105 protein-coding genes, 5 pseudogenes and 1 riboswitch (2 of these 111 running past the window's edge) are annotated in these 111,435 nt (G+C 72.9%); of the genes and pseudogenes, 57 read left to right on the top strand and 53 right to left on the bottom strand.

Annotated elements, in window-relative coordinates:
* Positions 1-57 carry the end of a glutathionylspermidine synthase family protein gene (locus P3H78_RS06545; RefSeq protein WP_276107820.1) on the top strand. Its footprint begins 1,128 nt before the window's first position, so 57 of the gene's 1,185 nt are visible here — the last part of the coding sequence; the start codon falls outside the window, past its left edge; the stop codon is at positions 55-57.
* A gap of 33 nt (positions 58-90) precedes the next feature.
* On the opposite strand, the gene rocD is transcribed toward P3H78_RS06545, so the two are convergent.
* Positions 91-1,296, bottom strand: a complete 1,206-nt coding sequence (gene rocD / locus P3H78_RS06540) for an ornithine--oxo-acid transaminase (protein WP_276107819.1) — start codon at positions 1,294-1,296, stop codon at positions 91-93.
* Between the two features lie 93 nt (positions 1,297-1,389).
* Positions 1,390-1,478, top strand: a riboswitch (ZMP/ZTP riboswitch).
* A gap of 31 nt (positions 1,479-1,509) precedes the next feature.
* On the opposite strand from rocD, the gene P3H78_RS06535 reads away from it, so the two are divergent.
* The 3 genes from P3H78_RS06535 to P3H78_RS06525 all read left to right on the top strand — a co-directional run bounded on the left by P3H78_RS06535 (position 1,510) and on the right by P3H78_RS06525 (position 4,901).
* Positions 1,510-2,964 (top strand): glycine hydroxymethyltransferase, encoded by a 1,455-nt coding sequence (locus tag P3H78_RS06535; RefSeq protein ID WP_276107818.1) that lies wholly within the window; start codon positions 1,510-1,512, stop codon positions 2,962-2,964.
* Between the two features lie 126 nt (positions 2,965-3,090).
* Positions 3,091-4,167 (top strand): tryptophan--tRNA ligase, encoded by a 1,077-nt coding sequence (gene trpS, locus P3H78_RS06530; protein ID WP_438827910.1) that lies wholly within the window; start codon positions 3,091-3,093, stop codon positions 4,165-4,167.
* Between the two features lie 152 nt (positions 4,168-4,319).
* Positions 4,320-4,901 carry a 2'-5' RNA ligase family protein gene (locus P3H78_RS06525; protein WP_276107816.1) on the top strand — a complete coding sequence of 194 codons (582 nt, stop codon included), beginning with the start codon at positions 4,320-4,322 and terminating at the stop codon, positions 4,899-4,901.
* A 14-nt stretch (positions 4,902-4,915) separates the two neighbouring features.
* Here P3H78_RS06525 and dprE2 read toward each other — a convergent pair whose 3' ends face one another.
* On the bottom strand, positions 4,916-5,665 hold the full coding sequence (dprE2, locus tag P3H78_RS06520) for a decaprenylphospho-beta-D-erythro-pentofuranosid-2-ulose 2-reductase (protein WP_438827916.1): 750 nt from the start codon (positions 5,663-5,665) through the stop codon (positions 4,916-4,918).
* A gap of 88 nt (positions 5,666-5,753) precedes the next feature.
* Here dprE2 and P3H78_RS06515 point away from each other — a divergent pair, with 88 nt between their 5' ends.
* Positions 5,754-6,671 carry a YihY/virulence factor BrkB family protein gene (locus tag P3H78_RS06515; protein WP_276107814.1) on the top strand — a complete coding sequence of 306 codons (918 nt, stop codon included), beginning with the start codon at positions 5,754-5,756 and terminating at the stop codon, positions 6,669-6,671.
* On the opposite strand, the gene P3H78_RS06510 is transcribed toward P3H78_RS06515, so the two are convergent.
* Complete coding sequence (locus tag P3H78_RS06510; RefSeq protein WP_369015696.1) at positions 6,619-7,881, bottom strand: D-alanyl-D-alanine carboxypeptidase family protein; 1,263 nt, start codon at positions 7,879-7,881, stop codon at positions 6,619-6,621. The two genes, P3H78_RS06515 and P3H78_RS06510, sit on opposite strands and share 53 nt — an antisense overlap.
* Before the next feature lie 91 nt (positions 7,882-7,972).
* Between P3H78_RS06510 and P3H78_RS06505 the strand changes: the two genes are divergently transcribed.
* The 3 genes from P3H78_RS06505 (at position 7,973) to P3H78_RS06495 (ending at position 11,446) form a co-directional block, all read left to right on the top strand.
* Positions 7,973-8,212 (top strand): SCO4848 family membrane protein, encoded by a 240-nt coding sequence (locus P3H78_RS06505; protein WP_276107812.1) that lies wholly within the window; start codon positions 7,973-7,975, stop codon positions 8,210-8,212.
* A 45-nt stretch (positions 8,213-8,257) separates the two neighbouring features.
* Complete coding sequence (locus P3H78_RS06500) at positions 8,258-9,685, top strand: metallophosphoesterase (RefSeq protein ID WP_276107811.1); 1,428 nt, start codon at positions 8,258-8,260, stop codon at positions 9,683-9,685.
* A gap of 204 nt (positions 9,686-9,889) precedes the next feature.
* Positions 9,890-11,446, top strand: a complete 1,557-nt coding sequence (locus P3H78_RS06495) for an ABC transporter substrate-binding protein (RefSeq protein WP_276107810.1) — start codon at positions 9,890-9,892, stop codon at positions 11,444-11,446.
* Between the two features lie 225 nt (positions 11,447-11,671).
* On the opposite strand, the gene P3H78_RS06490 is transcribed toward P3H78_RS06495, so the two are convergent.
* From P3H78_RS06490 to P3H78_RS06450, 9 genes are all read right to left on the bottom strand, one after another.
* Positions 11,672-12,415, bottom strand: coding sequence for a TetR/AcrR family transcriptional regulator (locus P3H78_RS06490; protein ID WP_276107809.1), 744 nt, complete (start codon positions 12,413-12,415; stop codon positions 11,672-11,674).
* Positions 12,416-12,424: 9 nt separating this feature from the next.
* Entirely contained in the window at positions 12,425-12,940 is a 516-nt protein-coding gene (locus P3H78_RS06485) for a thiol-disulfide oxidoreductase DCC family protein (RefSeq protein WP_276107808.1), read from the bottom strand.
* A 5-nt stretch (positions 12,941-12,945) separates the two neighbouring features.
* Positions 12,946-13,353 (bottom strand): hypothetical protein, encoded by a 408-nt coding sequence (locus tag P3H78_RS06480; RefSeq protein ID WP_276107807.1) that lies wholly within the window; start codon positions 13,351-13,353, stop codon positions 12,946-12,948.
* Between the two features lie 114 nt (positions 13,354-13,467).
* Positions 13,468-13,878, bottom strand: coding sequence for a VOC family protein (locus P3H78_RS06475; protein ID WP_276107806.1), 411 nt, complete (start codon positions 13,876-13,878; stop codon positions 13,468-13,470).
* A gap of 208 nt (positions 13,879-14,086) precedes the next feature.
* Complete coding sequence (locus P3H78_RS06470; protein WP_276107805.1) at positions 14,087-14,851, bottom strand: succinate dehydrogenase iron-sulfur subunit; 765 nt, start codon at positions 14,849-14,851, stop codon at positions 14,087-14,089.
* The gene (sdhA, locus tag P3H78_RS06465; RefSeq protein ID WP_276107804.1) at positions 14,851-16,605 is read right to left on the bottom strand and encodes a succinate dehydrogenase flavoprotein subunit; all 1,755 of its coding nucleotides are present in this window, start codon (positions 16,603-16,605) and stop codon (positions 14,851-14,853) included. Before sdhA ends, P3H78_RS06470 begins: the two co-directional genes overlap by 1 nt.
* 24 nt (positions 16,606-16,629) lie before the next feature.
* On the bottom strand, positions 16,630-17,112 hold the full coding sequence (locus tag P3H78_RS06460; protein WP_276107803.1) for a succinate dehydrogenase hydrophobic membrane anchor subunit: 483 nt from the start codon (positions 17,110-17,112) through the stop codon (positions 16,630-16,632).
* Between the two features lie 5 nt (positions 17,113-17,117).
* Entirely contained in the window at positions 17,118-17,498 is a 381-nt protein-coding gene (gene sdhC, locus P3H78_RS06455) for a succinate dehydrogenase, cytochrome b556 subunit (RefSeq protein ID WP_276107802.1), read from the bottom strand.
* A gap of 167 nt (positions 17,499-17,665) precedes the next feature.
* The gene (locus P3H78_RS06450; RefSeq protein WP_438827909.1) at positions 17,666-18,316 is read right to left on the bottom strand and encodes a 2-oxo-4-hydroxy-4-carboxy-5-ureidoimidazoline decarboxylase; all 651 of its coding nucleotides are present in this window, start codon (positions 18,314-18,316) and stop codon (positions 17,666-17,668) included.
* A 149-nt stretch (positions 18,317-18,465) separates the two neighbouring features.
* Between P3H78_RS06450 and P3H78_RS06445 the strand changes: the two genes are divergently transcribed.
* From P3H78_RS06445 to leuE, 8 genes are all read left to right on the top strand, one after another.
* Positions 18,466-20,034, top strand: a complete 1,569-nt coding sequence (locus tag P3H78_RS06445) for a beta-N-acetylhexosaminidase (RefSeq protein ID WP_438827915.1) — start codon at positions 18,466-18,468, stop codon at positions 20,032-20,034.
* Positions 20,035-20,189: 155 nt separating this feature from the next.
* The gene (locus P3H78_RS06440; RefSeq protein ID WP_276107801.1) at positions 20,190-20,750 is read left to right on the top strand and encodes a hypothetical protein; all 561 of its coding nucleotides are present in this window, start codon (positions 20,190-20,192) and stop codon (positions 20,748-20,750) included.
* Positions 20,751-20,871: 121 nt separating this feature from the next.
* Entirely contained in the window at positions 20,872-21,282 is a 411-nt protein-coding gene (locus P3H78_RS06435; protein WP_276107800.1) for a DUF6278 family protein, read from the top strand.
* Between the two features lie 159 nt (positions 21,283-21,441).
* A complete protein-coding gene (locus P3H78_RS06430) occupies positions 21,442-22,059 on the top strand; it encodes an RNA polymerase sigma factor (protein WP_276107799.1) in 618 nt (205 codons plus the stop codon).
* 1,027 nt (positions 22,060-23,086) lie between these two features.
* Positions 23,087-23,749: an RNA polymerase sigma factor gene (locus tag P3H78_RS06425; protein WP_276107798.1), complete on the top strand. Its 663-nt coding sequence runs from the start codon at positions 23,087-23,089 to the stop codon at positions 23,747-23,749.
* On the top strand, positions 23,749-24,798 hold the full coding sequence (locus P3H78_RS06420; RefSeq protein WP_276107797.1) for an extensin: 1,050 nt from the start codon (positions 23,749-23,751) through the stop codon (positions 24,796-24,798). The genes P3H78_RS06425 and P3H78_RS06420 overlap by 1 nt, the downstream gene beginning before the upstream one ends.
* Before the next feature lie 783 nt (positions 24,799-25,581).
* Complete coding sequence (locus P3H78_RS06415) at positions 25,582-27,162, top strand: acyl-CoA mutase large subunit family protein (protein ID WP_276107796.1); 1,581 nt, start codon at positions 25,582-25,584, stop codon at positions 27,160-27,162.
* 93 nt (positions 27,163-27,255) lie between these two features.
* On the top strand, positions 27,256-27,915 hold the full coding sequence (gene leuE / locus P3H78_RS06410; protein ID WP_276107795.1) for a leucine efflux protein LeuE: 660 nt from the start codon (positions 27,256-27,258) through the stop codon (positions 27,913-27,915).
* A gap of 81 nt (positions 27,916-27,996) precedes the next feature.
* Here leuE and P3H78_RS06405 read toward each other — a convergent pair whose 3' ends face one another.
* From P3H78_RS06405 to P3H78_RS06395, 3 genes are all read right to left on the bottom strand, one after another.
* On the bottom strand, positions 27,997-29,163 hold the full coding sequence (locus tag P3H78_RS06405) for an acyltransferase family protein (protein ID WP_438827914.1): 1,167 nt from the start codon (positions 29,161-29,163) through the stop codon (positions 27,997-27,999).
* Between the two features lie 186 nt (positions 29,164-29,349).
* Positions 29,350-30,687 (bottom strand): alpha-2,8-polysialyltransferase family protein, encoded by a 1,338-nt coding sequence (locus P3H78_RS06400; protein ID WP_276107793.1) that lies wholly within the window; start codon positions 30,685-30,687, stop codon positions 29,350-29,352.
* Positions 30,684-31,661 (bottom strand): glycosyltransferase family 2 protein, encoded by a 978-nt coding sequence (locus P3H78_RS06395; RefSeq protein WP_276107792.1) that lies wholly within the window; start codon positions 31,659-31,661, stop codon positions 30,684-30,686. The genes P3H78_RS06400 and P3H78_RS06395 overlap by 4 nt, the downstream gene beginning before the upstream one ends.
* A 199-nt stretch (positions 31,662-31,860) precedes the next feature.
* On the opposite strand from P3H78_RS06395, the gene P3H78_RS06390 reads away from it, so the two are divergent.
* From P3H78_RS06390 to P3H78_RS06375, 4 genes are read left to right on the top strand one after another with little or no spacing between them, the layout of a single operon-like run.
* The gene (locus tag P3H78_RS06390) at positions 31,861-33,225 is read left to right on the top strand and encodes a DUF6716 putative glycosyltransferase (protein WP_276107791.1); all 1,365 of its coding nucleotides are present in this window, start codon (positions 31,861-31,863) and stop codon (positions 33,223-33,225) included.
* A 32-nt stretch (positions 33,226-33,257) separates the two neighbouring features.
* Positions 33,258-34,595, top strand: coding sequence for an acylneuraminate cytidylyltransferase (locus P3H78_RS06385; protein ID WP_276107790.1), 1,338 nt, complete (start codon positions 33,258-33,260; stop codon positions 34,593-34,595).
* A gap of 13 nt (positions 34,596-34,608) precedes the next feature.
* Positions 34,609-35,547, top strand: a complete 939-nt coding sequence (locus tag P3H78_RS06380) for an N-acetylneuraminate synthase family protein (RefSeq protein ID WP_276107789.1) — start codon at positions 34,609-34,611, stop codon at positions 35,545-35,547.
* 44 nt (positions 35,548-35,591) lie between these two features.
* Positions 35,592-36,773: a hypothetical protein gene (locus tag P3H78_RS06375; RefSeq protein ID WP_276107788.1), complete on the top strand. Its 1,182-nt coding sequence runs from the start codon at positions 35,592-35,594 to the stop codon at positions 36,771-36,773.
* Between the two features lie 100 nt (positions 36,774-36,873).
* Here the strand turns inward: P3H78_RS06375 and P3H78_RS33285 are convergent.
* Positions 36,874-37,542: pseudogene (locus P3H78_RS33285) on the bottom strand (Scr1 family TA system antitoxin-like transcriptional regulator); the annotation flags it as partial.
* On the opposite strand from P3H78_RS33285, the gene P3H78_RS06365 reads away from it, so the two are divergent.
* From P3H78_RS06365 to P3H78_RS06325, 9 genes are all read left to right on the top strand, one after another.
* Complete coding sequence (locus tag P3H78_RS06365; RefSeq protein WP_276107787.1) at positions 37,436-37,681, top strand: hypothetical protein; 246 nt, start codon at positions 37,436-37,438, stop codon at positions 37,679-37,681. The pseudogene P3H78_RS33285 and the gene P3H78_RS06365 sit on opposite strands and share 107 nt — an antisense overlap.
* A gap of 330 nt (positions 37,682-38,011) precedes the next feature.
* Positions 38,012-39,244, top strand: a complete 1,233-nt coding sequence (locus P3H78_RS06360) for an amidohydrolase (protein WP_276107860.1) — start codon at positions 38,012-38,014, stop codon at positions 39,242-39,244.
* Between the two features lie 354 nt (positions 39,245-39,598).
* The gene (locus P3H78_RS06355; RefSeq protein ID WP_276107786.1) at positions 39,599-40,627 is read left to right on the top strand and encodes a BMP family lipoprotein; all 1,029 of its coding nucleotides are present in this window, start codon (positions 39,599-39,601) and stop codon (positions 40,625-40,627) included.
* Positions 40,628-40,861: 234 nt separating this feature from the next.
* Positions 40,862-41,911 carry a BMP family lipoprotein gene (locus P3H78_RS06350; protein WP_276107785.1) on the top strand — a complete coding sequence of 350 codons (1,050 nt, stop codon included), beginning with the start codon at positions 40,862-40,864 and terminating at the stop codon, positions 41,909-41,911.
* Between the two features lie 294 nt (positions 41,912-42,205).
* Positions 42,206-43,819, top strand: coding sequence for an ABC transporter ATP-binding protein (locus P3H78_RS06345; RefSeq protein ID WP_276107784.1), 1,614 nt, complete (start codon positions 42,206-42,208; stop codon positions 43,817-43,819).
* Positions 43,816-44,949, top strand: coding sequence for an ABC transporter permease (locus P3H78_RS06340; RefSeq protein WP_276107783.1), 1,134 nt, complete (start codon positions 43,816-43,818; stop codon positions 44,947-44,949). Before P3H78_RS06345 ends, P3H78_RS06340 begins: the two co-directional genes overlap by 4 nt.
* Entirely contained in the window at positions 44,946-46,208 is a 1,263-nt protein-coding gene (locus tag P3H78_RS06335) for an ABC transporter permease (protein ID WP_276107782.1), read from the top strand. The genes P3H78_RS06340 and P3H78_RS06335 overlap by 4 nt, the downstream gene beginning before the upstream one ends.
* Positions 46,205-46,606, top strand: a complete 402-nt coding sequence (locus P3H78_RS06330) for a cytidine deaminase (RefSeq protein WP_276107781.1) — start codon at positions 46,205-46,207, stop codon at positions 46,604-46,606. The genes P3H78_RS06335 and P3H78_RS06330 overlap by 4 nt, the downstream gene beginning before the upstream one ends.
* A gap of 68 nt (positions 46,607-46,674) precedes the next feature.
* Positions 46,675-47,958: a thymidine phosphorylase gene (locus P3H78_RS06325; protein ID WP_276107780.1), complete on the top strand. Its 1,284-nt coding sequence runs from the start codon at positions 46,675-46,677 to the stop codon at positions 47,956-47,958.
* Positions 47,959-48,195: 237 nt separating this feature from the next.
* On the opposite strand, the pseudogene P3H78_RS06320 reads toward P3H78_RS06325, so the two are convergent.
* Positions 48,196-48,576 (bottom strand): annotated as a pseudogene (locus tag P3H78_RS06320) (transposase family protein); the annotation flags it as partial.
* A 42-nt stretch (positions 48,577-48,618) separates the two neighbouring features.
* Positions 48,619-49,257 carry an HAD family hydrolase gene (locus tag P3H78_RS06315; protein WP_438827913.1) on the bottom strand — a complete coding sequence of 213 codons (639 nt, stop codon included), beginning with the start codon at positions 49,255-49,257 and terminating at the stop codon, positions 48,619-48,621.
* A 13-nt stretch (positions 49,258-49,270) separates the two neighbouring features.
* Here P3H78_RS06315 and P3H78_RS06310 point away from each other — a divergent pair, with 13 nt between their 5' ends.
* Positions 49,271-49,525, top strand: a complete 255-nt coding sequence (locus P3H78_RS06310) for a hypothetical protein (protein ID WP_313884386.1) — start codon at positions 49,271-49,273, stop codon at positions 49,523-49,525.
* A gap of 6 nt (positions 49,526-49,531) precedes the next feature.
* On the opposite strand, the gene P3H78_RS06305 is transcribed toward P3H78_RS06310, so the two are convergent.
* Complete coding sequence (locus P3H78_RS06305) at positions 49,532-50,452, bottom strand: AEC family transporter (RefSeq protein ID WP_276107778.1); 921 nt, start codon at positions 50,450-50,452, stop codon at positions 49,532-49,534.
* A gap of 197 nt (positions 50,453-50,649) precedes the next feature.
* Here P3H78_RS06305 and P3H78_RS06300 point away from each other — a divergent pair, with 197 nt between their 5' ends.
* Positions 50,650-51,036, top strand: coding sequence for an STAS domain-containing protein (locus tag P3H78_RS06300; RefSeq protein ID WP_276107777.1), 387 nt, complete (start codon positions 50,650-50,652; stop codon positions 51,034-51,036).
* Here the strand turns inward: P3H78_RS06300 and P3H78_RS06295 are convergent.
* The 3 genes from P3H78_RS06295 to P3H78_RS06285 all read right to left on the bottom strand — a co-directional run bounded on the left by P3H78_RS06295 (position 50,920) and on the right by P3H78_RS06285 (position 53,719).
* Entirely contained in the window at positions 50,920-51,936 is a 1,017-nt protein-coding gene (locus tag P3H78_RS06295) for a sigma-70 family RNA polymerase sigma factor (protein WP_276107776.1), read from the bottom strand. The two genes, P3H78_RS06300 and P3H78_RS06295, sit on opposite strands and share 117 nt — an antisense overlap.
* Before the next feature lie 174 nt (positions 51,937-52,110).
* Entirely contained in the window at positions 52,111-52,278 is a 168-nt protein-coding gene (locus P3H78_RS06290; protein ID WP_276107775.1) for a hypothetical protein, read from the bottom strand.
* A 166-nt stretch (positions 52,279-52,444) separates the two neighbouring features.
* Positions 52,445-53,719, bottom strand: coding sequence for an MFS transporter (locus P3H78_RS06285; protein WP_276107774.1), 1,275 nt, complete (start codon positions 53,717-53,719; stop codon positions 52,445-52,447).
* Positions 53,720-53,781: 62 nt separating this feature from the next.
* Between P3H78_RS06285 and P3H78_RS06280 the strand changes: the two genes are divergently transcribed.
* Positions 53,782-54,753: a LysR family transcriptional regulator gene (locus tag P3H78_RS06280; RefSeq protein WP_276107773.1), complete on the top strand. Its 972-nt coding sequence runs from the start codon at positions 53,782-53,784 to the stop codon at positions 54,751-54,753.
* Between the two features lie 134 nt (positions 54,754-54,887).
* Here P3H78_RS06280 and P3H78_RS06275 read toward each other — a convergent pair whose 3' ends face one another.
* On the bottom strand, positions 54,888-55,649 hold the full coding sequence (locus P3H78_RS06275; RefSeq protein WP_276107772.1) for an alpha/beta hydrolase: 762 nt from the start codon (positions 55,647-55,649) through the stop codon (positions 54,888-54,890).
* 113 nt (positions 55,650-55,762) lie between these two features.
* On the opposite strand from P3H78_RS06275, the gene P3H78_RS06270 reads away from it, so the two are divergent.
* Positions 55,763-56,926, top strand: coding sequence for an adenosine deaminase (locus tag P3H78_RS06270; RefSeq protein WP_276107771.1), 1,164 nt, complete (start codon positions 55,763-55,765; stop codon positions 56,924-56,926).
* A 127-nt stretch (positions 56,927-57,053) separates the two neighbouring features.
* Positions 57,054-57,404: an ATP-binding protein gene (locus P3H78_RS06265; protein ID WP_276107770.1), complete on the top strand. Its 351-nt coding sequence runs from the start codon at positions 57,054-57,056 to the stop codon at positions 57,402-57,404.
* 78 nt (positions 57,405-57,482) lie between these two features.
* On the opposite strand, the gene P3H78_RS06260 is transcribed toward P3H78_RS06265, so the two are convergent.
* The 5 genes from P3H78_RS06260 to afsQ1 all read right to left on the bottom strand — a co-directional run bounded on the left by P3H78_RS06260 (position 57,483) and on the right by afsQ1 (position 61,413).
* Complete coding sequence (locus tag P3H78_RS06260) at positions 57,483-57,683, bottom strand: PspC domain-containing protein (protein WP_276107769.1); 201 nt, start codon at positions 57,681-57,683, stop codon at positions 57,483-57,485.
* Positions 57,684-57,747: 64 nt separating this feature from the next.
* Positions 57,748-58,329, bottom strand: a complete 582-nt coding sequence (locus P3H78_RS06255) for a VanZ family protein (RefSeq protein ID WP_276107768.1) — start codon at positions 58,327-58,329, stop codon at positions 57,748-57,750.
* Between the two features lie 143 nt (positions 58,330-58,472).
* On the bottom strand, positions 58,473-59,102 hold the full coding sequence (locus tag P3H78_RS06250; RefSeq protein ID WP_276107767.1) for a hypothetical protein: 630 nt from the start codon (positions 59,100-59,102) through the stop codon (positions 58,473-58,475).
* Complete coding sequence (locus P3H78_RS06245; RefSeq protein WP_276107766.1) at positions 59,099-60,739, bottom strand: sensor histidine kinase; 1,641 nt, start codon at positions 60,737-60,739, stop codon at positions 59,099-59,101. Before P3H78_RS06245 ends, P3H78_RS06250 begins: the two co-directional genes overlap by 4 nt.
* Positions 60,736-61,413, bottom strand: a complete 678-nt coding sequence (gene afsQ1, locus P3H78_RS06240; RefSeq protein ID WP_276107765.1) for a two-component system response regulator AfsQ1 — start codon at positions 61,411-61,413, stop codon at positions 60,736-60,738. Before afsQ1 ends, P3H78_RS06245 begins: the two co-directional genes overlap by 4 nt.
* 260 nt (positions 61,414-61,673) lie before the next feature.
* Between afsQ1 and P3H78_RS06235 the strand changes: the two genes are divergently transcribed.
* Positions 61,674-62,447 carry a SigE family RNA polymerase sigma factor gene (locus P3H78_RS06235; RefSeq protein WP_276107764.1) on the top strand — a complete coding sequence of 258 codons (774 nt, stop codon included), beginning with the start codon at positions 61,674-61,676 and terminating at the stop codon, positions 62,445-62,447.
* A 193-nt stretch (positions 62,448-62,640) separates the two neighbouring features.
* On the opposite strand, the gene P3H78_RS06230 is transcribed toward P3H78_RS06235, so the two are convergent.
* On the bottom strand, positions 62,641-63,285 hold the full coding sequence (locus P3H78_RS06230; protein WP_276107763.1) for a uridine kinase family protein: 645 nt from the start codon (positions 63,283-63,285) through the stop codon (positions 62,641-62,643).
* Between the two features lie 126 nt (positions 63,286-63,411).
* Between P3H78_RS06230 and P3H78_RS06225 the strand changes: the two genes are divergently transcribed.
* Complete coding sequence (locus P3H78_RS06225; protein WP_276107762.1) at positions 63,412-63,807, top strand: hypothetical protein; 396 nt, start codon at positions 63,412-63,414, stop codon at positions 63,805-63,807.
* Positions 63,808-63,930: 123 nt separating this feature from the next.
* Here P3H78_RS06225 and P3H78_RS06220 read toward each other — a convergent pair whose 3' ends face one another.
* Genes P3H78_RS06220 through deoC form a run of 3 tightly spaced genes read right to left on the bottom strand, consistent with a single transcriptional unit; the run spans position 63,931 to position 67,269 of the window.
* Positions 63,931-64,836 (bottom strand): aldehyde dehydrogenase family protein, encoded by a 906-nt coding sequence (locus tag P3H78_RS06220; protein WP_276107761.1) that lies wholly within the window; start codon positions 64,834-64,836, stop codon positions 63,931-63,933.
* Positions 64,829-66,265, bottom strand: a complete 1,437-nt coding sequence (locus P3H78_RS06215) for an aldehyde dehydrogenase family protein (RefSeq protein WP_276107760.1) — start codon at positions 66,263-66,265, stop codon at positions 64,829-64,831. Before P3H78_RS06215 ends, P3H78_RS06220 begins: the two co-directional genes overlap by 8 nt.
* A 5-nt stretch (positions 66,266-66,270) precedes the next feature.
* Positions 66,271-67,269 carry a deoxyribose-phosphate aldolase gene (gene deoC, locus P3H78_RS06210; RefSeq protein ID WP_276107859.1) on the bottom strand — a complete coding sequence of 333 codons (999 nt, stop codon included), beginning with the start codon at positions 67,267-67,269 and terminating at the stop codon, positions 66,271-66,273.
* Positions 67,270-67,498: 229 nt separating this feature from the next.
* Here deoC and P3H78_RS06205 point away from each other — a divergent pair, with 229 nt between their 5' ends.
* A complete protein-coding gene (locus P3H78_RS06205; RefSeq protein WP_276107759.1) occupies positions 67,499-68,149 on the top strand; it encodes a PH domain-containing protein in 651 nt (216 codons plus the stop codon).
* 698 nt (positions 68,150-68,847) lie between these two features.
* Here P3H78_RS06205 and P3H78_RS06200 read toward each other — a convergent pair.
* The 3 genes from P3H78_RS06200 to P3H78_RS06190 all read right to left on the bottom strand — a co-directional run bounded on the left by P3H78_RS06200 (position 68,848) and on the right by P3H78_RS06190 (position 72,283).
* Positions 68,848-70,479: a phospho-sugar mutase gene (locus P3H78_RS06200; RefSeq protein WP_276107758.1), complete on the bottom strand. Its 1,632-nt coding sequence runs from the start codon at positions 70,477-70,479 to the stop codon at positions 68,848-68,850.
* Between the two features lie 328 nt (positions 70,480-70,807).
* The gene (locus tag P3H78_RS06195) at positions 70,808-71,632 is read right to left on the bottom strand and encodes a purine-nucleoside phosphorylase (protein ID WP_276107757.1); all 825 of its coding nucleotides are present in this window, start codon (positions 71,630-71,632) and stop codon (positions 70,808-70,810) included.
* Between the two features lie 213 nt (positions 71,633-71,845).
* Entirely contained in the window at positions 71,846-72,283 is a 438-nt protein-coding gene (locus P3H78_RS06190; RefSeq protein WP_276107756.1) for a gamma-glutamylcyclotransferase family protein, read from the bottom strand.
* Positions 72,284-72,388: 105 nt separating this feature from the next.
* Here P3H78_RS06190 and P3H78_RS06185 point away from each other — a divergent pair, with 105 nt between their 5' ends.
* Both P3H78_RS06185 and P3H78_RS06180 read left to right on the top strand, forming a co-directional pair.
* On the top strand, positions 72,389-73,837 hold the full coding sequence (locus P3H78_RS06185) for an NAD(P)H-quinone dehydrogenase (protein ID WP_276107755.1): 1,449 nt from the start codon (positions 72,389-72,391) through the stop codon (positions 73,835-73,837).
* A 167-nt stretch (positions 73,838-74,004) separates the two neighbouring features.
* Positions 74,005-74,955: a DeoR/GlpR family DNA-binding transcription regulator gene (locus tag P3H78_RS06180; RefSeq protein ID WP_276107754.1), complete on the top strand. Its 951-nt coding sequence runs from the start codon at positions 74,005-74,007 to the stop codon at positions 74,953-74,955.
* A gap of 210 nt (positions 74,956-75,165) precedes the next feature.
* On the opposite strand, the gene P3H78_RS06175 is transcribed toward P3H78_RS06180, so the two are convergent.
* Positions 75,166-76,938: an acetyl/propionyl/methylcrotonyl-CoA carboxylase subunit alpha gene (locus P3H78_RS06175; protein ID WP_276107753.1), complete on the bottom strand. Its 1,773-nt coding sequence runs from the start codon at positions 76,936-76,938 to the stop codon at positions 75,166-75,168.
* A 407-nt stretch (positions 76,939-77,345) separates the two neighbouring features.
* Here P3H78_RS06175 and P3H78_RS06170 point away from each other — a divergent pair, with 407 nt between their 5' ends.
* The gene (locus tag P3H78_RS06170) at positions 77,346-77,840 is read left to right on the top strand and encodes a hypothetical protein (protein ID WP_276107752.1); all 495 of its coding nucleotides are present in this window, start codon (positions 77,346-77,348) and stop codon (positions 77,838-77,840) included.
* Between the two features lie 50 nt (positions 77,841-77,890).
* Here P3H78_RS06170 and P3H78_RS06165 read toward each other — a convergent pair whose 3' ends face one another.
* Both P3H78_RS06165 and mmpB read right to left on the bottom strand, forming a co-directional pair.
* The gene (locus P3H78_RS06165; RefSeq protein ID WP_276107751.1) at positions 77,891-78,511 is read right to left on the bottom strand and encodes a Maf family protein; all 621 of its coding nucleotides are present in this window, start codon (positions 78,509-78,511) and stop codon (positions 77,891-77,893) included.
* A 74-nt stretch (positions 78,512-78,585) separates the two neighbouring features.
* Entirely contained in the window at positions 78,586-78,714 is a 129-nt protein-coding gene (gene mmpB / locus P3H78_RS06160) for a morphogenic membrane protein MmpB (RefSeq protein ID WP_276107750.1), read from the bottom strand.
* A 122-nt stretch (positions 78,715-78,836) separates the two neighbouring features.
* Between mmpB and P3H78_RS06155 the strand changes: the two genes are divergently transcribed.
* Positions 78,837-80,036, top strand: coding sequence for an SGNH/GDSL hydrolase family protein (locus tag P3H78_RS06155; protein ID WP_276107749.1), 1,200 nt, complete (start codon positions 78,837-78,839; stop codon positions 80,034-80,036).
* Position 80,037: 1 nt separating this feature from the next.
* Here the strand turns inward: P3H78_RS06155 and P3H78_RS06150 are convergent, their stop codons facing one another.
* Positions 80,038-80,247: an acyl-CoA carboxylase epsilon subunit gene (locus P3H78_RS06150; protein WP_276107748.1), complete on the bottom strand. Its 210-nt coding sequence runs from the start codon at positions 80,245-80,247 to the stop codon at positions 80,038-80,040.
* A gap of 17 nt (positions 80,248-80,264) precedes the next feature.
* Positions 80,265-81,848, bottom strand: coding sequence for an acyl-CoA carboxylase subunit beta (locus P3H78_RS06145; RefSeq protein ID WP_276107747.1), 1,584 nt, complete (start codon positions 81,846-81,848; stop codon positions 80,265-80,267).
* A gap of 111 nt (positions 81,849-81,959) precedes the next feature.
* On the opposite strand from P3H78_RS06145, the gene P3H78_RS06140 reads away from it, so the two are divergent.
* The 5 genes from P3H78_RS06140 to hutH all read left to right on the top strand — a co-directional run bounded on the left by P3H78_RS06140 (position 81,960) and on the right by hutH (position 89,899).
* Entirely contained in the window at positions 81,960-82,826 is an 867-nt protein-coding gene (locus P3H78_RS06140; protein WP_276107746.1) for a biotin--[acetyl-CoA-carboxylase] ligase, read from the top strand.
* A 308-nt stretch (positions 82,827-83,134) separates the two neighbouring features.
* The gene (locus P3H78_RS06135; protein ID WP_276107745.1) at positions 83,135-84,307 is read left to right on the top strand and encodes an adenylate/guanylate cyclase domain-containing protein; all 1,173 of its coding nucleotides are present in this window, start codon (positions 83,135-83,137) and stop codon (positions 84,305-84,307) included.
* A 1,819-nt stretch (positions 84,308-86,126) separates the two neighbouring features.
* Entirely contained in the window at positions 86,127-86,921 is a 795-nt protein-coding gene (locus P3H78_RS06130) for an enoyl-CoA hydratase/isomerase family protein (RefSeq protein ID WP_276107744.1), read from the top strand.
* A gap of 103 nt (positions 86,922-87,024) precedes the next feature.
* Positions 87,025-88,170, top strand: coding sequence for a GGDEF domain-containing protein (locus tag P3H78_RS06125; protein ID WP_276107743.1), 1,146 nt, complete (start codon positions 87,025-87,027; stop codon positions 88,168-88,170).
* Positions 88,171-88,360: 190 nt separating this feature from the next.
* Positions 88,361-89,899 (top strand): histidine ammonia-lyase, encoded by a 1,539-nt coding sequence (gene hutH, locus P3H78_RS06120; RefSeq protein WP_276107858.1) that lies wholly within the window; start codon positions 88,361-88,363, stop codon positions 89,897-89,899.
* A gap of 187 nt (positions 89,900-90,086) precedes the next feature.
* Here the strand turns inward: hutH and P3H78_RS06115 are convergent, their stop codons facing one another.
* Positions 90,087-90,446 (bottom strand): hypothetical protein, encoded by a 360-nt coding sequence (locus P3H78_RS06115; protein ID WP_276107742.1) that lies wholly within the window; start codon positions 90,444-90,446, stop codon positions 90,087-90,089.
* Positions 90,447-90,555: 109 nt separating this feature from the next.
* Between P3H78_RS06115 and P3H78_RS06110 the strand changes: the two genes are divergently transcribed.
* The 4 genes from P3H78_RS06110 (at position 90,556) to P3H78_RS06095 (ending at position 94,841) form a co-directional block, all read left to right on the top strand.
* Positions 90,556-90,939, top strand: coding sequence for a hypothetical protein (locus tag P3H78_RS06110; RefSeq protein ID WP_276107741.1), 384 nt, complete (start codon positions 90,556-90,558; stop codon positions 90,937-90,939).
* Positions 90,940-91,223: 284 nt separating this feature from the next.
* Positions 91,224-92,471 carry a L,D-transpeptidase gene (locus P3H78_RS06105; RefSeq protein WP_276107740.1) on the top strand — a complete coding sequence of 416 codons (1,248 nt, stop codon included), beginning with the start codon at positions 91,224-91,226 and terminating at the stop codon, positions 92,469-92,471.
* A gap of 169 nt (positions 92,472-92,640) precedes the next feature.
* Positions 92,641-94,110, top strand: a complete 1,470-nt coding sequence (locus tag P3H78_RS06100; RefSeq protein ID WP_276107739.1) for an ABC transporter permease — start codon at positions 92,641-92,643, stop codon at positions 94,108-94,110.
* A 47-nt stretch (positions 94,111-94,157) separates the two neighbouring features.
* On the top strand, positions 94,158-94,841 hold the full coding sequence (locus P3H78_RS06095; RefSeq protein ID WP_276107738.1) for an ABC transporter ATP-binding protein: 684 nt from the start codon (positions 94,158-94,160) through the stop codon (positions 94,839-94,841).
* Between the two features lie 168 nt (positions 94,842-95,009).
* Here P3H78_RS06095 and P3H78_RS06090 read toward each other — a convergent pair whose 3' ends face one another.
* Complete coding sequence (locus P3H78_RS06090) at positions 95,010-95,975, bottom strand: helix-turn-helix domain-containing protein (protein WP_276107737.1); 966 nt, start codon at positions 95,973-95,975, stop codon at positions 95,010-95,012.
* 171 nt (positions 95,976-96,146) lie between these two features.
* On the opposite strand from P3H78_RS06090, the gene P3H78_RS06085 reads away from it, so the two are divergent.
* Complete coding sequence (locus P3H78_RS06085; RefSeq protein WP_276107736.1) at positions 96,147-97,187, top strand: NAD(P)-dependent alcohol dehydrogenase; 1,041 nt, start codon at positions 96,147-96,149, stop codon at positions 97,185-97,187.
* A gap of 389 nt (positions 97,188-97,576) precedes the next feature.
* Here the strand turns inward: P3H78_RS06085 and P3H78_RS06080 are convergent, their stop codons facing one another.
* Positions 97,577-98,206, bottom strand: a complete 630-nt coding sequence (locus tag P3H78_RS06080; RefSeq protein ID WP_276107735.1) for a class I SAM-dependent methyltransferase — start codon at positions 98,204-98,206, stop codon at positions 97,577-97,579.
* A 64-nt stretch (positions 98,207-98,270) separates the two neighbouring features.
* Between P3H78_RS06080 and P3H78_RS06075 the strand changes: the two genes are divergently transcribed.
* Positions 98,271-98,933 (top strand): TetR/AcrR family transcriptional regulator, encoded by a 663-nt coding sequence (locus P3H78_RS06075; RefSeq protein WP_276107734.1) that lies wholly within the window; start codon positions 98,271-98,273, stop codon positions 98,931-98,933.
* A gap of 215 nt (positions 98,934-99,148) precedes the next feature.
* Positions 99,149-99,583: pseudogene (locus P3H78_RS06070) on the top strand (peptidase S8); the annotation flags it as partial.
* Positions 99,584-99,991: 408 nt separating this feature from the next.
* On the opposite strand, the gene P3H78_RS33660 reads toward P3H78_RS06070, so the two are convergent.
* Positions 99,992-100,285, bottom strand: a complete 294-nt coding sequence (locus P3H78_RS33660) for a DUF8730 family Cys-rich protein (protein ID WP_498073043.1) — start codon at positions 100,283-100,285, stop codon at positions 99,992-99,994.
* A 1,019-nt stretch (positions 100,286-101,304) separates the two neighbouring features.
* Between P3H78_RS33660 and P3H78_RS06065 the strand changes: the two genes are divergently transcribed.
* The 3 genes from P3H78_RS06065 to P3H78_RS06055 all read left to right on the top strand — a co-directional run bounded on the left by P3H78_RS06065 (position 101,305) and on the right by P3H78_RS06055 (position 104,758).
* Positions 101,305-101,961 (top strand): YeeE/YedE family protein, encoded by a 657-nt coding sequence (locus P3H78_RS06065; RefSeq protein ID WP_276107733.1) that lies wholly within the window; start codon positions 101,305-101,307, stop codon positions 101,959-101,961.
* Entirely contained in the window at positions 101,961-102,377 is a 417-nt protein-coding gene (locus P3H78_RS06060; protein WP_276107732.1) for a YeeE/YedE thiosulfate transporter family protein, read from the top strand. Before P3H78_RS06065 ends, P3H78_RS06060 begins: the two co-directional genes overlap by 1 nt.
* A gap of 761 nt (positions 102,378-103,138) precedes the next feature.
* The gene (locus tag P3H78_RS06055) at positions 103,139-104,758 is read left to right on the top strand and encodes a phosphodiester glycosidase family protein (protein WP_276107731.1); all 1,620 of its coding nucleotides are present in this window, start codon (positions 103,139-103,141) and stop codon (positions 104,756-104,758) included.
* Positions 104,759-105,057: 299 nt separating this feature from the next.
* Here the strand turns inward: P3H78_RS06055 and P3H78_RS06050 are convergent.
* The 7 genes and pseudogenes from P3H78_RS06050 to P3H78_RS06020 form a co-directional block, all read right to left on the bottom strand.
* Positions 105,058-105,281: pseudogene (locus tag P3H78_RS06050) on the bottom strand (SAM-dependent methyltransferase); the annotation flags it as partial.
* Positions 105,282-105,658: 377 nt separating this feature from the next.
* Positions 105,659-106,333: a contact-dependent growth inhibition system immunity protein gene (locus tag P3H78_RS06045; protein WP_276107730.1), complete on the bottom strand. Its 675-nt coding sequence runs from the start codon at positions 106,331-106,333 to the stop codon at positions 105,659-105,661.
* Between the two features lie 25 nt (positions 106,334-106,358).
* A complete protein-coding gene (locus P3H78_RS06040) occupies positions 106,359-106,745 on the bottom strand; it encodes an RNase A-like domain-containing protein (protein ID WP_276107729.1) in 387 nt (128 codons plus the stop codon).
* Positions 106,711-107,199 carry a hypothetical protein gene (locus P3H78_RS06035; protein WP_276107728.1) on the bottom strand — a complete coding sequence of 163 codons (489 nt, stop codon included), beginning with the start codon at positions 107,197-107,199 and terminating at the stop codon, positions 106,711-106,713. Before P3H78_RS06035 ends, P3H78_RS06040 begins: the two co-directional genes overlap by 35 nt.
* Positions 107,200-107,218: 19 nt before the next feature.
* Positions 107,219-108,913 carry an RNase A-like domain-containing protein gene (locus tag P3H78_RS06030; protein ID WP_276107727.1) on the bottom strand — a complete coding sequence of 565 codons (1,695 nt, stop codon included), beginning with the start codon at positions 108,911-108,913 and terminating at the stop codon, positions 107,219-107,221.
* Complete coding sequence (locus tag P3H78_RS06025) at positions 108,913-109,230, bottom strand: WXG100 family type VII secretion target (protein ID WP_276107726.1); 318 nt, start codon at positions 109,228-109,230, stop codon at positions 108,913-108,915. The genes P3H78_RS06030 and P3H78_RS06025 overlap by 1 nt, the downstream gene beginning before the upstream one ends.
* Positions 109,231-109,290: 60 nt before the next feature.
* A complete protein-coding gene (locus tag P3H78_RS06020; RefSeq protein ID WP_276107725.1) occupies positions 109,291-109,671 on the bottom strand; it encodes a WXG100 family type VII secretion target in 381 nt (126 codons plus the stop codon).
* 581 nt (positions 109,672-110,252) lie between these two features.
* Between P3H78_RS06020 and msrA the strand changes: the two genes are divergently transcribed.
* Positions 110,253-110,765 carry a peptide-methionine (S)-S-oxide reductase MsrA gene (gene msrA, locus P3H78_RS06015; RefSeq protein ID WP_276107724.1) on the top strand — a complete coding sequence of 171 codons (513 nt, stop codon included), beginning with the start codon at positions 110,253-110,255 and terminating at the stop codon, positions 110,763-110,765.
* A gap of 153 nt (positions 110,766-110,918) precedes the next feature.
* On the opposite strand, the pseudogene P3H78_RS06010 reads toward msrA, so the two are convergent.
* Positions 110,919-111,184 (bottom strand): annotated as a pseudogene (locus P3H78_RS06010) (peptide-methionine (S)-S-oxide reductase MsrA); the annotation flags it as partial.
* A 103-nt stretch (positions 111,185-111,287) separates the two neighbouring features.
* A protein-coding gene (locus tag P3H78_RS06005) for a hypothetical protein (RefSeq protein WP_276107723.1) crosses the window boundary here: on the bottom strand, positions 111,288-111,435 show its final stretch. It continues 971 nt past the right edge of the window; only the last 148 of its 1,119 coding nucleotides appear in the window; its start codon lies off the right edge, out of view; it ends in the stop codon at positions 111,288-111,290.

The raw sequence follows: 111,435 nt of genomic DNA, 5'->3' as shown, positions 1-111,435 counted from the left end.
TCCTCGGGCCTGATCACCGACGAGTACGCACGCTTCGTGCCCCACGTCGTCCTCTGAGCGCCACCGGCGACCGGGCCCGGGCGCCGCGCGTCAGGCGTCCAGCACCGCCCGCAGCTGCTCCAGGCCCCAGTCCAGGTCCTCCTCGCTGATCACCAGCGGCGGGGCGATCCGGAGCGTCGGCCCGTGGGTGTCCTTCACCAGGACGCCCCGGTCCATCAGCCGCTCGGAGACCTCCCGCCCGGTGCCGCAGGCGGGGTCGACGTCGATCCCGGCCCACAGGCCCCGCCCGCGCACCGCCCGCACCCGCCCGGTCCGCGCCAGCCCCTCCAGCCCGCGGTGCAGCCGCGCCCCCAGCCGCGCCGCCCGCGCCTGGTACTCACCGGACCGCAGCATCGCGATCACCTCCAGCGCCACCGCGCAGGCCAGCGGATTGCCGCCGAACGTCGACCCGTGCTCGCCCGGCCGGAACACCCCCAGCACGTCCCAGGACGACACCACCGCCGACACCGGCACGATCCCGCCGCCCAGCGCCTTGCCGAGCACGTACACGTCCGGGACGACCCCCTCGTGCTCGCACGCGAAGGTCCGGCCCGTGCGCCCCAGACCCGACTGGATCTCGTCGGCCACGAACAGCACGTTCCGCTCCCGCGTCAGCTCCCGCACCCCCGCCAGGTAGCCGGCCGGCGGCACCCGCACCCCCGCCTCGCCCTGGATCGGCTCCAGCAGCACCGCCACCGCGTTGTCCGTGACCGCCGACCGCATCGCCGTCAGGTCCCCGAACGGCACGATCGCGAAGCCGGGCGTGTACGGACCGTAGTCCGCCCGCGCCGCGAGGTCGGTGGAGAAGCTGACGAGCGTCGTCGTCCGGCCGTGGAAATTGTGGCCCGCCACCACGATCTTCGCCGTCTCCGCGGGCACGCCCTTGACCCGGTACCCCCACTTCCGGGCCGTCTTCACCGCGGTCTCCACCGCCTCGGCGCCCGTGTTCATCGGCACCACCGCCTCCATGCCGCACAGCGCGGCCAGCTCCGCGCAGAAGGCGGCGAACCGGTCGTGGTGGAAGGCCCGGGACGTCAGCGTCACCCGCTCCAGCTGCGCCCGCGCCGCCGCCACGAGCCGGCGGTTGCCGTGCCCGAAGTTCAGGGCCGAGTAGCCGGCCAGCAGGTCCAGGTACCGGCGCCCCGCGACGTCCGTCATCCAGGCGCCGTCCGCGGTGGCGATCACCACGGGCAGCGGGTCGTAGGTGTGCGCGCAGTGGGCGTCGGCTCGCGCGATGAACTCTTCGGCAGCGGTCACGGCAGCTCCCGGCAGGTCGGTCCCGGCCCCCTTCCATCGTCGCTCGCATGATGGACGCGGGCGCCTCGCCGGGGCCGCCGCCCGGTAGGCTGGCCGGCGGGCCGTGACTGGCGCGCTGGGATGGGACCGACCATCGGGGAGCGGCCCGAGCGGGAGAAGTGCCGTGCGCCTGGGCCGTACCGTGAACGCCGAACGCCACGTCCGGAGGTCCTGATGCCCGAGAACTCTGCGTCCCTCTCCACCGAGTCCACCGCCTTCCGCGCCGCCCTCGACGTCATCCGCGGCGTCGAACCGCGCGTGGCCGACGCCATCGGCCAGGAGGTCGCCGACCAGCGTGAGATGCTCAAGCTGATCGCCTCGGAGAACTACGCCTCCCCGGCCACCCTGCTGGCCATGGGCAACTGGTTCAGCGACAAGTACGCCGAGGGCACCGTCGGCCGCCGCTTCTACGCCGGCTGCCGCAACGTCGACACGATCGAGGCCCTCGCCGCGGAGCACGCCCGCGAGCTCTTCGGCGCCCGCCACGCCTACGTCCAGCCGCACTCCGGCATCGACGCCAACCTCGTCGCCTTCTGGGCCGTCCTCGCCGACCGCGTCGAGGTCCCCTTCCTGGAGAGGGCGGGCGCCCGCCAGGTCAACGACCTGTCCGAGGCCGACTGGGCCGAGCTGCGCCAGGCCTTCGGCAACCAGCGCATGCTCGGCATGTCCCTCGACGCGGGCGGCCACCTCACCCACGGCTTCCGCCCGAACATCTCCGGCAAGATGTTCGACCAGCGTTCCTACGGCACCGACCCGGCCACCGGTCTGATCGACTACGAGGCGCTGCGCGCCCAGGCCCGCGCGTTCAAGCCGCTGATCATCGTCGCGGGCTACTCGGCGTACCCCCGGCTGGTGAACTTCCGGATCATGCGCGAGATCGCCGACGAGGTCGGCGCGACCCTCATGGTCGACATGGCCCACTTCGCCGGCCTGGTCGCAGGCAAGGTCCTCACCGGCGACTTCGACCCGGTCCCGCACGCCCAGATCGTCACCACCACCACGCACAAGTCGCTCCGCGGCCCGCGCGGCGGCATGGTCCTGTGCGACGACTCCCTCAAGGACCAGGTCGACCGCGGCTGCCCGATGGTCCTCGGCGGCCCGCTCCCGCACGTCATGGCCGCCAAGGCCGTCGCCCTGGCCGAGGCCCGCCAGGACTCCTTCCGCGACTACGCGCAGCGGATCGTCGACAACTCCCGGGCGCTCGCCGAGGGCCTCGTCCGCCGCGGCGCCACCCTGGTCACCGGCGGCACGGACAACCACCTGAACCTGATCGACGTGACCTCCTCCTACGGCCTCACCGGCCGCCAGGCCGAGGCGGCCCTGCTGGAGTCGGGCATCGTCACCAACCGCAACGCCATCCCGGCCGACCCCAACGGCGCCTGGTACACCTCCGGCATCCGCATCGGCACGCCCGCGCTCACCACCCGCGGCCTGGGCGCCGCCGAGATGGACGAGGTGGCCGGCCTCATCGACCGCGTCCTCACCGCCACCGAGCCCGGCACCACCGCCAAGGGCGCCCCCTCCAAGGCCCAGCACGTCCTCGACGCGAAGGTCGCCGACGAGATCTCGCACCGGGCCACCGACCTCGTGGCGGGCTTCCCGCTCTACCCGGAGATCGACCTGGGCTGATCCCGGCCCGCCCGAGCGCGGCGGTCCGGCCCCGGCCGGGGCGCCGCGCTCCGTCACACCTCTGCAGCAGCCCCGGGGCGCACCCGTTGCGCACCAGTTCCGGACCGGGCCCGCGGACCTGAGAGAATGATGAACATGGCCTCAGACCGTCCGTCCGTCTCCCCGCAGCGTCCCGGGGGCACCGGCTCCGCCCCGCAGTCCCGTGCGCGCGTCCTCTCCGGCATCCAGCCCACCGCAGGCTCCTTCCACCTCGGCAACTACCTCGGTGCCGTCCGCCAGTGGGTGGCCCTGCAGGAGACGCACGACGCGTTCTACATGGTGGTCGACCTGCACGCGATCACGGTCCCGCAGGACCCGAAGGAGCTGCGCGCGAACACGCGGCTGGCCGCCGCGCAGCTGCTGGCCGCCGGTCTCGACCCGGAGCGCTGCACGCTCTTCGTCCAGAGCCACGTGCCCGAGCACGCCCAGCTGGCCTGGGTCATGAACTGCCTGACCGGCTTCGGCGAGGCGTCCCGCATGACCCAGTTCAAGGACAAGTCCGCGAAGCAGGGCGCCGACCGGGCGTCCGTCGGCCTGTTCACGTACCCGATCCTCCAGGTCGCCGACATCCTGCTGTACCAGGCCCACGAGGTCCCGGTCGGCGAGGACCAGCGCCAGCACATCGAGCTGACCCGCGACCTCGCCGAGCGCTTCAACGGCCGTTTCGGCGCGACCTTCACGGTCCCGAAGCCGTACATCCTCAAGGAGACGGCGAAGATCTACGACCTGCAGGACCCGGCGATCAAGATGAGCAAGTCGGCGTCCACGCCGAAGGGCCTCATCAACCTGCTGGACGAGCCCAAGGCCACGGCGAAGAAGGTCCGCAGCGCGGTCACCGACACCGACACCGTCATCCGCTTCGACCCGGAGACCAAGCCCGGCGTCAGCAACCTCCTCACCGTCTACTCGACGCTGACCGGCGAGGGCGTCGCCGAGCTGGAGGAGAAGTACGCCGGCCAGGGCTACGGCGCGCTCAAGACGGATCTCGCGGAGGTCATGGTCGAGTTCGTGACGCCGTTCCGGGAGCGCACCCAGCAGTACCTGGACGACCCCGAGACCCTCGACTCGATCCTGGCCAAGGGCGCGGAGAAGGCACGCTCGGTCGCCGCGGAGACCCTCGCCCGGGCGTACGACCGGGTCGGCTTCCTGCCCGCCAAGCACTGAGGCGCACCACCGCACACATGTCCCCGTGGGCGGAGCGCTGCACATCACTGCGGCTGCGCCTGCCCACGGGCCCGCCGTGGCCTTACAGTCGATAGCCGGACGGCAGCGACGAATCGCCCGAGAACCAAACGGACACGACGACAGGAGACGACGTGGGGACCGTAACGATCGGCGTGTCGATCGCGGTCCCGGAGCCCCACGGCAGCCTGCTCCAGGAGCGGCGCGCGGGCTTCGGCGACGCCGCGGCTCACGGCATCCCCACGCACGTCACGCTGCTGCCCCCGACCGAGGTGGAGGCCGGGCGGCTGCCCGCCGTCGAGGCCCATCTGACGGAGGTGGCCGCGGCCGGGCGCCCCTTCACGATGCGGCTGTCCGGCACCGGCACCTTCCGGCCGGTGTCGCCGGTGGTGTTCGTGCGCGTCGCCGAGGGCGCCGAGGTGTGCACGTGGCTGCAGCAGCGGGTGCGGGAGGCGTCCGGCCCGGTGGCGCGGGACCTGCTGTTCCCCTACCACCCGCACGTCACGGTGGCGCACGGCATCGACGAGGCCGCGATGGACCGCGCCTTCGCCGAGCTCGCCGACTACGAGGCCTCCTGGCCGTGCTCCGGCTTCGCCCTCTACGAGCAGGGGCCCGACGGCGTGTGGCGGCGGCTGCGGGACTTCCCCTTCGGCGGCTGCACGGTGGTCCCCCCGCAGGCCGCCCCCGTCGACCACGGCACCCTGCCCGCCTTCTAGGGCGTCCCCTCCGGCTACAGCGGCAGCCGGCGGAACAGCGGCCGGGGCAGATGGCGCAGGGCCGACATCACCAGCCGCAGCGTCCCCGGCACCCACACCGTCTCCGAGCGCCGCCGCAGACCCAGTTCGACCGCCGTGGCCACCTCCTCCGGGGTGGTCGCGAAGGGAGCGTCCAGACCGGCCGTCCGCCGCGTCCGCACGAACCCGGGCCGCACGACCATGACATGGGCGCCGGTGCCGTGCAGCGCGTCGCCCAGCCCCTGCGCGAAGGCGTCCAGCCCGGCCTTGCTGGAGCCGTAGAGGAAGTCGGAGCGGCGGGCCCGCTCGCCGGCCACCGACGAGAGCACCACCAGCGAGCCGTGGCCCTGCCCCTGGAGCGCCGCGGCGCACACCAGGCCCGCGGACACCGCCCCGGCGTAGTTGGTCCGGACGACGCGCACCGCGCTCGACGGGTCCCGCTCGTCGTACGCCTGGTGGCCGGTGATCCCGAACGCCAGCAGCACCATGTCGACGGTGCCCTCGGCGAAGACCTTGCCGAGCGCCGCCTCGTGGGACTCAGGGTCCAGTGCGTCGAAGGCGACGGTGTGCACCTCGGCGCCGAGCCGGCGCAGATGCGCGGCGGCCTCCTCCAGGGCGGACGAGGGGCGCCCGGCGAGCCACACCGTGCGGGTGCGGCGCGCGATCAGGCGGCGTGCGGTGGCCAGCGCGATCTCGGACGTGCCGCCGAGCACCAGCAGGGACCGGGGGAGACGGGAGGAATCCATCACAACCGGTGACTGTATCGCCCGGTTATGGGGGTTTTGATTGAGAAACGCGGTGTTCACGCGAACGCTGAGCGGGCACAGTCCGACCATGGACTGGCTGAAGAACCTCCCCGTCATCGGGCCCCTGGTGGCGCGCCTGACGCTCACGCACGCCTGGCGGTCGTTCGAGCGCCTGGACCACGTGAAGTGGACCCGGCTGGCGGCCGCGATGACGTTCATCAGCTTCGTCGCACTCTTCCCGCTGCTGACCCTGCTGGCCGCGATCGGCGCCGCCACCCTCAGCACCGGTCAGCAGCACGAGCTCCAGGCCAAGATCGCCGAGCAGATCCCCGGCATCGCCGACCAGCTCGACATCGGCGCCCTGGTCCAGAACGCCGGCACGGTCGGCCTCATCGCCGGCGCCTTCCTGCTGCTCACCGGCATCGGCTGGGTCGGCCAGACCCGGGACTGCCTGCGCGCGGTGTGGGAGCTGCCGGACCGCGAGGAGAACCCGCTGCTCACGAAGGTGAAGGACGCCGGCGTGCTGGTCGGCCTCGGCGGCGCCGTGCTGCTCACCCTCGCCGTCTCCACCATCGCCTCCGCGGCCGTCGGCTGGTCCTCCCGGGAGCTCGGCCTGGACGAGCAGGGCTGGGGCAGCCTGCTGCTGCGGATCGCCGCCTTCGCGGTCGCCGTCCTCGCTGACTTCCTGATGCTGCTCTACGTGCTCACCCTGCTGCCCGGCGTGGAGCCGCCCCGCCGCCGCCTGGTCGTCGCGGCGCTGCTCGGGGCGGTCGGCTTCGAACTGCTCAAGCTGCTGCTGAGCGGCTACATCCAGGGCGTGGCGGCGAAGAGCATGTACGGCGCCTTCGGCGTGCCCGTGGCGCTGCTGCTGTGGATCAACTTCACCGCCAAGCTGGTGCTCTACTGCGCCGCCTGGACGGCGACGGACAGCGGGCACGAGGAGGGCGCCGGGCTCACGGACGGGTCCGGCGCCGCATCAGGTCCGGCAGCGGCCAGCGGCGGTTGACCAGGAAGGCCGCCGCGGCGAGCAGTGCCGCCGCGCCGCCGGCGATCGCCAGAGCGGTGCCGGCACCGCCGGAGCCGGACGCCGCGGCTGCCCCCGCCGCGGGCCGGTCCGAGCCGCCGTCCGCCCTGCCGCCCGGCTGCGTGCCGGTGCGCGCGGCGTTCTGCGGCGGCACCAGCGCGCCCACCGGCTGCACCTTGCCGGCGGCCTGGAAGCCCCAGTCGAAGAGCTTCGCGCTCTCCTTGTAGACCTCGTTGTGCTCCTTCTTCTCCGGGTTCATCACCGTCACGAGCAGCACCCGGCCGCCGCGTTCGGCGACACCGGTGAAGGTGGCGCCCGCGTTGGTGGTGTTGCCGTTCTTCACCCCCGCGATGCCCTGGTAGACCGGGATGTCGAAGTCGCCGGACAGCAGGCGGTTGGTGTTCTGGATCTCGAAGGTCCCGCGGGCCGGCTTGCCCTTCTGGCCCTTCCTGGGGGCCTCGGTCGCGCCCGGGAAGGCGGCCCGCACGGTCGAGCAGTACTCCCGGAAGTCCTTCTTCTGCAGCCCGGAGCGGGCGAACAGCGTCAGGTCGTAGGCCGAGGACACCTGGCGGTCCGCGTCGTAGCCGTCCGGGGTGACCACGTGCGTGTCGAGCGCCTGGAGCTGCTGGGCGTGGGCGTTCATGTCGCGCACGGTCTGCCCGACGCCGCCGTTCATCGAGGACAGCACGTGCACGGCGTCGTTGCCGGAGCGCAGGAAGACGCCGAGCCACAGGTCGTGGACGGTGTAGGTCTCGTTCTCCTTTATCCCGACCAGGCTGGAGCCGGCCCCCATGCCGGCCAGGTCGCCGGCGTCCACCTTGTGCGTCTGCGTGCTCGGGAACTTCGGCAGCACGGTGTCGGCGAACAGCATCTTCAGAGTGCTGGCCGGGGGCAGCTGCCAGTGCGCGTCGTGCGCGGCGAGCACGTCGCCGGACTCGGCGTCGGCCACGATCCAGGAGCGGGCGGTGAGGTCCTTGGGCAGCACGGGCGCACCGCCGGCGAGCGTGACCTGGGTGCCCGCCCGGGCCAGCCGGGCGCCGCCGACGGCCGACATCCGCGCCGGGGGAGTGGCCGACGGGCTCGCCGTCGGGCCCGGTGCCGCCAGGGCGGCGGGCATGGCCGACGAAAGGGACAACACCGTGGCGGAAGCGATCAGCAGAGAACGGCGGGTGATCTTCAAAGGAGCGGACACGGTCGAGAACGTACCGGTCCGGAGCACCGAAGTCCCGCCACCCGCCCCACCCCGGCCGCCGGGCCGGACACCCGGCCGCGATACTGAACCCATGAAGCTCAGCCGCCCGGTCTCCTGGTTCCTGCTCGCCTTCGGGGTGTGGAGCTGGGTCATCTGGATCACTTTCGTCAAGAATCTCGTCAAGGACAGCAGCGGGCTCGCGTTCGACCACGGTCACCCGACGGCCTACTTCTGGGTGCATCTGGCCCTCGCCGTCGTCTCCTTCGTATGGGGGACGGTCATCGGGGTCATCGGGTTGCGCGGACTGCGGGCACTGCGCCGGACGTCATAGCGTTCCGGACAGACCGGCCGGGACCGACGGAGGGAACGCGGCGTCATGGTGATCGTCTTCGTACTCGTGGCGCTGCTCGTCCTGGGTGTCCTGGCAGCGGCCAACCGGTACCTGTGGCAGCGCCTGTTCCGCGACACCACCCGCGGTCCGGGCCCGGTCCGGCGTGCGGGCGCCGCGGTCGTCGCCGGGGGCTGGGTGCTCGCGGTCGCGGCCCTCGTCGCCGAGCGCGCCGGGGCGCCCTTCGCGCTGCAGCGCGCGCTGGCCTGGCCGGGTTTCCTCTGGCTCGCCCTGTCGATCTACCTGCTGCTCGCCGTCCTCGCCGGTGAGGCCGTCCGGCCGCTGCTGCACCGCCTCGCCGGGCGACGCGCCCACCGCAGTCGACCGGATCCCACCCCCCGTCCGACGGCCCGGCCGCACCCGGCCGCGGTACCGGGCCACCCGTCCGGCACCGCCGGCCCGGCACACGCGCCGGACCGTCCGGCGCTGACGGCGCCCGCCGGGCCGCCCGGGAGGCGGGACCTCCCGGAGGCCGCAGCCGCGACGGCCGGGAGCACCGGGGCAGCCGGGGCCGCCGAGGCCTCGGGGGACGCTCGGGCGGCCGGGGCGGGCCCGGAGGCCGGGCCGGTGGCGGTACCGGCGGCCGCCGCACCCTCCCGGCGTCTGTTCGTCTCCCGGGCCGTCGCCGGCACCGCCGCGGCCGTCGCCGTCGGCACGGTCGGCTACGGCACCTACGGCGTGCTCCGCGGCCCCCGGGTGAAGCGGATCACCGTGCCGCTCGCCAGACTCCCGCGCGCCGCGCACGGCTTCCGCATCACCGTCGTCAGCGACATCCACCTCGGCCCGATCCTGGGCCGCGACTTCGCCCAGCGGGTCGTCGACACCGTCAACGCGACCTCGCCCGACCTCATCGCCGTGGTCGGCGACCTCGTGGACGGCAGCGTCAAGGACCTCGGCCCGGCCGCCGCCCCGCTGGCGCAGCTGCGGGCCCGGCACGGCGCCTACTTCGTCACCGGCAACCACGAGTACTTCTCCGGCGCCGAGCAGTGGGTCGAGCAGGTGCGGCGGCTCGGCCTCCACCCGCTGCAGAACGCGCGCACCGAGATGCCGTTCTTCGACCTGGCGGGGGTCAACGACCTCCAGGGTGCGAGCGAGGGGCAGGGACCCGACTTCGCCCGCGCCCTCGACGGCCGCGACACGGCCCGCGCCTGCGTGCTCCTCGCCCACCAGCCCGTGCAGATCCACGAGTCGGTCCGGCACGGCGTGGACCTCCAGCTCTCCGGCCACACCCACGGCGGGCAGCTGTGGCCCGGAAACCTCCTCGCCGCGGCCGCCAACCCGACCGTCGCGGGCCTGGAGCGCTACGGCGACACCCAGCTCTACGTCACGCGCGGTGCCGGAGCCTGGGGACCGCCGACGCGGGTGGGCGCGCCGTCCGACGTGACCGTGGTCCAACTCGCCTCGCTGCAGGCCTGATTGACGGATCCCACGGCCGCCGCGGGCCCGCCCGCGGCGGCCGGAAACCCGACACGACACGAATTAGAAACGTTTCTCCTCAACTTCTTCTCCTTCTCTCCCGAAGTCTCTTCCCCCGCAGGAAAGTCCTGTGGTTAGGTGTGCGCGCCACTAGGGGAGTGGCGTGTGCGCAGGGGGCCCGTGACGGGTCCGGGGAGGGCACCGATGCGATCGGTTCGCTTGCGCATTCTCATGACGCTGCTCGTGGTGGCGGTCGTGGGAGTGGGCGGCTGGCAGATTCTGCCGGCGCAGGGGAACGGCAACAGAACCATCACCGTGGGGACGACGGACGCCGTCACGTCGCTCGACCCGGCCGGGGCGTACGACGCAGGATCCTGGGCCCTGTTCAGCAACGTGTTCCAGTCGCTGCTGACCTTCGAGCCGGGCGGCCCGTCGCCGGTGCCGGACGCGGCGCGCGCCTGCGCCTACGTGGGATCCGGGCTGCGCACCTACCGCTGCGAACTGCGCCCGGGTCTCACCTTCCCGAGCGGCCGTGCGATGACCGCGGAGGACGTGAAGTACTCCTTCGACCGGGTCAAGCGGATCGACTCCTCCGTCGGCCCGGCGTCCCTGCTCTCCACCCTCGGCTCGGTGGACGCCGGCGGTTCGGCCGTCACGTTCCACCTCTCCTCCCCGGACGCCACGTTCCCGTTCAAGCTGGCGACCGGGGCCGGTTCCATCGTGGACCGCACCCGCTACCCGGAGGACGCCCTGCGCACCGGCGCGCAGGCCGACGGCACCGGGCCGTACCGGCTGAAGGCGTACACGAAGGACCGCGGCGCGACCCTCGCGCCGAACGGCTCCTACCGGGGCGCCGTCGGCGCTACCGGCCGGCCCGTCCAGCTGCGCTACTACCCGGACGCCGACGCCCTGCAGAGGGCCTGGCGGGACAAGCAGGTCGAGGTCGCCACCCGGACCCTGCCGCCGAAGGTCCTCTCCGGCCTCAACCCGAGCGACCCCGGCCGGCGGGTGTCGGAGTCCGACAGCGCCGAGACGCGCAGTCTGTTCCTCAACACGCGCGGGTCCTCGCCGCTGCACGACGTCCGCGTCCGCCGGGCGCTGGCCTGGCTGGTCAACCGCGAACAGCTGGCCGCCACCGTCTACGACGGGACCGTCGACCCGCTGTACTCGCTGATCCCGGCCGGCATCACCGGCCACACCACCTCGTTCTTCGACGCCTACCCGACGCAGGACGCCGCGCGGGCCCGGGCGCTGCTGGTCCGGGCGGGCGTGTCCCTCCCGGTCCACTTCACCTACGGCTACGGCAAGGGACGCGGCGCGGGCGCGGAGGAGGCCGCGGAGCTGAAGCACCAGATGGAGGCGGGCGGACTCTTCTCGGTGGACGTCAAGGGCTACGAGTGGACCGACTTCCAGAAGCGGTGGGCGGGCGGCCGGCTCGACGCGTACGCCGTCGGCTGGGTCGCCGACTACCCCGACCCGGACACCTTCGGCGCCCCCCTGGTCGGCACCGGCAGCACCATGAGCACCGGCTACAGCAGCCGCGCCGCCGACCGCCTCATCCGCGACAGCCGGCAGTACGCCGACCGCAGCCGTGTCTCCCCGGCCTTCCGCGACCTCCAGGCCGACGTGGCGAGCGACGTGCCGCTCATCCCGCTCTGGCAGCGCAAGGAGTACGTCGTCAGCACCGAGGACGTCGGCGGCGGCCAGTACCTGTCGGACGGCACGGGCGTCTTCCGCCTGTGGAAACTGGGCTGGATCTGAGGACGGCGGCCACGGTGACGCACCGCCCGTCCGCTGCCGATCCGGTCAGCCTCCCCTCACCTGACCCCCCTTGGGGACACCGTTCACGTCGAGGGCGATGCCGGCACCGACCGCAGAATCGCGTAGTCCTCGGCCCCGGTGGGGAGCCAGGGCCCGACACCTTCGGGTACCTCGGTCCACCCCCCAGGCCCGGTGTCCCGGTACGGGCGGTTCACCCGGAAGTGATCACACGCTGCGCCGCTTGACCGCGGCCGGGTCCGGGAGGGCGCGGGTCATTCCCGGGAGGAAGTCCGTGAACAGCTCGTGCACCTCGAGCACCAGCGGGCGCAGCACCCGGAAGCGGGCCAGGGCGACCCCGCGTGCGGTCAGCCGGGCGCCGCGCTCGGCCAGCCGGTAGCTGCGCTCGCGGCCCTCGGTCCGGTCGAAGATCCAGTACAGGACGAGCCCCATCTGTGCGAGCCACATCAGCTCGGGCAGCACCTCCCGCAGTTCCGCGGGCACCTTCGTGCGTGCCCCGTGCAGCACCTGCCGGTGGACGCCGACGGCCTCGTTGCGCGCGTGCTCGGACTCGGGGGAGAAGGGGCTGAGCGGGCTGTCCGGGTCGGCGGCGTTCTTGAAGAACTGCACGGCGAACTCGTGGTACGGGGTGGCGACGTCCAGCCACGCCCTCAGCACACCCGCGAGCCGCGCCTGGAGTTCGGTCTCCCGGGCCAGGACCTCCCGGACCGCTTCCCGGTGCTCGGCGGCGATCCGGTCGTAGAAGCCCTGGATCAGGTGTTCCTTGCCGTCGAAGTAGTAGTACGCGTTGCCGACGGAGACCCCGGCCTCCTTGGCGATCGCCCGCATCGTGGTCTTGTCGTAGCCGCGCTCCTGGAACAGCCGCATGGCCGTCTCCAGGATCAGCGCACGGGTCTGCTCGGACTTGCTCGGGGTCTCGCCCCCGCCGGGGCCTTCGTCTGTTGCGGGCACGGACAGAGCCTAGTCAGTGGCGCAGGCACCGCTGCCGCACCCCGGGGGCGTGAAGACCCACCCCTGGTCGGGGCGGTACGTCCAGCTGTCGGCCCCCGGGTAGGCGGCACCGCCCCACGCCCGGCCGCCGCGCGTGCCCCGCGGCCCGCCGCGCCACCTGGCGGCCGCGAGCACCGCGCCCCGGGCCAGCAGGGCGCCCGCCGGGGTGCTCAGCCGGTGGGCGAGCGGGCGGTGCTCGCGCAGCGCCCACAGGACGACGACCCAGGCGGCGGCGCCCCGGTAGACCTGCCCGGCGTCGCCGACGACCGTGACCTCGTCGAGGGTGGCGCGGTGGTTCAGGCCCGGCAGGCGCCGCCTGGCCTGCGCGGAGCCGGCGGGCACCAGCTCCAGCGGCACCAGCTGGGGCCGGCCCACCAGCCAGTCGCGCACGAAGGCGCACAGCGAGCACTCGGCGTCGTACAGGACGGTCAGCCCGCGGACCGGGACGCGCCGGGCGTCCCGGTCCGCGGCGGTCGCGGCGGTCATCGCGCTCACGCCCCGGCCGACGGGGCGATCCAGTCCTGCGCCGGGACCGGGGGCACCTGCTCGCGCTCCATGACCCCGCGCCGGCGGATGCGGTTGAGCACGTACACGTTGCCCAGGTGCATCACCCCGAGCACCAGCAGCACCACGCCGAGCTTGGTCGACAGGGCCTCGAAGACGCCGCGGGCGTCCTCGATGGTCTCGTCGCCGCTCAGGTAGAGCGCCACGAAGCCGAGATTGACGAGGTAGAAGCCCACCACCAGAAGGTGGTTGACGGCGTCGGCGAGCTGCTCGTTGCCGTGCAGCACGTCGGCCAGGAAGACCCGTCCGTTCCGGCTGAGCGTGCGGGCCACCCAGACGGTGAGCCCGATGCTGACGACCAGATAGATGACGTAGGCGATGACCGTACGGTCCATGTCCCCACCCCTCCAGGGTTCTTGAACGCGTTCAAAACGCTGTCGTGGATGACTGTAGACCTGTTTTTGAACACGTTCAAGACGAGAGGGGGCGAGGCTCCGGCGGCCCTCGTCTCAGGGGCGGCGCCCCAGCTCCGGACGCTTCCCGTAGTCGGTGAACCCGACGACGTTGCCCCACGGGTCCGCGAACTCGAGCGTCCAGCCGGTCGCCCCCGCCGACGGTCCCTCCAGCGGCCCGATCCCGGCCGTCTCCAACGCGCGGGCCGCCACCCGGGCGTCGGCCACCTCCAGCCACACCCGCACCGCGGGCCACGGCGGCGGACGGTGCCCGAACGCCTCCTCCGCGCACAGCAGGATCCCCGGCGTCTCGCCGCCGACCTTCAGCTGCGCGATCCCCGCCTCGTCCATCCGGAAGCCGACCGCGAACCCGGCCCGCCCGTAGAACGCCACGGCCTCGCCGAGATCGCCGACGGGCAGCAGGACGTGGTCGAACCCGAGCAGTTCGTACGACTCGTCATCTGACATGCGGTCAGATTAGGTACGGCCCGCCGCGCCCCGCCCCGGACCGGCGCGGGCCCTGCCGTACGGGTCACCCGCCCGGCCGAGGCCCGCGGCGCCCCGGCCGCACCACGGCGGGAGCGGTCCGCCGCCGGACGCCGGCGCACGCCGAAGGGCCCCGGCCCGCGGAGAGGTCCGCGGGCCGGGGCCCTGGAAGGCCGTGGGGCGGCCGGGGTCAGAAGCGGCGCGTGATCAGTGCGCGCTTGACCTCGGCGATCGCCTTCGTGACCTCGATGCCGCGCGGACAGGCGTCGGTGCAGTTGAAGGTGGTGCGGCAGCGCCAGACGCCGTCCTTGTCGTTCAGGATCTCCAGGCGCTGCTCACCGGCCTCGTCGCGCGAGTCGAAGATGAACCGGTGCGCGTTGACGATGGCCGCCGGGCCGAAGTACTGGCCGTCGTTCCAGAACACCGGGCACGACGAGGTGCAGGCCGCGCACAGGATGCACTTCGTCGTGTCGTCGAAGCGCTCCCGGTCCTCGGCCGACTGCAGACGCTCACGCGTCGGCTCGTTGGTCTCCTTGGTGATCAGGAACGGCATGACGTCCCGGTACGCCTGGAAGAACGGCTCCATGTCCACGACCAGGTCCTTCAGGACCGTGAGGCCCTTGATGGGCTCCACCGTGATCGGCTTCTCGGGGTTGATGTCCTTGATCAGCGTCTTGCAGGCCAGACGGTTCTTGCCGTTGATCCGCATGGCGTCCGAGCCGCAGATGCCGTGCGCGCACGACCGGCGGAACGTCAGGGTGCCGTCCAGCTCCCACTTGATCTTGTGGAGGCCGTCGAGGACGCGCTCCTTGGGGTCGATCTCCAGCTGGAAGTCTTCCCAGACCGCCTCCCCGGAGACCTCCGGGTTGAAGCGGCGCACGCGGAACGTGACGGTGATGTAGGGGGACGCGGCCTGGGCCTCCGCCTCGGCCTTGTCCAGAACGGGGGTTGCCATCAGTACTTACGCTCCATCGGCTGGTAGCGGGTCTGGACGACCGGCTTGTAGTCGAGACGGACGGTGTCGGACCCGTCGGCGCCGACCTCGCGGTACGCCATGGTGTGCCGCATGAAGTTGACGTCGTCGCGGTTCGGGAAGTCCTCGCGGTAGTGACCGCCGCGGGACTCCTTGCGGGCCAGGGCGGAGACCGCCATGACCTCGGCCAGGTCCAGCAGGTTGCCCAGCTCGATGGCCTCCAGCAGGTCCGTGTTGAACCGCTTGCCCTTGTCCTGGATCGCCACGTTCTTGTAGCGCTCCCGCAGCTCGGCGACCTTCTCGACGGCCGTCTTGATCGTCTGCTCGGTGCGGAACACCATGACGTTGGCGTCCATGGTGTCCTGCAGCTCCTTGCGGAGCGTCGCCACCCGCTCGGTGCCGGTGGAGGTCCGCAGTCGCTCGATCTGCTCGACCACGAGGGCCTCGGGGTTCTCCGGCAGCTCCACGAAGTCGGCCTTCGCGGAGTACTCGGCGGCCGCGATGCCGGCCCGCTTGCCGAACACGTTGATGTCCAGCAGGGAGTTCGTGCCCAGGCGGTTGGCGCCGTGCACGGAGACGCACGCGACCTCGCCGGCCGCGTACAGGCCCGGGACGACGGTGGTGTTGTCCGCCAGGACCTCACCCTCGACGTTGGTCGGGATGCCGCCCATGGCGTAGTGCGCGGTCGGCTGGATCGGGATCGGGTCCGTGTACGGCTCGATGCCGAGGTAGGTCCGGGCGAACTCGGTGATGTCGGGCAGCTTGGCGTCCAGCTGCTCCGGCGGCAGGTGGGTCAGGTCCAGGTAGACGTGGTCGCCCTCGGGACCGCAGCCGCGACCCTCGCGGATCTCCGTGTAGATGGAGCGGGAGACGACGTCACGGGACGCGAGGTCCTTCATGACCGGCGCGTACTTCTCCATGAAGCGCTCGCCGTCCTTGTTGCGGAGGATGCCGCCCTCGCCGCGCGCGCCCTCGGTCAGGAGGATGCCCATGCGCCAGATGCCGGTCGGGTGGAACTGGAAGAACTCCATGTCCTCCAGCGGCAGACCCCGGCGGTAGACGGCGGCCTGGCCGTCACCGGTCAGCGTGTGCGCGTTCGAGGTGACGCGGAAGAACTTGCCGCAGCCGCCGGACGCGTAGATCACGGACTTCGCCTGGAAGATGTGGATCTCGCCGGTCGCCAGCTCGTAGGCCACCACGCCGGCCGACTTCCTGACGCCGTCGACCTCGGTCATCAGCTGGTCCAGGACGTAGAACTCGTTGAAGAACTCCACGCCCTCCTTGACGCAGTTCTGGTACAGCGTCTGGAGGATCATGTGACCGGTGCGGTCGGCCGCGTAGCAGGAGCGGCGGACCGGGGCCTCGCCGTGGTTGCGGCTGTGACCGCCGAAGCGGCGCTGGTCGATGGTGCCGTTCGGGGTGCGGTTGAACGGCAGGCCCATCTTCTCCAGGTCGAGGACGGAGTCGATGGCCTCCTTCGCCAGGATCTCGGCGGCGTCCTGGTCGACCAGGTAGTCACCGCCCTTGACCGTGTCGAAGGTGTGCCACTCCCAGTTGTCCTCCTCCACGTTGGCCAGCGCGGCGGCCATGCCGCCCTGCGCGGCGCCCGTGTGGGAGCGGGTGGGGTAGAGCTTGGTCAGGACCGCGGTGCGGCTGCGCTTCGTCGACTCGATCGCGGCGCGCATACCGGCGCCGCCGGCGCCGACGATGACGGTGTCGTACTTGTGGATCTTCATCAGTGGTTACCTCGGTCCCCGGGCCTAGCGGATGTTCGGGTCGAAGGTGAAGATCACCAGCGTGCCCAGCAGGATGGTGAACACCGTGGCGGTGTAGAGCAGGGCCTTCAGCCACAGGCGGGTGTTGGCGCGCTCCGCGTAGTCGTTGACGACCGTGCGCAGGCCGTTGCAGCCGTGCAGCATGGCCAGCCAGAGCATGGCGAGGTCCCAGAGCTGCCAGAACGGCGAGGCCCAGCGGCCGGCCACGAAGGCGAAGCCGATCTTGGAGACGCCGCCGTCCAGCACGAGCTGGATGAGCAGGTGGCCGAGGACGAGGACGACGAGCACCACGCCGGACAGGCGCATGAACAGCCAGCCGTACAGCTCGAAATTGCCCCGGGTCGACTTCGGGGTCTTCCTGGTCCTCTTCCGCGGCGCCTCGATGACGGGCGCCGGGTTGTCGACGTTGTACACCGCGGCGCCCTCGACGGGGCCGATGCCGGCGGCGGTGGTTTCGGTGGTGGACATGCGCGTCAGCTCCCGAAGACTTCACGAGCGGCGTGGCCGAGGACGGGGTAGATCGCCCCGAGCATCAGCACGATCCAGACGCCGACGACGGTCCAGAGCATCTGCTTCTGGTAGCGCGGGCCCTTGGCCCAGAAGTCGACGGCGATGACGCGCAGGCCGTTGAGGGCGTGGAAGAGGATGGCGGCGACGAGGCCGTACTCCAGGCACGCGACGATCGGCGTCTTGTACGTGGCTACGACCTTGTCGTAGTCCTCGGGGGAGACACGCACGAGAGCGGTGTCCAGCACGTGAACGAACAGGAAGAAGAAGATGAGGACACCGGTGACTCGATGAGCCACCCAGGACCACATGCCTTCCCGGCCGCGGTACAGCGTTCCAGCCGGCACGGAAGAACCCTCCGGGAGCGGGGACTAGGGCCGCGCCGGCTTCTCTGTCGGTCGGGCCCGGCCGGGTACGGTCCACCGGCCCCCAGCATCGTAGCGACCGCCACCTGCGGTGCTTACAGGGGGCCTACTCATGTGATCAGAATGGCACGCAAAGGGGCACGGACGGGTTAGTGCCGGGCGGCTTCCGGGGCGGGGGGCGGCGCCGGCTGCCGGGCCGCCGCATGCCGCTGCCGGTCGCGCGGTCCGGCCTGTCCGGCGACGGCGCGGACCAGCCGCCCGCGCGCCAGGCGCCGCAGCTCCTCCGCCGCGACGACCCGCTCCTCCTCGGGGTCGTGCGCCAGGCGGGACCGGATGGCGCCGAGGAGCCGGTCGAGGGCCTCGTCCGCGGGCACCTCGTCGAGGCAGATGACGAACACGTGTCCGAATCTGCTCTCGTATGCCGCGTGCGCCGCCCCGAGCGCCGTGTGGGCGGCCGAGTACGCGGGCTCCGGAAGGGCCGGCAGGGACTCGCCCGCCAGGGCCTCCGTCAGGTCGCCCGGCCTCAGGTCGTACGCCGCCTCGTCCGCCGCCGCCAGCAGGGAGTCCAGATCCGGATAGGGCCGGTGGTCGGCCACCCGGCCGGCCCAGCGCGGACTGCGCAGACAGGCCAGGAGGGTGTCGTGGGCCTCGCCGGCGGACGCGGCGTTGAAGAGAGCCAGGTTCTGCGCGGGCAGCGTGGGTCCTCGGCGGTGGGAGCGGCGGCGCCCGCTGTGGACGCCGCGTGCGTGGCGGCAGGGATGGTGTGAGGGATGTGTCGTCACGTTATCGGGTGTGCTCATGACGTGTCCGGTGCATGCCCGGATTTCACTCGGATGGGAGAGTTTCGGAACGGCTCGTGGACGCGTGCCGCGCCCTTTGCGGCTAGGTTGGCCCCGTGAGTCAGCACAGGCGCCGCGCGCCGGTGAAGGGAGCGCGGCAGAAGCGGAATCTGGCCCTCGGCGCCGTCGCCGTCACGGCCGGAGCGGGCCTCGGGCTCGGACTGTGGATCTCCGGCGGCGACGGGAACGCCGCGGACTCCTTCCCGGACGACGCGGCCGCCCCCTCGGCCACCCCGAGCCCCAGTCGCTCCTATCCGATGTCCCGGGCGCCCCGCACCATCCCGGCCGTGCGCTCCTTCGCCGCGGCCCGCGGCCCCGGCTGGCGGCCCGCGCACGGCGAGCGCGTCGTGGTGGGCGACGCGAGCCTGGCCGACGAGGGCCGGCTGGTCGCCGGGGAGCTGGGCCTGACCTACGCGGGGCAACAGAAGGACGCCCGTGCCGGGGACGTACGGCTGGAGCGGGGCGGCGGCAGCGGCGGCAACCCGGAGTCGTACACGATGACCGTGCGCGACGGGCGGGTGACCATCGCCGGACCCTCCGACACCGGCGTCTTCTACGGCACCCGCACGCTGAAGCAGGAGGTGCACGGCGCCGGCGCGGCCCCGGAGGGCGTCGTGCAGGACGCGCCGGCCAAGCCGCGCCGCGGCTTCATGCTCGACATGGCCCGCAAGTTCTACAGCGCGGACTGGATCGAGGACCGCATCCGCGAGCTCGGCGACCTCAAGTACAACGAACTCGGCCTGCACTTCTCCGACGACCAGGGCTTCCGCATCCAGTCGGACACGCACCCGGAGGTCGTCTCCCAGGAGCACCTGACGAAGGCCCAGGTCAAGCAGATCGTGAGCCTCGCGGCCGGCCGGCACATCACCGTCGTCCCCGAGATCGACTCGCCCGGGCACCTCGGCGCCGTCATCGCCGCCCACCCCGACCTCCAGCTGCGCAACGCGCAGGGCGCGCCCACCGAGGGCGCCGTCGACATCTCCAAGCCCCAGTCCGCCGCGATCGTGGACGACCTGCTCAAGGAGTACGCCGGCCTCTTCCCCGGCGGCTTCTGGCACCTCGGCGGCGACGAGTACCAGGCCCTGACCGTGCGCGACCCCGAGGCGTCCTACCCGCAGCTGGCCGCCGCCGCCCGCAGGGCCTACGGCTCCGGCGGCACCGTCGCCGACCTCACCACGGGCTGGCTCAACGGCCGCGCCGACACCGTCCGGGCCCACGGCCGCACCCCCCGCGCCTGGAACGACGGCTTCTTCCGGGGCACGTCGGTGCAGCCCGCCAAGGACATCGAGGTCGCCTACTGGACCGGCAAGGAGCTGGGCGCCCGGCCGCCCTCCGACTACCTGGCCGAAGGCCGCAAGGTCATCAACTACAACGACGAGTACCTCTACTACGTCCTCGGCGAGCCGCAGACCTTCGTCTACCCGACCGGGAAGCGGATCTACGAGCAGTGGACGCCCCGGGTGATCCGCGGCACCGACGCGGTGCCCGCCCGCTACGACGGCCGGATCCTCGGCGGCTCCTTCGCGGTGTGGAGCGACCGGGCCGGAGCCCAGACCCAGGACCAGGTGGCCGCCGGCATCCGCATGCCGCTGCGGGCCACCGTCCAGAAACTGTGGGACCCGGGCCAACCGCAGCTCTCCTGGCCCGAGTTCAAGGCACTGGCGCAGAAGCTGGGCTGACCCTCCGCCGCGCCCCCGGCGGGTGGCCGAAAGTTTTTCTTCCGCCGGCTCCCTCGACTGCACCCGACGTCCGTGTGACACTACGGCCCGGTCGCACGCAGTAAGGGGCAATGCGGGCTCCGTAAAGGTTCGGCGCCCCGGCGAGGGAGACGTGGATGAGCCTGGTGGAACTGATCGCTCAGGCCGACGAGCGCGTACTGGCCGCGAGCGGGCTGGCTTGTTTGGACCGCTGTCTCCCCCTGCTCGGCGGGGACGACGAGGTGCTGCGGCCGCTGTGGGCGACCTTCGTCGAGGGCGCCGCCGACGGCTGGTCCGAGCGCCTCGGGCAGGCCCGCGACGCGCTCGGCGGACCCGGGCCGGACGAGGGCACCGAGGACGATGCCGCGCGCCTGGCACGCGGCATGCTCGCCGCCGCGCCCGCCGTCCGCTCCGACGGCGGGGTGCGCGCGTGGGCGGACTCCTGCTCCGTCGCCTCGCTGCGGATCCACCAGCTCCTCGACCCCGCCGAGGACGCCTCCCCGGTCGACTCCTGCCGGGCGGGCGGCACGGACGGCGTGTCCCCGCTCGTCGCCGCGGAACTGCGCCGCCAGGTCACGGTGATCGAACTCGTCGGCGGCCACGGACCGGCCGGCCTGCTCCAGGCCCTGGAGGTGTCGGCCGAGGGGCGCCGCGTGCTGCAGGCGGTGGTGTCCCGCCGGGCCCGCGGACGGGCCTGAAACCCCGCTGCTGGAAGGGTCCTGTGACAGTCGTGCGGGCGCCGTGCGGCGGTCCTGCGCCGGTTGCGGGCAGGCGTCCGATCGCCGTGACGCCGACGCCGCCGACCTCGCTCTTCTCAGTGTGACAGCCCAGTACGCAGAGACTCAGCAGCAGACCAGGCCGCAGGCCGCCACCAAGCCGGTGCGGTGGGCGGCGGACGCCGTGGCGACGATGCGCGAGGGCGCCGGACTCCGCCTCGACTACTCGGCGCAGAGCCTGTGGCGCGTGGACCGCGTCATCGACGAGATACGCCGCGAGAAGACCCCGTACGCGGCCGTGGAGAGCGCCCTGCGCGGCTTCGGCGCCTACGCGGGCGAGGTCATCGTCCGCCACCGGGCCGGAGCCGAGTGGTGGACGGTCGGGGGCGACCACTGGATCCGCACGCCCGACGGCCGGCTGTGGGACCCGATGGACGAGGCCCGCCGCTGCTTCTCCGGGGACGGCTCGCTGCGGCTGCTGTGCCGGGACGCGGCGACCCGGTCCGACCGCTGACGCCGCCGGCCCCCGCCGCGATGCCGCCCGGGGCCCCCGGCCGCCCGCCGCCCCCGGGCGGCCTGACCGGCTGTGACACTTCGGTGGGCCCCGACGCTGATGACCGTGGAGGCGTGGGCACGGCGCACGCCTGGCACTCGCTACGGACGAGGACGGTTCTTGGGCCAGGGAGGGGAACCCCGCCGCGCGCAGGCACAGGACGGGGAGCTGGGGGCGGCCGTCGCACGGGCCCAGGAGGGTGACGAGGACGCCTTCGGCGTCGCGTACCGGATCGTGCACCCCGGCCTGCTCGGCTATCTGCGCGGCCTGGTCGGCGACGACGCCGAGGACGTCGCGGGCGACGCCTGGCTGGAGATCGCGCGGGACATCGGGCGGTTCCGGGGTGACGGGGCGGGCTTCCGCGGCTGGACCTCGACGATCGCCCGGCACCGGGCCCTGGACCATCTGCGCCGGCAGCGATCGCGCCCCCGCGGCACGGCCCTGGAACAGGACGTCCTGGACCTGCCCGGCCCCCAGCGCACCGACGAGCAGGCCCTGGAGGCCCTCACCACCCGGGAGGCGCTGGCCCTGGTCCGCGGGCTGCCCCCGGACCAGGCGGATGCCGTGCTGCTGCGCGTGGTCGTCGGGCTCGACGCCGCCGCCGCGGCCCGGGTCCTCGGCAAGCGGCCCGGCGCGGTGCGCACCGCCGCCTACCGGGGCCTCAAGCGGCTGGCCCGGCAGCTCGGCGCGACGGGTGGGGCGGATGAGCGCCCGCAGACGCTGGGGGAGTCGACATGACGGGCGGCGACGGAGCCCCACGGGACGGGCACGGAAACGGAAGCGGACATGGGTGAAGGGCGCGGGGCCCTGGAGGAGCTGCTCGCGGGGGCCCTGCGTCCCGGCGGCCTCGACGGTGCGGCCGAACGGCGGGCGGTGGCCCCCTTCCGGGCCGCCCGCGAGGTGGGCCCGGGGCGGACCCCGTCCCGGTTCCGCTGCCGCCGGTCCCGCGACGACCGGCGGCCCCGCGACCGGCGGCGCCCGGGACGGGCGTCCTGCGGGCCACGGCGGCCCTGCTGCTGTCCGGCCTGACGCTGAGCGGTGTCGCGGTCGCCGGGGCCGCGGTGGTCCGCTCCGGACCCGCCCGCCTCCCCCGCGGACCACGGCCGCCCGGTCACGGAAGCGCCCCGGCGGCCCGGGACCGTGTCCCCGGGGGGCGCCGCTGCGGCGCCCGGGTCCGGCGAGGCGGGCATAGCGGGCGGATCGGCCGGCGGCCGGCCCGGGGCCGGTAAGAAGAGCGTCAGAAACCGTCCCGGTACGGTGCGCGCGCCACACGGCGTCGCCCGGCGGGCGCACGGCGAAGGGCGCACGGCGGACCGGGGCGGACGGCAGGCCGGGGCGGGAGGAGACGCCGAGGGCGTCGCAGCCGGCGAGGAAGGCCCGGAAGGATCCGGGCACCGCCCGCCATGACGGGGCGTAGGGCCTGCTCGCGGCGCCGAACGCCGCCGGGGGTCCGCGGTGCGGACGGGCGGTGCCGACCCGGACGTCGGGAGGCCCAGGCAACGGCCGGGGCCGCCACCCCCCACAGGAGAGGCCCCGGCCGTCGCGCGGCACGGGCCGCGCGGCGGCCCGTATCTTCTACAGCGCCGAGTGTGCGTTTTCTGTCACACCTCACCCCCACATCAGTTAGTTGCCCGTTGTACCGTCATGGACGACGAGCTTTTTCAGGCCGTAACGTGCCTTTCGCGCCGGGCGGGACACGTTGCATGATCACCGCAACCACCGACGGCCTCGGGGCCGACCGCAACGATCGACTGAGGAACCACGGGTGCTGGGGGACGACGCGGAACTGACCGCCGCGGTGCTTGCGGCACAGGACGGGGACGAGACCGCCTTCCGGACTGTGTACCGCGCCGTGCACCCGCGGCTGCTCGGATACGTACGCACACTGGTCGGCGACCCGGACGCGGAGGACGTGGCGTCCGAGGCGTGGCTGCAGATCGCCCGGGACCTGGAGCGGTTCAGCGGCGACGCGGACCGCTTCCGCGGCTGGGCCGCCCGAATAGCCCGCAACCGGGCGCTCGACCACATCCGCATGCGCGGCCGCCGCCCCGCCATCGGCGGCGACGAGACCGAACTGACCGGTCGGGCAGCCGAGTCCGACACCGCGGGCGAGGCCATGGAGGCCCTGGCCACCGGCAGCACCCTCTCCCTGATCGCCCAGCTCCCGCAGGACCAGGCCGAGGCCGTCGTGCTGCGGGTCGTCGTGGGCCTCGACGCCAAGACCGCCGCCGAGACGCTCGGCAAGCGCCCCGGAGCGGTGCGCACCGCCGCGCACCGCGGCCTGAAGCGGCTCGCCGAACTGCTCGGCGCCGATCCGGAACGCGCGGCCGCGCTGGACGCGCTGCCGCCCCCGAGAGAACCGCGGAGTCGTGCGGTGACGTCCGCCGGTGTGACGCATATGCGTGCCCGGACGCAGAAGGACATGTGATGGCCGACGAGCAGTACAGGTGGCTGGACCGCGATACGGCGGAGCGTTTGCTGCGCGGGGAGCCACTGGACACCGTCGACGCCTCCGCCCGGGAGCGGGCCGAACGGCTGGCCCGGGCGCTGAACGCCCTGTCCGTGGTACCCGACGTGACGGAACCGGAACTTCCCGGTGAGGCCGCCGCGATGGCCGCGTTCCGCAAGGCGCGCGCGGAGGCGGCCGACGCCGTGGTGTCCCGCGCCCCCTCCGCCCCCGCGCGGACCCGGGACGCCGGGCTCGTCCGCATCGGCGCGCACGCCGCCGGCCGCGGGAGACGGGTCCGCTGGGGCCGCCCGGTGCGGCTGGCGGTGTCCGCCGCGCTGGCCGCCGGCGCGGTCGGCGGCGTCGCGGCCGCGGCGACCGGGGTCCTGCCGACCCCGTTCGGCGGGAACGAGCCCCACCAGGGCACGACCGTGTCCACCGCGACGACCCCCGACGCGTCCGTCGAGCCGCCCGCGTCGCAGGGCACCGCGGGGGGCCGCTCCCCGCTGCCCGTGCCGGGCGTCACCGGCTCCGGCGCCTCCGGCACCGCCGCCCCGGACACCTCCCGCGGGAGCGGCGCCCCCTCGCCCGGCGCCTCTTCCGGCTCCGCCGCCGACGAGACTCCCGGCGCCGGCCCCGCCCGCGGCTGGAAGGGCCTGGTGTCCGCCTGCCGCGACCTGCGTGAGGGCCGCGGCCTCGGCGCCGACCGCAAGCGCGCCCTGGACGGGGCGGCCGGCGGGTCCGCGCGCGTCTGGACCTACTGCAAGGGCGTCCTCAAGGCGGCCGGGACAGGCACCCAGGGCAGCGGCGGCGCCGGCGACAGCCGCGGCGCCGACGGCGGGAGCGGCGGCCAGGACGGCCAGGGGGACCAGGGCGGCAAGGGCGGGGAGGACGACGGCGGCCACCACTATCAGCGCTCCCGGCGCAGCGGTCTCTCGATGCCCAGCGCCTCGGCCCTCGTCCCCTCCGGCGCGCTGAGCACCCCCGTGCCGGGCCCCTCGCTCCCACGGCTCCTGCCCGTCACGCCCTGAGCCGGCCCCTGCCGGCCGCGTCTCCCGCAGCCCGAGCCCGAGCCCGCTCCGAACCGCCCTCGCCCGCGGTGCCTCGGAGCCGGCTCCGGGCCCACCGCGCCCGGTCGGCCCGGAGCCGCTCCGTCCCTTCACTGCCCGGTACGCCCGCGGCCGCTCCGTCCCGTCACCGCCCGGTACGCCCGGAGCCGCTCCGTCCCGCCGCGCACCCGCCCCCGGCGCCGTGCGCATCGCCTCGGGGATCGGCCCTCCGCACCTCGGCCACGTGCCTACGACCTCTCCGGGCGCGGGGAGCGCGGAGGCGGGGGCGGCTCCGCGTGCCTGATCGTCCGCACCCCGGTGACCTGCGGTTTTGGTGACCGGAAAAATTCTTCGCGCCGGGGTGTGACGTTTTCCGGGCCCCGGGCGCAGTAGAGAGTGAGCCGACTGGTCATCGGCCGTCGCACTGAGCCGGGGTTCCCCCCGTACCTACGGCTCGTGCACCTGGCGCGGGCGGGACACGTTCCCCCGGTCCCGCCCGCGCCCCATCCACTCGCACTCCCCGGATGCCGCCCGACGCCGCGGGACGACGACCCCTCGCCGGTCCGCCTCTGGTCGAAGAGCCGGGCCACCGCCGCCTCGTCGCACATGTCGGCGCAGCCGTACGACCCCTCGGCGCACACCGCCGTCCCGCCGGTGCCCGGTCGTCCCCCCGGATGTCTCCCCACACGTGACGGGCGGCGCACCACGGGGCAGGGTGGGAGCAGAGGTCTGCAACCGAGCGGCCGGGACGCGGAGGCACACACCATGGCGCGCGAGTCGGAGTCCGGTCTGCCCATCGAGCCGGTGTACGGGCCGGACGCCCTGGAGGGCTGGGATCCGGCGGAGAAGCTGGGCGAGCCGGGCGAGTACCCGTTCACGCGCGGTGTGTACCCGTCGATGTACACGGGCCGGCCGTGGACGATGCGTCAGTACGCCGGGTTCGGGACGGCGGTGGAGTCCAACGCGCGGTACCGGCAGCTGATCGCGAACGGGACCACGGGGCTGTCCGTGGCGTTCGACCTGCCGACGCAGATGGGGCACGACTCGGACGCGCCGATCGCGCACGGCGAGGTCGGCAAGGTGGGTGTGGCGGTCGACTCGGTCGACGACATGCGGGTGCTGTTCGGCGGGATCCCGCTGGACCGGGTGTCGACGTCGATGACGATCAACGCGCCCGCGGCGGTGCTGCTGCTGCTCTACCAACTGGTGGCGGAGGAGCAGGGCGTGCCGGCGGAGAAGCTGACGGGCACGGTCCAGAACGACGTGCTCAAGGAGTACATCGCCCGGGGTACGTACATCTTCCCGCCGAAGCCGTCGCTGCGGCTGATCGCGGACATCTTCAAGTACTGCCGGGCGGAGATCCCGAGGTGGAACACGATCTCGATCTCCGGTTACCACATGGCGGAGGCGGGGGCCTCGCCGGCGCAGGAGATCGCGTTCACGCTGGCGGACGGCATCGAGTACGTGCGGACGGCGGTGGCGGCGGGCATGGACGTGGACGACTTCGCCCCGCGGCTGTCGTTCTTCTTCGTGGCGCGGACGACGATCCTGGAGGAGGTCGCGAAGTTCCGTGCGGCGCGGCGGATCTGGGCGCGGGTGATGCGGGAGGAGTTCGGGGCGCGCAGTCCCAAGTCGATGATGCTGCGGTTCCACACGCAGACGGCGGGCGTGCAGCTGACGGCGCAGCAGCCGGAGGTGAACCTGGTGCGGGTGGCGGTGCAGGGGCTCGGGGCGGTGCTGGGCGGGACGCAGTCGCTGCACACGAACTCCTTCGACGAGGCGATCGCGCTGCCGACGGACAAGAGCGCGCGGCTGGCGCTGCGGACGCAGCAGGTGCTGGCGTACGAGACGGACGTGACGGCGACCGTGGACCCGTTCGCGGGCTCCTACGTGGTGGAGCGGATGACGGACGAGGTCGAGGCGGCCGTGGTGGGGTTGATGGAGCGGGTGGAGGACCTCGGGGGCGCGGTCGCCGCGATCGAGCGGGGGTTCCAGAAGGGCGAGATCGAGCGGAGCGCGTACCGGATCGCGCAGGAGACCGACTCCGGGGAGCGGGTCGTGGTCGGCGTCAACCGCTTCCGGCTCGACGAGGAGGAGCCCTACGAGCCCCTGCGGGTGGACCCGGCCATCGAGGCCCAGCAGGCCGAACGCCTCGCGAGGCTGCGGGCCGAGCGGGACCGGGCGGCGGTCGACACGGCCCTCGCGGCGCTGAGGAAGGCGGCCGCGGGCGAGGACAACGTCCTGTACCCGATGAAGGACGCCCTGAAGGCCCGCGCCACCGTCGGCGAGGTGTGCAACGCGCTGCGCGAGGTGTGGGGGACCCACGTCCCCGCCGACGCCTTCTGAGCCGGGGACCTGCGGGGCAGCGCCGGGCGGTCGCCCGTCTCGTCCTCCGGACCCCCGGCCGGAGTGTCGTACCCGCGTGCGACACTCCTTGCCATGTTCGGCGTCATCGACCTCCCCACCTACCTGGCGGGCCTCGTCCTCATCGTGCTCCTGCCGGGGCCCAACTCCCTCTACGTGCTGTCCGTGGCCGCCCGGCGCGGCGTCCGCGCCGGGTACACGGCCGCCGCGGGCGTCTGGTGCGGCGACACCGTGCTGATGACGCTGTCGGCGGCCGGGGTCGCCTCGCTCCTGCAGGCCAACGCCGTGCTGTTCGACATCGTGAAGTACGCCGGAGCGGCCTACCTGACGTGGCTCGCGATCGGGATGCTGCGGGCCGCCCTGGGGATGTGGCGCACGCGGCGCGAGCCGGTCGCGGAGGAGGCGCCGGCCGCGGCGGCTCGCGGGGGCGCCGAGGAGCGGCCCTTCCGCCGGGCGTTCGTCGTCAGCCTCTTCAATCCGAAGGCGATCCTGTTCTTCGTCGCCTTCTTCGTGCAGTTCGTCGACCCGGGGTACGCCTACCCGGCGCTGTCCTTCGTGGTGCTCGGCGCCTTCGCCCAGCTCGCGAGCTTCCTGTACCTGAGCGCGCTGATCTTCGGCGGCATGCGGCTGGCCGCCGCTTTCCGGCGCCGCCGGCGCCTGTCGGCGTGGGCCACGTCGGCGGCCGGTGCGCTGTTCCTCGGCTTCGCGGTGAAGCTGTCCCTGGCCGGCGCCTGACCGTCCCGCAGGTCCCCGCGCCCGATCCGGCGGCCGGGCCGGACGCCTGCACCGCCCGGCCCGCCCCGCCCCGGTGGTGCGTCAGCGGCGCCGTCCGGACAGGGCCCCGCGCAGCAGCGGCGTGAGCCGGCCCTCCACGAACCGGTGGAGCAGCCAGGCCAGCAGCAGCATCGACGCCACGGTCAGCCCGAAGGTGGCGTAGGACGGGAGGTGCAGATGCCGGTGCAGGCCCTCGATGACCACCCAGCCCAGATGCTCGTGGACGAGGTAGAAGGGGTACGTCAGCGCGCCCGCGACGGTCAGCCAGCGCCAGTCCGCCCGGCGCAGCCAGCCCAGCGCGATGGCCGCGACGGCGACGAAGCCGAAGGTCACCACCGCGATGATCGCCCAGGAGCTGCGGTAGGAGAACGCGTGCACGGCGGGCGCGTGCCACAGCCGCTGCACCGCGTAGTGCTGGCCGATCAGCCAGCTGACCCCGACGATGCCCCAGGCGTACGGGTCGCGCCGGTCCCGGTGCACCAGGTACAGCCCGATCCCGCCGACGAAGTACGCCGCGTACTCGGGCATCAGGACGATGTCCAGCAGCGGCATCCGCGCGCCCTGCGCGATCGCCGCCGCCAGCGTCCAGCCGGCGCAGAACAGGATCACCCGTCGCCGGGTGGCGCCGGGCAGCACGACGCACAGCGCGAACAGGGCGTAGAAGCGGACCTCCGCCCACAGCGTCCAGCACACGCCGAGCACCCGGTCCACCCCGAGCGGCTGCTGCAGCATCGTCAGGTTCACCAGGGCGTCGCTCGGCGACACCGCCCGGTAGGCGACGACCGGCAGCGCGAAGACCGCCGTGACGAGGACGACCGCCGCCCAGTACGCGGGCAGCAGCCGGGAGGCGCGGGAGGCGAAGAACGACCGCAGCGAGCGGCCCCAGCCGCTCATGCAGATCACGAACCCGCTGATCACGAAGAACACCTGCACGCCCAGGCAGCCGTAGGCGAACAGGTGGTGCAGGGCGGGGAACTGGTGCCGCGGCGAACTTCCCCAGGCCGTGGCGACCTCGCCGTCGCGGCCGCCGTAGTGGTAGGCGGCCACCATCAGCGCCGCCACCAGCCGCAGTCCGTCCAGGGCGCGCAGCCGGCTCGCTTGGGGCCGGGCGGCCGGCGCGCCGCCTGCGGGGGGTGGCCCGGCCGGATCCGGCGCGGGGCGGGCGGCCGGGGCCGCGGCCGCCGGAGCGGGCCGCACCACGGTGGCCATGGAGGTCCCTCGGATGCCCTCGGGCGTGTCGATCACAGCAGTCCCCTCGACTGATCGTGGACGGTCCCCGGCACACCGGGCCGCGTCCGGCGGCCGCTTCGGCCCCGGAAGGGGGCGCCCGGGTGCCCGCGGGGGTCACCCGGGTCCCGCCCCGCCGCCCGGACCGGGGCCGGCGGGGCGGGACGCTCAACGGCCGACGGCGCGCCGCAGCGTGCGCGCCCGGCGCGCCACCCGGCGCACCGTCGCGTTGCGCGGGATGAACGCCAGCTGCGCCGGGACCGCCCCGGGCAGCATCAGCGACGTCAGGCGGCGGCGCTTGAAGTACCGCCAGGTGTGCGCCGACAGATGCCGGGTCAGATAGTCCTCCGCGTCACCGCGCAGGCTCTGGTGGATCACCGGCTGCATCGCGTAGGAGACCGCGCGCACCAGCGCGTTCAGCGCACCGGCGGCCGCGTCCGGGCGCTGCGCGGTCACGGCCTCCGGGTCCTCCAGGTCCGGCACCAGCGCGTCCACGACGGTCACCGGGACCCGGTTGCTGTTCTCGTACGGCGTCAGCCGCTCCAGGAGCGTGCCGGTGCCGGTCCGGGCGACCGGCAGGCCGTAGAGCGCGGACGCCGTCAGCAGGGCGGTGGAGAAGCAGCCGACCACCAGGGCGGGCCGCATCCGCTGGTAGAGGACCTCGGCGAGGACGGGCACGTCGAGCACGGTGAGCTCGGCGCCCAGGAGCTCGGCCTCGTTCTCCAGTGCCCGGGACCAGCGCTCCGGCGCCGACGGGTGCGGCTTGAAGACCACGTGCGTGTGGCCGAGCGCGACCGCACCGCGCAGCATCCGCACGTGGAGGTCCTCCTCCTCCTCGGAGGTGAGGATGCCGAGCGCGGACAGGTACTGCCCCAGCAGCAGCGCCGGTTCCTCCCCGGCGGCGGGCAGCACGTCGCCGGTGTCGGCCAGTTCGGCCAGCACCTTCACGAAGGTGTCCGTCGGAACGATCTCCGGCGCGACGCCGAACTCGGTGAGCAGCACCGGCCTCAGGTCCGGGACCAGGTCCAGGTGCAGCAGCCGGTCGATGCGCGTGCCGACCAGCGGGTCGATCTTGTTGCGGGTGGGGCCGTAGCTCATCAGGCCGTCGGCGTAGAGGGTGACCGGCGCACCGGTGAAGATCTGGGCGACGGCGAGCGCCGGATTGACCTGGATGGACTCCACGGCCAGCTCCACCGGGTCCTCACCCAGGTTCCACAGCAGCCGCAGGTGCCGCTCCCACAACGGCACGTCGTCCGGGCGCGGGGACCAACCGCCCGGGTGGAAGGGCGCGATGGTCTCGTTCCACGAGAACACGTCGTCGAACCGCTCGCGCAGCCGCGCGAAGCCCGGCATCTCGTCCAGGGCCGCGGTGGTCTCGGGCGTCGCCGCGTTGTTGCAGACCAGCAGGATGCGCCGGTCCGCGGGACGGAAGCAGTCGGAGTCGAGGGCGGCGGCGAGCGTGGCGGTGCCGTACAGCGTCGACGCCAGGAAGATCTGCGTGCTCATGCGGCGGCCCCCGTCGCGACCGGGCGGCGGCGCAGGCGGCGCAGCCGCGTGGCGCGCTGGACGTCCATGGAGTCGAGGGCGTCGTCGAGGACCCCCTGCGGCATGCGGCGCAGGGCGGCCGCGCTGAGCGACTTGAGTTTGCGTGCCACCGGCGGCTCGAACCTTTCGATGGAACCCAGGTGATGGGAGATGATCGCGCAGTACGTGCGCACCGCCTTCGGCAGCAGCCGGTCGGCCGCCCTGTCCTTCGCCGTCTCCTCGACGACCTGGTCGAAGGCGCGGATGAAGTCGAGCTGGCGCACGTCGCCGATCTGGGTGAGGGAGGAGGCGACGCCGCGCCGGTAGTGGACGCCGAGCAGGCCGGTCACCGCGAAGGACTGCGCCTCCCGGTGCAGCCGCCAGATCCACGGCCGGTCCTCCGCGGTGCGCAGGCCGTCGGTGAAGTGCAGCAGCCCGCGGTCGACCAGCCGACGGTGGTAGATGCCCGCCCAGGCGTAGGGGTAGTCCACGGACGTGGAGCGGTCGGCGGGCAATATCGCCTCGCGCGGATCCAGCACCACAGCGCGCCGCCCGTGCGGGACCCGGTGCACCGAACGGGCCCGCCCCGTGCACTGCACATGGTCGGTGCGCACGAAGTCGCAGCCCAGCCCCTCGATCACGGACAGCAGCCGCGGGTAGTAGCCGGGGGCGAGCCAGTCGTCGCCGTCCAGGAACGTCAGGTACTCGCCGCGCGCGCGGTCGATGCCCGTGTTGCGCGCGGTCGCCAGCCCTCCGTTCTTCTCGTGTCTGACGTGCACCGCGCCCGGCAGCTCGCGCTCGGCGCGGGCGAGCACGTCCGGGGTCTCGTCGCGGGAACAGTCGTCCACGAGAATGAATTCGAAGTCGTCACGCGCATTCGCGCGGAGACTCTTGAGGGTGTCGGGCGCGTATTGCTGCACGTTGTAGAACGGCACGATGACGGAGAGCTTGACCACGGGAAAGACGGTAAATGCCGGGTCGGGCATCCGTCTTTACCGGTGACTTGATGATCGGTGAACGACGCGTGGCGAAGCCGTGAACCAGGCTTCTTCCCGGCGTCCACCGGGCCCGATTCGCCATTCGTCGGCGCGCTGTTAACCGTTTGTTGCATTCGGGTTGGGCGGAACCTAGAAATGCCTTCCTACGGTCTTCGACGTGCCAGTAAGTGCAACGAAGGCCCCGCGAGTCGCCGTTCTGGCGGATTCCGACACACGGTGGAAATGGGGCGCGCTCACCGCGCAGCGCATCGCCGCCGAGAACCACGGTGCCTCGTCCGAGGACCCCGCGGCCACCACGTCGGACGTCCGCCTCGACGGCTACCTCCTGCGCGGCCGCGCCACCCCCACCGCCCGCCAGCTGACGGAGGTCGGTGTCCGCGCGGACTCGCTCCGCGAGGTCACCGCCGTCGAGTTCCTGCGCGCCATGGGCGAGGACCCCGCCGACGGGGAGCCGTACGACGTGGTCGTGCTGGCGCTGGTCGGCGGAGGCGTGCAGGCCCTGCTGCACGGGCTCGCCCGGGCCTGGGAGGGCCGCACCCGGCGCCCCGTCGTCGTCACCGGATACGTCGGCGTCGTCTACGAGAAGCTCGCCGACGGCCTGCTGCTGCGCCACGGCGCCGACCTCGTCCTCGCCAACTCCCGTCAGGACGCGGACCGTTTCCGCGCCGTGTACGAAGGGGTGGGAGCCGACGCCTCGGCCGTCACGGAGGTGGCCCTGCCCTTCCTCGGCGGCACGCCCTACTCCGGCGAGCACGCCCCCTACACCGTGGTGTTCGCCGCCCAGCCGTCGGTGCCGGACAACCGCCGGGACCGCACCTACCTGCTGGACCGGCTGATCGCCCACGCCCGGCTGCACCCCAACCGCGAGGTGCTGCTCAAGCTGCGCTCCCGGCCCGGCGAGCACACCACGCACCTGGAGGAGGTGCCGTACCAGAAGCTGGCGCAGGCGACCGGCCTGCCGCCCAACTTCCGCCTCGTCTACGGGCACATGGGCGAGGTGCTGGACCGCACCGACCTGCTCGTCACGGTCAGCTCCACCGCCGCCCTCGAGGCGCTGCACCGCCGCATCCCCACCGCCGTCCTCACCGACCTGGGCGTGCGCGAGGTGCTCGGCAACCACCACTTCACCGGCTCCGGCTGCCTCGCCTCCTGGGACCAGCTCGACGCCGGCCACCGGCCGGCCCCCGGCGAGGAGTGGCTGACCCGGCAGGGCGTCGCCGCCGACGGCTCCTACGCCACCGCCTTCGACACCGCCCGGGCCCGCATCGCCCGGCTCCTGGAGCAGCCGGGCGGACCGCCCCCGCTGGCCCCCTACTACACCCGTGCCACCGCCCCCGGCTACCTGCCGGGCATCCTCGCCCGCCACCACCTCGCCCCCGACGGCACCCCGCTGCCGGGCGCCCCGGCCGCCGACCGGGAGCCCGGAGCCGTCCGGCAGCTCGTCCGGCGCGCCGCCCGCGGCGCCTACCGCCACGGCGTCCAGCGCGTGGCGCCCGTGATCCGGCGGATGGGGGAGCTGTGACCGACCGGATCCCACCTCAAGGAGTGGAGCCCATGTCCGACGCCAACCCGCAGGCGGGCCCCGGCGCCACGGTGCGCCGCGTGCTCGCGGTGATTCCCGCACGGGGCGGCTCCAAGGGAGTGCCCGCGAAGAACCTCGCCCCCGTCGCCGGCGTCCCGCTGGTCGCCCGGGCCGTGCGCGAGTGCCGGGCGGCCCGGCTGGTGACCGACGTCGTGGTCTCCACCGACGACCAGGACATCGCCGACGCCGCCCGCCGGGCCGGTGCCGAGGTCGTGCTGCGGCCCGCCGCCCTCGCCGGCGACACCGCCACCTCCGAGGCCGCCGTCCTGCACGCCCTGGACGCCCACGAGGCGCTGCACGGCTCCCCGGTGGACGCCGTCCTGCTGGTCCAGTGCACCAGCCCCTTCCTGGTCCGCGAGGACGTCGACGGGGTGGCGGCGGCGGTCGTCGAGAACGGCGCCGACACCGCGGTGACCGTCGCCCCCTTCCACGGCTTCGTCTGGCGGGACGCGGCCGACGACCCGGCCGTCGTCACGGCCGCCCGCGCCGAGCGGGCCGGCGGCACCGCGGTCGCCGACCCGGACCCCCGCGGCGGCTACGGCGTCAACCACGACAAGTCCTTCCGCCCGCGCCGCCAGGACCGCCCGCAGGACCTGCTGGAGACCGGCGCCGCCTACGCGATGGACGCCGCCGGCTTCCGCGCCCACGGGCACCGCTTCTTCGGCCGCACCGACCTGGTGCGCACCGACCCGGCCCGGGTCCTGGAGATCGACGACCCGCACGACCTGGCCCGCGCCCGCGCCCTGGCCCCGCTCCTGGACGCGGACCGGTCCGGGCCGCCCGGGCCGGCCCGGGCGGCCGAGGCCCTCCTCGGCGCCCTCCCCACCCACGACGACATCGACGCCGTGGTCCTCGACTTCGACGGCACCCAGACCGACGACCGGGTGCTGATCGACTCCGACGGACGGGAGTTCGTCTCCGTGCACCGCGGGGACGGCCTCGGCATCGCCGCCCTGCGCAGGAGCGGGCTGCGGATGCTGATCCTGTCCACGGAACAGAACCCGGTCGTCGCCGCCCGCGCCCGGAAGCTCAGGCTCCCGGTGCTCCACGGCATCGACCGCAAGGACCTCGCACTGAAGCAGTGGTGCGAGGAGCAGGGCATCGCGCCGGAGCGCGTGCTCTACGTCGGCAACGACGTCAATGACCTCCCGTGCTTCGCCCTCGTGGGCTGGCCCGTGGCGGTCGCGAGCGCCCACGACGTCGTGCGCGGCGCCGCACGCGCGGTCACCGCCCTCCCCGGCGGCGACGGCGCCATCCGAGAGATCGCCAGCTGGATCCTCGGCCCCTCTCTCGACTCCCTCACCAAGTAAGGAACCCCACGTCATGAGCACCACCTCCCGCATCCGCACCTTCGGCACCCGCGAGGCCGGCCCCGGCCGCCCCGTCTACGTCTGCGGCGAGATCGGCATCAACCACAACGGCGAGCTGGAGAACGCCTTCAAGCTCATCGACGCGGCCGCCGACGCCGGCTGCGACGCCGTGAAGTTCCAGAAGCGCACCCCCGAGATCTGCACCCCGCGCGACCAGTGGGACATCGAGCGCGACACCCCGTGGGGCCGCATGACCTACATCGACTACCGCCACCGGGTGGAGTTCGGCGAGGACGAGTACCGCCAGATCGACGAGTACTGCAAGCAGAAGGACATCGCCTGGTTCGCCTCCCCGTGGGACACCGAGGCCGTCGCCTTCCTGGAGAAGTTCGACGTGCCCGCCCACAAGGTGGCCTCCGCCTCCCTGACCGACGACGAGCTGCTGCGCGCCCTGCGCGCCACCGGCCGCACGGTCATCCTCTCCACCGGCATGTCGACCCCGAAGCAGATCCGCCACGCGGTCGAGGTCCTCGGCAGCGACAACATCCTGCTCTGCCACGCCACCTCCACCTACCCGGCGAAGGCCGACGAGCTGAACCTGCGCGTGATCAACACGCTGCAGCAGGAGTACCCGAACGTCCCGATCGGCTACTCCGGCCACGAGACCGGCCTGCAGACCACCCTCGCCGCGGTCGCCCTCGGCGCCACCTTCGTCGAGCGCCACATCACCCTCGACCGCGCCATGTGGGGCTCGGACCAGGCCGCGTCGGTGGAGCCGCAGGGCCTCACCCGCCTGGTCCGCGACATCCGCGCCGTCGAGGCCTCCCTCGGCGACGGCGTCAAGAAGGTCTACGAGTCCGAGCTCGGCCCGATGAAGAAGCTCCGCCGTGTCACCGGCGTCGTCGCCGAGGCGGAGATCGCCGCCGCGGCGGGCGAGCCGGTCGCGGTGTGAGACCGCACCTCCTCCGCCACTGACGACGGGACGGTCCGACCGAGATGAGCCCCCGCGCCGGGTCCGCCGGCACCACCCCCCGCTGCCCCCGCACCCTCGCCTTCGTCGAGAGCCCGGTGCAGCTGCTGAACGTGCTGGAGTGGGCGCACGCCCACACCTCCGGCGCGGGGCTCGTCCCGACCCAGACCCGGCGCACCCCCGCCCCCGACGGCCCCGCCGCGGCCGGGGGGCGGGGCGCCGCCGCGCCCGCGGCCGGGCCGGACCTCACCCTCGTCGTCCTGGCCCCGACCGACCCCATGACCCGCGGCCAGCTGCGCCGCATGGCCGAGCTGGCCCGTGACGAGGGCCACGGGGTCCGCTGGGAGGAGGCACGCGGCGGTACGACGGCGCCCTTCCACACGATCGGCGGCCTCACCCGGCTGCTGCGCAGGGCCGAACGGGTCGTCATGGGGGACCCGTTCTCCCGCTACGTCCAGCTGCTGCTGACCATCACCCGGGCGCATGAGCTGGTCGTCGTCGACGACGGCACGGCCACCATGGAGTTCGTCGCCCAGCTCGCCCGCGGCGAGCGGCTGGTGCGCTGGCACCGCAAGGGCGGCCGCCCCGGTCCCCGCGACCTCCTCTTCGCCCCCGTGTCCTCCGCGGCGCGCCGCCGGCTGACACCGGCCGCCGGCCGCCGGGTGGAGATCTTCTCCTCGATGCCCGTCGAGGAGGCCCCCGACGGCGTCACCGTCACCTGGAACGACTTCGCCTGGACCCGCGCCCGCTTCGGGCCGCCCCGCCTCACCGCCGGCGCCGACATGGTCGGCACGTCGCTGGTGGAGACGGGCGTGGTGGACGGCGACCGCTACCTGGAGGCCGTGCGCACCCTGGCCGGGGCGCACCGGGTCACCCGCTACTTCGCGCACCGCCGGGAGAGCGCGGCCAAGCTCCACCGGCTGGCCGGCGAGACCGGCCTGGAGATCGTCCGCCCCGACCTGCCGCTGGAGCTGATCGCCCGGCGCGGCCCGATCGGCCGTACGGTGCTCAGTTTTCCCTCCACCGTCGTGCACACCCTGCCGCTGGCCCTGGCCGGGACCGAGGTGAAGGTCGCCGTCTGCGACATCGACCCCGCCTGGCTGACCGCGACCGCCTCGCCGCGCGCCCAGGGCTTCCTGTCCGGCGTGACCGGCACGGCCAAGGACGTCCACCGGCTGGCGGCGGTGGACGCGGCCCCGTCGTGCTGACGGGGCGGAACGCCTGGCCCGGAGTCTTCTCCCCGCCCGTCCTCAGCGCCTGGACGAAGGAGGCGAAGGCCGCGGGCGGAAAGGCGAGGGTGGCTCCGGTCGGGGTCTTGGAGTCGCGGACGGACATGTGGGGTTCGAGGTCGGCGACTTCGTCGCACGGGTCGCCGTCGCCACCGGGCGGCTCGCTCCCGCACCCGCATGACCCCGGCGAACCCGGCCCTGGCGAAGGGGATGACGCGCACCGTGGCGATCGCGCAATCGACCGCTCGCAGAACGTCCAGGAGCTGTGCGCGAGAGGTGCGGATCCAACACCGGGATGCGCAGCGCTGCCTCGTGGACGACTCGTCCCGTAGGGGACCGGGGCTTCACGTTCCCGTACGGACGTGCGTCTGACGCGGTGTTCGACGCGCGGTGTCAGTCCCCTGCCCGGCAGCCCCGGAACCCTGCAGCCGAAGACGGCGCGCACGTGGTCCGGGGTCTGGAGCAGTCCCGGCACGTGGCCGGTGGCCACCGCACGCAGGTACGTGCCCGGGTGCCGCCGCCATACCGGAGTCCCCGGCCTCAGCCCTGCGGACCGTCGACCCCCACGGCGCCGCGGTCTGCGTGCAGTGCGTCGACTCGTGCCTGGCAGACCCCCGGCGACGCGGATGCGGAGGGACCTGATGACGGCGATCCAGCACTTCTGGCGGCACCCGCCGGCCGGGCAGGTACGCGAAGAAGGCCGAGAGCAGGGCCGTGTCGAGGACCGTCGCGAGATGGTCCTCCGCATCCTGGAGTGGCGCGGCATCCCGATGCCCGGCGCCGGGCGGGAGCGCGTGGAGGCCTGTGCGGATCCGGGCAGGCCCGAGGTGTGGGCCCAGCGGGCGGTGCAGGCGGCCGATGCGGCGGATCCGTTCGCCGGGGAGTGAGCGCGGTGGGGGCCCCGGCCGGATTCGAACGCATCACCGAAGCGATCCGCCGGATGGAGGCGTCCGGTGCCGCTGCGCGGAAGCGCGGCGGTCGTCACCGCCGGGACCGGGTGGCCGCCCGTCCCGCCCGGGTCCCGTTCTGTGGGCACGGTGAGCGTGATACGGGTGTGGCGTGGTATCCGTGGAGGGAGAAACGAAAGGTTTTACCCACCCGAGTCCGCCGCCATGCGCCTGCCGGCCAGATTTTCTTCCCCTAACGGGCTGAACTTTTGTTGATCGAGGGTCAGTTGACCGGCCGGGCGTCCTACCCTGCAGAGGGTGAAGCAACTGATGTCGCAACAGTCCGAGGCCGATCTCCCGACCGCCGCCGTGCTCCCCGGCACGCTCCCCGAAGCGCTCCGCGACGAGCTCGTGGCGTTCCGGCGCGACCTGCACATGCACCCGGAGCTCGGCAACCAGGAGTTCCGCACCACCGCCGCGATCAAGGCACGGCTGGAGCAGGCCGGCCTGAAGCCGCGGATTCTCACCGGCGGGACCGGACTCGTCTGCGACATCGGTGCCGACCTCGCGGGCGGGGACGGCGGGCCGGACATCCTCGCGCTGCGCGCCGACATCGACGCCCTGCCCATCCCGGACACCAAGAGCGAGAGCCCGTACCGGTCCACCGTGCCCGACCGCGCCCACGCCTGCGGGCACGACGTGCACACCACCGTCGTCCTGGGCGCCGGCCTCGTGCTGGCCGAGCTGCACCGCCAGGGACTGCTGCCCCGCCCCGTGCGGCTGATCTTCCAGCCCGCCGAGGAGGTGCTGCCCGGCGGCGCCGGCGACGTGATCAAGTTCGGCGGGCTGAACGGCGTGGGCCGCATCCTCGCCGTGCACTGCGACCCCCGGGTGGACGCCGGGCGGATCGGCCTGCGCCAGGGGCCCATCACCTCGGCCTGCGACCGGCTGGAGGTGTCCCTCGACGGGCCCGGCGGCCACACCGCCCGCCCGCACCTGACCACCGACCTGGTCACCGCCGCCGCCCGCGTCGTCACCGACGTGCCCGCGCTGGTCGGCCGCCGCGTCGACACCCGTGCCGGGCTCGCCGTGACCTGGGGCCGGATCGAGTCCGGGCACGCCCCGAACGTCGTCCCGCAGCACGCCGAGCTCTCCGGGACCGTGCGCTGCCTGGACATCGACGCCTGGCGGTACGCGCCCGACATCGTGGTCGCCGCGATCGACGAGGTCGCCAACCTGCACAAGGCCAAGTCGGAGATCACCTACGTGCGCGGGGTGCCCCCGGTCGTCAACGACCCGGCGGTCACCGAGCTGCTCCGCGAGGCGATGGTGGCGCGGCGCGGCGCCGAGTCGGTGGAGGGCACCGAGCAGAGCCTCGGCGGCGAGGACTTCTCCTGGTACCTGGAGCACGTGCCCGGCGCGATGGCCCGCCTCGGTGTGCGCACCCCGGGTGAGCGGACCGTGCGCGACCTGCACCAGGGCGACTTCGACGCCGACGAGTCCGCCATCACCGTCGGTGTGGAGCTCTTCACGGCGGCCGCACTGCTGCACGCCGCCCGCTGAGGCACCCGCCGGCCTGCGGGGGCGCCCGCGCGGCCCGAGTCCACCCCCGAAACGCGGCCCGCGCCCGCCCCCGGAACCGGCGTCGGGCGCGGCATCGGCAGGGGTGCCCGAACGGTACCCCTTCGCCCGCTCCCGCCACCGCCCCGTCACCGGCGGCGGGCCCGCGGGACCCATTGCCGACACGGTTCGATAACAGCCCGGAGAAACCCCGTTCTCCCGCTCTTCTACGCGCGTTACTGTGCGCCGAAATCGCCACCAGAGGCGGCTGGAACGGGCCGGCGACGGTGCCGTGGGCATGAAGGGGTGCTTGTTGTGCGTCTCAACTCTCGGAGGACCAGGTTCTCCCAAGCCGCGGTGGCCGTAGCGGTCATCGCCCTCGCCGCCGTCGGGTGCGGCAAGTCCAGCACGGAGTCGACCGGCGGCTCCTCCGCGTCCGGCAAGTACTCCGGCAAGGGCATCGGCCTCGCCTACGACATCGGCGGCAAGGGCGACCAGTCCTTCAACGACGCCGCCTTCGCCGGCTTCCAGAAGGCCGAGAAGGAGTTCAAGATCGGCGGCCGGGACGTCGAGCCGAGCGACAACGAGACCGACGCGGACAAGGTCCAGCGGCTCGAGCAGCTCGCCAAGGCGGGCTACAACCCGATCATCGGCGTCGGCTTCGTCTACGGCCCGGCGGTCAAGCAGGTCGCCGCCAAGTACCCGAAGATCACCTTCGGCATCATCGACGACAACACCGTCCAGGCGAAGAACGTCGCCGACCTGGTCTTCCACGAGGAGCAGTCCTCGTACCTGGCCGGTGTCGCGGCCGCCAAGACCACCAAGAAGAAGCACGTCGGCTTCATAGGCGGCGTGGACATCCCGCTGATCCACAAGTTCGAGGCGGGCTTCAAGGAGGGCGTCCAGTCGGTCGACCCGAAGATCAAGATCGAGTCGCAGTACCTCACCCAGACTCCGCAGGAGGGCGGCTTCTCCAGCCCCGACAAGGGCAAGGACGCGGCGAACGGCCAGATCGACGCGGGCGCCGACGTGATCTACCACGCCGCCGGCCTGTCCGGGCAGGGTGTGATCCAGTCCGCCGCCGAGCACAAGGTGTGGGCGATCGGCGTCGACTCCGACCAGTACCAGCAGAGCGCGCTGGCGAAGTACAAGGACTACATCCTCGGCTCCGCCCTGAAGAACGTCGGCGGCGCGGTCTACGATCTGTCCAAGTCCGTCTACGAGGGCAAGCCGCTGACCGGCGAGGTGCGCGGCGACCTGAAGAGCGGCGGCGTCGGCTTCGCGGACTCGAACCCGAAGTACAAGGCGATGAAGGACGTGGTCGCCGCGGTCGAGAAGGCCAAGGAGGACATCGTCAACGGCAAGGTGACCGTCAAGACCCAGTAATGAGTGTCCGAAGGCCCCGTCCGGGGGTCCGGCGTGCGCCGTCCCCGAAGGCCTCCTGGCCGTACGCCCCTTGCCTTCCGCAAGGGGCGTACTGCTGTCCGTGATGCGTGCCGGGGCCGTGGCCACAGCTCGATAACGGACCGGACAGAAGGGGTTTTCCGTCTGGTCTACGCGCGTTACGCTGCGGCGGAACCAGCGCCTGGTATGGGCGCTTGCACAAAGGAGTCACGTTCCATGCGCCGGGTGTCCCGTATCGCGATTGCAGGCGTTGCGACCGCAGCGCTTGCCGTCACCGTTTCCGCTTGTGGCAGCAGCAGCACGTCGGCCGAGGCCGGCGGTGGCAAGTCCAAGGGTATTGGCCTTGCCTACGATGTCGGCGGCAAGGGCGACCAGTCCTTCAACGACGCCGCCTTCGCCGGTCTGCAGAAGGCCGAGAAGGCCTTCGGCGTGAGCGGCCGGGACGTCGAGCCGCAGGACGGCGAGTCCACCGCGGACAAGGTGCAGCGCCTGGAGCAGCTGGCGAAGTCGGGCTACAACCCGGTCATCGGCGTCGGCTTCGTGTACTCGCCGGCGGTCAAGGAGGTCGCCGCCAAGTACCCGAAGGTGACCTTCGGCATCATCGACGACAACGAGGTGCAGGCGAAGAACGTCGCCGACCTGGTCTTCCACGAGGAGCAGTCCTCGTACCTGGCCGGTGTCGCGGCCGCCAAGACCACCAAGAAGAACCACATCGGCTTCATAGGCGGCGTGGACGTCCCGCTGATCCACAAGTTCGAGGCGGGCTTCGTCCAGGGTGCGCAGTCGGTCAACCCGAAGATCAAGATCGAGAAGCAGTACCTGACCGAGACCGCCGACCAGGGCGGCTTCTCCAGCCCCGACAAGGGCGAGAACGCCGCGAACGGCCAGATCGACGCCGGTGCGGACGTCGTCTACCACGCCGCCGGCCTCTCCGGCCAGGGCGTCATCAAGGCGGCCGCGGCGCACAAGATCTGGGCGATCGGCGTCGACTCCGACCAGTACCAGCAGGCCGCGCTGGCGAAGTACAAGAACTCCATCCTGACCTCGGCCCTCAAGAACGTCGAGGGCGCGGTCTACGACCTGGCCAAGTCCGTCATCAAGGACAAGAAGCCGCAGAACGGCGAGATCCGCGGCTCCCTGGACAACGGCGGCGTCAGCCTCGCCGACTCCAACCCGGTCTTCAAGAACAACGCCGACCTGCAGGCCGCGCTCAAGAAGGCCGAGGAGGGCATCAAGAACGGCACCATCAAGGTCAAGACCTCCTGACCCGATCGCCGGGACCGGCCGGAAAGCCGGTCCGGGGCATGGCCAAAGGGACGCTGCGATGGCAGCGTTGACGGCCACGGAACGGGGCGCGGGGAGGATCACCAACCCGCGCCCCTCCTGCCGCCGTTCGCGCGGCAGAATGCTCGGATCGGATCGGGAGCGATACGAGATCGATCGGGTCCGGGCAGTATTTAAAGCAGGGGCGCTACGCGCGTAGAGCGGCCCCTTTCCTGAGGAGAGTGCGCCATCGACGCGTCCAGCAGCCCTCCGCTCACCGCACCCTCGACGGTCGCGGTGGAGCTCGCGGGCATCACCAAGCGATTCCCCGGAGTCGTGGCCAACCACGACATCCACCTGACCGTCCGCAAGGGCACCGTGCACGCCCTCGTCGGCGAGAACGGTGCCGGCAAGTCGACACTGATGAAGATCCTCTACGGCATGCAGAAGCCGGACGAGGGCACCATCGCGATCCACGGCGAGCAGGTGGCCTTCGGCAGCCCCGCCGACGCCATCGTCCGCGGCATCGGCATGGTCCACCAGCACTTCATGCTGGCGGACAACCTCACCGTGCTCGAGAACGTCGTGCTGGGCAGCGAGAAGCTGCACGGCATCGGCGCCGCCGCCCGCAAGAAGATCAAGGAGATCTCCGACCGCTACGGCCTCGGGGTCCGCCCGGACCTCCTCGTCGAGGACCTCGGCGTCGCCGACCGCCAGCGGGTGGAGATCCTGAAGGTCCTCTTCCGCGGCGCCACGACCCTGATCCTCGACGAGCCGACCGCCGTGCTCGTCCCGCAGGAGGTCGACGCCCTCTTCGACAACCTCCGCGAGCTGAAGGCCGAGGGCCTGTCGGTCATCTTCATCTCCCACAAGCTGGGCGAGGTCCTCTCGGTCGCCGACGACATCACCGTCATACGCCGCGGCACGACGGTCGGTACCGCCGTGCCCGCCGAGACCACCCCGCGCCAGCTGGCCGAGATGATGGTCGGCAGCGAGCTGCCCACCCCGGAGACCGCCGAGTCGACGGTCACGGACCGGCCGGTGCTGGAGGTCCGCGGCCTCACCGTCCACGCGAGCGGTGGCGCCTCCCTCGGCGCCGAGTCCGAGCCCGCGGCGGGCGGCCTCACCGAGTTCGCGGGCGCCGGCGACGTCAAGCGCGTCCTCGACGACGTCTCCTTCACCATCCACGCCGGCGAGGTCATGGGCATCGCAGGCGTCGAGGGCAACGGCCAGACCGAGCTCATCGACGCGCTGATCGGCCTGAAGAAGGCCGACTCCGGCACGATCACCTTCCTCGGCGAGGACGTCTCCTCCTGGCCCACCCGCAAGCGCCGCGAGCAGGGCGTCGGCTACATCCCCGAGGACCGCCACCGCCACGGCCTCCTCCTCGAGGCCCCGCTGTGGGAGAACCGCATCCTCGGCCACGTCACCGAGCGCCCCAACGCCAAGGGCTTCTGGCTCGACCCCAAGGGCGCCCAGGCCGACACCCGCCGGATCGTCGAGGAGTACGACGTCCGCACCCCCGGCATCGACGTCACCGCGGCCTCCCTGTCCGGCGGCAACCAGCAGAAGCTGATCGTCGGCCGGGAGATGAGCCACAACCCCAAGTTCCTGATCGCCGCCCACCCCACCCGGGGCGTGGACGTCGGCGCCCAGGCGCAGATCTGGGACCAGATCCGTGCCGCCCGCCGCGAAGGCCTGGCGGTGCTGCTGATCTCCGCCGACCTGGACGAGCTCATCGGCCTGTCGGACACCCTGCGGGTGATCTACAACGGCAGGCTGGTGGCCGACGCCGACCCCGCGACGATCACACCGGAGGAGCTCGGCTCGGCCATGACGGGTGCCGCCTCCGGCCACCTGGAACACGTAGAGACCACCGAGGAAGCCGGTCCGGAGGGCGAGGCCCGATGAAGAAGTTCGACAAGGAGCGGGTGCTCCTGGCGGTGGCCGGTCCGGTCATCGCGCTCGTCGCGGCGATCGTGCTGACCTCGGTCGTGCTGATCGCCTCGGGCAAGAACCCGATCGAGCCGTACACGCTGATGCTCCAGCAGGCGTCGTTCTCCGACGTCCAGGTGCTGATCATCAACCAGGCGTCGATGTACTACCTGGCGGCGCTCGCGGTGGCCGTCGGCTTCCGCATGAACCTGTTCAACATCGGCGTCGACGGCCAGTACCGTCTCGCCGCGATGACGACCGCCGTGGTCGGCGCCAACGTCGCGCTGCCGTCGTTCCTCCAGATCCCGATGCTGCTGATCGTCGCCATGCTCACCGGCGCCTTCTGGGCCGGTGCCGCGGGCGTCCTGAAGGTGACCCGGGGTGTCAGCGAGGTCGTCTCCACGATCATGCTGAACGCCATCGCCACCAGCCTCATCGGCTACCTCACCCTCGCCGACGTCTGGGGCGTGCAGCTCGGCAACAACATGACGACCGGCACCATGTCCGCGTCCGGCTGGGTCCCCGGCATCAACCTCGGCACCGAGGTCGGCGAGATCTACGGCCTGGTCTTCCTCGCCGTCGCCATGGGCGTCCTCTACTGGGTCGTCCTCAACCGCACCCGCTTCGGCTTCGACCTGCGGGCCACCGGCGAGTCCGAGTCCGCCGCCGCGGCCTCCGGCGTCGACGCCAAGAAGATGGTCCTCACCGCCATGCTGATCTCCGGCGCGGTGGCCGGTCTCTCGGGTCTGCCGCTGCTGCTCGGCGACGCCCACACCTACAGCCTGAGCTTCCCCACCGGTCTCGGCTTCACTGGCATCACCATCGCCCTGCTCGGCCGCAACAACCCGGTCGGCATCGCCTTCGCCGCACTCCTGATCGCCTTCCTGGACAAGGCCTCTCCCGCTCTCGACTACGCGACCCCGGTGGCGTACGAGAAGGAGATCGCCACGATCATGCAGGGCCTGATCGTCTTCGCGGTCGTCATCTCCTACGAGGCCGTGCGCCAGTGGGGCCTGCGCCGCCAGCAGAAGAGGGTCGGCGCGGAGCTCGCCGCGGCCGCCGCCCAGATCAACTCCGAGAAGAAGAAGGAGGTGGCGGCCCGATGACCACGGCGACCATCACCAAGCCGCAGGCCAAGCGGCCCGCCCGGAGCAGCCGCCGCATCTCGCTCCCCGTCCTCCTGCTCGTCGTCGCCGGCCTGCTGGTGCTGACCTCCGCCGTGCGCCTGATCACCGGTGCGGACGGCATCACCTCCACCGGCCAGATGTCCACCGCGCTGCGGCTGGCCGTCCCGATCGGCCTGGCCGGCCTCGGCGGCCTGTGGTCCGAGCGCTCCGGCGTCGTCAACATCGGCCTCGAGGGCATGATGATCCTCGGCACCTGGTTCGGCGCCTGGGCCGGCTACCAGTGGGGCCCGTGGGTCGGTGTGGTCTTCGGCATCATCGGCGGCGCCCTCGGCGCCGTGCTGCACGCCATCGCCACCGTGACCTTCAACGTCAACCACATCGTCTCCGGTGTGGCGATCAACATCCTGGCCCTCGGCACCACCCGCTACCTGTCGAAGTTCACCTTCGAGAACGCCCCGCAGGGCTCCTCCAAGCAGTCCCCGCCGATCGACTCGCTGGGCACCTTCGACATTCCGGGCCTGTCCGGCTGGCTGGACGCCGTGAACGCCAAGCACTGGTTCCTCGTCTCCGACGTGGCCGGTCTGATCGGCGGTCTGATCACCGACCTCTCGCCGCTCACCGTGATCGCCGTGGCGCTGGTCCCGCTGAGCTGGTGGGTGCTGTGGCGCACCTCCTTCGGCCTGCGTCTGCGCTCCTGCGGCGAGAACCCGGTGGCCGCGGAGTCGCTCGGTGTCAACGTCTACAAGTACAAGTACATCGCCGTGATCATCTCCGGCGGCTTCGCCGGCCTCGGCGGCGCCTTCCTCTCCATCGTCGCGTCGAACGTGTACCTGGACGGCCAGACCGCCGGCCGCGGCTACATCGGCCTCGCCGCCATGATCTTCGGCAACTGGATGCCGGGCGGCCTCGCCCTCGGCGCGGGTCTGTTCGGCTACACCGACAGCCTCAACCTGCGCGGCGGCACCACCAACGTGCACGCGCTGATCCTGCTGCTGGCGATCCTGCTGGTGTTCGGCGCCGCGTACCTGGTGTGGCGGCGGAAGTACCTGCCGGCGGTGCTCACCGCCGTCGTCTCGGCCCTGATGTTCGTCTGGTACGTCGGCACCGACGACGTCCCGAAGCAGGTCGTGACCGCGACCCCGTACCTCGTCACCCTGCTGGTCCTGTCGCTGTCCGCGCAGAGCCTGCGGATGCCGAAGGCGGACGGCATGCCCTACCGCAAGGGGCAGGGCAAGTGACCCCGGGCGCGGAGGCCGGCTGGGCGGCGCTGCGGGCGGAGGCGCGTGCGGCGATGTCCCGCGCGTACGCGCCCTACTCGGGCTACCCGGTCGGCGCCGCGGCCCTGGTCGACGACGGCCGGGTCGTCACCGGCTGCAACGTGGAGAACGCCTCCTACGGGCTCGGCCTGTGCGCCGAGTGCGGTCTCGTCTCCCAGCTGCAGAACAGCGGGGGCGGGCGGCTGACCCGCTTCACCTGCGTGGACGGCGACGGCGAGATCCTCGTGCCGTGCGGCCGCTGCCGCCAGCTGCTCTACGAGTTCGGCGGCCCCGACCTGCTGCTGGAGACCCCGGCGGGCATCCTGCCGTTGTCGGAGATGCTGCCGCAGGCCTTCGGCCCGGACCATCTCACCAAGTGACAACCGTGCGGCCCCTCTGAGCGATCAGGGGGGCCGCGCACCTTCGCAACCCCGGAAGGAACCCCCCCATGGCCATGGACGCCATCTCCGTCATCCGCACCAAGCGGGACCGCGGCGAACTCAGTGGCGAGCAGATCGACTGGGTCATCGACGCCTACACGCGCGGAGAGGTCGCCGACGAGCAGATGTCCGCGCTCGCGATGGCCATCCTGCTCAACGGCATGAACCGCGGCGAGATCGCCCGCTGGACCGCCGCGATGATCGCCTCCGGCGAGCGCATGGACTTCTCCTCGCTGTCCCGCCCGACCGCCGACAAGCACTCCACCGGCGGCGTCGGCGACAAGATCACCCTTCCGCTGGCCCCGCTCGTCGCGGCCTGCGGCGCCGCCGTCCCGCAGCTGTCCGGGCGCGGCCTCGGCCACACCGGCGGCACCCTCGACAAGCTGGAGTCCATCCCGGGCTGGCGCGCGCTGCTGTCCAACGAGGAGATGCTGTCCGTGCTGGACGGCGTCGGCGCGGTGATCTGCGCCGCCGGCGACGGCCTGGCCCCGGCGGACAAGAAGCTGTACGCGCTGCGCGACGTCACCGGCACCGTCGAGGCGATCCCGCTGATCGCCTCGTCGATCATGTCGAAGAAGATCGCCGAGGGCACCGGTTCGCTGGTCCTGGACGTGAAGGTCGGCACCGGCGCCTTCATGAAGACCGTCGAGGACGCCCGCGAGCTGGCGAGCACCATGGTCGGCCTCGGCACGGACCACGGCGTGCGCACGGTCGCCCTGCTGACGGACATGTCGACGCCGCTCGGCCTCACCGCGGGCAACGCCCTGGAGGTCCGCGAGTCGGTGGAGGTCCTGGCGGGCGGCGGCCCGGCGGACGTGGTGGAACTGACCGTCGCCCTCGCCCGCGAGATGCTCGACGCGGCCGGCCTGAAGGACGCCGACCCGGCGAAGGCCCTGGCCGACGGTTCCGCGATGGACGTCTGGCGCCGGATGATCGCGGCCCAGGGCGGCGACCCGGACGCCACGCTGCCGACCGCGCGCGAGCAGCACGTCGTCACCGCCCCGGCGTCGGGCGTCCTGACCCGCCTGGACGCCTACGGCATCGGTGTCGCCGCCTGGCGCCTGGGCGCCGGCCGCGCCCGCAAGGAGGACCCGGTGCAGGCGGGCGCCGGCGTCGAGATGCACGCCAAGCCCGGTGACACGGTCACCGCGGGCCAGCCCCTGCTCACCCTGCACACCGACACCCCGGACCGCTTCGACTACGCGCTCCAGGCCGTGGACGGATGCTTCGACGTCGCCCCGGCCGGAACCGGCTTCACGCCGTCGCCCGTGGTGCTGGAACGTATCGCCTGACCAGGGGATTTCCCTTTCGGGTGAACGGGACCGGTGGACCGCCACCGGTCCCGTTCGGCATGCTGGGATCGGTGACGCACCGATAGGAGACCGCCATGGGCGCACTCACCGTCGACCACTCGACGGCCGGCGGCCGCGAGTGGGACGGCCTCGTCCGGATCTGGGAGGAGACGGACGCACCGGAGGGCTGCAAGGTGGAGATCATCGAGGGGATCGTCACCGTGGCACCACCGCCGACCGATAGTTCTTCGACTGCTCGGCGACGGTGTGGTTCCGGGTGGGTACCAGGGTGCCGTCCACGATCAACACGGCGTCCTTGCGGAACCGCTTACGGGGCTGCAGCGCCAGCGACGGCCCGAGCTGGTCGACGATGCGGCCGGCGGCCGACTTTGAGATGCCGAACAGCGGGGCAAGCTGGCGCAGCGTGAGGTCGGTGCGCCAGTAGGCGGCGACCAGCAGTACCCGGTCCTCCAGGTGCGGACTCCACGGCCGCCCCCGACGTGCCTCGTCCACGCCTTCGCGCCGGAGCGCGGCAACCAGTTCGCCGAAGCCGCGCGGGCTCAGCCCGGTGAAGGGGACTGTCCAGGACGGCGCGGACGCCGTGATCACACCAGCCACACGAAGATCATCCCAAGTGATGCCCGGTGTCAGCGTACGGGCTCAGGCTGTGGCATGCGCATGACGGCCGGAAGCAAAGGCCAGGACGTGAGGAACTGCCTCGCGCAGACTGGCGAAGTGGCGGTGCACGCCCTCCACCGCGAGGGCGGCGTTCACCCCCCACACAGTCATTCCGGCGCCCCGTCCGGACCGCACTCCGGACGGGGCGTCCTCGACGACCAGGCAGTCTCCCGGCTCGGCGCCGAGCTGCTCAGCGGCCAGCAGATACGGGAGGGGAGAGGGCTTGCCCTCCTCGACAGCAGCCGCGTCCACGATCACGCCCGGCACCGGCAAGCCCGTCCGCAGGAAACGACCGCGCACCCGGTGCTCGTAGTTCGAGGTCACCAGCGCCCAGGAGCCCGTCGGGAGGCCGTGCAGCAGCTCCGATGCGCCGTCGAATGCCGCATAGACGCCCGTTCGGACGTCTTCGTCCTCCAGACCGTGCAGCGTGGCCAGGCACTCGCGCGGATCTCGGTCCGCAGCGACCTGGGCGAACGTCTCCATGGGCCGCGTCCGCAATGCCACCTGGTAGACCTCGTCCGCATCCAGTCCGTACCGCTCCGCCCAGGTTCGCCAGACCCGGCGCTGGTTGCTCACCGCGTCGATCAACGTGCCGTCTACGTCGAACAGGACGTACTTCATGCGGCCCGGCCGCGTGGGTTCACTGGTCACCCGTCGATCATGCCAGGCAGCGAACAGGCGATCGCGGGACAGCTCTTACGCCCAGGCGGGAGTCCCGTTCTATCTCCTTATCGACAACTTCGCTCCCGGCGGGCCGACGATCACGCTCTACGGCGAGCCTCAGGGCGACGTTTACCGCGTCCTGCAGGCCGGTGAGTTCGGCGATGCGATCGCGCTCCCGGAGCCCTTCGGCTTCGAGCTCGACACGGGCGAGTTCCCCGTCGACTGACCGCCGTCACCCCAGCAGAGCCGCCACCGTCACCAGGACCGGTACCGACAGGACCGTCGACAGCAGGATCGCGTCGCGGGCCAGTGCCTCGCCCACCCGGTAGCGGCTCGCGTACGTGAACAGGTTCTGCGCGGCCGGCAGCGACGAGGTCACCACCACGTCGAGCAGTTGCGCCCCGTGCAGGCCGAACACCCCGGTGGCCAGGGCCCAGGACGCGGCCGGCTGGCCCACCGACTTCAGGGCGACGGACAGCAGGACCGGACGGCGGTCCGCGCCCCGGCCGGGGGCGGCGCTGCCGCGCAGCGAGATGCCGTACGCCAGCAGGACCGCCGGGACCGACATGTTCCCGATCAGGGTCAGCGGGTCCATGACCGGGCCCGGTACGGACAGACCCGTCGCCGACACCAGGACACCGGACAGGGAGCCGACGGCCACCGGGTTGCGCAGCGGGGTGAGCAGCCGGTGCCACAGCGGGCGCTGCTCGCCGTCGCCCGCGAGGTCCAGCACGGTCAGTGCGATCGGCGTGACCATCACCTGCTGGAACAGCAGGACCGGCGCCACCAGGGAGGCGTCGCCCAGCACGTACACCGCGATGGGGATGCCGAGGTTGCCCGAGTTGACGTAGCTGGAGCACAGCGCGCCGATCGTCGTGCGGCCCACCCCCCACCGCCGGGCCGCGCCGACGGCCACGAAGACGCCGGCGGCGGCCGCCGTGCTCACCGCCGTCACCAGCAGCCGGCTGGAGAAGATCACCGACAGGTCGGCCCGTGCCAGCGTGGTGAACAGCAGCGCCGGGGAGGCCACGCTGAACGCCAGCTTGGTGAGGACGTCGCTGCCGTGGACGCCCAGCGAACCGCGCCGTCCGATCACGTAGCCGATGCAGATGACGACCGCGATGACCGCGAACCCGCTCAACACCCCCCGCACGCGGCCTCCTTCACCGGAAGGGGGTCGTCGGACGGTGGGGGAGGTGCGGATGCGCGGTCCATGCGGCTCACCCTGTGGGGCGGGCCCGCCGCAGGTCAATGTGTTTCTCGCCGCCCCGAGTGGCACGCCCGGGAGGGCCCCGGGGAGCCGGCCGCCCCGGTCGCAGTGCCACCTGCGACGAGTCAGTGCCTCCCGCGATGAGTTGGGCCCCCTCGGGGGGTCTACCGGTCGTGGATGCGACGACACCCGCCGTGCTCGTCCTCGCCGGGCCCGCCGGGCGGCACGAGGCGGCGGGACTCTGCGACGAGGTGCGGGGACTGCTGGCGGCCACCGGCGCCGGACTCGTCGTGTGCGACGTGGGCGGGCTGGGGCCGCCGGGACTCGGCGCCGTCGACCTGCTGGCGCGGCTGGAGCTGGCCGCCCGGCGGGCCGGGGGCCGGATCCGGCTGCGCGACCCCGACCCCGCGCTACACGCCCTGCTCGCTCTCGTCGGCCTCCGCTTCGAGACGGAGCGGCAGCCCGAACAGGGGGAACCACCGCTGGGTGTCGAGGAAGCAGTGGAAGCCGGTGATCCGCCCGTCTGACACCTCCAGCACCTGCACCGCCCACGCGGAGAAGCCGCCCTTCTCCGGGTCCGGCTTGTAGTGGGCGAAGCCCGGCAGCCCGTTGGCCTGCACGGGGCGCAGCCGGGAGCCCGCGCAGGAGGCGCCGAGTGTCGTCATGAAGCCGGTGATGTCCGCCGGGCCGGCCAGCCACAGGTCGAACGGCGGCATCGTCATGACGGCGTCCTCGTGCAGCAGCGCGGTCAGCGCCGTCATGTCGTACCCCTCGAACGCCTTCACATAGCGCTCCAGCAGCTTCTGCTGCTCCGGGTCCAGCGGGTCCGACACGGCCGCGCCGTCGCCCCTGTCCTCCCGGTCGGCGAGCGTGGCGCGGGCCCGCTGGAGCGCGCTGTTGACCGAGGCGACCGAGGTGCCGAGCAGCTCGGCGACCTCGCTCGCCCGCCACGCCAGCACTTCGCGCAGGATCAGCACCGCCCGCTGCTTGGGCGGCAGCTGCTGCAGCGCGGCCATGAAGGCGAGCCGCACGGACTCCTTCGCGACGGCCGCCTCCGCCGGGTCCTCCACGACGGGCAGCACGCGCGCGTCGGGCACCGGCTCCAGCCAGGTGTGGTCGGGCCGGGGGGAGAGGGCCGCCCGCGCCAGCGGTGTGGACTCCGTCAGGTCCATCGGGCGGGCCCGCCTGCTGCCCGCGGACAGCATGTCCAGGCAGACGTTGGTGGCGATGCGGTAGAGCCAGGAGCGCAGGCTGGAGCGGCCCTGGAACTTGTCGAGGCTGCGCCAGGCGCGCACGAGGGTGTCCTGGACCGCGTCCTCCGCCTCGAAGGACGAGCCGAGCATGCGGTAGCAGTACCCGGTCAGCTCGACCCGGTACTTCTCCAGCTGCGTGTCGAGGTCCGCCGTCGTCGCCGTGCCGTTGCCCATCGTCCACCCGCCCCTGTGGCCGTCCCGTCCGCGCGCCTCGCTGCGCCCGGCACTTCGGAAGCTACCGCAGCCCACTGACAACGGCGCCCCGAGCGCACACATGCCCACCCGGGGCCGTTTGCTTCCGGTCCCCGAGCAGACCCGACGATCCGGCCGGCGGCGACGCCGGCAGGGCTACTTCCTGCAGTGCCTGCAGGCCGTGAGCCCCTGTGCCCTCGCCTGCTCCTCGGGCATCGACTCCCGCCCCACGCAGGTGTCCTGCTTGCCGTTCAGCGAAGGGCAGGCGGCGTCGGTGTGGTAGGCGGACCGGTACTTTCCGATGCGCACGTGGACAGTGCTCATGGCTCCTCTTCTGCTCGCCTCGGCGACGCGCCGTCCGCCCGGCGGACGGACCGCGGCACGCCCCGGCCGACGTTATCGGCTCGACCGGGGCCGGCGGGTGAGGACGGAGGAACACGGCGGCGGCCGGCCCGGGGGAGCAGTCCCCGGGCCGGCCGCCGCCGCGTGCTCAGCGGGCAGGGGCCGGGTGGCGGGCCGTGGTGCGGGCCGCGCGGGTGCCGAGGAGGGTGATGGCCACGACGCCCAGCACCGCCAGCAGGCCCACACCGACCGTGCCGGTCCAGCCGCGGGCGTGGAAGGCCAGGGCGCCGACCGTGCTGCCGGCGCTGGAGCCGACGTAGTACGCGGACTGGTAGAGGGCGGAGGCCTGGGCGCGGCCGTGGGTGGCCGTCCGGCTGACCGCCGAGGAGGCGGCCGCGTGCCCGGCGAAGAAGCCCGCGGTGATGAGGACCAGACCGGCCAGCACCGGTACGAGCGAGTCCGCCAGCGACAGCAGCAGCCCCGCCGCGGTCGTCGCGGCCGCCAGGTAGAGCGTGCCGCGCCGTCCCAGCCGGCGCACCAGCCGGCCCGCCGTCGAGGCGGACACGGTGCCCACCAGGTACACCAGGAAGATCGAGCCGACGATGCCCTGGGGCAGGGAGAAGGGCGCCCCGGTCAGGCGGTACCCGATCACGGTGTAGACGCCGCCGAAGACCGTCATGAACAGCGCGCCGATCGCGTACAGGCGGCGCAGCAGCGGGTTCGCGAGGTGGTCGCGGACCGTGCGGGCGAGCACCCGCGGCCGCAGCGAGCCCGGCGTGAAGTGCCGCGGCGCCGGGAGCAGCAGCCGGAAGGCGACCGCGCAGGCGACCGCGATCACGCCGACGACACCCACCGCGGCCCGCCAGCCCCACTCCTGGGCCACCCAGCCGGTGACGACCCGGCCGCTCATGCCGCCGACGCTGTTGCCGGCGACGAACAGGCCGATGGCCGTGACCAGCGACGTCGGCCCGACCTCCTCCGCCAGGTACGCCTGCGCCGAGGCGGGCACCCCGGCGAGCGCGGCGCCCTGGAGCGCCCGCAGCGCGATCAGCACCCCCAGGGACGGTGCGAAGGGCACCAGCAGCCCCACCGTCACGGCGACCGCCAGCGAGGCCGTCATCACCGTGCGCCGCCCGAACCGCTCCGACAGCGCGCTCATCGGCAGCACGAACACCGCGAGGCCGCCCGTCGCCGCCGCCACCGTCCAGCTCGCGTCGCTCGCCGCCACCCCGAACTCGCCGGAGACCAGCGGCAGCAGGGCCTGGGTGGAGTACAGCAGCGCGAAGGTCGCCACGCCCGCGAGGAACAGGGCGAGGCTCATCCGGCGGTAGCCGGGGCCACCGGGGGTCATGCGGGTGTCGGTGCGGGGTGCGGCGGACGCGGCGTCCAGGACGGCGGACGCCCCGGTATCGGCGGGAGACATGCTTCGACGGTAGGCAGGCGCCGTTCATCCGTCCAATGCACGGACTGGGCATAATCGTTCCTATGGTGCATCAGATGAGGTCACGGGATCGCCTGTCACCGTCCGGTGACACAGAAGACATCGAACGCAGCAGTGCGGAGACCGCGCTGCTGCTCGCGCCGCGCCTCGCCCACTTCGCCGGGGTCGCCCGCACCGAGCACGTGACCAGGGCCGCCCAGGAGATGCAGGTCCCGCAGTCCACCCTCTCCCGGGCCCTGGTCCGGCTGGAGGAGGACCTCGGCGTCGACCTGTTCGCCCGGCACGGGCGGACGGTGTCCCTCACCCCCGCCGGGCGCAGGTTCCTCGGCTTCGTCGAACGGGCCCTCGCCGAGATCGAGCGGGGCGCCGAGGAGGCCCGCGCCGACGCCGACCCGGCCGCGGGCAAGGTGGCCTTCGGCTTCCTGCACACCATGGGCGCGGAGACCGTCCCCGGCCTGCTCCAGGCCTTCCGCGCCGACCACCCCCGGGTCCGCTTCGGCCTCGTGCAGAACTACGGCGAGGCGATGCTGGAGGGGCTGCGCGCCGGCGAGCTGGACCTGTGCCTGACGTCCCCCGTCCCGGACGCGCCCGATCTCGTCGCCCGCCGCCTGGACGAGCAGAAGCTGCGCCTCGTGGTCCCGGCAGACCACCGCCTGGCCGCCCGGCGCCGGGTGCGGCTGGCGGAGGCCGCCGAGGACACCTTCGTGACCCTGGAGCCGGGCTACGGCCTGCGCCGCATCACCGACGACCTGTGCCGCGAGGCGGGGTTCACCCCGCGGGTGGCCTTCGAGGGGGAGGAGGCGGAGACGCTGCGCGGGCTCGTCGCCGCGGGACTCGGCGTCGCGCTGCTGCCGCCGCCGGCGGTCCCACGGCCCGGTGTGGCCGAGCTGACGGTCACCGAGCCGCGCGCGGTGCGCGAGATCGGCGTCGCCTGGCGCGAGGGGCACCCGGACACGCCGCCGGTGGCCGCCTTCAAGAAGTTCCTGCTCTCCCGGCGGGGCCACCTGCTCCCGTGACCGCCCCGGTCCCCGGCCCGCGCGCCCTGCCCCGCCGCCCCGGTCCCCGGCCGCGCGCCCGGACCCCGGCTCGGCCGCCCCGCCCCGGGGCCCGGAAACCCGCCGTGCCGTCCGGTCCGGCCCGTGCGCGCCGCCTACCGGTGCAGCGTCCTGCCGAAGCCGGCGGCCAGCGGCATCCGCAGGCCCAGCGGGGGCGGGGCCGCCAGCGCGTCCTGGACCGGACGCGAGAAGGACCGGGCGAAGAGCGTCCCCAGGACGAAGTCCGCGGTCAGGGAGACGACTTCGTCGCGGTACTGGTGCAACCCGTGGCCGTCGGCGTGCACTTCGAAGCGGCACACGTCCCGGTTCGCCTTCTTCGCGCGCGCCGCGAACCGGAAGGACAGCTCGGGGTCGGTGCGCTCGTCGTTGGTGCCGTGCACGATCAGCACCCGGCGCCCGACGAGCTGCTTCACCGGTTCGGGGGAGGCGGCCACGTCGTCCTCCGGCAGCCAGGGGGCGAGGGCCACCACGGAGTTGACGGCCTCGTGCCCGCCCGCGTGCAGCGCGGCCCGGCCGCCCATGCCGAGGCCCGCCAGGCACACCGGCACGTCGCCGTAGCGCCGTACGGCCTCGTCGGCGGCCCAGGCGGCGTCGCGGGCGAGATGGGCCTCGCTGCCGTTCCAGCCGCGGCAGCGGTAGTGCACGACGTGCGCCGCCAGTCCCTCGTCCCGGGCCGCCCGGGCCAGCCGGCGTCCCAGCGCGCGCACCGCGGCCGTCGCCAGCACCGGCGCGGACCTGCGTCCGGAGACCGGCTCGCCGCCGGGGAGCAGCAGCACCACTCCGCTCACCGCCGCCGGCTCCGGGCCGAGCGTCCTCCCCAGCCGGGCGGTGCGCACCGGCGTCGCTTCCTGTGCCATGACAGAACAGTCTCAGAAGCGTCGGTGTACGCCACCCGTCCGTGCGGTCACCGTTACGTATCGGCGGATGTGTACACCCGACGATCTACGCGCGTAGGAGTTAGAGTGCGGAAATGACGAGCCAGATTGCCCACGGGGGGAGCACCCCGACCTCGGAACAGATCCGCCGGGCGCCGAAGGTTCTGCTGCACGACCATCTCGACGGCGGCCTCCGCCCCGGCACCGTCGTCGACCTCGCCCGCGCGTCGGGCTACTCCCAACTCCCCGACCACGACCCGGACAAGCTCGGCCTGTGGTTCCGAGAGGCGGCCGACTCCGGTTCCCTGGAGCGGTACTTGGAGACCTTCTCGCACACCGTCGGCGTGATGCAGACCCGGGACGCGCTCGTCCGCGTCGCCCGCGAGTGCGCCGAGGACCTCGCCGAGGACGGCGTCGTCTACGCCGAGGTGCGCTACGCCCCGGAGCAGCACCTGGAGGGCGGGCTCACCCTGGAGGAGGTCGTCGAGGCCGTCAACGAGGGGTTCCGGGAGGGAGAGCGCCTCGCCCGCGCGCAGGGCCGCCGCATCCGCGTCGGCGCCCTGCTCACCGCCATGCGGCACGCCGCCCGCGCCCTGGAGATCGCCGAACTCGCCAACCGCTACCGCGACATGGGCGTCGTCGGCTTCGACATCGCCGGGGCCGAGGCCGGCCACCCGCCCACCCGGCACCTCGACGCCTTCGAGTACCTGAAGCGCGAGAACAACCACTTCACGATCCACGCCGGCGAGGCCTTCGGCCTGCCCTCCATCTGGCAGGCGCTCCAGTGGTGCGGGGCGGACCGGCTCGGGCACGGGGTGCGCATCATCGACGACATCGAGGTCGCCGAGGACGGAACGGTCCGGCTGGGGCGTCTGGCCTCCTACGTCCGCGACAAGCGCGTCCCGCTGGAGATGTGCCCCAGCTCCAACCTCCAGACCGGCGCCGCATCCTCCTACGCCGAGCACCCGATCGGGCTGCTGCGGCGCCTGCACTTCCGGGTCACGGTCAACACCGACAACCGGCTCATGTCCCACACCAGCATGAGCCGCGAATTCGAGCACCTTGTCGAGACGTTCGGCTGCACGCTCGACGACATGCAGTGGTTCTCCGTCAATGCGATGAAATCAGCGTTCATTCCTTTCGATGAACGACTGGCCATGATCAATGACGTGATCAAGCCAGGGTATGCGGAGCTGAAATCCGAATGGCTGTTTCAGCAGACCGCCTCGACCAGGAGTTCTGTGGCCGCAGACGGCTGATCGGGGAATATGGAATGCGGACGGGATTCACCATCCGTCCGCATTTCGATGTTTGCGGCGGGCGGGTCGGCGTGTTTACGGTCGTGGACCGCTCAGTTCCCCGTCATCCATGCAAGGACGCATTTTGATGAAGCAGTCTGCCGCCAAGACCCTCGGCGTCGCCGCCCTCGGTGCCGCCTTCGCCGCCGCCGGGGCGGGCGCCGCGAACGCCGCGCCGGCCGTACCGGACGCCGGGGAGGCGCTGGGCACCGTCAGCCAGGCGCTGCCGATGGACCACGTCACCGGGACGCTGCCGGCCGGCCAGGCGCTGAACCAGGCCGGGCCCGCGCTGAAGACGGGCCTCACCGCCGCCCAGCCGGCCGCCCGGGGCGTGCTGGAGAACGGTCCGACCCGCCCGGTGACCGGTCTGCTCGGCGGGCTGCCGCTGCAGGGCCTGCCCACCCACGGCGTGCCGGTGAACGGCGTCCCGCTGGGCTGAGCCCGCACCACCGGACATGCCGTCGGGGCGCACCCGTGCTTCCGGGTGCGCCCCGACGGCGTCCGGGCGCGGCGGGCCTCACCAGGCCGTGTGCGCCTTGTCCTCGGAGGGCAGCAGGATCCACAGCGCGAGGTAGACCAGGAACTGCGGGCCCGGCAGCAGGCAGGACAGCAGGAAGATCACCCGCATCGTGGTCGCGGAGGTGCCGAAGCGCCGTGCCAGCGCTGCGCACACTCCGCCGATCATGCGGCCGTGGGTCGGACGGACGAGTGCGGTCATCTCCGGCTCCTTCGTGGACTGCTGGTGCGAGGCCGCCGGGCGGCTGCCTCGTCTGCCCTCCAGGCTACGGAGCCGACGGCGGCGGGGCGTCGCTCCACGGAGCGATCCCGACCCTGGCAATCGTCGGGGTCCGACCCTGAGCGGGCCCCTCCGGGCGGACGGCGGTCGGCGCCCGGCGCCGTGCCCGGCGGCGGAGCCGGACACGGGCCGCGGGCACCACCGCGAGGTGCGCGAGGGCCACGCCCGCGGTGTTCAGCAGCAGCGTGTCCACGTCCGCCACCCGCCCGGGCACCGCGGTCTGGAGCAGGGCGACGCCGACGGAGAGCAGCGCGCCGGCCGCGACCGTGCGGACCAGGGAGCCGAGGAGGGACACGTGCAGTCGGCCGTGCGCCGCCGGCAGCAGCACGCCCAGCGGCGCGAGCAGCGCGAGCCCCTCGCCGAGGGGCCGGGCCGCCTCAGGCCAGCCGAGGGCGAGGTCGGCGCGGACGGTGGCGAGGGGCCGCAGGTTCGCCGGCGGTACCCAGGGGACGTCCAGTGGGCGCAGCGTGAGCCAGGCGACGAGCGCGAGGTGTGCCACCAGGAGGACACCCCCGGCCACACGGACGTGGATCGCGGCGAAGCCGCCGATGGAGCCTTGACGCTGCACGCCCCCCAAGACGCGGCCTCCGGCAGGATCGGTTCCGCGCCGTGCCGGGCGGGACGGACGTGACGCCTGTCGCCGCAGGCCGCGCCGCCTCCGGGCGGTCCCGGGAGGGCGCGCGGACGGGGCCGCGCGCCGCCCGCGGTCACTCAGCCGGTGACCCCGGACGACGGCGGCTCGGTGGTGCCGGGCCGGGAGCGGACCTCGCCGGTGCACGCGTAGCGGCGCGGCGCCTTGCCGGCCGGTCCGCCGAGGATCACCGAGCCGTCGCCCTCGGCGGCCGCCGAGTCGGAGAAGGTGCAGACGATCTGGGCGAGGGCGTACGACGTCAGCTCGGCCGGCGCGGTGCTCAGCCGGAGCGTGTCCTCCGGGTCGCCCGGGCCCGGCCCGGTCACCGACATCCCGCCGCGCACGTCCGTGGTGTACCCGGCGTCCCTCTCGCCCGGCGACGGCGTCTCGGCCAGCTGGTCGAGCAGCCCCTGGGCCACCATCACCCGCCGTTTCACGTCCGCCGTGCCGTCCGGGACGCGCACGCTGCGGTCCACGGTCACCAGCGACGAGCCGCACAGCAGGAACACCTGCACGGGGACGCCCCGCGAGGCCTGCGTGGAGACGTCCGGCTCGCTCAGCGAGCACGGCACCCGGGACGGCGCGGCACCGAAGTCCGTCGGCACCTCGGTCGACCGGATCCCGCAGCCGCCCAGCAGCACGGCCAGCACGGCCAGCGCCGGCAGCTGGCGCACGCCCGCGGCCGCGCGGCCTCTCCTGCGCCCCCTCATCGGACCTCCCCCTCGGGGCCGTCGCCCGCGCCCCGCTCGCCGCTCTCGCCCTGCCCGCGCTCCCGCGCCCGTTCCGCGCCGCTCTCCGCGGGCTCCCCGGTTTCCTGCGGCTCCGCGCCGGCGCCGGAGGTGTCCCGCGGCAGCCGCAGCGTGAACACCGCGCCTCCCTCCGGGGAGTTGGCGGCGGTGATGTCCCCGCCGTGGATGTGCGCGTTGGCCATGGCGATGGACAGGCCCAGCCCGCTGCCCTCGGAGCGGGGCCGGGAGGCGCTCGCCTTGAAGAAGCGGTCGAAGACGTGCGGCAGGACGTCCTCCGGGATGCCGGGTCCGTGGTCGGACACCGCGATGACGATCTCGTCGCCGACCTCGCGCACCGACACCCGCACCGGGGAGCCGCCGTGCTTGAGCGCGTTGCCGATGAGGTTGGCGAGGATGACGTCCAGCCGGCGCGGGTCCAGCAGGGCGTGCAGCCCGCGGTCCGCGTCCAGCTCCACCGCGTCCAGCCAGGCGCGGGCGTCGATGCAGGCGGTGATCTGGTCGGCGACGTCGACGTCGTCCAGGACCAGCCGGGCGGTGCCGGCGTCGAAACGGGTGACCTCCATCAGGTTCTCGACCAGGTCGTTCAGCCGCCGGGTCTCGCTGACGACGAGGCGCACGGCCGGCTCGATCATCGGGTCGATGCCGCCGCTCTCGGAGTCCAGCTCCTCCTCCAGCACCTCCGTCACGGCGGTGATGGCGGTCAGCGGGGTGCGCAGCTCGTGGGACATGTCGGCCACGAAACGGCGGGAGGAGTCGTCGCGCGCGGCCATGTCGGCGACCCGCTTCTCCAGTGCCTCCGCCGCGTTGTTGAACGTCCTTGACAAATCGGCGAGTTCGTCGGTCCCGGACACCCTCAGCCGGGTGTCGAGCCGGCCCTCGCCGAGCCGCCGGGCGGCCACGCCGAGCCGGTGCACCGGCTTCAGCACCGTCGTCGCCGCGGCCTGCGCGAGCAGCGCGGAGCCGACCAGCGCCAGCGCCGTGGCGATGCCGAGCGACCAGGCCAGCGAGTTGAGGTCCTTGGCCTCCGGCTCCAGCGACTTGAGCATGTAGCCGGTCGGGCCCCCGCCGATCACCCGGGTGCCGGCCACGAGGTAGGGGGTGCCGTGCTCCATGACGCGCTGCCAGTACAGGTGGTACGGCGAGGCGTTGCCGGAGGACACCGGCTGCTTCCGGTTCACCGCGGTGCGCAGCGAGGCCGGCACGTCCTCCAGGGAGAAGCCGCTCAGGCCGTCGGAGCTGCCGTACAGGGTGGTGCCGTTCGCGTCCTGCGCCACCAGCAGCACGCTGAAGCGCTGGCTGCTGCCCGCCATCTGCCCCGCGGTGTGCTGGAGTTCGTCCTGGGTGGGCCGCACCGGCAGCGCGCCCGCCCGGTTCTGCATCTCCTGCTGGAAGTCGCGCAGCACCGCGTCCTGGGTGCGGGTGAGCACCGCCTCGCGGTTGAGCCAGTAGGCGATCCCGGAGGCGGACACGGCGGCGGTCAGCGCCACCAGCCCGAAGACGACGACCAGGCGCAGGCGCAGGCTGGTGAAGCGCAGCCGCGACACTGTCCCCCTGCGTCCCGCGGCCCAGCCGCGGAGTCCCCCGTGCGGCTCGGTCACTGAGGGCTGTCCAGGCGGTAGCCGACCCCGCGGACGGTGCGGATGAGCGTCGGGGAGGACGGCACGTCCTCGACCTTGGCGCGCAGCCGCTGCACGCAGGCGTCCACCAGGCGCGAGTCGCCCAGGTAGTCGTGCTCCCACACCAGCCGCAGCAGCTGCTGCCGGGACAGCGCCTGCCCGGGCCGCCGGCTCAGCTCCAGCAGCAGCCGCAGCTCGGTCGGCGTGAGCTGGAGGTCCTCCCCGTTCTTCGTCACCGTCATCGCCGCCCGGTCGATGACCAGGCTGCCGAAGGCCGCCGAGTCGTTCGCCTCGCGCTCGCCGCGGCGCAGCACGGCACGGATCCGGGCGTCGAGGACCCGGCCCTGCACGGGTTTGACGACGTAGTCGTCGGCGCCGGACTCCAGGCCGACGACCACGTCGATGTCGTCGCTGCGCGCGGTCAGCAGGATGATCGGCAGCTGGTCGGTGCGCCGGATGCGCCGGCACACCTCGAACCCGTCGATGCCGGGCAGCATCACGTCCAGCACGATCAGGTCCGGCCGCTGCTCGCGCAGCAGCTTCAGACCGTCCTCGCCGCTGGCAGCGGTGGCCACCCGGTGCCCCTGGCGCGTCAGCGAGAGCTCCAGGGCCGTCCGGATGGCGTCGTCGTCCTCGATCAGCAACAGGGAAGGCACGGGGCTCATTCTGGCCCATGCGGGCTCGGGGTTTCGACACTTGGAGCGCTCCCACACATCTCCCGCGAAGGAGTCGCCACCCTCGGTGCGTCTGCGTGACCGGATCATTCCGCTCCGTGACCGGACCGGTGCGGGACGCGCGGGACCCCTGTGACACGTCTGTGACAGTCGGCGGACACGGCCATGAAGTGGCCGCGGCAAGCTTCTCGGCACAGGCAGGGAAGCAGGACCGACCGGAAGTCCACGACGGGGGGCGCGAGATGAGCACGCTGAACAGCAACAGCACCAGCGCTGTGGTCACGCGTCTGCACGACGGCCGGGGTCCGGAGAAGTCCGGTGCCGTGAGCATGCGGGGGTGCGCTCGCGGCACCGGGCGGCAGCACCCCGCGTCCGCATCGCAGGCCCGTCCGCCGTACATGACGGTGGTCGACGCCCGCACGGGGGATGCGCACGCGGGTGCCGCGTACGGGGAGGGCTCGGGGGAGCGCCGGCCCCTGCCGCGGGCGGAGGACGCCGAAGCGGCGTTCACCGCCTACGTGCAGGAGCGCCGCGCCTCCCTGTACGCGACCGCCTACCACCTCACCGGCGACCGCTTCGAGGCCGAGGACCTGCTGCAGAGCGCACTGTTCTCGACCTACAAGGCGTGGGACCGGATCAGCGACAAGGCGGCCGTCGGCGGCTACCTGCGCCGCACCATGACGAACCTGCACATCAGCGCCTGGCGGCGCCGCAAGCTCAACGAGTACCCGACCGAGGAGCTCCCGGAGACGCCCGGCGACACGGACGCGATGCGCGGCACCGAGCTGCGCGCGGTCCTGTGGCAGGCGCTGGCCCGGCTGCCCGAACTCCAGCGCACCATGCTGGTCCTGCGCTACTACGAGGGCCGCACGGACCCGGAGATCGCGGAGATCCTCGACATCAGCGTCGGCACGGTCAAATCCAGCATCTGGCGCTCGCTGCGCCGGCTGCGCGAGGACGAGGTCCTCAGCTTCGGCCGTGACCAGGAGGAGTCCTTCGGCGAGCTCGTCGCCTGAGCCGTACGAAGGTCTGGGGGGAAACGGGGGGACAGTGCCCCGGGGGGCCACGGGGGACACGGGGGCACGGGGGGAACACGGGGGAGCACCACCGAAGCGGGGCCGGCGGACCACAGGTCCGTCCGGCCCCGCTCCGCTGTGCCGTGCGTCCGCCCGCGCCGGTCGCGGCGGCGGCCCGGGTGCCCGGCCGGGCTCAGGCCAGCGGGGCCGTGCTCTCCGGTGCGGCGCGCCGCCCGGCGGCGGCCGCCGCGAGCCGGCCGAGAGCCTCGTCCCGGTCGCAGGGGTGGGCGCCCAGCGCGACCTGGCGGGCCACGATCGAGCGCTCGGCGCGCATCAGCCGCCAGCCGCGCCGCAGCAGGAACGGCACCGACTTGCGGCCCTCCCTGAGGTCCCGCAGGAAGCGGCGGCGGAAGGTGGTGACCGGGCCGCGGGTCAGGCACAGCGCGTCGGCCAGCACGCCCAGTTCCCGGCAGCGCTCCACGATCTCGGCGGCGAAGATGCCCTCCGCGAGGAAGAGCGGGGTGCGGCCGATGTGCAGCAGGTCCTCGCCGGTGCGGGCGCTGAGGGACAGGTCGTACACCGGGATGCCGGTGGTCCCCGTCGCGCACAGCCGGGTGATCGCCGCGACCGCGACGTCCGCGTCCCACGACGCGGGATGGTCCCAGTCGATGTCCGAACTCCCCGCCACCAGAGGCAGCGTGGGGTCGTCACCCTCCTTGTAGAAGTCGTCGAGGCGCAGCACGGGCAGCCCGGAGCGGGCCGCGACCAGGGACTTGCCGGAACCCGAGGGGCCGCACAGCAGCACGACACGGGCGGGTGACGGGGGATGAAGGCTCACGGAACACCAGTTTGACGCATGGTGGCCCTCCTGCCGACCCCGCGGGTCGGCTTTGGAGCGTGGGCTGCGTCTCAACTACCCTGTGTGTCGTTCTCGTTACCGTGCGCTCCAGAAGGCGGCTCCGAAATGGCTCGACACGCGTCCCCCGCCCGTCCCACCGCCCGACGCGCCCTGGTCGTCCTCGCGACCGCCGGGATCGCCGCGGGCGCGGGCGCTGCGTCCGCCGCGGCGGACGCCCTGCCCCTCGTCGGCGGGCACTCCGGCTCGGTGGGCACCCTCGACCCGCAGAGGGGGCTCCAGGCGCTGACCGGCTCCGTCGGCTACGCCACGGGCCCCGTCGCCGGCCTGAAGCCCAACCCGCTGGCGGGCACCGGCGTCGACCCCCTGGACAACGGCGTGGCCACCCAGGTCGCGGACTTCAAGCCGATCGGCTCCCGCATGCTCACCGGCCCGGTGACGCAGGCGCCGTCCATCGGCAGCATCCCCGTCCTGGGCCAGGCGACCGGGCTGCTCCAGCACTGACCCGGCGCCCTCCGGCGGACCGCGGCGGACGCGACGGGCCGGAGGCGCCCCCGGACGGCGAAGAGCCGCGCCTCCCGCCGGACGGTGAGGGAGGCGCGGCTCTCGTGCTGCGGTGCCCGGCGCTCAGTAGGAGGAGCCGGAGGCGCCCAGCGAACCCGTCGGGTGCCAGACCGTCTTGGTCTCCAGGAACGCGGTGATGCGGTCCAGGCCCGGCGTCGCCGACCAGTCGTCCACAGGCTGTGGACGCAGGACGCGCTTCAGGTTGTCCGCCGCCGCGACCTCCAGCTCCTTCGCCAGGGCCTCGTCGGCGCCCGCGAGGTCGATCGCGTTGACGTCCTGGTGCGCGGCCAGCGGCGCCGCGATCTCCGCCGTACGGCCGGACAGCACGTTGACGACACCGCCGGGCAGGTCGGAGGTGGCGAGCACCTCGCCGAGCGACAGCGCGGGCAGCGGGGCCCGCTCGCTCGCGATCACCACGGCCGTGTTGCCGGTCGCGATCACCGGGGCGACGACCGACACCAGGCCCAGGAACGACGACTCCTGCGGCGCCAGCACGGTCACCACACCGGTCGGCTCCGGGGACGACAGGTTGAAGAACGGCCCGGCGACCGGGTTGCCGCCGCCCACCACCTGGGCGATCTTGTCGGTCCAGCCGGCGTACCAGACCCAGCGGTCGACCGCCGCGTCGACCTGGGCCGCGGCCTTCGCCTTCGACAGGCCCTCCGCCTCGGCGACCTCGCGGACGAACTGCCCCCGGCGGCCCTCCAGCATCTCGGCGACGCGGTACAGGACCTGACCGCGGTTGTACGCCGTCGCACCGGCCCAGCCGCCGAACGCCTTGCGCGCGGCGACGACCGCGTCACGGGCGTCCTTGCGCGACGCCTGCGGAGCGTTCGCCAGCCACTTGCCCTTCGAGTCCGTCACCTCGTACACCCGGCCGCTCTCGGAACGCGGGAACTTGCCGCCCACGTACAGCTTGTAGGTCTTGAAGACGGAAAGCCGTTCGATCGTTTCGGACTTCTCAGACATCGAGGTACGCCTCCAGGCCGTGGCGGCCGCCCTCGCGGCCGAAGCCCGACTCCTTGTACCCGCCGAAGGGCGAGGTCGGGTCGAACTTGTTGAACGTGTTGGACCAGACGACACCGGCGCGCAGCTTGTTCGCGACGGCCAGGATCCGGGACCCCTTCTCCGTCCAGATGCCGGCCGACAGGCCGTACGGGGTGTTGTTCGCCTTGGCGACGGCCTCGTCCGGGGTGCGGAAGGTGAGGACGGACAGCACCGGGCCGAAGATCTCGTCGCGGGCGATCGTGTGCGCCTGGCTGACGTTCGTGAACAGGGTCGGCGCGAACCAGTAGCCCGACGCGGGCAGTTCGCAGGCCGGGGACCAGCGCTCGGCGCCCTCGGCCTCGCCGCGCTCGGCGAGCGCGGTGATCCGGGCCAGCTGCTCCGCGGAGTTGATCGCGCCGATGTCCGTGTTCTTGTCCAGCGGGTCGCCCAGACGCAGGGTGCCCAGGCGGCGCTTGAGGGAGTCGAGCAGCTCGTCGTGGACGGACTCCTGCACCAGCAGCCGGGAGCCCGCGCAGCAGACCTGGCCCTGGTTGAAGAAGATGCCGCTGACGATGCCCTCGACGGCCTGGTCGATCGGGGCGTCGTCGAAGACGATGTTGGCGCCCTTGCCGCCCAGCTCCAGGGTGAGCTTCTTGCGGGTGCCCGCGACCGTGCGGGCGATCTCCTTGCCGACGGCCGTGGAGCCGGTGAAGGCCACCTTGTTCACGTCCGGGTGGCCGACGAGCGCGGCACCCGCGTCGCCGTAGCCGGGAACGATGTTGACGACGCCCCGCGGCAGGCCCGCCTGGCGGCAGACGTCCGCGAAGAAGAGCGCGGACAGCGGCGTGGTCTCGGCGGGCTTGAGGACCACCGTGTTGCCGGTGGCCAGGGCCGGGGCGATCTTCCACGCCAGCATCAGCAGCGGGAAGTTCCACGGGATGACCTGGCCGGCGACGCCCAGCGGCTTCGGCTCCGTGCCGAAGCCGGCGTGGCCGAGCTTGTCGGCCCAGCCCGCGTAGTAGAAGAAGTGCGCGGCGACCAGGGGGAGGTCGGCGTCGCGGGTCTCCCGGATCGGCTTGCCGTTGTCCAGGGTCTCCAGGACCGCCAGCTCGCGGCTGCGCTCCTGGATGATGCGGGCGATGCGGAACAGGTACTTCGCACGCTCGGCGCCGGGCAGCGCCGACCACTTCTGAAAGGCCTTGCGGGCGGCCTTCACCGCGCGGTCCACGTCGGCCTCACCGGCCTGCGCGACCTCGGCGAGCACCTCCTCGGTGGACGGGCTGACCGTCTTGAAGACCTTGCCCTCGGCCGCCTCGGCGAACTCGCCGTCGATGAAGAGGCCGTAGGAGGGCGCGATGTCGACGACCGCGCGGGACTCCGGCGCCGGTGCGTACTCGAATGCGGATGCCATGGTGATCAGTCCACCGTCACGTAGTCGGGGCCGGAGTAGCGGCCGGTGGCCAGCTTCTGGCGCTGCATGAGCAGGTCGTTCAGAAGCGAGGAGGCGCCGAAGCGGAACCAGTGGTTGTCCAGCCAGTCCTCGCCGGCGGTCTCGTTGACCAGGACCAGGAACTTGATGGCGTCCTTGCTGGTGCGGATGCCGCCGGCGGGCTTCACACCGATCTGGACGCCGGTCTGCGCCCGGAAGTCCCGCACGGCCTCCAGCATGAGGAGCGTGTTCGCCGGGGTCGCGTTGACGGCGACCTTGCCCGTCGAGGTCTTGATGAAGTCGGCGCCCGCCAGCATGCCGAGCCAGGACGCCCGGCGGATGTTGTCGTACGTCGACAGCTCGCCCGTCTCGAAGATGACCTTCAGCCGGGCGCTCGTCCCGCAGGCCTCCTTCACGGCGACGATCTCGTCGTGCACCTTCAGGTAGTGGCCCGAGAGGAACGCGCCGCGGTCGATGACCATGTCGATCTCGTCGGCACCCGCGGCCACGGCGTCGCGGACGTCGGCCAGCTTCACCTCGAGGGCGGCGCGGCCGGCCGGGAAGGCGGTGGCCACCGAGGCGACCTTCACGCCGGAGCCGGCGACGGCCTCCTTGGCGACGGCCACCATGTCCGGGTAGACGCAGACCGCGGCGGTCGTGGGGGTCGTACGGTCGGTGGGATCGGGGTGCGCCGCCTTCGCGCCGAGCGCCCGGACCTTGCCCGGGGTGTCCGCGCCTTCCAGCGTCGTCAGATCGACCATCGAGATGGCGAGGTCGATGGCGTACGCCTTCGAGGTCGTCTTGATGGAGCGGGTGCCGAGGGAGGCGGCACGCGCCTCCAGGCCGACCGCGTCGACGCCGGGCAGTCCGTGGAGGAAGCGGCGCAGCGTGCTGTCGGACGCGGTGACATCCGTCAGGGTGTGGCTGGGGGCGCCGCCCTGCGCGAGCGGAGCCGAGCGCTTGGGGGAGGGTGCAGTGCTGGGCATGGTCACCAGGCGAGCATATCTACGCGCGTAGCGGCTGTACACCCCCGGGAACCTTCTTGTCCGCGGAACCGTCCGCGGACGGATGCGCGGGGCGGTGCCCGCGGCCGTCCGCGGACGGCCCCGCGAGGACGTCCGGCCGGCGGACGCGGGGCGGACGGCCGTGCCCCGGGCCTCCGGGAAGGGGCACCGTGCGTGAACCGTCACACGGGTGTCGTGCAGAATCGGGGCCATGACGACGCCCGAGCCCGAGTCCCCCGCGCCGCAGCCGACGGCCCCCGAGTCCAGCGACCGGGTCTACCGGTCGTCCGCCGGCATCGCGGGCGGTGTCCTGCTGCTCGCGATCGTCGCCTGGCTCGGCCTCGACGCGCTCTTCACCGGCCACGGCCGCACCCCCTGGCTGGCGCTGGCCGCGATGATCCTCGCCGTGCCGCTGGTGGTCGCCTTCACCCTGCGCCCGGCCGTCCACGCCGGACCCGACCGGCTGCGCGTCCGCAACCCGTTCCGGGTGGTCGTGCTGCCCTGGGGGCAGATCGCCGTGCTGCGCTCGGGCTACACCAACGAGGCCGTCAGCAAGGCCGGGACCAAGTACCAGCTGTGGGCGCTGCCGGTGTCGCTGGGCGCCCGCAAGCGGGCGGCGCGCCGGACGGCCCGAGCCACGGCCGCGCCCCGCACCGGCGCCCCCGCCGGAGCGGCCGCCGCGCGGACCGGCCCCGAGCGCGCCCAGGCCGACCAGGCCATGGACGACCTGCGCGAGCTGCACGAGACCCGGGAGAACGCCGCCACGGCCCAGGGCGGGGTGACGGTGCGCTGGGCCTACGAGATCGTCGGCCCGGCCCTCGCCGGAGCGGTCGTCCTCGCGATCCTCCTGATCATCGGCTGACCGGCCGGCGCGGGCTGCGGCCGCGCGAGGCGCGTCGGGGAACCTGCGGACGTCCGCGTCCGCCGTTCGACTGCGGCGTCCGACGTCCCGTGCCCGGTCGGGCGAGCCGGGCACGCGGCGGCTGCCGACCGGCTGAGCTGCCGACGGTGCTGAACCGCCGGCCGCGCGGGGTGCCGGGGTGCGCCCGGGAACGCGACCGGGGCGGGGCGCCCGCCGTGCGCGGATCCTCGTGAGCAGGAGCCCGCGCCGATCGGCCCGAGAGCGCGCCCGTGCTGGTCCTCCCGGGCGCTAGTGCTGTGGCCGGAAAGGTGTGCCGGGATGCTCGCGGCGTCCGGTGCCGGGGGCACCTCCCACGCCGTTCAGGCTGTGGGGGAGCATCGCAAGGCGGAGCGTCGCCCGCGTACGGGATGTACTCGGGTGATGCGACAACGCGGCGAGGTGCCGTGCCGGGCGTCGCGAGCCGGTGAACCTTTCCGGTCACAGCACTGGCCCGTCCCGACGTCCGGGCCCCGGACCGTCGGCACGGACGGCGGCCGCTCCGTGCGCGTCGGCTGCGGACGTGACGCGGGTGCGGCCCTTCGGCGGGCGGTGGGCCGTGCCGGGCAGGTGCCTCCGCCCGGGGCGCCCCGGCGCCTCGGGCGCCCGGAGCCGGGCCGGGCCACCACGGTGGTCCGGCCCGGCTCCGGGCGCCGGTCCGGTCAGATGCCCGCCGCTGCCGACAGGTCCCGCTTGACGGACGCCAGCAGGTCGGCGGCGCGGGTGCGGGCCGCCGGGAGGTCGGCGTGGGCCGCGACCGGGACGACCACCTCCAGGTAGCACTTCAGCTTCGGCTCGGTGCCGCTCGGGCGGACGATGACGCGGGCGCCGTCGAGGGTGTAGCGCAGCCCGTCCGTCGGCGGCAGCCGGTCCGTGCCCTGCGTGAGGTCCTCGGCGCGGGTGATGGCCAGGCCCGCCAGCTCCGTCGGGGGCTGCTCGCGCAGGCGGCGCATCGCGTCGGTGATGAGCGAGAGGTCCTGCACCCGCACCGACAGCTGGTCGGTGGCGTGCAGGCCGTGTGCGACCGCGAGGTCGTCGAGCAGGTCGAGCAGGGTCCGCCCCTGCTCCTTCAGCTGCGAGGCCAGCTCCGTGATCAGCAGGGCGGCCGTGATGCCGTCCTTGTCGCGCACGCCGTCGGGGTCGACGCAGTAGCCGAGGGCCTCCTCGTAGCCGAAGCGCAGGCCGTCGACGCGGGCGATCCACTTGAAGCCGGTGAGGGTCTCCTCGTAGGGCAGGCCCGCCTTCTCCGCGATCCGGCCGAGGAGGGAGGAGGAGACGATCGACTCGGCGAACGTCCCCGTCGCGCCGCGGTCCACGAGGTGGGCGGCGAGCAGCGCGCCGACCTCGTCGCCGCGGAGCATCCGCCAGTCGGCGCCGTCGCGGACCGCCACGGCGCAGCGGTCGGCGTCCGGGTCGTTGGCGATGACCAGGTCGGGGTCGGTCGCGCGGGCCCTGGCGAAGGACAGGTCCATCGCACCGGGCTCCTCCGGGTTGGGGAAGGCCACCGTCGGGAAGTCCGGGTCGGGCTCGGCCTGTTCGGCGACGAGCTCCGGGGCGGGGAAGCCGGCCCGCTCGAAGGCGGCGAGCAGCACGTCCTTGCCGACGCCGTGCATCGCCGTGTAGACGGTACGGGCGGTGCGCGCGGAGCCGGGGGCCAGGACGGCGTCGGTGCGGGCCAGGTAGGCGTCCAGCACCGCGTCGTCGAGGATCTCCCAGCCGGACTCCGGGCGCGGGACGTCGTGCAGGCTGCGCACCGCGTCGATCCCGGCGGCGATGCCCGCGTCGGCCGGGGGCACGATCTGCGAGCCGTCGCCGAGGTAGACCTTGTAGCCGTTGTCGCGGGGCGGGTTGTGGCTGGCCGTCACCTCCACACCGGCGACCGCGCCGAGGTGCCGGATGGCGAAGGCGAGCACCGGCGTGGGCAGCGGGCGGGGCAGGACGGCGGCGCGCAGGCCCGCCCCGGTCATCACGGCGGCGGTGTCCCGGGCGAAGTCCTCGGACTTGTGGCGGGCGTCGTAGCCGATGACGACGAGGCCGTCGGCGTGGCCCTGCTGCTTCAGGTACGCGGCGAGGCCCGCGGCGGCGCGGATGACTACGGCGCGGTTCATCCGCTGCGGGCCGGCGCCGAGTTCGCCGCGCAGACCGGCGGTGCCGAACTGCAGGGTGCCGCTGAACCGTTCGGCGAGTTCCTCGACGTCCCCGGCGTCGATCAGCCCGGCGAGTTCCTCACGGGTCTCCGCGTCGGGGTCCTCGGCCAGCCACGCCTTGGCCCGTGCGATGAGGTCGTCGTGCACGTTCGGTCAGCCTCTCGTGTTGCGGTGCGGTGCGTTGCGGTGGGCGCCGGCGCGCCCGCCGGGTGACGGACGCGGGTGCGCCCGTGGGGTGGGCGGGTCCTGCGGGGCGACGGCGGGCGTACCCGCCGCTGCCGCCGCGCGGCGCCGCCCGCGGGCCGGGGCGCTCCTGCCCCGGAGCGTCCGGCGGACGGCCGGCGGCGGCCGGTGTCTCCCGGACCGTCCCCGGCGGACGACCGCCGCGGACGGAGAGGCCGCGGGCGGCGACGGCCAGGCGGCGGGCGGCAGAGGTGAGGCGCCCGGGGTCCGGCCGTCACCGGCCCGGTGGGCTCTACAGCCGGCCGAGGACCTGGGTCAGCAGCGATCCCATGCGGGTCGCGGAGTCGCGGCCCGCCTGGAGGACCTCCTCGTGGTTCAGCGGCTCGCCCGTCATGCCGGCGGCGAGGTTGGTCACCAGGGAGATGCCCAGGACCTCGGCGCCCGCCTCACGGGCGGCGATCGCCTCCAGCACGGTCGACATGCCCACGAGGTCCGCGCCGATCACGCGGGCCATGCGGATCTCGGCCGGCGTCTCGTAGTGCGGGCCGGGGAACTGGGCGTAGACGCCCTCCTCCAGCGTGGAGTCGACCTCCTTGCACAGGGCGCGCAGGCGGGGGGAGTAGAGGTCGGTCAGGTCGACGAAGTTGGCGCCGACGATCGGCGACGTCGCCGTCAGGTTGATGTGGTCGCTGATCAGGACCGGCTGGCCGGGGCGCATGCCTTCGCGCAGGCCGCCGCAGCCGTTGGTCAGGACGACGGTCTTGCAGCCGGCGGCGACGGCGGTGCGGACGCCGTGCGCGACGGCGGCGACGCCGCGGCCCTCGTAGAAGTGCGTGCGGCCGAGGAAGACCAGCGCGCGCTTGTCCCCCACGGTGTAGGAGCGGATCTTGCCTCCGTGGCCCTCGACCGCCGGCGGCGGGAACCCGGGCAGCTCGGTGACCTGGAACTCCACGTCGGGGGTGCCCAGGGCGTCGACGGCGGGCGCCCAGCCGGAGCCCATCACGAGGGCGACGTCGTGGGTCTCGGTGCCGGTGAGTTCGCGCAGGCGCGTGGCGGCGGCGTCGGCGGCGGCGTAGGGGTCGCCCTGGAGGTCGTCCGGAAGAAGAGATGCGTTCACGCGGATGAGGGTAGCCGGTCGTGGCCTACGCGCGTAGATGACAGAGGTCACGGGAATGCGATCGTTGTCTTGTCGTTTCCGACCGACCGACCGACCGACCGACCGACCGGACGCCGGGCCGGACGGACCGCGGCCCTCCGGCACCGGGCGCACCCGCCCCCTCCGGCGTCCGGGGTTCCCGGACCCCGAGGGGGCGGGACCCGGGATCGCCGCTCAGCAGGGTCGTTTGCGCAGCTCCATCACGTAGTCGTGGGGCGCGCCCGCCGACTCCGCCGCGTCCGCGATCTCGCCGAGGTACCGCGCCGACGGCAGCCCGCCCTCGTAGGCGTTGAGCACGTACGTCCACGCCGGCTCGTCGCCCTCCAGGGTGTGCACCCGCATCCGGGTGCGCCGGTAGACGCCGAGCCCGACGCCCTGCCAGCGGTCCAGGGAGTCCTCGTCCAGGGGGGCGACGTCGTAGAGCGCCACGAAGACCTGCGACCCGGGGTCCTCCACGATCGTGGCCAGCGCGCCCTCCCAGCCCATGTGCTCGCCGCCGAAGGTCAGCCGCCACCCGTCGAGCCATCCGGTCGCGCGCAGCGGCGAGTGCGGGGCGCGGCGGGTCATCAGCCGCGCGTCGAGTTGGCCGGCGTACGCGGCGTGGAGCGACATGGGTCGAGCGTACGGCAGCGGCGCACGCGTCACTCCTGTCCCGCAGGTAACGGAACGGGGCCGGCCGCGCCCCCCGGAACGGAGCACCTTGAACGGTGCGGGACAATGGAGTACGTGACTCGGATCGTGATCATCGGTGGCGGACCCGGCGGATACGAAGCGGCGCTGGTCGCCGCGCAGCTCGGCGCGGAGGTGACCGTCGTCGACTGCGACGGCCTGGGCGGTGCGTCGGTGCTGACCGACTGCGTGCCGTCCAAGACCCTCATCGCCACGGCCGAGGTGATGACCACCTTCGACTCCTCCTACGAGGAGCTGGGGATCATCGTCGCCGACGACACCCCGCCGCTGGAGCAGGCCGCCCGGGTCGTCGGCGTGGACCTCGGCAAGGTCAACCGCCGGGTGAAGCGGCTCGCCCTCGCCCAGTCGCACGACATCACCGCCTCGGTGACGCGGGCCGGCGCCCGGGTCATGCGCGGCCGCGGCCGCCTGGAGGGCATGCAGGGCCTGGACGGCTCCCGCAAGGTCGTCGTCACCGCCGCCGACGGCACCGAGGAGACCCTCACCGCGGACGCCGTGCTGCTCGCCACCGGCGGCCACCCCCGCGAGCTGGCCGACGCCCGGCCCGACGGCGAGCGCATCCTCAACTGGACCCAGGTCTACGACCTCGACGAGCTGCCCGAAGAGCTGATCGTGGTCGGCTCCGGCGTCACCGGCGCCGAGTTCGCGGGCGCCTACCAGGCCCTCGGCTCCAAGGTCACCCTCGTCTCCTCCCGCGACCGCGTGCTCCCGGGCGAGGACCCGGACGCCGCCGCCGTGCTGGAGGACGTCTTCCGCCGCCGCGGCATGAACGTCATGGCCCGCTCGCGCGCCCAGTCGGCCAAGCGGGTCGGCGACCGCGTCGAGGTGACGCTCGCCGACGGCCGGGTCATCAGCGGCTCGCACTGCCTGATGGCCGTCGGCGCCGTCCCCAACAGCGCCGGGCTGGGCCTGGAGGAGGCCGGCGTCAAGGTGCGCGAGTCCGGTCACATCGGGACCGACCGGGTCTCCCGCACGACCGCTCCGGGCGTCTACGCGGCGGGCGACGTGACCGGCGTCTTCGCCCTGGCCTCCGTCGCCGCCATGCAGGGCCGCATCGCCATGTACCACTTCCTGGGCGACGCGGTGGCCCCGCTGAACCTGAAGACGGTCTCGTCGAACGTCTTCACCGACCCCGAGATCGCCACCGTCGGGTACACCCAGGCCGACGTCGACGCCGGCAAGATCGACGCCCGCTGCGTCAAGCTCCCGCTGCTGCGCAACCCGCGCGCCAAGATGCAGGGCATCCGGGACGGCTTCGTCAAGATCTTCTGCCGGCCGGGCACGGGCATCGTCGTGGGCGGTGTCGTCGTGGCGCCGCGCGCCTCGGAACTCATCCACCCCATCTCGATCGCCGTCGACAACAATCTGACGGTCGAACAGATCGCGAACGCGTTCACCGTGTACCCCTCTCTTTCGGGGTCGATCGCGGAGGTCGCCCGGCAGCTCCACACCCGCAAGGCGGGACTGGAGGCCTGACGGCCGGTTCCGGCTCCTCCCTGGTCACGGGGAGTCGCCGACCGTGCGTACGGCATAGGCGGCGGGACTAGGCTCCTATACCACTCACCGCCATGCCGTGCGAACAACTTCTGCTATTCGGCGCAAACTGCTGAAAGCAGACGGTCGCTGGGGTTACTGTCAGTTTCGTGTTCGCTGCTGAACGTCGCCAATTGATCCTCGAAATGGTGCGAGCGAACGGTGCGGTGTCGCTCCGTGAACTCGCCCGCGTCGTCCAGACCTCCGAAGTGACCGTACGGCGGGACGTGCGCGCGCTGGAGGCAGAAGGACTCCTCGACCGCCGGCACGGCGGTGCGGTACTGCCGGGCGGGTTCACCCGGGAGTCCGGATTCCCGCAGAAATCCCATCTCGCCACCGCGGAGAAGACGGCCATCGCCGACCTCGCCGCGGGCCTCGTCGAAGAGGGCGAGGCGATCGTCGTCGGAGCGGGGACGACGACGCAGGAGCTGGCGCGCCGGCTCGCCCGGGTCCCCGGGCTGACGGTCGTCACCAACTCCCTGCTGGTCGCCCAGGCGCTGGCCCACGCCAACCGGGTCGAGGTCGTGATGACCGGCGGCACCCTGCGCGGGTCCAACTACGCCCTCGTCGGCTCCGGTGCCGAGCAGTCGCTCCAGGGGCTCCGGGTCTCCCGGGCCTTCCTCTCGGGGAGCGGTCTGACCGCCGAGCGCGGCCTGTCCACGTCCAACATGCTCTCGTCGTCCGTCGACCGGGCGCTGGTGCAGGCCGCCGCGGAGGTCGTGGTCCTCGCCGACCACACCAAGCTCGGGACGGACACCATGTTCCAGACCGTGCCGACCGACCTGATCACCCGTCTGGTGACGGACGAGCCCCCGGTGCACGACGACCGCGCGGCCACCGAGCTCCAGGCCCTGGCCGACCAGGGCGTGCAGATCGCGGTGGCCGGTGCCTCGGGCGGTGCGGGGGGTGAGCAGCCTCCGTCCCGCGACCGTCGCCGGGACGTGCCGCTGCCCGGCCCCCGCCGCGGACAGGTTCCCGGAGCGAGCCTCCGCTCGGCCCTGGGTGGCGAGCAGGCACCGGGGGCGGAGCGGGCACGCGTGGCGGACCTGCGCCGGCGCTGACCGGCCGGGACCGGCACCCGCGGGACGGGTGCGCCCTTCAGGCACCGGCCAGGTGTGTGCCTGCGGAGCGCCGCGGACGGCGGGGCGTACGAACCACGGACGGACCCGGGGACGACCCGTGGCGCCGCGCGGACGGCGGGGCGCACATACGGCGGGGCGCCCGCCGGACCGTGTGTCTGGTCCGCCGGGCGCCCCGGAAAGCCGTTCGGCTCAGTCCTTGATCTCGCAGATCGCGGCGCCGGACGTGATGGAGGCGCCGACCCCCGCGTTGAGGCCCTTGATGGTGCCGGACTTGTGCGCGTTGAGCGGCTGCTCCATCTTCATGGCCTCCAGGACGACGACCAGGTCGCCTTCCTTGACCTCCTGGCCCTCCTCCACGGCCACCTTAACGATGGTGCCCTGCATCGGCGAGGCGAGCGTGTCGCCGGAGGCCACGGGGCCGGACTTGCGGGCCGCGCGGCGCTTGGGCTTGGCGCCGGCCGCGAGACCGGTGCGGGCCAGCGACATGCCCAGGGAGTTGGGCAGCGAGACCTCGAGCCGCTTGCCGCCGACCTCGACCACGACCGTCTCGCGGCCCGACTCCTCGTCGGCCTCGGCGTCCGCGGGAGCGGAGAAGGCCGGGATGTCGTTGACGAACTCGGTCTCGATCCAGCGGGTGTGGACTGTGAACGGGTCGGCGGAGTCCTGCAGCTCCGGCGCGAAGGCCGGGTCGGCGACCACCTTGCGGTGGAACGGGATCGCGGTGGCCATGCCCTCGACCTGGAACTCCTCCAGGGCGCGGGCGGCCCGCTCCAGGGCCTCCCTGCGGGTGCGGCCGGTCACGATCAGCTTGGCGAGCAGGGAGTCCCAGGCCGGGCCGATGACCGAGCCGGACTCCACGCCCGCGTCCAGACGCACGCCCGGACCGGACGGCGGGGCGAACAGGGTGACGGTGCCGGGCGCCGGCAGGAAGTTGCGGCCCGGGTCCTCGCCGTTGATGCGGAACTCGAACGAGTGGCCGCGCAGCGCCGGGTCGTCGTAGCCGAGCTCCTCGCCGTCGGCGATGCGGAACATCTCGCGCACCAGGTCGATGCCGGCGACCTCCTCCGTCACCGGGTGCTCGACCTGGAGGCGGGTGTTGACCTCCAGGAAGGAGATCGTGCCGTCCTGGCCCACGAGGAACTCGCAGGTGCCGGCGCCCTCGTAGTGGGCCTCCTTCAGGATGGCCTTCGAGGCGCGGTAGAGCTCGGCGACCTGCTCGTCGGACAGGAACGGCGCGGGCGCCTCCTCGACGAGCTTCTGGTGCCGGCGCTGCAGCGAGCAGTCACGGGTGGACACGACGACCACGTTGCCGTGCTTGTCCGCCAGGCACTGGGTCTCCACGTGCCGCGGGCGGTCCAGGTAGCGCTCGACGAAGCACTCGCCGCGGCCGAACGCGGCCACCGCCTCGCGGACCGCCGAGTCGTAGAGCTCGGGGACCTCTTCGAGGGTGCGGGCGACCTTCAGGCCGCGGCCGCCGCCGCCGAAGGCGGCCTTGATGGCGATGGGCAGGCCGTGCTCCTCGGCGAACGCGACCACCTCGTCGGCGCCGCTCACCGGGTCGGGCGTGCCCGCGACCAGCGGCGCGCCGGCGCGCTGGGCGATGTGGCGGGCGGCGACCTTGTCGCCGAGGTCGCGGATGGCCTGCGGGGGCGGCCCGATCCAGATCAGGTCCGCGTCCAGGACCGCCTGCGCGAACTCGGCGTTCTCCGAGAGGAAGCCGTACCCGGGGTGGACCGCGTCGGCCCCGGCCTCCCGCGCGGCCTTCAGTACCTTGTCGATGTCCAGGTAACTGGTGGCCGGAGTGTCACCGCCCAGCGCGAACGCCTCATCCGCGGCGCGGACATGCAGAGCGTCCCGGTCCGGGTCGGCGTAGACGGCCACGCTCGCGATCCCGGCGTCCCGGCAGGCCCGGGCCACGCGGACAGCGATTTCGCCACGGTTGGCGATGAGCACCTTGCGCACGATTGAGGCTCCCTCCTTGAAACAAGCCGAGTTTAGGGACTGCCGACACGGCACTTCGACCCGTCCCCAATGGTGAGCTTGCCCACACGGAGCGTGACTCGAGGCGCGCTCGACCGGGGAAATCCCTAGTGACATCGCTGTACGCAGGACTCCTGCGGGAAACCCTAGCCCTCCGATGTGGTCAAGGTCTCTGTGCGAGCGTGCCGCGGCCCACTTCGTTTCTTTGTGGAGTCCCTACGAATGGCCCAATGATTCTTTGCTCCTGCCCGGCCTCTTGTCCCGCGCTTTGACCTCGCCCGGACCCTTCCCGAGTGGGGGGGACCCCCCTGTACGGTTCGCGGTGTCTCGAACGTACCTGGGGTAACAGGCGCTCGCGCGGGTCTCCGCGGGGCGGCAGTCGGAAGTGGGTGGGACCGGTGGTGCGCAGACCGGTGGCGGGAATCGTGGCGGTCGTGCTGTTCGTGGAGGCCTTCGGCGTGGCCGCGCTGAACTGGTTCCTCGGGGTGGTCGTGGACCACCAGAAGATGTCCTTGGCCGGCCTGGACCCGGACATGATGTCGACGTCGTCGAAGGCCGGCGGGATCGCATTCGGTCTCTACTTCGCCGTCTGCGGGGTGGTGGCGCTGCTGGTGGCCGTGCGGGGCCGCAGGCCGGCCGGTCTCGGCCGCATCCTGCTGATCAGCGCGGCCGTGGTGCACGGCCTGCTCGGCGCGTTCGCGTGGGGCCTGGTGGGCCCGAGCGCGTTCCTGTACATGGTGGTGGTGCTCGGGCTCATCGTGCTGCTCCTGATGACCCACGACGGCGAGGAGGCCCCGGTCGGGGCCGCCCCCGGCGGCGGTCCGCGGGGCGAGGGCGGCCGTGCCGCCCCCGGCGTGCCGCCGGCGGAGCCCAGCGCCTCCTGACCGCCCCCGCGCCGCCCCGGCCGGCCCGGCCCGCACAGGGCCCGGGCCGGTCAGGGCGCCGGCGGCGCCCACAACCCGGTGATCGGGACGCCCAGTTCGGCCAGGAGGCGCCGGATCAGGGGCAGGCTGATGCCGATGACGTTGCCGTGGTCGCCCTCGATGCCGTCGATGAACGGCGCCGAGCGGCCGTCGAGCGTGAAGGCGCCGGCGACGTGGAGGGGCTCGCCCGAGGCCACGTAGGCGGCGATCTCCTCGTCCGTCGGCTCGCCGAAGAGGACCACTGTCGAGGCGGTGGCGGAGACGTACCGCTTGCCGGTCGTGTCCCACACGCAGTGCCCGGTCTGGAGCGTCCCGGCCCGGCCGCGCATCGCCTTCCAGCGGGCCGTGGCCTCCTCGGCGTCGGCGGGCTTGCCCAGGGCGCGGCCGTCGAGGTCGAGCACCGAGTCGCAGCCGATCACCAGGGCGCCCTGGACCTCGGGCCGGGCGGCCACGACGGAGGCCTTCGCCTCGGCGAGCGCGAGCGCCAGTTCGGCGGGCGTGGGGGCCGTGATCGCGTCCTCGTCGACGCCGCTCACGATCACCTCGGGATCGAGCCCGGCCTGCCGGAGCAGCCCGAGCCGGGCGGGGGACTGGGAGGCGAGCACGAGGCGGCGGCGCGGCTGATCTGTCATGCGGTCAGCGTACGGGGCGCGGGCCGCGCGCAGCAGGTGTCCCGGAAGGCGCCCGGCGGCCCCTCGCGGTCCGGTCAGCGCAGGCCGATCACGATCATCGTGAGCACCATGGCCAGCGCCATGAGAACGCCGAGCCGCCGCAACATCTCCTGCATCTCCCGCAGTTCCTCGGGCGGTTCGTTCTCGGGGTCGGACCACAGCATGCCTTCGATCGTCCGGCGGCGGCCGTCCCGGGCGCCTGAGTACGCGTACTCAACTTCCCGGCCCGCCGCGTCCCGAATAAACGGTACTGTGATCCCGTTAACGCGACGAGAGGAAGTGCCCCGTGCCCGCCACCGCCCCGGCGACCCCTGCGGTCCCCGCCCGCCCCGACCGCACGGCCGGTCCGGCCCGCTCCTGGACCACCGCCTGGACCGCCGCGCCGCAGCTCCCCAGCGAGGGCTTCACCCCCAACTGGTCCCGGGAGGGCTTCTGGCGCCAGACCCTGCGCCAGCCGGTCCGCCTGACGGCGGGCGGCGGCCGGGTGCGCGTCCGCCTGTCGCACGCCTACGGCACCTCGCCGCTGCGCATCGAGGGCGCCACGGTCGCCCGCGCGGCCGCGGCCCCCGCCGTGGAGCCCGGCTCCACCCGCCGCCTCACCTTCGGCGGCGCCGCCCACGCCGCGATACCGGCCCGCGGCGAGCTCGTCAGCGACGCCGTCGACCTCGCGACGGCCGCCGGGGACACCCTGTCGGTCACGCTGCACTTCGAGGCGGCCACCGGACCCGCCACCTTCCACGCCCAGGCCTACACCACCAGCCACCGGGGCGAGGGGGACCTGCTGGACGACGTCGACGGCGCCGGATTCGACGCCGCCTCCGCGTCCTGGTACCTGCTCACGGCCGTCGAGACCGACGCCGGCCGCGCCGACGGCATCGCGCTGTTCGGCGACTCCCTCACCGACGGCTTCGGCTCCACCCCGGGCGCCGACCGCCGCTGGGGCGACGCACTCGCCCGGCGCACCGGTCGCCCGGTCCTCAACGCCGGCATCGGCGGGAACCTGCTGCTCAACGACTCCGCCTGGTACGGCGAGAGGGGCCTGAACCGCCTCGCGCGGGACGTCCTCGCCCACCCCGGCACGGACACACTCGTGGTGCTGCTCGGCCTCAACGACATCGGCTTCAGCGAGACCGCCGACCAGCCGACCTACCGTCCGGCCCCCGTCCTGGGGACCGCGGAACTCGTCGCGGGGCACGGCGCGTTGGTACGGCAGGCCCGCCGCGCCGGGCTGCGGGTCGTCGGCGCCACGCTGCTGCCGTTCGCCGGCTCGGACCACTGGGGCGCCCGCGCGGCGCGCACCGGCCGCGAACTCAACGCGTGGATCAGGTGCTCGGGCACCTACGACGCGGTGGCCGACCTGCACCGCGCCCTGGCCGGCCCGGCGGACCCGGACCGGCTGCACCCGGCGTACGACTCCGGCGACCACCTGCACCCGAACGACGCCGGGTACGAGGTGATGGCCGAAGCCGTCGCCGCGGTGCTGTGACTCAGCTCGGCCAGCAGGACCGCGCCCACGCCGTCGGACCCGGATGCGGGGTCCGGCGGCCGGCGAGGAGGGCCGGGTCCGCCCAGGAGTCGCGTGGTGCGGGCGCGCCGGACGGCGTGGCGGCCGCCGCCGCGGCGCGCGCCCGGACCACCGCCAGAGCGGCGGCCAGCTCCTCCGGGGTCGGATTGCCCCGTACGACCTTGATCGTCATGTCGGCTCCCAGCGGGACTAGAGGGGGATGTTGCCGTGCTTCTTCGGAGGCAGGGATTCCCGCTTGGTGCGCAGCTGACGCAGGCCGCGCACGATGTGGGCACGGGTGTCGGACGGCATGATCACCGCGTCGACGTACCCGCGCTCCGCCGCGATGTAGGGGTTGAGGAGGGCGTCCTCGTACTCCCGCATCAGGCGCGCCCGGGTCGCCTCCGGGTCCTCGGACTCGGCGATGGTGCGGCGGTGCAGGATGTTGACCGCGCCCTGCGCGCCCATGACGGCGATCTGGGCGGTCGGCCAGGCCAGGTTGAGGTCGGCGCCCAGGTGCTTGGAACCCATGACGTCGTACGCCCCGCCGAACGCCTTGCGGGTGATCACCGTGATCAGCGGGACGGTCGCCTCGGCGTAGGCGTAGATCAGCTTGGCGCCGCGCCGGATGATGCCGGTGTGCTCCTGGTCGACGCCCGGCAGGAAGCCCGGCACGTCGACGAAGGTGATCACGGGCACGTTGAACGCGTCGCAGGTGCGCACGAACCGCGCCGCCTTCTCGCTCGCGTCGATGTCCAGGCAGCCGGCGAACTGCATCGGCTGGTTGGCCACGATGCCGACGGGCCGGCCCTCCACCCGGCCGAAGCCGGTGAGGATGTTCGGCGCGAACAGCGGCTGCGTCTCGAGGAACTCGGCGTCGTCGAGCACGTGCTCGATCACCGTGTGCATGTCGTACGGCTGGTTCGCGCTGTCCGGGACGAGCGTGTCCAGCTCCAGGTCCTCGTCGGTGGCGGTCAGGTCCGCCTCCTCCGGGAACGCCGGGGGCTCGCTGAGGTTGTTGGACGGCAGGTACGACAGCAGCTGCTTGACGTACTCGATCGCGTCCTTCTCGTCGCCCGCCATGTGGTGGGCCACGCCCGACGCGGAGTTGTGGGTGCGCGCCCCGCCCAGCTCCTCGAAGCCGACGTCCTCACCGGTGACCGTCTTGATGACGTCCGGGCCGGTGATGAACATGTGCGAGGTCTGGTCGACCATGACCGTGAAGTCGGTGATGGCGGGCGAGTACACCGCACCGCCCGCACAGGGCCCGACGACCAGCGAGATCTGCGGGACGACGCCCGACGCGTGCGTGTTGCGGCGGAAGATCTCGCCGTACGCGCCGAGGGAGGCGACACCCTCCTGGATCCGGGCGCCGCCGGAGTCGTTGATCCCGACGACCGGGCAGCCGGTCTTCAGGGCGAAGTCCATCACCTTGACGATCTTCTGCCCGTAGACCTCGCCGAGGGCGCCGCCGAACACGGTGAAGTCCTGCGAGAAGACCGCGACCGGACGCCCGTCCACAGTCCCGTAGCCCGTGACGACGCCGTCACCGTACGGGCGGTTCTGCTCCAGCCCGAAGTTGGTGGAACGGTGCCGGGCGAACTCGTCCAGCTCCACGAAGGAGCCCTCGTCGAGGAGCAGCTCGATGCGCTCACGGGCCGTCAGCTTGCCCTTGGCGTGCTGCTTTTCGACGGCGCGTTCCGAGCCGGCGTGCGTCGCCTCCTGGATACGGCGGTGCAGATCCGCGAGTTTCCCCGCGGTCGTGTGAAGGTCGATCTCTTCCGGCTCGGACATCGGGATCGCGGCTCCCTGCCTGCTCAAAAGGGGGGACGGTTACTCATCCGTAGAGTAGTGCTGGGCTCCGCGATCGGCAGTGCGGCGTTGGCCACACCTAGGGTGGCTTGCATGACGCCGCGAGATGCATCAGACGACAGCAGCAGCCGGTGGTCCGATCTGGACCGGCCTCCCCTCAACGCCACGGCACTGCGCAGGGGCCTGGTGCGCGAGGGCGGGCTGTGGTCCGAGGTGGAGGTGGTGCCGTGCACCGGATCCACCAACGCGGACCTGGCCGCCCGGGCGGCCGCGGGCCCGGTCGCCGAGGGCGCGGTGCTCGTCGCCGAGGAGCAGACGGCCGGGCGCGGGCGGCTGGACCGCCGCTGGACGGCGCCCGCCCGCTCCGGCCTGTTCTTCTCCGTGCTGCTCAGGCCCGCCGAGGTGCCCGTGGCCCGCTGGGGCTGGCTCCCGCTGCTCACCGGCGTCGCGGCGGCGACCGGGCTGTCCCGCGCGGCCGGCGTCGACACGGCCCTGAAGTGGCCGAACGACGTCCTGGTCACCGTCGGGGACGAGGAGCGCAAGGCGGGCGGCATCCTCGCGGAGCGGGCCGGCGAGGACGCCGTGGTCATCGGCCTGGGTGTCAACGTCACCCTGCGCGCGGACGAGCTGCCCGTGCCGCAGGCCGGCTCCCTCGCGCTGGCCGGCGCCGCCGTCACCGACCGCGACACCCTGCTCCGCGCGGTGCTGCGCTCGCTGGAGGACTGGTACGGGCGGTGGCGGACGGCAGGCGGCGACGCCGCCGCGAGCGGGCTGCTGGAGGCGTACGCGGCGGGCTGCGCCACGCTCGGCCGCACCGTGCGCGCCGAACTTCCCGGCGGCCGCTCCCTGGTCGGGGAGGCCGTCGCGGTCGACGGCGACGGCCGTCTGGTCCTCGCCACGGCGCAGGGAGTGCAGGAGCCGGTGGGCGCGGGCGACATCGTCCACCTACGGCCGGCCTGAGACGGGACGTCCACGGGGGCGGGTGTGGCGGCGGTGGGCTTGCGGCGCGGGGTGAGCGGTGCGCGGGACGGGCGCGGCGTACGCCGAGGGTGCGCGCGGTGGGCGTGTGACGGTGTGACGCCGGGGCGGAGGAGCGTGCGGGAGCGGACGGTGTGCGGCGCGGTGGCGCGGGCGGCGACACGCGCCGGGGGCGTGCGGTACCGGCCGCCCCGCCCGGCGGCTCCCCTCGCGGAGTGAGCTGGCGCACACCTGCCGTAGAGTTGAGGCCGGTCGATACCTGACCGCGGCAGATCGGAAGGGCAACAGGCGTGACCGTCGACGACACGGGCTCCGGCGCGGACGGGGACGGCCGGGAGGACCCCCCTCCGCCGGCGGCCTCCGGCGAGGAGGACGACCCCTCCGCCACCGACACCGGCGAGGACCCGCTCGCGCTGCGCCTGGAAGGCCTCATCCTGGGCGCCGAGCGCCGCTACACCCCCTTTCAGGCCGCCCGCAGCGCCGGCGTCTCCATGGAGCTCGCGTCCCGCTTCTGGCGGGCCATGGGTTTCGCCGACATAGGGCAGGCCAAGGCACTGACGGAGGCCGACGTCCTCGCCCTGCGCCGCCTGGCCGGTCTCGTCGAGGCGGGACTGCTCAGCGAGGCCATGGCCGTGCAGGTCGCCCGCTCCACCGGCCAGACCACCGCCCGACTGGCCGAGTGGCAGATCGACTCCTTCCTGGAGGGTCTGACCGAGCCGCCCGAGCCGGGGATGACCCGCACCGAGGTGACGTACCCGCTGGTCGAGCTGCTGCTCCCGGAGCTGGAGGAGTTCCTCGTCTACGTCTGGCGCCGCCAGCTGGCCGCCGCGACCGGCCGGGTCGTCCAGGCCGCCGACGACGAGGAGATGGTCGACCGGCGCCTGGCCGTCGGCTTCGCCGACCTCGTGGGCTTCACCCGGCTGACCCGCCGGATGGAGGAGGAGGAGCTCGGCGAGCTCGTCGAGGCCTTCGAGACGACCGCCGCCGACCTGGTCGCCGCGCGCGGCGGCCGGCTCATCAAGACCCTCGGCGACGAGGTGCTCTACGCCGCCGACGACGCGGGCACCGCCGCCGACATCGCCCTGCGGCTGGTGGAGACCATGGCGCACGACGAGACGATGCCGGAGCTGCGCGTCGGCATGGCCTTCGGCACGGTGACCACGCGCATGGGCGACGTCTTCGGCACCACGGTGAACCTGGCCTCCCGGCTCACCTCGATAGCGCCCCGGGACGCCGTCCTCGTGGACAGCGCCTTCGCCGAGGAGCTGATCCGCACCGGGGAGGCCCCGGCCTCCGAGGCGGAGGCCGCCGAGGCCGCGGCCGCCGCGGAGAAGGAGGGCGAGGAGCCCCCGGAGTACCGCTTCGGACTCCAGCCGATGTGGCAGCGCCCGGTGCGCGGCCTCGGCGTCGTCGAGCCGTGGCTCCTCGCCCGGCGCGAGGAGGGCACGAGCGGGCGGTCCTAGTCGGGCGTCCGGCGTTCCGTAGGCCCGCGTCCCGTAGGCCCGCGTCCCGCGTCCCTCGGGTCCTGCGGCCAGGCGGTCCGGTGGCCCGGCCTCCGGGCGGTCGGGTGCTCCGGCGGTTGGGCACGTTCGCGGTCCGGTGTGCCAGTGGTCCGGCGGTTGGGCACCTCTGTGGTCCGGGAGCCCCAGGGCCGGGCAGCCCCGGTGGGCGCGTGGCTCGGTGGTCGCGTGGCTGGGCGACACGATGGTGACGCGCCCGGGGGTCCGGCGGTTTCGACGGCTCGGCGGTCCGCGGCTCGGCAGCCCGGCCGCGGGGAGTGCGGGGACGGGCCCGACGTGGCGTCGGCCCGGTGGGACGACGCCGCAGGGCCTGACCGGTGGGCGGGTGCCGTCTATCCCGCCTTCGTGGACACGCACAGGCCGATGATCGGGACGCACAGGCCCGGCGGCGTCGGCTCCGGGCCCGGCGTGGTCCGGCTCGGTGCGGGATCCGGTGCCGGTCGCGGCGCGGTGGTGCCGTCCGCGGCCGCGGACCCCGCATCGGGTGCGGTCGTGCCGGGCGCTGCAGTGCCGGTGCCGGTGTGTGACGTGGGCTCGGCTTCCGTCGCCACGCCTGCGGTCCTGGGACTGGCGCCGTCCGGTGGTCTGCGGGGCGGGACGGTGGACCTGTCCGCCGTCCCGGCCCCGGCGTCGCGCGTCCCGGCCCCGGTGTCGCGCGGGGCTTCGCGGGGCACCGCGACACCGGAACCGGCGGGGGGCTTCGGCACGGCCGCCGTCCCCGCGTCAGCCGTCTCGGCGGCCGCGTCGCCCTGCGTCCCGGGAGGCGCCGCGGCGCACGGTCCCGTCGCCGCGGTTTCCGCGTCGGGCCCGGGTCCACGGACCGCTGCGGTGCCGGTGCCGGTGAGGGATCTCGGCGTCAACGCCGCCCCCGTGCCTGCCGCTGCCGTCCCCACCGACCCGGCGGCTGCTCCGCTCTGCGGGCTGCGGGGCGGGGCAACGCCGGAGCCGAAGGCCCCCGTGGCTCGGCCGGTCGCCTCCGCCTTCCCGGCGCCCTGCGGACCCCGCTTCGCCGCGGCGCGCACCGCGGCCACCGCCTCGGCCGCCGAGGCGCCCGGCGACCTCCGCACCGCCGCGCCGCCGGCGCCACCCACGGACCGCCGCACGGCCGCCGCGCCCGCGCCGCCCCCCAGGCTCCGTACCGCCGCAACGCCGCCGCCGTGCGGCGCTCGGGCCGCCGCGCGCTCGGCCGACGTCTCCGCGCACAGGGCCGTGCCCCAAGCCTCCGCGGCCGGCGCCGTGCCCGAAGCCTCCGCATCCCCCGAAGGGCCTCCGCCCGCCGACGGGCCGACGCCTGCCGGCCGACCCGCCCCCGTCGACGCGCCCGTGCTCGCCCCCGCCCCCGCGGCACCCCCCTCCGGCGCCCGGCCTGCCGACGCCGGAGATGCCGTGCTCCCCGGCGCGCACCCCGCGCCCCCCGGCGCCGCCGTGGCCCTGAGGCCCGCCGTCATGGCCCGCGCGCCGGGGGCGGACGTGTCCTCCCGGCGCGGGCCGGGCGTCCGTGCCCTGGTCGTGTCCGTCGTCATTGCGATCCCTCCCCGATGCGCTCGCGCCCCCCGCTGCGCCATGGCGGACGCACGTTATGCGTTCCTGGGGCGGTTCGCCGGGAGTAGGGCGGGATGTCACTCGAACGGGTAAACGGGCGGTGTTGCGCACCAGGTGGCCGCGGGACGGTCGCCCGGGTGGTGTCGGGCCTTTCCCCGCGCGGGCGCTCCTGCGATGATCGGAGCGGACGTTGTTAACCCGCGTTAACCGGGAGGGTGTCATGAGCGAGGAACGGTTCGGGGAGTTCGTGGGGGTGCGGCGGCACGGGTACGTCGCGGAGCTCGTCCTCGACCGGCCCAAGGCCATGAACGCCGTGTCGACCGGGATGGCCCGTTCGATCGCCGCGGCCTGCGCCGCGCTCGCCGCCGACCGCGACGCGCGCGTGGTGGTCCTGACCTCGTCGCACGAGCGGGCCTTCTGCGTCGGCGCCGATCTGAAGGAGCGCAACTCCTTCAGCGACGCCGACCTGGTCCGGCAGCGCCCGGTCGCGCGCGGTGCGTACACCGGCGTGCTGGAGCTGCCGATGCCGACGATCGCCGCGGTGCACGGCTTCGCGCTGGGCGGCGGGTTCGAGCTGGCGCTGTCGTGCGACGTGATCGTGGCCGACCCGACGGCCGTGGTCGGCCTGCCCGAGGTGTCCGTCGGCGTGATCCCCGGCGGTGGCGGCACGCAGTTGCTGCCGCGGCGGGTCGGCGCGGCCCGGGCGGCCGAGCTGATCTTCACCGCCCGGCGTCTGGAGGCGGCGGAGGCGCACGGCCTCGGGCTCGTGGACGTCCTGGCCGCTGCGGGCCGGGACCGCGAGGAGGCGCTGGAGCTGGCCGCCCGGATGGCGGCGAACTCGCCGGTCGGCCTGCGGGCGGCCAAGCGTGCGCTGCGGCTCGGGCACGGGCTCGACCTGCGCGCCGGCCTGGAGGTCGAGGACGCGGCCTGGCGCAGCGTGGCCTTCTCCGGCGACCGCCGGGAGGGCGTGGCGGCGTTCAACGAGAAGCGTCCCGCCCAGTGGCCGGGGGAGTAGCGGAGGGCGCCGCGCGGCCGCCGGTCACGTGACGGGGGCGGCCGCGCACTCCGAAAGCCGCACTGATGTCCCTCATCGGGTAAAAAGTCCCTAACCTGGGGTAATGGGCGAGAACAGGCGGCTGGCGGCCGTCGTGGCGTTGGCGCAGGGCATGGCCGCGGCGCACGACCCGCAGGGGTCCTGGCGCGCGGCGGCGCTCGGCGCGTGCCGGGCGCTGGACGGGAGCTTCGCCGCGCTCTCGGTGTGGGAGCGCGAGCGGGGCCGGCTGCGGGTCCTGGTGAACGTGGGGGAGCGGTCGCCGCAGGAGCAGGAGTTCCCCGAGGACGAGACCTACCCCGTGCACCAGTTCCCGGAGATCACCGAGTTCCTGCACGAGCGGTGGGTCACGGGCGGTGAGCCCAACGCCTGGGTGGAGACGGCCGGCGGTCCCGCCCGGGGCGCGGCCGGATACTGCCAGCAGCGGGTCGCGGCCCTGCGCCGGCGCGGGCGCGGATCCTGCGTGGTCGCGCCGATCGTGCTGCACGGACGCGCCTGGGGCGAGCTCTACGTGGCCCGCTCGGCGGGCGCGCCGGTCTTCCGCCGGGCCGACGCCGACTTCGCCACGGTGCTGGCCGCCGTGGTGGCGGCCGGGATCGCCCAGACCGAACAGCTGGAGGAGGCCCGCCGGCTGGCCTTCACCGACCCGCTGACCGGGCTCGCCAACCGCCGCGCGGTGGATCTGCGGCTGGACGAGGCGATCGAGCGGCACCGCCGTCAGGGGGCGGTGGTCAGCCTCGTCGTCTGCGATCTCAACGGCCTGAAGCGGGTCAACGACACCCTCGGCCACGCCGTCGGGGACCGCCTGCTGGAGCGTTTCGGGTCCGTGCTGTCGCTGTGCGGGGCGATGGTGCCCGGGGCCCTCGCGGCCCGGCTCGGCGGGGACGAGTTCTGCCTGCTCGCCGAGGGTGCGGCCGCCGACGAGGTGGTGAAGGCGGCCGACGAGCTGTGCCGGCGGGCGGCGGAGCTGGAGCTGGGGGACGGGGTCGCCTGCGGTGTCGCCTCGACCGAGGACGAGGTCGGGACGGTGGCCTCCGCCCGCAGGCTGTTCCGGCTCGCCGACGCGGCCCAGTACCGGGCGAAGGCGCTGCGCGCCGACCGCCCGGTGGTGGCGGGGCGGGACGGCCCCGACGACCCCGTGGTCCGCCTCGCCGACGAGCCGTCCCCGCGCACCCCGGCGGACCGGCGCCGCTTCCGCGGCCGCCGCGGATGACGGGACCGGCGACGGGGGCCCGGCCGGCCCCGCCCCCGGCCCGGCCCCGCGCGGTCGGCCCGGCCCGCCCCTCGCGTGCCGCCCCGCGCCCCCTCGTACGCTCCCCTGTGACGTACCTCCGAGTAAGGGGCGCTCCCGGTCCCCACTAGTGACATCAAGGCATTCACTGCGTACGCTCCTGAATATGGATATGCACACTGTGGTGGTGGGGACGTCCGGGGTCACCGCGTCCGACGTCCTTGCCGTGGCGCGCGGCGGCGCGCGGGTCGAGCTCTCCGGGGAGGCGGTGGCGGCCCTCGCGGCGGCCCGGGAGATCGTCGAGGCCCTGGCGGCCAAGCCCGATCCCGTCTACGGCGTCAGCACCGGCTTCGGCGCGCTCGCGACCCGGCACATCAGCCAGGAGCTCCGTGCCCAGCTGCAGCGCAACATCGTCCGCTCGCACGCCGCCGGCCTGGGCCCGCGGGTCGAGCGCGAGGTGGTCCGCGCGCTGATGTTCCTGCGGCTGAAGACCGTCTGCTCGGGCCGCACCGGCGTCCGCCCCGAGGTCGCGCAGACCATGGCCGACGTCCTGAACGCCGGGATCACCCCGGTCGTGCACGAGTACGGCTCCCTCGGCTGCTCCGGCGACCTCGCCCCGCTGTCGCACTGCGCCCTGACACTGATGGGGGAGGGCGACGCCGAGGGCCCCGACGGGACCGTCCGGCCCGCCGCCGAACTCCTCGCCGCCCACGGCATCGCCCCGGTCGAGCTGCGCGAGAAGGAGGGCCTCGCCCTGCTCAACGGCACCGACGGCATGCTCGGCATGCTCGTCATGGCCCTCGCCGACCTGGACACCCTCTACAAGTCCGCCGACGTCACCGCCGCCCTCAGCCTGGAGGCGCTGCTCGGCACGGACAAGGTGCTCGCCCCCGAGCTGCACGCCATCCGCCCGCACCCCGGCCAGGGCGCCTCGGCCGCCAACATGCTCGCCGTGCTCAAGGACTCCGGCCTCACCGGGCACCACCAGGACGACGCCCCCCGCGTCCAGGACGCCTACTCCGTGCGCTGCGCCCCGCAGGTCGCCGGGGCCGGCCGGGACACGCTCGCGCACGCCCGGCTGGTCGCGGAGCGGGAGCTGGCCTCCGCCGTGGACAACCCGGTGGTGCTGCCCGACGGCCGGGTGGAGTCCAACGGCAACTTCCACGGCGCCCCGGTCGCCTACGTCCTGGACTTCCTCGCCATCGCCGCCGCCGACCTCGGCTCCATCGCCGAACGGCGCACCGACCGGCTGCTCGACAAGAACCGCAGCCACGGCCTGCCGCCGTTCCTCGCCGACGACGCGGGCGTCGACTCGGGCCTGATGATCGCCCAGTACACGCAGGCCGCCCTGGTCTCGGAGCTGAAGCGGCTCGCGGTGCCCGCCTCCGCGGACTCCATCCCGTCCTCCGCCATGCAGGAGGACCACGTGTCCATGGGCTGGTCGGCGGCGCGCAAGCTGCGCACCGTGGTCGACAACCTCGCCCGCGTCCTCGCGATCGAGCTGTACGCCGCCACGCGCGCCGTCGAGCTGCGCGAGGGGCTGGCCCCGGCCCCGGCCAGCCGGGCGGTCATCGACGCCGCCCGTGCGGCGGGGGTGCGCGGAGCGGGCCCGGACCGGTTCCTGGCGCCCGACCTCGCCGCGGCGGACGCCTTCGTGCGGGAGGGGCGGCTCGTCACGGCCGCGGAGACCGTCACCGGCCCGCTGCTCTGATCCGGCCGCCCTGCGCGCCGGGCTGACGGACCGTGACCCGCGGTCCGGCCCGGCGCGCGGGCCCCGGCGGACCGGCCGAGCCGTGCGCCCCTGGGGCGGAGCGGTCAAGTGGAGTGAGGGGCTGCCGACTTCGGCGGCCCCGCCCGGCGTCCCGCGGCGGCCTGCGGCCGTCCGGCCCGGCCGGCTCTCAGAAGCCGAGGCGCTCCCGGCGCACCGAGTACACGACGAAGCCCGCGCCGACGGTGAGGAAGAGGGTCCCGCCCACCACGTACGGCGTGGTGTCGACGCTTCCGGTGTCCGCGAGTTCGGTCCCGTCCACGCCGCTCGCGGTGGTGTCCGCGGCCTGCTCCGCCGTGCCCGGACCGGCCGCGTCCATGCCGGTGGAGACCGCCCGGCCCTGCTGCGTGACCTGCGCCGTCCGTACCGCCGGTGCCTGCGCTCTCGCCGGATGTTCCACCGTCGCGTGCGCGGACGGGACGAACCACAGGGCACCCAGCAGGGTGCCCGCTGCGGTGGCGGTCAGCAACGTACGGCGAGCGGATGACACGGAATATCGATCCCCTTGTGGCGCTGGTGAATTGGCCGTGTGGGGCGATGTTAGTGAAAGTCGCGGGTCACGGGAAAGTCACGGCGGGTTCGGGTCGTACGCTCCGGGCATGAGCACTGCAGAGACATCACGATTTGTGCGGCTACGGGTGGAGCTGGTCCTCGAGATCGACGACGAGGGCGCCGTGACGCACGCCGCGCGGCGGCAAGTCGCCGAGGACAAAGAGGTCCCGGCCGGGGAACGCGCCCAGGTGGAAAGCGCTGTGACGCAGGACACCGCGGAGGCGCTGGCCTATCTCGTCGATCCCTTCGTACTGGTCGACGGCGTCCCCGGCGTCGAACTCCAGCAGGCCTCCTGGTCGAGCGAGCACATCGACTACGACCCCGATTCGCCGGACTGGGAGTTGGGCGAGGATGATGTCGACGAGGACGGTGAAGAGGACGACGAGGGCGGGGTAGTGGATGGCAAGGAGTACCGCGGGTACTCCGTCTGAAGCCGCCCGGACCGTCGTGGACCCCGGGCGGGTGGGGTGTGTCGCGCAGGCGCCGCCCGTCCGGAGGGCGGGGAAGGGCGCGTCCGCGCAGCACGCCCCGGCGCGGTCCGGGGTCCTTCCGTCCCGGCAGGTGAGCGGACCGGCGCCCGTACCGGTCGGCGCGCGAACGTGTCGTGTCCCACCCCAGGACCCCCTGGGGAACGGGACGAAGCGCTCGTAACGTTGATGATTCTCAGCGGGGGCTCGGGGTTCATGGGGATTCGGCTACGATGGAGAAGCGAGTGATGACGGAAAGTAAGCGGCGCAAGGGTCTGATGACCGCATCCGCGCTGCTCGGCGGTGTACTGATGCTCACGGCGTGTTCCGGCAACAGCAGCGCCACGGGTGCAAGCGGCGACGACACCTCCCAGGCCAAGGCCGACAAGGCCGCGGCGCAGGAGACGTCCGACGCCCAGATCAAGATCACGCCCGGGGACGGCACGGACAACGCATCCATCAACAACGCAGCCAAGGTCACCGTCTCCCAGGGCGCCCTGACCGCCGTCACCATGACCACGACGGACGGCAAGCCGGTCGCGGGCCAGATATCCGCCGACAAGACGAGCTGGAAGCCCAGCGCCCAGCTGGAGCGCGCGACGACCTACAGGATCGCGGCGAGCGCCACGGACTCCAAGGGTCGTGCCGCGCACGAGAACGCCTCCTTCACCACGGTCGCCCCGGCGCACAGCTTCATCGGCAGCTTCACGCCCGACAACGGCAGCACCGTCGGCGTCGGCATGCCCGTGTCGGTCAACTTCGACAAGGCGATCACCAACAAGGCGGCCGTCCAGAAGGGCATCACCGTCACCTCCAGCAGCGGCCAGGAGGTCGTCGGCCACTGGTTCGGCGCCAACCGACTGGACTTCCGGCCCGAGAAGTACTGGACGGCCGGCTCCACCGTCACCCTGAAGCTCTCCCTCGACGGCGTCCAGGGAGCCCAGGGCGTCTACGGCGTCCAGCAGAAGACGGTCACCTTCCACATCGGCCGCAACCAGGTGTCCTACGTCGACGCCAAGACCAAGCAGATGAAGGTCACCCAGGACGGCAAGGTCGTCAAGACCATCCCGATCTCCGCGGGCGCCCCGGACCACACCACGTACCAGGGCCAGATGGTGATCTCCGAGAAGTTCGCCCAGACCCGGATGAACGGCGCCACCGTCGGCTTCAAGGACGGCGACGGCAAGGGCGAGTACGACATCAAGGACGTGCCGCACGCCATGCGCCTGACCACGTCGGGCACCTTCATCCACGGCAACTACTGGGGCGCGCCGTCCGTCTTCGGCAGCACCAACACCAGCCACGGCTGTGTCGGCCTGCAGGACAAGAAGGGCGCCAAGGACCCGAACACCCCGGCGGCGTGGTTCTTCAACCACACGCTCATCGGTGACGTCGTCGTCGTCTCCCACACCGGCGACAAGACCGTCGCGCCGGACAACGGCCTCAACGGCTGGAACCTGAGCTGGGACCAGTGGAAGGCCGGTTCGGCCGTCTGACGCCCCGGCACCCCGCACCCGATGCCGCCCCTCCCGGGGGCGGCATCGGTGCGTCCGGGGCCCGGAGCCGTGAAGCGTCGGGGCCCGGAGCCGTGACACGTCCGGCTTCTCATCGTCCTCTCAGGCCGGCCTCAAGCCCTCATCACGGTGCGTCCCTACCGTGCGGCCCATGTTCTTCACCTACCTGAGGCGCGAGCTGCGCCGCCGCCGCAGGGCGGCCCTCGTCGTCGCCTCCGGCCTCGCCCTCGGCATCGCCCTGGTCATCGTCGTCACCTCCGTCTCCACCGGCATGAACAGGGCGCAGAGCCAGGTCCTCCAGTCGCTGTACGGACTCGGCACCGACATGACGGTGACGAAGGCGGCCGCGCCCACCGACGGCGCCTCCCAGCGGCCCCGGTTCCACTTCGGCGCGCAGGACGACGGCGCCAAGGGCACCCAGAGCAGCGACCGGGTCTTCGCCCAGGGCTTCACCACCCTGCCCGCCACGACCGTCACCGCGGTCGCCGGCCAGCACGGAGTGGCCTCGGCGGTCGGCGGACTCAGCCTCGACGTGGTGAAGGTGAACGGCCAGTTCACCCGCGGCCGTTTCCAGCAGCAGGGCGGCACCGGCGGCGGGCGGCGCGGCCCCGGGGGCTTCGCGCAGGGCCAGGTCCGGGGCGGCGGCGCCGACTTCGACGTCAACCAGTACTCCGTCTACGGCACCGACGTCGCCCACCCCGCCCTCGGCCCCCTCACCTCCTCGAAGATCACCAGCGGGCGGAACTTCACGGCGAAGGAGACCGACAGCGCCGTCGCGGTCGCCGACGCGGCCTACGCCCGGCAGAAGAAGCTCGCCGTCGGCGGCAAAGTCACCGTCAAGGGCGTGGCGTTCGCGATCGTCGGCATCGCCACCGCCGACAGCGGCGACGCGGCCGCCGACCTCTACGTCCCGTTGAAGCGGGCGCAGACCCTTGCCGGCGACAAGGACAAGGTCACCACCATCTACGTCAAGGCGACGGACTCCCAGTCCATAGCCGCCGTGAAGAAGACCATCCAGAAGAACGTCTCCGGGACCACCGTCACGACCTCCGCGGACCTCGCGAACACCGTCTCCGGCTCCCTCTCCACCGCCTCCGGTCTCGCCACCACCGTGGGACGGTGGCTGTCGATCGTGGTACTCGTGGCCGCGTTCCTGGTCGCCGGGCTGCTGACCGCGTCCGCCGTGTCCCGCCGGGTCCGCGAGTTCGGCACGCTGAAGGCCCTGGGCTGGACGTCCGGCCGGGTCACCCGGCAGGTCGTCGGCGAGGCGATGGTCAACGGTCTGGTCGGCGGGGTGCTCGGCATCGCCCTCGGCCTGGCGGGCGCCTACGCGGTGACCGCGTTCGGCCCCACCCTCCAGGCACAGCTCGGCGGTTCAGGCGGCCGGTCCGGCGGCTTCGGTGGCGGCTCGGGCGGCTTCGGCGGGGGATTCGGCGGCGGCTTCGGCCCCGGCCGGCGGGCCGCGAAGTCCCTGGAGGTCGCCCTCACCGCGCCCGTCAGCCTCACCACGGTCGCCCTCGCGGTCGCGCTCGCGGTGGCCGGCGGCCTGATCGCCGGGGCCTTCGGCGGCTGGCGCGCCTCCCGCCTGCGCCCGGCCGACGCCCTGCGCCGGGTCGAGTAGCACCCGCCCCGCCCCGCCTCCCTCACGCACCTCAGGAGCTGCACCCCATGTACGAACTCACCGGCGTCACCAAGCGCTACCCCCGCGGCAAGGACGTCGTCCACGCCCTCGACGACGTCGCCCTCACCATCGGCGACGGCGACCGCCTGGTCATCCAGGGACCCACCGGCGGCGGCAAGTCGACCCTGCTCCAGATGCTCGGCGGCCTCGACCGGCCCACCTCCGGCACGGTCCTGCTCGACGGCACCGACCTGGCGGCACTGCCCGAGGCCCGCCTCACCCGGGTGCGCAGCGAGAGCATCGGCTTCGTCTTCCAGTCCTTCAACCTGATCCCGACGCTGACCGCCCAGGAGAACGTCGAGACGGCCCTCGTCCCGCTCGGCGTGCGGGCCGCCGACCGGCGGGAGCGGGCCGCGCAGGCCCTCGCGTCCGTCGGCCTCGCCGAACGGCTCGGCCACCTGCCCGGTGAGATGTCCGGCGGCCAGCAGCAGCGCGTCGCCATCGCCCGCGCGCTGGTCAAACGGCCGAAGGTGCTCCTCGCCGACGAACCCACCGGCAACCTCGACGAGGCCACCCGCGACGAGATCATGGACGTGCTGGAGAGCCTGTGGGAGGAGCACGGACTGACCTTCGTCATGGTCACCCACGACTCCACCCTGGCCCGCAGGGCCCCGCGCCTGGCGACCCTCCGCCGGGGGCGCATCACCGTCAAGGAGAACACCGGCGCCTGAGGAGCACCGGGTCAGGGGCGCACGGCCGTCGGGGTGCACGGGCCCGCGACCCCTGGTCCGCGACCCGGGGCGGCCGGAAACCGGGCGTCGGGCGGCCCACCGCCGTGTCCGGGCCGGGCGGCGGCCGGCGGGCTCACGGGCCGGGCCGGCTCCCGGGCCGGTGCGGGCTCACGTGCCGGGGCCGGCACCCGTGCCCGCCCCGGGCCGGGAGCCCGCCCCGGTGCCCGCACGGGTGGCGTCCGCGCCCCAGCTCGCCAGCAGGCGCAGCGCCTCGGCGGAGGAGGAGCCCGGCTCGGCGTGGTAGACGAGCAGTGTCTGCTCGCTGTCGTCGGCCAGCTTGAGCGACTCGTACCGCAGGGCCAGCTCCCCGACGAGCGGGTGCCGCAGCTGCTTGACGCCGTGGCTCTTCTCCTTGACGTCGTGCGTCGCCCACAGCCGCCGGAAGTCCTCGCTCTTCACCGACAGCTCCCCGACCAGCGCGGACAGCCGCGGATCGTCCGGATAGCAGCCCGCCTCCATGCGGAGCGCGCAGACGATGTCGATCGCCTTCTGCTCCCAGTCGACGTAGAGATCGCGGTACTCGGGGCGCAGGAAGACCAGCCGCGCCCAGTTCCGCTCCGGGGCCGGCAGCAGGGACCAGTCGCCGAAGACGGCCGCCGCCATCCGGTTCCACGCGAGGATCTCCGAGCGCCGCCCCACGACGTACGCCGGAACCACGTCCAGGGTGTCCAGCAGCTGCCGCAGCGACCCCCGCACCTGCTGGGTCCGCACCGCCGCCTTCTTCTTGTGCTTGGGCTTCGCCAGATGCGTCAGGTGCGCGTGCTCGGCGTCGCTCAGCCGCAGCGCCCGCGCGATCGAGTCCAGCACCTCCGCCGACACGTTCCGCCCGTTGCCCTGCTCCAGCCGCGTGTAGTACGCCACCGACACCCCGGCCAGCTGCGCCAGCTCCTCCCGGCGCAGCCCCGGCACCCTGCGGTGCCGTCCGTACTCCGGCAGCCCCACGTCCTCCGGCTTCAGCCGGGCCCGCCGGGTGCGCAGGAACTCGCTGAGCTCGGCCCGCCGGTCCAGTCCCGTTCCGGCGTCCGCCCCGGCGGGCGCGCCGCTCGCATGCACGGCTTCGGGCTGTACGTCCATGACCTCCAGTATTCATGGTCGTACGCACATGAGCCTGACCCCGCCAGTGGTAGGCACGGTGAACGTAGGCAAAGGCGTGACCTGGGTGGACTCCGCGATCCCGGGCACCCTGGAGAGCGTGCCCGGACGAAAGGCTGCCGGGCGCTACCGACCGCTAGGAGAACCCCCGGCATGACCACCGTTGCTGCATACGCCGCACCCGCCGCCAAGGCTCCGCTGGAGCGCACCACGATCGAGCGCCGTGCGGTCGGCGAGTTCGATGTCCTGATCGACATCAAGTTCGCCGGAATCTGTCACTCCGACATTCACCAGGCCCGAGAGGGCTGGGGCGAGGCGATCTTCCCGATGGTCCCCGGCCACGAGATCGCCGGCGTCGTCTCCGAGGTGGGCCCCGGTGTCACCAGGTTCCAGGTCGGCGACCGGGTGGGCGTCGGCTGCATGGTCGACTCCTGCCGCGAGTGCGAGAACTGCAAGGCGGGCGACGAGCAGTACTGCGTCAAGGGCGCCACGATGACGTACAACGGTATCGGCAAGGACGGGGAGCCGACCCAGGGCGGCTACTCGGAGAAGGTCGTCGTCGACGAGAACTACGTCCTGCGCATCCCCGATGGCCTGTCCCTCGACGTCGCCGCCCCGCTGCTGTGCGCCGGCATCACCACCTACTCCCCGCTCAAGCACTGGGGCGCCGGCCCGGGCAAGAAGGTCGCCGTCCTCGGCATGGGCGGCCTCGGCCACATGGCCGTGAAGATCGCGCACGCCCTCGGCGCCGAGGTGACCGTCCTGTCGCAGTCGCTGCGCAAGAAGGACGACGGGCTGAAGCTGGGCGCCGACCACTACTACGCCACCAGCGACCCGAAGACCTTCGAGGAGCTCCAGGGCAGCTTCGACCTGATCGTCTCCACGGTCTCCGCATCGCTCGACTTCGGCGCGTTCCTGTCGCTGCTCAAGACGCGCGGCGCGCTGGTGAACGTGGGCGCCCCGGAGGAGCCGGTCTCCCTCAACCTCTTCTCGGTGATCGGCGGCGGCAAGACGCTGGCCGGCTCCATGATCGGCGGCATCGCCGAGACCCAGGAGATGCTGGACTTCTGCGCCGAGCACGGGCTGGGCGCCGAGATCGAGCTGATCTCCGCGGACCGGATCAACGAGGCCTACGAGCGCGTCCTCGCCAGCGACGTGCGCTACCGCTTCGTGATCGACACCGCCACGATCTGACCCCTCCCGGCCCCACGAGGGGCCACCACGTCCGGGGTCCCGGAGCCGACGGCTCCGGGACCCCGGATGCGCCCTTCCGTGCTCGACCGGCTCCGTGCTCGATCGGCGGCACCGGACGGTCCTGCATCCGGCGCACGCTCGCCCGCCCCCGCGGCGACGCCCAGGCCGACGGCAGCAGCTGCCCCCCGTCACGCTCACGGTCGACGCGGCCCCTGCAGGAACGTCCGGCGACGAAGGGGCCCGCACGCGGGCCCGCGGCGAGCACTCCGCCCGCGTCACCACCGCGCCCTCTCCTTCACGCGGCGGCCGCCCTGCCCCCGGACCGGTGCGCCGACACGCTGCCGCGCTCCAGTGGGGTACCGGGGCGGCGTCCGCTGCGCCCCGCCGGCTCACGCCACCGCGGCGGCGGTGCGGTGCAGCGTGAACCAGAACGTCGGCACCGGGTTCGTGCCCGGTGTCACGTCGACCAGCCGCCACCCGGCGAACCGGGCGCGGAGTTCGTCCGCGGTGACGCCGGAGATCGGGTCGTCGAACGCCTCGGGCCCGTACCCGAACATCAGCAGCCGTGCGCCGGGCGCGGCCCGCGTCGTGAGGCCGGCGGCGTAGGCGTCGCGGCGGTGCGGCGGAATGCCGCAGTAGCAGCTCAGGTCGAAGAACAGGTCGTACGGCCCCGGCACGCCCACCTCGTCGAGCCGGGTGGCGTCCCCGCAGAGCACCGTGACGTCCGCCCCCGCCGAGACGGCCTTCTCCCGGGCCTGCCGAACCGCGCGGTCGATCAGATCGACGGCCGCCACCCGCCAGCCGTGCCGGGCCAGGTACACCGCGTTGGTTCCCGTGCCGCAGCCCAGTTCGAGGACACGACCGGGCGTCAGCGCGTCGGGCCCCTCCACCAGGGCCACCAGCTCGGGCGGCGTCACGCCGGTGTCCCACGGCGGCCTGCCGTCCCGGTAGTAGTCCTCCAGTTCGCGGCGCACGGCCCCCTCCTGGTCGAGCTCCACAGCCGATCGCGTCTCGCTCATCGCACACGCCTCCAAGAAGCTAGAGTCGAACTCTAGTGTTTGACTCTAGAGATAGACTCCCGACATGGATGCGGTCAAGCGGTCCGACGGGCAATCCGAGAAGCGGCCCGACAAACGGGCGGAGCGCTCGCGGCGCACCCGCGAGAAGGTCGTCGAGGCGGCGCGGGAGCTGTTCGTCGCGCAGGGGTACGGGGCGACGAGCCTTCAGGAGGTCGCGGACCGAGCGGGCGTGGCCGTCCAGACCGTCTACTTCGTGTTCCGCAACAAGCGTGCGCTGTTCAAGGATGTCGTCGACGCGTCCATCGCCGGAGACACCGAGCCGGTCGCCACGATGGACCGTGACTGGTTCCGCGCCGCGTGTGCCGAGCCGACGGCGGCCGGCCAACTGAGGGCCCATGTCCGGGGAGTGCGCGAGATCCTCGGCCGGGTCGCCCCGATCACGCCGGTGATCGCGGCCGCCGCGGCAACGGATCCGGAGATCGCCGCGCAGTGGCCCACCGGCCCCGACCCGCGCTACACCGTCCAGCACGCCGCGGCGGAAGCGCTGGTCTCCAAGCCCGACGCCCTCCCCTGCGTCGATGCCGACCGTGCCGCTGACCTGCTGTACGGTCTGCTCAGCCCGGAGCTCTACCTGGTCTTCGTCCGCGACCGCGGCTGGTCCCCCGACGCCTGGGAGGAGTGGGCCTGCGCGACCCTGGCTGTCCAGCTCTGCAGCGGCGGCGCCTAGGGCCCGACGGGCCGGGAAGCCCGTCCGTCACGTGCCGCCGCACCGGGCAGGCGGCTGCCGCGACGCGTCCGCGGAAGTGCAGACCGGGACCTGTCGCCGGTCGTGCCACGGGGGGAGCGCCGTCTGCGTGGGGGTTTCGGGGGTGCTGCTGGTGCCCTGGTGGGCCGTGTCGCCGCTGTAGGCGGCCGTGATGGTGTGCGTGCGGGGACTGCCGATCCGAATCCTCCAGCGACGCCGCCTACGACTCCTCGTACTTCAACCACCCGGGCGTCGCCATCACCGTCTCCTCCGGGGACAACGGCCACGGCGTCGAGTACCCGGCGGCGTCCAAGTACGTGACGGCGGTCGGCGGCACGTCCCTGACGGCCGCCTCCACCTCCCGCGACTGGACCGACACGGTCTGGAGCGGAGCGGGCTCCGGCTGCTCCACGTACGACACCAAGCCCAGCCGGCAGAAGGACAGCGGCTGCGCCAACCGCACGGTGGCGGACGTGTCGGCGGTCGCCGACCCGAACACCGGCGTCGCGGTCTACGACAGCTACCGCTCGGCCACCGGCTGGATGGTCTTCCGTGGCACCAGCGCCTCCTCCCCGCTGATCGCGGCGACCTACGCGCTGGGCGGCACCCCGTCCGCCGGCTCCTACCGCGCAGGGGCCGGCCCCTTCAGCCCGCCCCTGATGGTTCTGGAGCCGCCCGGGGTGGCACAGGCCGCGGACTTCCTCGCGCGTGTCTCTTTCGACGAGCTGTGGCACGTCGCCGGTGCCACGCTCGTCGGCGGGGGCCCGGACGAGGCGCAGGCCAGGCGGGAGTTCCTCGACCGTCACAGGGACCTCCAGGGGCTCTACGGGCGAGCGGCTGCAGCAGGCCACGGCGTGGTCAAGGCGGTGTGGGCCTGAGGCGTCGTCACGTCCGGGGGGAGGGGTCGGGAGCCCTGTGGCCTCCTCCGGCGCTCCTCGGTGCAGCGGGCCCACGGAAAGTGCGGAATCGTGGTTTCAGCGATGCAATGGCCAACGCCCTCGAACCAGAGCGTCCGAAGAGAGTGCCGTCGCACGACTGCCTCATGTCGGGCTCTTCATCCATTCGATGAGCCGAGTCCACGGGCCGGCTCCCGATCGGCCCGGTGAACCCACTGAGCGCCCAGGAGTCCGTGTGCGTTGCGACGGCTCACCCTGTCGCGCCGGCACCGATTCCGATCGAGTCGTCGCCTCCACGAGGCGTGCACCTCTGCGCTCCGCAGGCTCACACGTGCACCGCTGAGCCGTTGGCACGCCCATCAGCACCTGGTCCACATGCCTCCCACAGCCCTCGTAGGTCACCTTCCGGCACGACCGGCAGACAGCACGTTGACACATAGCTCCCCTTCAATAACTCTGCATTCAAGATCCACGATATTCACTTCACCACCACAACAGGCTCCAGTGTTTTCACCTTCTCCCTCAATGAGTGACTTATATCGGCACGAGTCGCAATCATAAGGTCGAATTGTGACCCGAGTCGCACCCGTGCCGGTCGCGGATGTCCAGAAATGGGATACAGGAGCCTCATGCCCGTTGCGTGGAATATCTTCCCAAGTAGCGTCAAGTGGCCTGATTGAAAAAATACACTGAAGTTGCTCGCGACAGCGAAACGGTGATTGCATCACGCCCGGTCGAGGAACGGACGCACAGCGTCTTATTGTCACTGCCTGTCACCGCATTGCTTTTCAGATCGTCGACCGGGCACAGCGAGGGCAGGAATCGAGAACGGCAACCGCTCTCCCCGTATGGGCGGTGCGCCGGTCAGGAGGGAGCAACGTGGGTTGCTCACACGCCGCAGGATGCCCCCTTTTCCCCCTACTCAGGGCGAGCTTGCAGGGCTGGCGTGAATACTACTGCGACAGCCATGATCAATGGCTCGGCTGTGCGCGCTACCAGATGTCCCTCACCGGTGAGCGCGTGCCGATCAATCTGCTGCCCAACGGGGCCCGCGCACGTCACCTCGAAAATGTGACCGAGGGCCGATCCGGCGCCACCAACCCGGTGGCGGGACGGCAGCCCCCTCCGCCGCGGCGCGCTCCGGGGCAACCGGAGACCGGGTCCTGGGAGGCCGCGTCCTGGCCCCAGTCGACGCCGGCCTGGCCGCAGTCGACGCCGGCCTGGCCGCAGTCGACGCCCGCCTGGCCGCATGAGCAGTCAGAACCCAGAACTGCGACACCGGAGGCCATGGCCCAGTTCGGGGCGTCAGCTCCGTCGGCACCCCCATGGCATCACCAACCGTCACCGCCCCCGCAGGCTTCCCGGCCTTCGGACACCTTCGCTCGGCACACGCGGCAGACGCCCCGCCAGAAGCGCGGCATGTGGGCTCGACTTGCCGATTGGATGAGAGGACCCGCATGACGAACTACTGGCCCTGGTGGGCGGGCGCTATCGGGCTCGCTCTGGTCACCATCAACCACACCCTCATCACCGATCGGTCCCTCGGGGTGTCGGGCGCGTGGGACCGCGTGCTGCACTGGCGCCGTGAACGCCGCCTCGAACAGATGGAGGAGGAGTTCACCGACGATCGAGCTCTCGCCGAGGCGCTCGCGGCAGCTACGGCGGAGCACTTCGGCACCGGCACCGACGCGTCCAGCGTGCCGCAGGTGCCGTACGGGGTGTCGCAGCCGCTCGAAGCGGACGCCGAGCCGGCGGCGGGTGAGAGCCCCGCGGCCACGAGCCTGCGCCCGGCCCCGCTGGTCACCCAGGCTGCCCTGCTGATCTCGGTCTTCCTCGGCGGGCTCATCGCCGCGGTCACGTCCGGGCGGTTCCACCTCCGGTACGACATGGGGCCGGGTTTTCGGAACCTGGTCACCGCCGATCCGACCACCATGATCGCCGTGCTGTTCGTGGGCGGCGTGCTGGTCGGCTTCGGCACGCGGCTGGCCGGTGGGTGCAGTTCCGGCCACGGACTCAGCGGCTGCGGCCGGCTGCGCCCGGTGAGCATCGTCGCGACCGCCGTGTTCTTCGGCACCGCCGTCGCGGTGTCGTTCCTCCTGTGGAAGGTGATCTGATGCGCACTCGAGGCGCGATTCTGCTGGCCAGCATCATCACCGGACTGGCCCTCGGCTATACCGTCACCAACATCGGCTTCGGCGACTACACCGAGCTGAACCGCATGTTCACCTTCCAGGACCTGCGCATGTTCCTCTCCTTCGCCGGCGCTGTGATGATCATCGTGTGCGCGTTCGCTCTGATGCGGGTCCGCCGCACCCCGGGGCGCATCCACGCCGGTGTGATCCCCGGTGCGGTGCTGTTCGGTACGGGCTGGGCGATCTCGGGCGGGTGCCCTGCCATCCCGATCATCCAGGTCGCCAGCGGATACCTGCCTGCCCTGGTCACCATCGTCGGTGTCGTCGTCGGTATCCGGCTGTGCCGCTGGGCCAACGCCCGATACTTCCACCTCGACCGCGGCTCCTGCGGGTTGTGACCGAAGGCGCCCACCGAGGCGAGCCGTGCAGGCGGGGGCTCTCGCCGTGACGATCCCCCCGACGTTCTGCGGCCCCCGTGCACACTTCGGACGGGCGGCGCGGACCGGCTGTCATGAGGACCCGCCGAAGGACGAAGCGGCGTGCGCGATACGTGGCCGGGTCGCGACGGCATCAAGCAGCGCCGTTCGCAAGCGTGCTGGACTTGTGACCATCTCCCGCCGCCAGTGACATCCCAGGGGCACGGCGCGCTGGAGAGAGTGACCCGATCATGAGGGTCGAGGCGCCCGCCCTCATGGGGAGGTACGCGGGCGCCGACCGCAGGAGCGAGCCGACCCCCCGTGCGGGCTCGCCCCTGCACTTGTACGGCAGCCCGGGTGTTCCACGTGGCAGTGTCACCCGGGCTGCCGTCATCAGCGGCCCCTTCGAGGAGTCCGGTCACGCCTGTGCGGACCCGGCGCCCGGCGGCCGTGCCTCGTGCGCCGGGTCTCGCATCAGGCCGATCGCAGCAGGTCCCGTTGTGTTGCCGTCACCTCGGGCGGGACACGAGCAGCCGTCCGCCCCGGCGGCACCGATCGGGCAGGGCACTCCCGTCCCTGCGGGCCCGCCCCGCCCCGGTTGCTGCGCATTGTTCTCCGCGCCGTTCGCCGATCTTCACGTGCCGGAGCGGCAGGAGCCGGAACGGTTGTCTGAGATGGGTCGCGCACAAGGCTGCGGACACTGCCGCCACCGGCCCGCACCACGCTCCGAGCTTGAGGAAACCATGAATCACAGTGCCCTCGGCAGGAACTTCCGAGGCGCCGTCCGCGTGCGCGCGGGCCTCGGTGCCGCAGCCGTACTGGCCGTCGTCGCTCCCGCCCTCGTCCCGAACGCGGCGCAGGCCGACCCCTCGAGCACCGCGGTGCACACACAGTGGTCGACCGAGACCCTCGCACCCGGCGTACAGGTACGCGAAGGGGAAATCCGGCGCGACGACGTCCGTCACACCTGGACGGTCACCGTCCAGTCCCCGGGCGTCGGCCGGCTGACCGGCGCCGCGACCTGGTCCGAGGTCGGCACCCGGAACTGGGCCGGCACCACGGCTCGGAAGCTGCGCGAGGCGGGGTTCGAGCCGCGTGTGGAGACTGTCCGGTGGCCCGACTACTCCGACACCCCGCACGGGGCGATGGGACATCGGGTTCGGATCGGGTCCTTCCCGACCCAGGCCGAAGCCCAGACGCGGGCGGAGTCGATCACCTCGGCCGGTTTCCACGCCGCCGTCGCCTGGACCGGATACGACATCCAGCAGCCGGCCGACCGGGAGAACGTCCATGTCGCGGTGATCGACCCGGGTGTCTTCAAGGGCACTGTCGAAGGCACCCACGACGGCAAGGTCGCGCAGCGCGAGACCCCTTCGTCGGTCGGTGCCCGGCTGAACTCGCTGGTCGCCGTCAACGGGGGCTTCTTCGTGACCTCGGACGCCGACGGCGTACAGGGCACCATGTCGGCCCTGAGCGCCTACGACGGCCGGTTGGGGTCCATGGCGGCCGGCTCGCGGGCGGCGCTGGTCCTGGGCGACGGCGGCCGTCACGTCCGCGTGGCCGATCTGACCACCACCGCCACCGCCCGCTCGGGCCGTTCCTCGTACGCCATCCAGGGCATCAACCGGGTGCCGGGACTCGTGCGCGACTGCGGCCGTCCCGGTGCAGCACCCAGTGACCGGCCCTGGCAGGACGTCACCTGCCGCATGACCGACGACCTGGTCCAGTTCACCCCGGAGTACGGCGCCGACCTGCCCACCGGCCCCGGCGTCCAAGCCGTGCTGGACCCGTCCGGCCGGGTGGTCTCGGTCGGTACGCGCGGCGGACGGGTACCGACGGGCACGCGTGTCCTGCAGGGCGTCGGAAGCGCTGCCGACTGGCTGGCCGCCCACGCCGAGTCCGGCAGCCGCGTCGGCGTCGACGAGGTCGTGCGCGACACCGCCGGCCGGCGCGTCGCACTCGACGCTGACGACTCCATCGTGAGTGCTGCCCCCACCCTGGTGGAGAACGGCCGCATCGACATCGACGCGGCCGCCGAGGGCGTGGTCGACCCGCGGGACCTGTCCTTCGGGTACGCGTGGGCCGACGTCCGCCAGCCGCGCACGATGGCGGGTGTCGACCGGAAGGGCAGGCTCATCCTGGCCACCGTCGACGGGCGGCAGAAGGGCGGCAGCGAGGGCTTCACCCTCTACGAGGCGGCCGAGTTCATGCGTTCGCTCGGCGCGGTGAAGGCGCTGAACCTCGACGGGGGAGGCTCCACCGCGATGGCCGTGCGCGGCGCCCTGGTCAACAACCCCTCGGACGCGACCGGCGAGCGCCCTGTCGGCGACACGGTGCAGGTGATCCCCGCACGATCCCACTGACAGCGGCCACCCCGGTCTTCCACGCCCTCCTCCTCCGCACCGAGTTCCTGCACCGCCTGGAAGCGGTGCGGAGGACGCAGGCAGGCGGCGTCATCAACCCTCGTGTGTGCGGGGGCGGAGCAGCGATCGGCACCCGTGTGTCGAGCGAGCCGGACAGAAGCGGCCGCATCACCGCCAGTGACCGGGTGGGACGGCCTGCGCGTCCCTTGACGTAAGTCTGCACGCACGGGGGAGCCGAGCCGCAGCACCGAACGCCTTGCCGTGCCACGGTCCGCCCTCTTCACGTGCCGGGGCTTGCGTCCGGCCAGGTGCGCCGTCACGCGTCCGGGGCCGCACCCCAGGTCCGCGACCGGACCCGGACCGGTCGTCCGCACCAGTTCGGCAAACCCCGACAGCATCGCGCGTGACAGCGGGTCCATCGCGGCGGGAGGCGGGAGGCGGGAGGCGGGACGCGTTCGACGCAGTCGGCGGCGATCGTGTCGTACGACTCGCGGACGGCGGTCAGAAAGGAGGGCTCAGTCATGCGGGCGACCCCAGACCGGGCAACTGACAGACCGTGGAACGACCTTCAGCCGACCTGCGCGACATCCACCGCTGCCGACGCCCAGCCGTCCCACCACGCCGGTGATCGTTTGCGGTCACGGCACCAGACGGCACCAGACGTCCGTGGCCAGCCGAGGCGACACCAGGAATGAAGGCCACGGGCCCGGACAGGAAGCTGCCGATCACGGCAAGCGTGACGAGGGCGGCCTTGCCGTCCGAGAACAGGCGTTCAAGGCACCTTTCGTCCAGTCCCGCCCATGACTCCGTGCAGCCCCACCCGCTGAGCCCGGAGTGAATCACTGTGGTGCGGCAGGGGGCTGTGAGGCCGCGGACAACACCTCGCTCAACTGGTCCTGCTCAGGCGCCGGACTCGGTCGGTGGGTCGCTGAGGTGGCCGGCGACGAGGGTGAGCCAGGCGCTGGGCGAGTACGGGGTCGGGGGATCGATCTCCATGCCCAACTCGGCGACTGCCAAGGCGTAGTCGGACTCGTCGAGGCCGAGCGCGAGGAGCTCGTGCAGCTCGCCGACGAGGCGGGCGACGAGATGGGGGTCGGTGGAGGTCCGGTAGTCGGCGACGGCCGATACGTGGTCGTCGAACTCGTCCGGCATGTCCTGGGAGAACCAGCCGCCGAAGAACTGGCCCGTCTCCGGGAAGCGGGCGTGCCACTCCCAGTGCGTGACGGGGGTGGCCGGGGGCGGGACGTCGCCCTCGTCGATGCTGTGCTTGACGTGGTCGGCGAGGCAGGACAGCCACCGCTGGATCTCGCCCTCGGGCAGGCCGATGTCGGGGATCGCGTAGAACTCGCCGAGACGCAGTCGCAGCCGGCCCGGCGGAGTCTCGGCGTACTGCCGCAACTGCCGCTCCGCGACGGCGAGCGCCCAGGGCCGGCTGTGCCAGGTCTGTCGCAAGTAGGCGGTCAGGGCCCGACTGGGCTTGTCGGGGGTGTCGTCGGCCGGCTGTCCGGCGTAGGCGCGGATCACCTGGTCGAGTTCGCCGTAGCGGTGGTCGTGTTCGAGGGGGCTCAGGGGCACCGTGGTCAGCCTCTACGGGTCGTCGCTACAGGTAGATGGGGAAGGTGGCGTGGACGGCGAAGCCGTGCGGGTGGGAGGCGTCCCGCTTGAGGATCACGCGGGCCGCGTGTACGTCCACCGGATCTCGCCCGGCCAGCAGCATCGCCTGCAGCAGGACGCGTCCGACCGGATCGGACCGGGACGGCCAGGACGCCTCGATGGTCAGGCGCGGGCGCGTGGATTGGGCCAGCCAGCGGTGGATGGCTTGCTCGTTGGCTGTGACCACCTGCTGGGTGGCCCACTGCGCGGTCTCGCGGTCGGGGTAGGTGGCGGAACGGGTGCGCACCTTCGATCCTCTCTCGAAGAGTTGCAGGGAGCGGCCGGGCGGCTGAGAGCGGCTAGTCGTCCTCGAAGCGCCAGAGCACCAGCACATTCTCGTCCGAAACCCCGACGAGGCAGACGTCGATGGTTTTGCTCGTCAGAGTATTGGTGTGAAATGACGCAGCCAGAAAGTCGGCCTCTTTCCCATCTTCAGCGTGTCCATGATTGGTGAAGAAGTGCGTGCCTTTCCCGGTGCATCGCAATATTTCCTGCAGACAGGCGTCCCGTTCCACATCGGATGCGTAAAGGGACTCGTGAGGGCCGTACAGAAGAGATCCGACCGAAATCAGCCCGGCCAGATCCAGGGCTTGGGCAGGTGAGACCTCCAAGAGGCTGTCTTCAAGCTCCCTGTGGCTGACCTGCCGGAGCACGGGATCATCCTGGATGATCTCCATCACGGTCTCGTGCCAGTCGACCCCCTTGCGAGTCATGAGCGCGGCGAAGCACTGGCGTTCGTCGAAACGCCCCCGCGCGCAGGCCGGCAGGCCCGGCTTCCTTGCCGTCATAGATCCTCCCACGGTGCGCTCACGGAAGCGTCGGCATGGATGTGTAGACCACGTAGGGCGGGTGAAGGCCGTTCTTGTACTTGAGTACGACCTTCACCGTGTGCGTGTCCTGCGCCGCGCTCGCCCGAGGGTCACTCGCCTCAACGGTACGCCCGGTCACGGAATTGAACTTCACCGGATCGAGGGTCAGGATTGAACTGTCCCTGCGTGGCCTGGACAGCCATTTCTTGATCTTTTCTTGATTGTCCACGCCGGCGTTCTGCTGACCTGAATTTCCGGACGGTCCCACATACTCGAGCGTGTTTTGAGTGTATTTCTGTGCTGATGTCAGGTCGGTGAAGCTGGAAGAGGCGTCGATCGTCGGCTGATCCCTGAGTCGCTGTGCCAATTGCCCATCGGTCTTGCCCACATGTTTGTCGATGATGTGGCTCCCGTGGACTCCTTCCTGATTCGCCAGATCGATCGGATAGGCGTGATTCGACTCGCTGTCCCCCGGCACCGTGTACAGTGGGTTTCCCTTGAAATCCGTTAATGCCCGCGCACCGAACGCCTCCGCTCTGGCCGTTTCGGCGTTGAAGGTCGGTGCGCTCGTGTACGCCTCGTCCAGGGACGGCAGAAGCGCCTTGATTTCGGCGACCTGCCGATGAACGCGGTTGTTGTAGGCCGACACGGCGTCGTTCAGGGCGCCCTCGTCGATGTTCAGCACGATCCCGACCGAGACGTCCGCGACCAGGCCCTTGCCCGCTTCCCACAGCCCTTTCACCAGGCTCTTGGCGTCCGTGACGTCCAAATCTCTCGGATCGAGCTGCTTGAGACTGTCAATGACGGCTTGGCGGTAGATCCGGTGCAGATCGTCCCGGACGTCCTCGGCCGCCTTGGCGACGGCATAGACCGCATCCACCATGGCGTCGCAGGTGTCGAACAGCACGGCGAAGACGGGGTGGCTGGTCCCCCTCTTCTTCGCGTCGTCGTTAGACCAGTCGTAACCCTCGCGGTTCTGGCCCCAGGCGGAGGTTCCCCACAGCGTGCTGCAGAACGTCCGCATCGCGCCGTACCACTCCTGGTTGGCCTGGTCGGTGATGCTGTCGATGAGGCTCGTCAGCATGCCGTCCACCATGCTGAGTGTGGTCTGCGGCATCCGCCATGCCTGGGAGATCGAGTACAGGCGCAGGTGGTTCGGCAACGGGAGAATCGTTGCCGCCTTGCCCCAACGGCACTCGTGCTCCAGCAAGGGGCGCATGACCGCCAGGACCGCGGCCTCCAGGCCTTCCAGGGCCTCCTGCATCATGCTCTGGCCCGGGTCCAGATCTCCCCACTTGAAGTCCGTGACTGGACCATACGCAGGGGGCTTGTCGATGACATGCGGAACGGGCCGGTGCGTCGGGTGTCCCGCCGGAGCAGGGTGTGTGGCGGCATCGGCCGCCGCGTAGTTGTTGGCGGTGGTGGTGAATCCGACAGCGGCGCCGCCGACGCTCACCACCGACTTGGCCCACACCTCGAGGAACTTCTCGGCGATCTGCCGGTAGGCGGTCGTGAACTCTTTCATGGCCGACCCTCTGCCGCCACCGTCCGGGTAGCGCGCCAGTTCGTCGAGGAACGACTTGATGCCCCGGTCCAGGGGATCCTGCTGGCCCGCCACCCTCGTCGAGACGCCGTAGAGGACGCACGGAGTCACGTCGATCGTCCCGCTTCCGGCAGCGGGCGGAGTGGCCATCAGGTGGCCCCCCAGCCTCGCAGCACCGCCCGGTGTGCTGCCGTGTAGTTGGCATGGCCGGTGGTGACGTAGGCGTGGAGCCACTTCTGGGCTGCCTGCAGGTCCTGGGCGGAGCGGTCCCATTCGTCGAGTTTCTGGACGAAGACCTCGCGGGTCTCGCCTTTCCAGGACAGGACGACCGGCTCGACGCGCTCGTAGAGGTCGTCGAGCTTGCCGTTGAGTTGCTTGAGGATGTCCTCGAGTTCGGTGGCGAGTTCGTGAAGAGTGGAGAAGGAGACGGTTATGTGGCCGTCGTCGGCAGCGGGCCCGGTCGACATGATCCCCCTTGGTGTCGGCTACTGGGCTTGTGGAGGCGTACTTGGCTGGGACCGTTCAGGTCAGAAGGAGTCGAGGCTGCTGCGCGGTGGTGACGGTGCACCGCTCGGCCCGGTCTCGGGGCCGGGTGTGGAGAGCTTGTCGACCTCGCTCGTGATGTCCACCTGGATGCGCTGCATCTGGTCGAGTACGTCCAGGTCGTGTTCGCCGAAGCCGTCGCGGCTCAGCCGTACGGCCGCCTCCAGCAGTTTCATCACTTCACGCATACGCACGGCGTCCTCGGTGGCCGCCCGGTGGAACTCGCGGTACGCCGTGGCCGCCGGACTGCGCCAGCCGGCCTCGATGCGGTCGACGATCGCATCCATGCGCTTGACCTGCTGGTCGAGGTGGTCCTGCATGTCGCCGAGGTCACCGGCTAGCTTCGTCAGGCCTTGCGACGACACGCGTAGATCGGGGCCGCCCGTCCTGCCTGCGCTGGTGCCAGGTGCTCCCACGCCGTATCCCCCATCCCGTCGGCATCGTGAGTCACGACAGACTTAAGGATCTTACGGAACGTGCATCAGGAACGCGGATGTACGGGTGGAACAGAGCGAGACGACGGAGCACGGCGGTCTCAAGTCCCGGCAGAGCCGACGTCGGTCACGTACGTCGCAATCCACGCGGCCGTGGCGCCATGCAACGGGTGATCGATGCCACGGCCGGTCGGCTGGAAGCTCAGGCGACCCGTCCCGCCCAGGCCGCAGTCCCCCCGGGTTCTTGCCGCCCGAGAGGTACTGCTGGTGACATGGCTCGTCCGTCATGAGGGGAGCCGCTCGCGGAGGGCCGGGAGCGCGTAGTCCGTGATCGCGATGGTGACACCGCGGGCCACTCTGCTCGGATCGCTCCTGTGCGGGTGCCCCCTCGTGGTGGCCGGTGGTCGTCGACCGCACGGCGGGTCGGGCGGGCTCGGAATCGCCTGGAACCCTCGAGCGTTGAGGACAGGGGCAGGGATGCCGCGGAGCTGACAGAAATTGGAGGGGCCGTAATGACTGGGCAGACGCAGAGGGCCGTGCTGGCAGGTGGGTGCTTCTGGGGGATGGAGGAGCTGATCCGCCGACTCCCGGGCGTGACGGCGACCCGGGTCGGATACACGGGGGGTGACGTGCCCCACGCGACGTACCGCAACCACGGCACGCACGCGGAGGCCATCGAGATCCTTTTCGACCCCGCGAAGACCGACTTCCGTGCGCTCCTGGAGTTCTTCTTCCAGATCCACGACCCGACCACCAGGAACCGCCAGGGCAATGACATCGGCCTCAGCTACCGCTCGGCGATCTACTACGTGGACGACGAGCAGAAGCGGATCGCCGAGGACACGATCGCGGATGTGGACGCCTCCGGACTGTGGCCCGGCAAGGTCGTCACCGAAGTGGAGCCGGTCGGCCCCTTCTGGGAGGCCGAGCCCGAGCACCAGGACTACCTGCAGCGTTATCCGGACGGCTACACCTGCCACTTCCCGCGCCCGGGATGGCGGCTGCCCGCCCGTGCGGAGGACTGACCACGAGGTGGCCGGGAGAGGGCGGAGGCCGCTCGGCCGAGGGTCGTGTCGTGGCCCCGATCGCCGAACGGGGACCTTCGGTCCGAAGCCGTGAGCTCAGCCGTCGGTCCTGACGAGACCGGTGGGGCAGGACGCGCCCCGGTTCGCCCCGCCGGTGGAGCCGCCCCGGTGGCCGACCAGGCTGGTCCGCACGCCCGCCGGGAGCTGCCAGAGGGTGCGCTCGGCGTCCCAGAAGCAGCCGAGGCCGAAGCCGTCGGTCTCCAGGCCCTGCGGGTACGGGCCGAGCAGTGCGTGGCCGAGGACCGTGCGGCGGCCGGGGACCGCGAAGGCGGCTCCGGGCGGCCGCGCAGAGCCTGCTCGGGGGCCGGGGGCCGGGGGCCGGGGGCCGGGGGCCGGGGAGCGCGGCTGTGCGGGAACATGCGGTCTCCCATCGGAGGTCCGCCCCCTTCGACGTGCGGGGCGGCCGGTGCATTCCGGCCCCGCGCGGCACCGCACGACCGGCCTCCTCGGCTGGCCCGCGGCTCAGTGCGGCAGGGTCGCCGGGCTGCCCCCGTTCGCCTCGTAGCCCGCCACCGCCAGGGCGCGGTAGACGGCGAACTCCGCCGCCGGATCCTCGGAGAGCGTCCAGGGGACCGCGCCGACATGGCCGTCGACGTGCACCAGCTGGCTC

The organism is Streptomyces tropicalis, assembly GCF_029269835.1.
In the GTDB taxonomy this organism is placed as follows: Bacteria; Actinomycetota; Actinomycetes; order Streptomycetales; family Streptomycetaceae; genus Streptomyces; species Streptomyces tropicalis.
The sequence above is the reverse complement of the archived record's forward strand: the minus strand, read 5'-3'. Positions and strand labels throughout refer to the sequence as shown.

What these genes read in the sequence shown, in the direction of transcription:
- P3H78_RS06535 (WP_276107818.1), top strand. Translation starts at nt 1,510, where the DNA reads ATGCCCGAGAACTCTGCGTCCCTCTCCACCGAGTCCACCGCCTTCCGC.
- trpS (WP_438827910.1), top strand. Translation starts at nt 3,091, where the DNA reads ATGATGAACATGGCCTCAGACCGTCCGTCCGTCTCCCCGCAGCGTCCC.
- dprE2 (WP_438827916.1), bottom strand. Translation starts at nt 5,665, where the DNA reads ATGGATTCCTCCCGTCTCCCCCGGTCCCTGCTGGTGCTCGGCGGCACG.
- P3H78_RS06515 (WP_276107814.1), top strand. Translation starts at nt 5,754, where the DNA reads ATGGACTGGCTGAAGAACCTCCCCGTCATCGGGCCCCTGGTGGCGCGC.
- P3H78_RS06505 (WP_276107812.1), top strand. Translation starts at nt 7,973, where the DNA reads ATGAAGCTCAGCCGCCCGGTCTCCTGGTTCCTGCTCGCCTTCGGGGTG.
- P3H78_RS06500 (WP_276107811.1), top strand. Translation starts at nt 8,258, where the DNA reads ATGGTGATCGTCTTCGTACTCGTGGCGCTGCTCGTCCTGGGTGTCCTG.
- P3H78_RS06495 (WP_276107810.1), top strand. Translation starts at nt 9,890, where the DNA reads ATGCGATCGGTTCGCTTGCGCATTCTCATGACGCTGCTCGTGGTGGCG.
- P3H78_RS06485 (WP_276107808.1), bottom strand. Translation starts at nt 12,940, where the DNA reads ATGACCGCCGCGACCGCCGCGGACCGGGACGCCCGGCGCGTCCCGGTC.
- P3H78_RS06480 (WP_276107807.1), bottom strand. Translation starts at nt 13,353, where the DNA reads ATGGACCGTACGGTCATCGCCTACGTCATCTATCTGGTCGTCAGCATC.
- P3H78_RS06475 (WP_276107806.1), bottom strand. Translation starts at nt 13,878, where the DNA reads ATGTCAGATGACGAGTCGTACGAACTGCTCGGGTTCGACCACGTCCTG.
- P3H78_RS06470 (WP_276107805.1), bottom strand. Translation starts at nt 14,851, where the DNA reads ATGGCAACCCCCGTTCTGGACAAGGCCGAGGCGGAGGCCCAGGCCGCG.
- sdhA (WP_276107804.1), bottom strand. Translation starts at nt 16,605, where the DNA reads ATGAAGATCCACAAGTACGACACCGTCATCGTCGGCGCCGGCGGCGCC.
- P3H78_RS06460 (WP_276107803.1), bottom strand. Translation starts at nt 17,112, where the DNA reads ATGTCCACCACCGAAACCACCGCCGCCGGCATCGGCCCCGTCGAGGGC.
- P3H78_RS06450 (WP_438827909.1), bottom strand. Translation starts at nt 18,316, where the DNA reads ATGAGCACACCCGATAACGTGACGACACATCCCTCACACCATCCCTGC.
- P3H78_RS06440 (WP_276107801.1), top strand. Translation starts at nt 20,190, where the DNA reads ATGAGCCTGGTGGAACTGATCGCTCAGGCCGACGAGCGCGTACTGGCC.
- P3H78_RS06420 (WP_276107797.1), top strand. Translation starts at nt 23,749, where the DNA reads ATGGCCGACGAGCAGTACAGGTGGCTGGACCGCGATACGGCGGAGCGT.
- P3H78_RS06415 (WP_276107796.1), top strand. Translation starts at nt 25,582, where the DNA reads ATGGCGCGCGAGTCGGAGTCCGGTCTGCCCATCGAGCCGGTGTACGGG.
- leuE (WP_276107795.1), top strand. Translation starts at nt 27,256, where the DNA reads ATGTTCGGCGTCATCGACCTCCCCACCTACCTGGCGGGCCTCGTCCTC.
- P3H78_RS06405 (WP_438827914.1), bottom strand. Translation starts at nt 29,163, where the DNA reads ATGGCCACCGTGGTGCGGCCCGCTCCGGCGGCCGCGGCCCCGGCCGCC.
- P3H78_RS06400 (WP_276107793.1), bottom strand. Translation starts at nt 30,687, where the DNA reads ATGAGCACGCAGATCTTCCTGGCGTCGACGCTGTACGGCACCGCCACG.
- P3H78_RS06385 (WP_276107790.1), top strand. Translation starts at nt 33,258, where the DNA reads ATGTCCGACGCCAACCCGCAGGCGGGCCCCGGCGCCACGGTGCGCCGC.
- P3H78_RS06380 (WP_276107789.1), top strand. Translation starts at nt 34,609, where the DNA reads ATGAGCACCACCTCCCGCATCCGCACCTTCGGCACCCGCGAGGCCGGC.
- P3H78_RS06375 (WP_276107788.1), top strand. Translation starts at nt 35,592, where the DNA reads ATGAGCCCCCGCGCCGGGTCCGCCGGCACCACCCCCCGCTGCCCCCGC.
- P3H78_RS06365 (WP_276107787.1), top strand. Translation starts at nt 37,436, where the DNA reads ATGACGGCGATCCAGCACTTCTGGCGGCACCCGCCGGCCGGGCAGGTA.
- P3H78_RS06360 (WP_276107860.1), top strand. Translation starts at nt 38,012, where the DNA reads ATGTCGCAACAGTCCGAGGCCGATCTCCCGACCGCCGCCGTGCTCCCC.
- P3H78_RS06350 (WP_276107785.1), top strand. Translation starts at nt 40,862, where the DNA reads ATGCGCCGGGTGTCCCGTATCGCGATTGCAGGCGTTGCGACCGCAGCG.
- P3H78_RS06340 (WP_276107783.1), top strand. Translation starts at nt 43,816, where the DNA reads ATGAAGAAGTTCGACAAGGAGCGGGTGCTCCTGGCGGTGGCCGGTCCG.
- P3H78_RS06335 (WP_276107782.1), top strand. Translation starts at nt 44,946, where the DNA reads ATGACCACGGCGACCATCACCAAGCCGCAGGCCAAGCGGCCCGCCCGG.
- P3H78_RS06325 (WP_276107780.1), top strand. Translation starts at nt 46,675, where the DNA reads ATGGCCATGGACGCCATCTCCGTCATCCGCACCAAGCGGGACCGCGGC.
- P3H78_RS06315 (WP_438827913.1), bottom strand. Translation starts at nt 49,257, where the DNA reads ATGAAGTACGTCCTGTTCGACGTAGACGGCACGTTGATCGACGCGGTG.
- P3H78_RS06300 (WP_276107777.1), top strand. Translation starts at nt 50,650, where the DNA reads ATGAGTTGGGCCCCCTCGGGGGGTCTACCGGTCGTGGATGCGACGACA.
- P3H78_RS06295 (WP_276107776.1), bottom strand. Translation starts at nt 51,936, where the DNA reads ATGGGCAACGGCACGGCGACGACGGCGGACCTCGACACGCAGCTGGAG.
- P3H78_RS06290 (WP_276107775.1), bottom strand. Translation starts at nt 52,278, where the DNA reads ATGAGCACTGTCCACGTGCGCATCGGAAAGTACCGGTCCGCCTACCAC.
- P3H78_RS06285 (WP_276107774.1), bottom strand. Translation starts at nt 53,719, where the DNA reads ATGTCTCCCGCCGATACCGGGGCGTCCGCCGTCCTGGACGCCGCGTCC.
- P3H78_RS06280 (WP_276107773.1), top strand. Translation starts at nt 53,782, where the DNA reads ATGGTGCATCAGATGAGGTCACGGGATCGCCTGTCACCGTCCGGTGAC.
- P3H78_RS06275 (WP_276107772.1), bottom strand. Translation starts at nt 55,649, where the DNA reads ATGGCACAGGAAGCGACGCCGGTGCGCACCGCCCGGCTGGGGAGGACG.
- P3H78_RS06270 (WP_276107771.1), top strand. Translation starts at nt 55,763, where the DNA reads ATGACGAGCCAGATTGCCCACGGGGGGAGCACCCCGACCTCGGAACAG.
- P3H78_RS06265 (WP_276107770.1), top strand. Translation starts at nt 57,054, where the DNA reads ATGAAGCAGTCTGCCGCCAAGACCCTCGGCGTCGCCGCCCTCGGTGCC.
- P3H78_RS06260 (WP_276107769.1), bottom strand. Translation starts at nt 57,683, where the DNA reads ATGACCGCACTCGTCCGTCCGACCCACGGCCGCATGATCGGCGGAGTG.
- P3H78_RS06250 (WP_276107767.1), bottom strand. Translation starts at nt 59,102, where the DNA reads ATGAGGGGGCGCAGGAGAGGCCGCGCGGCCGCGGGCGTGCGCCAGCTG.
- P3H78_RS06235 (WP_276107764.1), top strand. Translation starts at nt 61,674, where the DNA reads ATGAGCACGCTGAACAGCAACAGCACCAGCGCTGTGGTCACGCGTCTG.
- P3H78_RS06225 (WP_276107762.1), top strand. Translation starts at nt 63,412, where the DNA reads ATGGCTCGACACGCGTCCCCCGCCCGTCCCACCGCCCGACGCGCCCTG.
- P3H78_RS06220 (WP_276107761.1), bottom strand. Translation starts at nt 64,836, where the DNA reads ATGTCTGAGAAGTCCGAAACGATCGAACGGCTTTCCGTCTTCAAGACC.
- P3H78_RS06215 (WP_276107760.1), bottom strand. Translation starts at nt 66,265, where the DNA reads ATGGCATCCGCATTCGAGTACGCACCGGCGCCGGAGTCCCGCGCGGTC.
- deoC (WP_276107859.1), bottom strand. Translation starts at nt 67,269, where the DNA reads ATGCCCAGCACTGCACCCTCCCCCAAGCGCTCGGCTCCGCTCGCGCAG.
- P3H78_RS06205 (WP_276107759.1), top strand. Translation starts at nt 67,499, where the DNA reads ATGACGACGCCCGAGCCCGAGTCCCCCGCGCCGCAGCCGACGGCCCCC.
- P3H78_RS06190 (WP_276107756.1), bottom strand. Translation starts at nt 72,283, where the DNA reads ATGTCGCTCCACGCCGCGTACGCCGGCCAACTCGACGCGCGGCTGATG.
- P3H78_RS06185 (WP_276107755.1), top strand. Translation starts at nt 72,389, where the DNA reads ATGGAGTACGTGACTCGGATCGTGATCATCGGTGGCGGACCCGGCGGA.
- P3H78_RS06165 (WP_276107751.1), bottom strand. Translation starts at nt 78,511, where the DNA reads ATGACAGATCAGCCGCGCCGCCGCCTCGTGCTCGCCTCCCAGTCCCCC.
- mmpB (WP_276107750.1), bottom strand. Translation starts at nt 78,714, where the DNA reads ATGCTGTGGTCCGACCCCGAGAACGAACCGCCCGAGGAACTGCGGGAG.
- P3H78_RS06150 (WP_276107748.1), bottom strand. Translation starts at nt 80,247, where the DNA reads ATGACGATCAAGGTCGTACGGGGCAATCCGACCCCGGAGGAGCTGGCC.
- P3H78_RS06145 (WP_276107747.1), bottom strand. Translation starts at nt 81,848, where the DNA reads ATGTCCGAGCCGGAAGAGATCGACCTTCACACGACCGCGGGGAAACTC.
- P3H78_RS06140 (WP_276107746.1), top strand. Translation starts at nt 81,960, where the DNA reads ATGACGCCGCGAGATGCATCAGACGACAGCAGCAGCCGGTGGTCCGAT.
- P3H78_RS06130 (WP_276107744.1), top strand. Translation starts at nt 86,127, where the DNA reads ATGAGCGAGGAACGGTTCGGGGAGTTCGTGGGGGTGCGGCGGCACGGG.
- P3H78_RS06125 (WP_276107743.1), top strand. Translation starts at nt 87,025, where the DNA reads ATGGGCGAGAACAGGCGGCTGGCGGCCGTCGTGGCGTTGGCGCAGGGC.
- hutH (WP_276107858.1), top strand. Translation starts at nt 88,361, where the DNA reads ATGCACACTGTGGTGGTGGGGACGTCCGGGGTCACCGCGTCCGACGTC.
- P3H78_RS06110 (WP_276107741.1), top strand. Translation starts at nt 90,556, where the DNA reads ATGAGCACTGCAGAGACATCACGATTTGTGCGGCTACGGGTGGAGCTG.
- P3H78_RS06105 (WP_276107740.1), top strand. Translation starts at nt 91,224, where the DNA reads ATGACGGAAAGTAAGCGGCGCAAGGGTCTGATGACCGCATCCGCGCTG.
- P3H78_RS06100 (WP_276107739.1), top strand. Translation starts at nt 92,641, where the DNA reads ATGTTCTTCACCTACCTGAGGCGCGAGCTGCGCCGCCGCCGCAGGGCG.
- P3H78_RS06095 (WP_276107738.1), top strand. Translation starts at nt 94,158, where the DNA reads ATGTACGAACTCACCGGCGTCACCAAGCGCTACCCCCGCGGCAAGGAC.
- P3H78_RS06090 (WP_276107737.1), bottom strand. Translation starts at nt 95,975, where the DNA reads ATGGACGTACAGCCCGAAGCCGTGCATGCGAGCGGCGCGCCCGCCGGG.
- P3H78_RS06085 (WP_276107736.1), top strand. Translation starts at nt 96,147, where the DNA reads ATGACCACCGTTGCTGCATACGCCGCACCCGCCGCCAAGGCTCCGCTG.
- P3H78_RS06080 (WP_276107735.1), bottom strand. Translation starts at nt 98,206, where the DNA reads ATGAGCGAGACGCGATCGGCTGTGGAGCTCGACCAGGAGGGGGCCGTG.
- P3H78_RS06075 (WP_276107734.1), top strand. Translation starts at nt 98,271, where the DNA reads ATGGATGCGGTCAAGCGGTCCGACGGGCAATCCGAGAAGCGGCCCGAC.
- P3H78_RS33660 (WP_498073043.1), bottom strand. Translation starts at nt 100,285, where the DNA reads ATGTGTCAACGTGCTGTCTGCCGGTCGTGCCGGAAGGTGACCTACGAG.
- P3H78_RS06065 (WP_276107733.1), top strand. Translation starts at nt 101,305, where the DNA reads ATGACGAACTACTGGCCCTGGTGGGCGGGCGCTATCGGGCTCGCTCTG.
- P3H78_RS06060 (WP_276107732.1), top strand. Translation starts at nt 101,961, where the DNA reads ATGCGCACTCGAGGCGCGATTCTGCTGGCCAGCATCATCACCGGACTG.
- P3H78_RS06055 (WP_276107731.1), top strand. Translation starts at nt 103,139, where the DNA reads ATGAATCACAGTGCCCTCGGCAGGAACTTCCGAGGCGCCGTCCGCGTG.
- P3H78_RS06040 (WP_276107729.1), bottom strand. Translation starts at nt 106,745, where the DNA reads ATGTGCTGGTGCTCTGGCGCTTCGAGGACGACTAGCCGCTCTCAGCCG.
- P3H78_RS06035 (WP_276107728.1), bottom strand. Translation starts at nt 107,199, where the DNA reads ATGACGGCAAGGAAGCCGGGCCTGCCGGCCTGCGCGCGGGGGCGTTTC.
- P3H78_RS06030 (WP_276107727.1), bottom strand. Translation starts at nt 108,913, where the DNA reads ATGGCCACTCCGCCCGCTGCCGGAAGCGGGACGATCGACGTGACTCCG.
- P3H78_RS06025 (WP_276107726.1), bottom strand. Translation starts at nt 109,230, where the DNA reads ATGTCGACCGGGCCCGCTGCCGACGACGGCCACATAACCGTCTCCTTC.
- msrA (WP_276107724.1), top strand. Translation starts at nt 110,253, where the DNA reads ATGACTGGGCAGACGCAGAGGGCCGTGCTGGCAGGTGGGTGCTTCTGG.